The sequence below is a fragment of the Klebsiella sp. RCJ4 genome, assembly GCF_009025755.1.
Taxonomy (GTDB): Bacteria; Pseudomonadota; Gammaproteobacteria; order Enterobacterales; family Enterobacteriaceae; genus Klebsiella; species Klebsiella michiganensis.
Window position 1 is genome coordinate 179,980 of sequence record NZ_WCIN01000037.1, and the last position, 115,343, is coordinate 295,322.

At 54.1% G+C, this 115,343-nt stretch carries 106 protein-coding genes and 1 tRNA gene (1 of these 107 running past the window's edge); 63 read left to right on the forward strand and 44 right to left on the reverse strand.

Going from position 1 to position 115,343, the window contains the following annotated elements:
* Positions 1-347 precede the first annotated feature (347 nt).
* Positions 348-1,079 (forward strand): arginine ABC transporter substrate-binding protein, encoded by a 732-nt coding sequence (locus F8562_RS14365; RefSeq protein WP_014227616.1) that lies wholly within the window; start codon positions 348-350, stop codon positions 1,077-1,079.
* Between the two features lie 40 nt (positions 1,080-1,119).
* Here F8562_RS14365 and orn read toward each other — a convergent pair whose 3' ends face one another.
* Positions 1,120-1,665, reverse strand: a complete 546-nt coding sequence (gene orn / locus F8562_RS14370; RefSeq protein WP_004097954.1) for an oligoribonuclease — start codon at positions 1,663-1,665, stop codon at positions 1,120-1,122.
* 94 nt (positions 1,666-1,759) lie between these two features.
* Between orn and rsgA the strand changes: the two genes are divergently transcribed.
* The 3 genes from rsgA to mscM all read left to right on the forward strand — a co-directional run bounded on the left by rsgA (position 1,760) and on the right by mscM (position 7,226).
* A complete protein-coding gene (gene rsgA, locus F8562_RS14375; protein WP_004097952.1) occupies positions 1,760-2,821 on the forward strand; it encodes a small ribosomal subunit biogenesis GTPase RsgA in 1,062 nt (353 codons plus the stop codon).
* Positions 2,822-2,915: 94 nt separating this feature from the next.
* Positions 2,916-3,878, forward strand: a complete 963-nt coding sequence (gene asd / locus F8562_RS14380; protein WP_014227615.1) for an archaetidylserine decarboxylase — start codon at positions 2,916-2,918, stop codon at positions 3,876-3,878.
* Between the two features lie 21 nt (positions 3,879-3,899).
* A complete protein-coding gene (mscM, locus tag F8562_RS14385; RefSeq protein WP_014837180.1) occupies positions 3,900-7,226 on the forward strand; it encodes a miniconductance mechanosensitive channel MscM in 3,327 nt (1,108 codons plus the stop codon).
* Positions 7,227-7,262: 36 nt separating this feature from the next.
* On the opposite strand, the gene yjeM is transcribed toward mscM, so the two are convergent.
* Positions 7,263-8,765 (reverse strand): glutamate/gamma-aminobutyrate family transporter YjeM, encoded by a 1,503-nt coding sequence (gene yjeM / locus F8562_RS14390; RefSeq protein ID WP_014837179.1) that lies wholly within the window; start codon positions 8,763-8,765, stop codon positions 7,263-7,265.
* A 151-nt stretch (positions 8,766-8,916) separates the two neighbouring features.
* Positions 8,917-9,894: an elongation factor P--(R)-beta-lysine ligase gene (gene epmA, locus F8562_RS14395; RefSeq protein WP_014227612.1), complete on the reverse strand. Its 978-nt coding sequence runs from the start codon at positions 9,892-9,894 to the stop codon at positions 8,917-8,919.
* A gap of 275 nt (positions 9,895-10,169) precedes the next feature.
* Between epmA and frdA the strand changes: the two genes are divergently transcribed.
* From frdA to F8562_RS14420, 5 genes are all read left to right on the forward strand, one after another.
* Positions 10,170-11,960 (forward strand): fumarate reductase (quinol) flavoprotein subunit, encoded by a 1,791-nt coding sequence (gene frdA / locus F8562_RS14400; RefSeq protein ID WP_042934248.1) that lies wholly within the window; start codon positions 10,170-10,172, stop codon positions 11,958-11,960.
* The gene (locus F8562_RS14405; RefSeq protein ID WP_004109180.1) at positions 11,953-12,687 is read left to right on the forward strand and encodes a succinate dehydrogenase/fumarate reductase iron-sulfur subunit; all 735 of its coding nucleotides are present in this window, start codon (positions 11,953-11,955) and stop codon (positions 12,685-12,687) included. The genes frdA and F8562_RS14405 overlap by 8 nt, the downstream gene beginning before the upstream one ends.
* Before the next feature lie 10 nt (positions 12,688-12,697).
* Positions 12,698-13,093, forward strand: coding sequence for a fumarate reductase subunit FrdC (frdC, locus tag F8562_RS14410; RefSeq protein ID WP_004097939.1), 396 nt, complete (start codon positions 12,698-12,700; stop codon positions 13,091-13,093).
* 10 nt (positions 13,094-13,103) lie between these two features.
* The gene (gene frdD / locus F8562_RS14415; protein WP_004097938.1) at positions 13,104-13,463 is read left to right on the forward strand and encodes a fumarate reductase subunit FrdD; all 360 of its coding nucleotides are present in this window, start codon (positions 13,104-13,106) and stop codon (positions 13,461-13,463) included.
* A gap of 140 nt (positions 13,464-13,603) precedes the next feature.
* On the forward strand, positions 13,604-14,134 hold the full coding sequence (locus tag F8562_RS14420) for a lipocalin family protein (protein WP_014227610.1): 531 nt from the start codon (positions 13,604-13,606) through the stop codon (positions 14,132-14,134).
* Here the strand turns inward: F8562_RS14420 and sugE are convergent.
* The 4 genes from sugE to efp form a co-directional block, all read right to left on the reverse strand.
* The gene (sugE, locus tag F8562_RS14425; protein WP_014227609.1) at positions 14,131-14,448 is read right to left on the reverse strand and encodes a quaternary ammonium compound efflux SMR transporter SugE; all 318 of its coding nucleotides are present in this window, start codon (positions 14,446-14,448) and stop codon (positions 14,131-14,133) included. The two genes, F8562_RS14420 and sugE, sit on opposite strands and share 4 nt — an antisense overlap.
* A 140-nt stretch (positions 14,449-14,588) precedes the next feature.
* On the reverse strand, positions 14,589-14,735 hold the full coding sequence (ecnB, locus tag F8562_RS14430) for a lipoprotein toxin entericidin B (RefSeq protein ID WP_004097935.1): 147 nt from the start codon (positions 14,733-14,735) through the stop codon (positions 14,589-14,591).
* Between the two features lie 162 nt (positions 14,736-14,897).
* The gene (locus F8562_RS14435) at positions 14,898-15,029 is read right to left on the reverse strand and encodes an entericidin A/B family lipoprotein (RefSeq protein ID WP_004097932.1); all 132 of its coding nucleotides are present in this window, start codon (positions 15,027-15,029) and stop codon (positions 14,898-14,900) included.
* Positions 15,030-15,098: 69 nt separating this feature from the next.
* Positions 15,099-15,665, reverse strand: coding sequence for an elongation factor P (gene efp, locus F8562_RS14440; RefSeq protein ID WP_004097931.1), 567 nt, complete (start codon positions 15,663-15,665; stop codon positions 15,099-15,101).
* A 42-nt stretch (positions 15,666-15,707) separates the two neighbouring features.
* On the opposite strand from efp, the gene epmB reads away from it, so the two are divergent.
* Positions 15,708-16,736 carry an EF-P beta-lysylation protein EpmB gene (gene epmB / locus F8562_RS14445; protein WP_032695144.1) on the forward strand — a complete coding sequence of 343 codons (1,029 nt, stop codon included), beginning with the start codon at positions 15,708-15,710 and terminating at the stop codon, positions 16,734-16,736.
* A gap of 161 nt (positions 16,737-16,897) precedes the next feature.
* On the opposite strand, the gene F8562_RS14450 is transcribed toward epmB, so the two are convergent.
* A complete protein-coding gene (locus tag F8562_RS14450) occupies positions 16,898-17,464 on the reverse strand; it encodes a winged helix-turn-helix domain-containing protein (RefSeq protein WP_014227606.1) in 567 nt (188 codons plus the stop codon).
* A 492-nt stretch (positions 17,465-17,956) separates the two neighbouring features.
* On the opposite strand from F8562_RS14450, the gene F8562_RS14455 reads away from it, so the two are divergent.
* The 8 genes from F8562_RS14455 to yjeJ all read left to right on the forward strand — a co-directional run bounded on the left by F8562_RS14455 (position 17,957) and on the right by yjeJ (position 28,043).
* Positions 17,957-18,517, forward strand: coding sequence for a fimbrial protein (locus F8562_RS14455; RefSeq protein WP_014227605.1), 561 nt, complete (start codon positions 17,957-17,959; stop codon positions 18,515-18,517).
* A 57-nt stretch (positions 18,518-18,574) separates the two neighbouring features.
* The gene (locus F8562_RS14460) at positions 18,575-19,267 is read left to right on the forward strand and encodes a molecular chaperone (RefSeq protein ID WP_014227604.1); all 693 of its coding nucleotides are present in this window, start codon (positions 18,575-18,577) and stop codon (positions 19,265-19,267) included.
* A 29-nt stretch (positions 19,268-19,296) separates the two neighbouring features.
* Entirely contained in the window at positions 19,297-21,852 is a 2,556-nt protein-coding gene (locus F8562_RS14465; RefSeq protein WP_042933946.1) for a fimbria/pilus outer membrane usher protein, read from the forward strand.
* 4 nt (positions 21,853-21,856) lie between these two features.
* Positions 21,857-22,870, forward strand: a complete 1,014-nt coding sequence (locus tag F8562_RS14470; RefSeq protein WP_014837173.1) for a fimbrial protein — start codon at positions 21,857-21,859, stop codon at positions 22,868-22,870.
* 438 nt (positions 22,871-23,308) lie between these two features.
* Entirely contained in the window at positions 23,309-23,671 is a 363-nt protein-coding gene (locus tag F8562_RS14475) for a hypothetical protein (protein WP_014227601.1), read from the forward strand.
* An 80-nt stretch (positions 23,672-23,751) separates the two neighbouring features.
* Positions 23,752-25,038 (forward strand): HlyD family secretion protein, encoded by a 1,287-nt coding sequence (locus F8562_RS14480; RefSeq protein ID WP_014227600.1) that lies wholly within the window; start codon positions 23,752-23,754, stop codon positions 25,036-25,038.
* Positions 25,031-27,154 carry a peptidase domain-containing ABC transporter gene (locus F8562_RS14485; RefSeq protein ID WP_014837172.1) on the forward strand — a complete coding sequence of 708 codons (2,124 nt, stop codon included), beginning with the start codon at positions 25,031-25,033 and terminating at the stop codon, positions 27,152-27,154. The genes F8562_RS14480 and F8562_RS14485 overlap by 8 nt, the downstream gene beginning before the upstream one ends.
* Before the next feature lie 22 nt (positions 27,155-27,176).
* Complete coding sequence (yjeJ, locus tag F8562_RS14490; RefSeq protein ID WP_014837171.1) at positions 27,177-28,043, forward strand: YjeJ family protein; 867 nt, start codon at positions 27,177-27,179, stop codon at positions 28,041-28,043.
* A gap of 46 nt (positions 28,044-28,089) precedes the next feature.
* Here the strand turns inward: yjeJ and F8562_RS14495 are convergent, their stop codons facing one another.
* From F8562_RS14495 to F8562_RS14505, 3 genes are all read right to left on the reverse strand, one after another.
* Positions 28,090-28,443: a DUF4156 domain-containing protein gene (locus F8562_RS14495; protein WP_004097909.1), complete on the reverse strand. Its 354-nt coding sequence runs from the start codon at positions 28,441-28,443 to the stop codon at positions 28,090-28,092.
* Between the two features lie 133 nt (positions 28,444-28,576).
* Positions 28,577-30,223: a chaperonin GroEL gene (gene groL, locus F8562_RS14500; RefSeq protein ID WP_014227597.1), complete on the reverse strand. Its 1,647-nt coding sequence runs from the start codon at positions 30,221-30,223 to the stop codon at positions 28,577-28,579.
* A 43-nt stretch (positions 30,224-30,266) separates the two neighbouring features.
* Positions 30,267-30,560: a co-chaperone GroES gene (locus F8562_RS14505; protein WP_003855929.1), complete on the reverse strand. Its 294-nt coding sequence runs from the start codon at positions 30,558-30,560 to the stop codon at positions 30,267-30,269.
* Between the two features lie 234 nt (positions 30,561-30,794).
* Here F8562_RS14505 and yjeH point away from each other — a divergent pair, with 234 nt between their 5' ends.
* Positions 30,795-32,054, forward strand: a complete 1,260-nt coding sequence (yjeH, locus tag F8562_RS14510; protein WP_014227596.1) for an L-methionine/branched-chain amino acid transporter — start codon at positions 30,795-30,797, stop codon at positions 32,052-32,054.
* 19 nt (positions 32,055-32,073) lie between these two features.
* Here the strand turns inward: yjeH and F8562_RS14515 are convergent, their stop codons facing one another.
* A complete protein-coding gene (locus tag F8562_RS14515) occupies positions 32,074-32,550 on the reverse strand; it encodes an FxsA family protein (protein ID WP_004097899.1) in 477 nt (158 codons plus the stop codon).
* 338 nt (positions 32,551-32,888) lie between these two features.
* On the opposite strand from F8562_RS14515, the gene aspA reads away from it, so the two are divergent.
* From aspA to F8562_RS14550, 7 genes are all read left to right on the forward strand, one after another.
* Complete coding sequence (gene aspA, locus F8562_RS14520; protein ID WP_004097898.1) at positions 32,889-34,325, forward strand: aspartate ammonia-lyase; 1,437 nt, start codon at positions 32,889-32,891, stop codon at positions 34,323-34,325.
* 118 nt (positions 34,326-34,443) lie between these two features.
* Positions 34,444-35,745, forward strand: coding sequence for an anaerobic C4-dicarboxylate transporter (locus tag F8562_RS14525; protein WP_014227594.1), 1,302 nt, complete (start codon positions 34,444-34,446; stop codon positions 35,743-35,745).
* Positions 35,746-35,839: 94 nt separating this feature from the next.
* Positions 35,840-36,163, forward strand: coding sequence for a divalent cation tolerance protein CutA (cutA, locus tag F8562_RS14530; RefSeq protein WP_004097896.1), 324 nt, complete (start codon positions 35,840-35,842; stop codon positions 36,161-36,163).
* The gene (locus F8562_RS14535; RefSeq protein ID WP_014837170.1) at positions 36,139-37,908 is read left to right on the forward strand and encodes a protein-disulfide reductase DsbD; all 1,770 of its coding nucleotides are present in this window, start codon (positions 36,139-36,141) and stop codon (positions 37,906-37,908) included. Before cutA ends, F8562_RS14535 begins: the two co-directional genes overlap by 25 nt.
* Positions 37,909-37,943: 35 nt before the next feature.
* Positions 37,944-38,519 carry a transcriptional regulator gene (locus F8562_RS14540; RefSeq protein ID WP_009653888.1) on the forward strand — a complete coding sequence of 192 codons (576 nt, stop codon included), beginning with the start codon at positions 37,944-37,946 and terminating at the stop codon, positions 38,517-38,519.
* A 68-nt stretch (positions 38,520-38,587) separates the two neighbouring features.
* Positions 38,588-40,675: a DUF1176 domain-containing protein gene (locus F8562_RS14545; protein WP_094909395.1), complete on the forward strand. Its 2,088-nt coding sequence runs from the start codon at positions 38,588-38,590 to the stop codon at positions 40,673-40,675.
* Between the two features lie 115 nt (positions 40,676-40,790).
* Positions 40,791-40,866 (forward strand) — tRNA-Phe (locus tag F8562_RS14550).
* Between the two features lie 382 nt (positions 40,867-41,248).
* On the opposite strand, the gene F8562_RS14555 is transcribed toward F8562_RS14550, so the two are convergent.
* Positions 41,249-43,471 (reverse strand): glycosyltransferase, encoded by a 2,223-nt coding sequence (locus F8562_RS14555; protein WP_014837168.1) that lies wholly within the window; start codon positions 43,469-43,471, stop codon positions 41,249-41,251.
* 99 nt (positions 43,472-43,570) lie between these two features.
* Here F8562_RS14555 and F8562_RS14560 point away from each other — a divergent pair, with 99 nt between their 5' ends.
* Complete coding sequence (locus F8562_RS14560; protein WP_004097886.1) at positions 43,571-44,380, forward strand: polysaccharide pyruvyl transferase family protein; 810 nt, start codon at positions 43,571-43,573, stop codon at positions 44,378-44,380.
* Between the two features lie 34 nt (positions 44,381-44,414).
* Here the strand turns inward: F8562_RS14560 and F8562_RS14565 are convergent, their stop codons facing one another.
* The gene (locus tag F8562_RS14565) at positions 44,415-45,050 is read right to left on the reverse strand and encodes a hypothetical protein (protein ID WP_014837166.1); all 636 of its coding nucleotides are present in this window, start codon (positions 45,048-45,050) and stop codon (positions 44,415-44,417) included.
* Between the two features lie 252 nt (positions 45,051-45,302).
* A complete protein-coding gene (locus F8562_RS14570; protein ID WP_014837165.1) occupies positions 45,303-45,890 on the reverse strand; it encodes an NAD(P)H-dependent oxidoreductase in 588 nt (195 codons plus the stop codon).
* Between the two features lie 115 nt (positions 45,891-46,005).
* Here F8562_RS14570 and F8562_RS14575 point away from each other — a divergent pair, with 115 nt between their 5' ends.
* A complete protein-coding gene (locus tag F8562_RS14575) occupies positions 46,006-46,602 on the forward strand; it encodes a TetR/AcrR family transcriptional regulator (protein ID WP_014227589.1) in 597 nt (198 codons plus the stop codon).
* A 33-nt stretch (positions 46,603-46,635) separates the two neighbouring features.
* Here the strand turns inward: F8562_RS14575 and F8562_RS14580 are convergent, their stop codons facing one another.
* Positions 46,636-47,418, reverse strand: coding sequence for a DsbA family protein (locus tag F8562_RS14580; protein WP_014837164.1), 783 nt, complete (start codon positions 47,416-47,418; stop codon positions 46,636-46,638).
* A gap of 223 nt (positions 47,419-47,641) precedes the next feature.
* On the opposite strand from F8562_RS14580, the gene F8562_RS14585 reads away from it, so the two are divergent.
* From F8562_RS14585 to cbpM, 3 genes are all read left to right on the forward strand, one after another.
* Positions 47,642-48,322: a TerC family protein gene (locus tag F8562_RS14585; RefSeq protein ID WP_004097877.1), complete on the forward strand. Its 681-nt coding sequence runs from the start codon at positions 47,642-47,644 to the stop codon at positions 48,320-48,322.
* 150 nt (positions 48,323-48,472) lie between these two features.
* Positions 48,473-49,393 carry a curved DNA-binding protein gene (gene cbpA / locus F8562_RS14590; RefSeq protein WP_014227587.1) on the forward strand — a complete coding sequence of 307 codons (921 nt, stop codon included), beginning with the start codon at positions 48,473-48,475 and terminating at the stop codon, positions 49,391-49,393.
* Positions 49,393-49,698, forward strand: a complete 306-nt coding sequence (gene cbpM / locus F8562_RS14595; protein ID WP_014837163.1) for a chaperone modulator CbpM — start codon at positions 49,393-49,395, stop codon at positions 49,696-49,698. The genes cbpA and cbpM overlap by 1 nt, the downstream gene beginning before the upstream one ends.
* 145 nt (positions 49,699-49,843) lie before the next feature.
* On the opposite strand, the gene proP is transcribed toward cbpM, so the two are convergent.
* Positions 49,844-51,346, reverse strand: a complete 1,503-nt coding sequence (gene proP, locus F8562_RS14600) for a glycine betaine/L-proline transporter ProP (protein ID WP_025107668.1) — start codon at positions 51,344-51,346, stop codon at positions 49,844-49,846.
* Between the two features lie 540 nt (positions 51,347-51,886).
* On the opposite strand from proP, the gene F8562_RS14605 reads away from it, so the two are divergent.
* From F8562_RS14605 to phnP, 12 genes are all read left to right on the forward strand, one after another.
* Positions 51,887-52,222 (forward strand): zinc ribbon domain-containing protein YjdM, encoded by a 336-nt coding sequence (locus tag F8562_RS14605; protein WP_004097870.1) that lies wholly within the window; start codon positions 51,887-51,889, stop codon positions 52,220-52,222.
* A gap of 136 nt (positions 52,223-52,358) precedes the next feature.
* A complete protein-coding gene (gene yjdN, locus F8562_RS14610) occupies positions 52,359-52,793 on the forward strand; it encodes a VOC family metalloprotein YjdN (RefSeq protein WP_004097869.1) in 435 nt (144 codons plus the stop codon).
* 217 nt (positions 52,794-53,010) lie between these two features.
* Positions 53,011-53,736: a phosphonate metabolism transcriptional regulator PhnF gene (gene phnF, locus F8562_RS14615; protein ID WP_014837162.1), complete on the forward strand. Its 726-nt coding sequence runs from the start codon at positions 53,011-53,013 to the stop codon at positions 53,734-53,736.
* Positions 53,737-54,189 carry a phosphonate C-P lyase system protein PhnG gene (gene phnG, locus F8562_RS14620; RefSeq protein WP_014837161.1) on the forward strand — a complete coding sequence of 151 codons (453 nt, stop codon included), beginning with the start codon at positions 53,737-53,739 and terminating at the stop codon, positions 54,187-54,189.
* Entirely contained in the window at positions 54,186-54,770 is a 585-nt protein-coding gene (gene phnH / locus F8562_RS14625) for a phosphonate C-P lyase system protein PhnH (protein ID WP_004097865.1), read from the forward strand. Before phnG ends, phnH begins: the two co-directional genes overlap by 4 nt.
* Entirely contained in the window at positions 54,770-55,834 is a 1,065-nt protein-coding gene (locus F8562_RS14630; RefSeq protein ID WP_014227583.1) for a carbon-phosphorus lyase complex subunit PhnI, read from the forward strand. The genes phnH and F8562_RS14630 overlap by 1 nt, the downstream gene beginning before the upstream one ends.
* The gene (locus F8562_RS14635; RefSeq protein WP_004097861.1) at positions 55,827-56,675 is read left to right on the forward strand and encodes an alpha-D-ribose 1-methylphosphonate 5-phosphate C-P-lyase PhnJ; all 849 of its coding nucleotides are present in this window, start codon (positions 55,827-55,829) and stop codon (positions 56,673-56,675) included. The genes F8562_RS14630 and F8562_RS14635 overlap by 8 nt, the downstream gene beginning before the upstream one ends.
* Positions 56,672-57,430, forward strand: a complete 759-nt coding sequence (phnK, locus tag F8562_RS14640; protein WP_014837160.1) for a phosphonate C-P lyase system protein PhnK — start codon at positions 56,672-56,674, stop codon at positions 57,428-57,430. Before F8562_RS14635 ends, phnK begins: the two co-directional genes overlap by 4 nt.
* 196 nt (positions 57,431-57,626) lie before the next feature.
* Complete coding sequence (gene phnL / locus F8562_RS14645; RefSeq protein ID WP_004097859.1) at positions 57,627-58,313, forward strand: phosphonate C-P lyase system protein PhnL; 687 nt, start codon at positions 57,627-57,629, stop codon at positions 58,311-58,313.
* Positions 58,310-59,446 (forward strand): alpha-D-ribose 1-methylphosphonate 5-triphosphate diphosphatase, encoded by a 1,137-nt coding sequence (gene phnM, locus F8562_RS14650; protein ID WP_014837159.1) that lies wholly within the window; start codon positions 58,310-58,312, stop codon positions 59,444-59,446. The genes phnL and phnM overlap by 4 nt, the downstream gene beginning before the upstream one ends.
* Entirely contained in the window at positions 59,446-60,009 is a 564-nt protein-coding gene (gene phnN / locus F8562_RS14655; RefSeq protein ID WP_014837158.1) for a ribose 1,5-bisphosphokinase, read from the forward strand. Before phnM ends, phnN begins: the two co-directional genes overlap by 1 nt.
* Before the next feature lie 15 nt (positions 60,010-60,024).
* A complete protein-coding gene (gene phnP, locus F8562_RS14660; protein ID WP_014227578.1) occupies positions 60,025-60,783 on the forward strand; it encodes a phosphonate metabolism protein PhnP in 759 nt (252 codons plus the stop codon).
* A gap of 33 nt (positions 60,784-60,816) precedes the next feature.
* Here the strand turns inward: phnP and yjdP are convergent, their stop codons facing one another.
* Together yjdP and rpiB are read right to left on the reverse strand one after the other, a co-directional pair.
* On the reverse strand, positions 60,817-61,149 hold the full coding sequence (gene yjdP / locus F8562_RS14665) for a DDRRRQL repeat protein YjdP (protein WP_014837157.1): 333 nt from the start codon (positions 61,147-61,149) through the stop codon (positions 60,817-60,819).
* A gap of 69 nt (positions 61,150-61,218) precedes the next feature.
* The gene (gene rpiB / locus F8562_RS14670; RefSeq protein WP_004097854.1) at positions 61,219-61,668 is read right to left on the reverse strand and encodes a bifunctional allose-6-phosphate isomerase/ribose-5-phosphate isomerase RpiB; all 450 of its coding nucleotides are present in this window, start codon (positions 61,666-61,668) and stop codon (positions 61,219-61,221) included.
* Positions 61,669-62,032: 364 nt separating this feature from the next.
* Here rpiB and F8562_RS14675 point away from each other — a divergent pair, with 364 nt between their 5' ends.
* From F8562_RS14675 to F8562_RS14710, 8 genes are all read left to right on the forward strand, one after another.
* Complete coding sequence (locus tag F8562_RS14675) at positions 62,033-62,920, forward strand: MurR/RpiR family transcriptional regulator (protein ID WP_004097852.1); 888 nt, start codon at positions 62,033-62,035, stop codon at positions 62,918-62,920.
* 59 nt (positions 62,921-62,979) lie between these two features.
* Positions 62,980-63,915 (forward strand): D-allose transporter substrate-binding protein, encoded by a 936-nt coding sequence (alsB, locus tag F8562_RS14680; protein WP_014837154.1) that lies wholly within the window; start codon positions 62,980-62,982, stop codon positions 63,913-63,915.
* A 65-nt stretch (positions 63,916-63,980) separates the two neighbouring features.
* Positions 63,981-65,513, forward strand: a complete 1,533-nt coding sequence (gene alsA / locus F8562_RS14685; protein ID WP_014837153.1) for a D-allose ABC transporter ATP-binding protein AlsA — start codon at positions 63,981-63,983, stop codon at positions 65,511-65,513.
* Positions 65,492-66,472, forward strand: coding sequence for a D-allose ABC transporter permease (alsC, locus tag F8562_RS14690; RefSeq protein WP_014837152.1), 981 nt, complete (start codon positions 65,492-65,494; stop codon positions 66,470-66,472). The genes alsA and alsC overlap by 22 nt, the downstream gene beginning before the upstream one ends.
* A 10-nt stretch (positions 66,473-66,482) precedes the next feature.
* Positions 66,483-67,178, forward strand: coding sequence for a D-allulose 6-phosphate 3-epimerase (gene alsE, locus F8562_RS14695; RefSeq protein WP_014227571.1), 696 nt, complete (start codon positions 66,483-66,485; stop codon positions 67,176-67,178).
* Positions 67,162-68,073 carry an allose kinase gene (alsK, locus tag F8562_RS14700; RefSeq protein ID WP_014227570.1) on the forward strand — a complete coding sequence of 304 codons (912 nt, stop codon included), beginning with the start codon at positions 67,162-67,164 and terminating at the stop codon, positions 68,071-68,073. The genes alsE and alsK overlap by 17 nt, the downstream gene beginning before the upstream one ends.
* A 261-nt stretch (positions 68,074-68,334) precedes the next feature.
* The gene (locus F8562_RS14705) at positions 68,335-70,482 is read left to right on the forward strand and encodes a formate dehydrogenase H subunit alpha, selenocysteine-containing (protein WP_014837151.1); all 2,148 of its coding nucleotides are present in this window, start codon (positions 68,335-68,337) and stop codon (positions 70,480-70,482) included.
* Positions 70,483-70,688: 206 nt separating this feature from the next.
* Positions 70,689-71,372, forward strand: a complete 684-nt coding sequence (locus F8562_RS14710; RefSeq protein WP_014837150.1) for a tetratricopeptide repeat protein — start codon at positions 70,689-70,691, stop codon at positions 71,370-71,372.
* 36 nt (positions 71,373-71,408) lie between these two features.
* Here F8562_RS14710 and gltP read toward each other — a convergent pair whose 3' ends face one another.
* A complete protein-coding gene (gene gltP, locus F8562_RS14715; RefSeq protein WP_004109428.1) occupies positions 71,409-72,722 on the reverse strand; it encodes a glutamate/aspartate:proton symporter GltP in 1,314 nt (437 codons plus the stop codon).
* 411 nt (positions 72,723-73,133) lie between these two features.
* On the opposite strand from gltP, the gene acs reads away from it, so the two are divergent.
* The 3 genes from acs to actP all read left to right on the forward strand — a co-directional run bounded on the left by acs (position 73,134) and on the right by actP (position 77,233).
* Positions 73,134-75,092 (forward strand): acetate--CoA ligase, encoded by a 1,959-nt coding sequence (gene acs, locus F8562_RS14725; protein ID WP_014837149.1) that lies wholly within the window; start codon positions 73,134-73,136, stop codon positions 75,090-75,092.
* 180 nt (positions 75,093-75,272) lie between these two features.
* Complete coding sequence (locus tag F8562_RS14730) at positions 75,273-75,587, forward strand: DUF485 domain-containing protein (protein WP_014227566.1); 315 nt, start codon at positions 75,273-75,275, stop codon at positions 75,585-75,587.
* Positions 75,584-77,233, forward strand: a complete 1,650-nt coding sequence (actP, locus tag F8562_RS14735) for a cation/acetate symporter ActP (protein WP_014227565.1) — start codon at positions 75,584-75,586, stop codon at positions 77,231-77,233. Before F8562_RS14730 ends, actP begins: the two co-directional genes overlap by 4 nt.
* A 45-nt stretch (positions 77,234-77,278) precedes the next feature.
* Here actP and F8562_RS14740 read toward each other — a convergent pair whose 3' ends face one another.
* The 8 genes from F8562_RS14740 to F8562_RS14775 all read right to left on the reverse strand — a co-directional run bounded on the left by F8562_RS14740 (position 77,279) and on the right by F8562_RS14775 (position 85,891).
* Positions 77,279-78,379, reverse strand: coding sequence for a type 1 fimbrial protein (locus tag F8562_RS14740; RefSeq protein ID WP_014837148.1), 1,101 nt, complete (start codon positions 78,377-78,379; stop codon positions 77,279-77,281).
* Positions 78,380-78,642: 263 nt separating this feature from the next.
* Positions 78,643-79,746, reverse strand: coding sequence for a type 1 fimbrial protein (locus F8562_RS14745; protein WP_014837147.1), 1,104 nt, complete (start codon positions 79,744-79,746; stop codon positions 78,643-78,645).
* A 22-nt stretch (positions 79,747-79,768) separates the two neighbouring features.
* Positions 79,769-80,332: a fimbrial protein gene (locus tag F8562_RS14750; RefSeq protein WP_077253176.1), complete on the reverse strand. Its 564-nt coding sequence runs from the start codon at positions 80,330-80,332 to the stop codon at positions 79,769-79,771.
* 47 nt (positions 80,333-80,379) lie between these two features.
* Positions 80,380-82,968 carry a fimbria/pilus outer membrane usher protein gene (locus F8562_RS14755; protein ID WP_042933939.1) on the reverse strand — a complete coding sequence of 863 codons (2,589 nt, stop codon included), beginning with the start codon at positions 82,966-82,968 and terminating at the stop codon, positions 80,380-80,382.
* Positions 82,922-83,608 (reverse strand): fimbrial assembly chaperone, encoded by a 687-nt coding sequence (locus tag F8562_RS14760; RefSeq protein WP_014837144.1) that lies wholly within the window; start codon positions 83,606-83,608, stop codon positions 82,922-82,924. Before F8562_RS14760 ends, F8562_RS14755 begins: the two co-directional genes overlap by 47 nt.
* A 52-nt stretch (positions 83,609-83,660) precedes the next feature.
* On the reverse strand, positions 83,661-84,200 hold the full coding sequence (locus F8562_RS14765) for a fimbrial protein (protein ID WP_014837143.1): 540 nt from the start codon (positions 84,198-84,200) through the stop codon (positions 83,661-83,663).
* 598 nt (positions 84,201-84,798) lie between these two features.
* A complete protein-coding gene (locus F8562_RS14770) occupies positions 84,799-85,488 on the reverse strand; it encodes an LrgB family protein (protein ID WP_014837142.1) in 690 nt (229 codons plus the stop codon).
* The gene (locus F8562_RS14775) at positions 85,481-85,891 is read right to left on the reverse strand and encodes a CidA/LrgA family protein (RefSeq protein ID WP_004097823.1); all 411 of its coding nucleotides are present in this window, start codon (positions 85,889-85,891) and stop codon (positions 85,481-85,483) included. The genes F8562_RS14770 and F8562_RS14775 overlap by 8 nt, the downstream gene beginning before the upstream one ends.
* Positions 85,892-85,994: 103 nt before the next feature.
* Between F8562_RS14775 and F8562_RS14780 the strand changes: the two genes are divergently transcribed.
* The gene (locus F8562_RS14780) at positions 85,995-86,876 is read left to right on the forward strand and encodes a LysR family transcriptional regulator (protein WP_014227557.1); all 882 of its coding nucleotides are present in this window, start codon (positions 85,995-85,997) and stop codon (positions 86,874-86,876) included.
* 48 nt (positions 86,877-86,924) lie between these two features.
* On the opposite strand, the gene F8562_RS14785 is transcribed toward F8562_RS14780, so the two are convergent.
* The 4 genes from F8562_RS14785 to soxR all read right to left on the reverse strand — a co-directional run bounded on the left by F8562_RS14785 (position 86,925) and on the right by soxR (position 91,841).
* The gene (locus F8562_RS14785) at positions 86,925-88,571 is read right to left on the reverse strand and encodes a Na+/H+ antiporter (RefSeq protein WP_004109468.1); all 1,647 of its coding nucleotides are present in this window, start codon (positions 88,569-88,571) and stop codon (positions 86,925-86,927) included.
* A gap of 147 nt (positions 88,572-88,718) precedes the next feature.
* A complete protein-coding gene (locus F8562_RS14790; protein ID WP_014227555.1) occupies positions 88,719-90,068 on the reverse strand; it encodes an NCS2 family permease in 1,350 nt (449 codons plus the stop codon).
* A 388-nt stretch (positions 90,069-90,456) separates the two neighbouring features.
* Positions 90,457-91,125, reverse strand: a complete 669-nt coding sequence (locus F8562_RS14795) for a glutathione S-transferase family protein (protein ID WP_014227554.1) — start codon at positions 91,123-91,125, stop codon at positions 90,457-90,459.
* A gap of 257 nt (positions 91,126-91,382) precedes the next feature.
* Positions 91,383-91,841, reverse strand: coding sequence for a redox-sensitive transcriptional activator SoxR (soxR, locus tag F8562_RS14800; protein ID WP_004097815.1), 459 nt, complete (start codon positions 91,839-91,841; stop codon positions 91,383-91,385).
* A gap of 84 nt (positions 91,842-91,925) precedes the next feature.
* Here soxR and soxS point away from each other — a divergent pair, with 84 nt between their 5' ends.
* Positions 91,926-92,255 (forward strand): superoxide response transcriptional regulator SoxS, encoded by a 330-nt coding sequence (soxS, locus tag F8562_RS14805; protein WP_004097813.1) that lies wholly within the window; start codon positions 91,926-91,928, stop codon positions 92,253-92,255.
* On the opposite strand, the gene F8562_RS14810 is transcribed toward soxS, so the two are convergent.
* On the reverse strand, positions 92,240-93,844 hold the full coding sequence (locus F8562_RS14810; RefSeq protein WP_014837141.1) for an EAL domain-containing protein: 1,605 nt from the start codon (positions 93,842-93,844) through the stop codon (positions 92,240-92,242). The genes soxS and F8562_RS14810 overlap by 16 nt on opposite strands.
* A gap of 543 nt (positions 93,845-94,387) precedes the next feature.
* On the opposite strand from F8562_RS14810, the gene F8562_RS14815 reads away from it, so the two are divergent.
* Positions 94,388-94,669, forward strand: coding sequence for a YjcB family protein (locus tag F8562_RS14815; protein ID WP_004097808.1), 282 nt, complete (start codon positions 94,388-94,390; stop codon positions 94,667-94,669).
* A 156-nt stretch (positions 94,670-94,825) separates the two neighbouring features.
* On the opposite strand, the gene iraM is transcribed toward F8562_RS14815, so the two are convergent.
* On the reverse strand, positions 94,826-95,215 hold the full coding sequence (gene iraM / locus F8562_RS14820) for an anti-adapter protein IraM (protein WP_004097807.1): 390 nt from the start codon (positions 95,213-95,215) through the stop codon (positions 94,826-94,828).
* Between the two features lie 319 nt (positions 95,216-95,534).
* Entirely contained in the window at positions 95,535-97,958 is a 2,424-nt protein-coding gene (gene bamA, locus F8562_RS14825) for an outer membrane protein assembly factor BamA (RefSeq protein WP_094909394.1), read from the reverse strand.
* A 445-nt stretch (positions 97,959-98,403) separates the two neighbouring features.
* On the opposite strand from bamA, the gene F8562_RS14830 reads away from it, so the two are divergent.
* Entirely contained in the window at positions 98,404-98,754 is a 351-nt protein-coding gene (locus F8562_RS14830) for a helix-turn-helix transcriptional regulator (RefSeq protein WP_014227551.1), read from the forward strand.
* A gap of 269 nt (positions 98,755-99,023) precedes the next feature.
* Here the strand turns inward: F8562_RS14830 and F8562_RS14835 are convergent, their stop codons facing one another.
* Positions 99,024-101,285, reverse strand: a complete 2,262-nt coding sequence (locus F8562_RS14835; RefSeq protein WP_014837139.1) for a TonB-dependent siderophore receptor — start codon at positions 101,283-101,285, stop codon at positions 99,024-99,026.
* A 595-nt stretch (positions 101,286-101,880) separates the two neighbouring features.
* Here F8562_RS14835 and F8562_RS14840 point away from each other — a divergent pair.
* Entirely contained in the window at positions 101,881-103,476 is a 1,596-nt protein-coding gene (locus F8562_RS14840; protein WP_094909393.1) for a lytic transglycosylase F, read from the forward strand.
* A gap of 86 nt (positions 103,477-103,562) precedes the next feature.
* Here the strand turns inward: F8562_RS14840 and ssb1 are convergent, their stop codons facing one another.
* Positions 103,563-104,090, reverse strand: a complete 528-nt coding sequence (gene ssb1, locus F8562_RS14845; protein ID WP_004097799.1) for a single-stranded DNA-binding protein SSB1 — start codon at positions 104,088-104,090, stop codon at positions 103,563-103,565.
* A 246-nt stretch (positions 104,091-104,336) separates the two neighbouring features.
* On the opposite strand from ssb1, the gene uvrA reads away from it, so the two are divergent.
* From uvrA to F8562_RS14860, 3 genes are all read left to right on the forward strand, one after another.
* Positions 104,337-107,162 carry an excinuclease ABC subunit UvrA gene (gene uvrA / locus F8562_RS14850; RefSeq protein ID WP_004097797.1) on the forward strand — a complete coding sequence of 942 codons (2,826 nt, stop codon included), beginning with the start codon at positions 104,337-104,339 and terminating at the stop codon, positions 107,160-107,162.
* Positions 107,163-107,294: 132 nt separating this feature from the next.
* A complete protein-coding gene (locus F8562_RS14855) occupies positions 107,295-107,705 on the forward strand; it encodes a hypothetical protein (RefSeq protein ID WP_014837137.1) in 411 nt (136 codons plus the stop codon).
* A 2-nt stretch (positions 107,706-107,707) separates the two neighbouring features.
* Positions 107,708-108,025, forward strand: a complete 318-nt coding sequence (locus F8562_RS14860; protein WP_004097794.1) for a hypothetical protein — start codon at positions 107,708-107,710, stop codon at positions 108,023-108,025.
* A 2-nt stretch (positions 108,026-108,027) separates the two neighbouring features.
* Here F8562_RS14860 and F8562_RS14865 read toward each other — a convergent pair whose 3' ends face one another.
* The 6 genes from F8562_RS14865 to dnaB all read right to left on the reverse strand — a co-directional run bounded on the left by F8562_RS14865 (position 108,028) and on the right by dnaB (position 113,922).
* Entirely contained in the window at positions 108,028-108,381 is a 354-nt protein-coding gene (locus F8562_RS14865; protein WP_004097793.1) for an MmcQ/YjbR family DNA-binding protein, read from the reverse strand.
* A 2-nt stretch (positions 108,382-108,383) separates the two neighbouring features.
* A complete protein-coding gene (locus F8562_RS14870; RefSeq protein WP_004097792.1) occupies positions 108,384-108,800 on the reverse strand; it encodes a secondary thiamine-phosphate synthase enzyme YjbQ in 417 nt (138 codons plus the stop codon).
* Positions 108,801-108,942: 142 nt separating this feature from the next.
* Complete coding sequence (gene aphA / locus F8562_RS14875; RefSeq protein ID WP_004097791.1) at positions 108,943-109,656, reverse strand: acid phosphatase AphA; 714 nt, start codon at positions 109,654-109,656, stop codon at positions 108,943-108,945.
* 194 nt (positions 109,657-109,850) lie between these two features.
* Positions 109,851-111,044, reverse strand: a complete 1,194-nt coding sequence (tyrB, locus tag F8562_RS14880) for an aromatic amino acid transaminase (RefSeq protein WP_094909392.1) — start codon at positions 111,042-111,044, stop codon at positions 109,851-109,853.
* Positions 111,045-111,281: 237 nt separating this feature from the next.
* A complete protein-coding gene (alr, locus tag F8562_RS14885) occupies positions 111,282-112,361 on the reverse strand; it encodes an alanine racemase (protein ID WP_014837135.1) in 1,080 nt (359 codons plus the stop codon).
* Positions 112,362-112,506: 145 nt separating this feature from the next.
* Positions 112,507-113,922: a replicative DNA helicase gene (gene dnaB, locus F8562_RS14890; protein WP_004097788.1), complete on the reverse strand. Its 1,416-nt coding sequence runs from the start codon at positions 113,920-113,922 to the stop codon at positions 112,507-112,509.
* Between the two features lie 61 nt (positions 113,923-113,983).
* Between dnaB and F8562_RS14895 the strand changes: the two genes are divergently transcribed.
* Entirely contained in the window at positions 113,984-114,967 is a 984-nt protein-coding gene (locus tag F8562_RS14895; RefSeq protein ID WP_014227544.1) for a quinone oxidoreductase, read from the forward strand.
* Positions 114,968-115,270: 303 nt separating this feature from the next.
* Here F8562_RS14895 and pspG read toward each other — a convergent pair whose 3' ends face one another.
* Positions 115,271-115,343: the final stretch of an envelope stress response protein PspG gene (gene pspG / locus F8562_RS14900; protein WP_014227543.1), read on the reverse strand. It continues 170 nt past the right edge of the window; the window shows 73 of its 243 coding nt (coding positions 171-243); its start codon lies off the right edge, out of view; it ends in the stop codon at positions 115,271-115,273.

A 115,343-nucleotide genomic window follows, 5' to 3' on the forward strand; every position in this document is an offset into this window, starting at 1 on the left:
GACTCGAACTCGCGACCCCGACCTTGGCAAGGTCGTGCTCTACCAACTGAGCTATTCCCGCATACTTCTGGCCATATTTCTATGGCGTCGTGATTTGTATTTCTGCTTCGTCACGGGAGGCGCATTATACGAGAATTCGATTTACCTGCAACCCCCCTGAGCGCAATTTTTTTCGTTTTTGGTTTAAGTGACCACTTTATCACCACACACCGGCCTGAATTGTCTAAATAACCAGCAAATGCGGCAAAATCACTTTTTCCCGGCCCGCTAAAGGCGCAAAATCGCTCAAGTTTATAGGCGGATATCGCCCGCTGACGGTCAACAACGATGACAACCAGGGAAATAAAATGAAAAAAGCGCTTACCGTCCTGCTGCTGGCCACGCTTGCCACAGGAACAGCATCGGCAACAACGCTACATTTTGGGACAACGACGGCCAATCCGCCGTATGAAACCGTCAATGGTAAAAATCAGCCCACGGGTTTTGATATCGACCTGGCCAACGCGCTGTGCAGGCAGATGCAGGTCGAATGCAAATTCACACCCCAGGGGTTCGATACCCTCATCCCGGCGCTGCGCTTTAAGAAATTCGACGCCTTGATTGCCGGTATCGAAGTGATTCCGATGCGAGAAAAGCAGGTTGCGTTCAGCCATCCCTATCGTCAGGCGCTGTCCGGCGTAGTTGTCACCGCGAAAGACGCCGCCCACACCTTTGCCGATCTGAAGGATAAAAAAATCGGCGTCGTGAAAGGCACCCTTCATCAGCACTATCTGCGGGAGAAACAAAAAGCCGTGCATGCGGTGCCTTACGACAGCGACGAAAGCGCCCTGAGCGCGCTGAAAGAAGGCGTGATTAGCGGCGTGATGGGCGATCAGGAGACGTTAACGAAATGGCTCCAGGATAACCCCGACTACGCCATGATGGACGAACGCGCCACGGATCCCGGCTACTACGGTAAGCAGTACGCCATTGCGGTACGTAAAGACGATCCTGAGCTGCTGAATAACATCAATGCCGCTCTGGATGTCGTAAAAGCCTCGCCGGAGTTCCAGGCCATGGAACAGAAGTGGTTTAAATAGTCGGGGGTATGACCGGGGCGTGTTGGCCCCGGCACGGGCGTTAAAGCTTAATAAAGTGTTCGCGATAGTAGGCCAGTTCCGCGACCGATTCGCGAATATCGTCCATCGCCTGATGGGTTCCTTGTTTCTTAAAACCGTCGAGAATTTCCGGCTTCCAGCGACGAGCCAGCTCTTTGAGCGTGCTGACGTCCAGATAGCGGTAGTGGAAATACGCTTCCAGCTCAGGCATATATTTAAACAAGAAGCGGCGATCCTGGCCGATGCTATTGCCGCAGATCGGCGACTTACCTGCCGGTACCCACTTTTTGAGGAATTCGATAGTCGCCAGTTCGGCTTCACGATCGCCCTGGGTACTCGCCTTCACCCGCTCCACCAGCCCGCTGCCGGTATGGGTACGCACGTTCCACTCGTCCATCAACGCCAGCTGCGCGTCTGACTGGTGCACCGCAATGGTCGGCCCTTCCGCCAGAATGTTCAGATTCGCGTCGGTCACCAGGGTGGCGATTTCGATGATGCGATCGCGCTCCGGATCCAGCCCCGTCATTTCAAGATCGATCCAAATCAGGTTGTTTTCATCTGCACTCATGTTATTTTCCACCCTTCTTACGTCACTATATTCATCTAAAATAGCGTGTATCATAGAGGTTTTGCCCGTACAGGGCGACCAGGAGCCAGTTCGATTGAGTAAAAATAAACTCTCCAAAGGCCAACAGCGCCGCGTGAAGGCCAACCACCAGCGCCGCCTGAAAACGACTTCGGAGAAGGCCGATTTTGATGACAACCTGTTCGGTGAGAAATCCGAAGGGACCGTCATTAGCCGCTTTGGCATGCATGCCGATGTCGAATCCGCCGACGGTAGCGTCCACCGTTGCAACATACGCCGCACTATCCGTTCGCTGGTCACCGGCGATCGCGTGGTCTGGCGGCCTGGCAAAAGCGAAGCTGACGGCGTCAACGTCAAGGGCATCGTCGAGGCCGTCCATGAACGGACCTCCGTACTGACGCGTCCGGATTTCTACGACGGCGTCAAACCCATCGCCGCCAATATCAATCAGATTGTCATTGTTTCCGCGATCTTGCCTGAGCTTTCTCCGAATATTATCGACCGCTACCTCGTGGCCTGCGAAACGCTGAACGTTGAGCCGCTGATCGTGCTCAATAAGATCGACCTGCTGGATCAGGCGAGCATGGACTTCGTCAACGAGCAAATGGACATTTATCGCCATATTGGTTACCGCGTACTGATGGTCTCCAGCCGCACGCAGGATGGCCTGAAGCCGCTTGAAGAGGCGCTCACCGATCGTATCAGTATCTTTGCCGGGCAGTCAGGGGTAGGCAAATCCAGCCTGCTGAACGCGCTGCTGGGCCTGCATGATGACCAAATCCTCACCAATGACGTTTCGGATGTCTCCGGACTGGGGCAGCACACCACCACGGCCGCGCGCCTGTACCACTTCCCGCACGGCGGCGATGTGATTGACTCGCCGGGCGTACGCGAGTTCGGCCTGTGGCATCTCGACGCGGAACAAATCACCCACGGCTTTGTCGAATTCCATGATTATTTAGGCCGCTGCAAATACCGCGACTGCAAACACGACAATGACCCGGGCTGCGCCATTCGCGAAGCGGTGGAGAAAGGCGAAATCGCCGAAAGCCGGTTTGAAAACTACCATCGCATTCTGGAAAGCATGGCGCAGGTACAGGTAAAAACGCGTAAAAGCTTTTCATCAACCGATGACTGACATTTAAGCTGAGCATCGTTAGAATCGTCCCCCTTTTTTCAGGCTCCGCTGCTCCGCGGGGCCAGGAACGACAAATAATGGCCTGGAGGCTACCTTGTTAAACGATCTTAAACTTTCACTGCAATACATTCTGCCTAAACTGTGGCTCACCCGCCTCGCAGGCTGGGGTGCACGCAAACGAGCAGGCTGGCTGACAAAACTAGTCATCGATCTGTTCGTGAAATATTACAAGGTCGATATGAAAGAGGCGCAAAAGCCTGACACCGCCAGCTACCGTACCTTTAACGACTTCTTCGTTCGCCCGCTGCGCGACGACGTCCGTCCGCTAAACACCGACCCGAGCGTGCTGGTAATGCCCGCCGACGGCGTCATCAGCCAACTGGGCGCCATTGAAGACGACAAAATTTTGCAGGCTAAAGGCCATAACTACAGCCTGGAAGCGCTGCTGGCCGGTAACTACCAGATGGCTGACCTGTTCCGTAACGGCAGCTTCGTTACCACCTATCTTTCGCCGCGCGATTACCACCGCGTGCATATGCCGTGCAACGGTATTCTGCGCGAAATGATCTACGTGCCGGGGGATCTGTTTTCCGTAAACCATCTGACCGCGCAAAACGTTCCGAATCTTTTTGCCCGCAACGAGCGCGTCATCTGCCTGTTCGATACTGAGTTTGGCCCTATGGTGCAAATCCTCGTCGGCGCCACCATCGTCGGCAGCATCGAAACCGTGTGGTCCGGTACCGTCACGCCGCCGCGCGAAGGCATCATTAAGCGCTGGACCTGGCCTGCTGGCGATAGCGAAGGCTCCGTCGCCCTGCTGAAAGGCCAGGAGATGGGCCGCTTTAAGCTGGGCTCCACGGTGATTAACCTGTTTGCTCCGGGCCAGGTGAAGCTGGTTGAGCAGTTACAAAGCCTGTCGGTGACCAAAATAGGCCAGCCGCTGGCGATCGCGCCTGAAGCTGCGGCGCCGGTAGAGCCCGCGCCGCTGGCGGAAGAAGAAGTCCGCGCTGAACACGCAGCCAGCCCGCTGGTTGACGATAAACAAGACGAAGGTTAATTCCTGAAAAAAGGTTACGCCGTGCGCCTGATATACACTTTCCTGTTGGCCTGGTGCCTCAGTTTTGGGGCGTACGCAGCGACAGCCCCGGATGCTAAACAGATAGCCCAGGAGCTGGAACAGGCGAAGGCGGCAAAGCCCGCCCAGCCTGAAACCGTTGAAGTCCTGCAATCTGCCCTGAACGCCCTTGAGGAGCGAAATGCTTCCCTTGAGCGCGCCCGTCAGTACCAGGACGTTATCGATAACTTCCCCAAACTGTCGCAAAACCTGCGCGCGCAGCTCAACAATCTCAGCGATGAGCCGCGCCAGGTCTCCACTACCCTCTCCTCCGATGCCCTGAACCAGGAGATTCTCCAGGTCAGCAGCCAGCTGCTGGAAGCCAGTCGTAAAGCCCAGCAGGAGCAGGATCGCGCCCGCGACATCGCCGACTCACTCAACCAGCTGCCGCAGCAGCAGAGCGATGCCCGCCGCCAGCTGAATGAGGTTGAACGCCGGGTCGGCGCGCAAAGCAGCAATACCCCGCTGGCACAGGCGCAAAATCTTGGTCTGCAGGCGGAGTCCGCGCGGCTGAAAGCGCTGGTCGATGAGCTGGATCTGGCGCAGCTTTCCGCCAATAACCGCCAGGAGCTCTCACGGTTGCGATCCGAGCTGGCGCAGAAAGAGAGCGAGCAGCTCGACGCCTGGCTACAGGCGCTGCGAAATCAGCTCAATAACCAACGGCAGCGTGAGGCGGAAAAAGCGCTGGAAAGCACCGAACTGCTGGCGGAAAACAGCGAAAACCTGCCGCCGGATATCGTGGCGCAGTTTAAAGTTAACCGCGAGCTGTCGCAGGCGCTTAACCAGCAGGCGCAGCGGATGGATTTGATCGCCTCGCAGCAGCGCCAGGCGACAAATCAGACCCTCCAGGTGCGTCAGGCGTTAAACACCCTGCGCGAGCAGTCCCAGTGGCTGGGCTCTTCCAACCTGCTTGGCGAAGCCCTGCGCGCGCAGGTGGCGCGGCTGCCGGAAATCCCGCGGCCGCAGCAGCTGGATACCGAAATGGCGCAGCTGCGCGTGCAGCGTTTACGCTATGAAGATCAGCTCGGCAAACAGCCGCAGCTAAGACAAATTCGTCAGGCCAGCGGTGAACCGCTCACCGCGGAACAGAACCGTATTCTGCAGGCCCAGATGCGCACGCAGACCGAGTTGCTCAACTCCCTGCTGCGCGGTGGCGATACGCTTATGCTCGAACTGACCAAGCTGAAGGTCGCTAACGGTCAGCTAGAGGATGCGCTTAAAGAGATCAACGAAGCGACCCATCGCTATCTGTTCTGGACCTCGGACGTCAGCCCAATCGGCTTCTCATGGCCGCTGGAGATCGTTCAGGATCTCCGCCGCCTGATCTCGCTCGATACCATGAGCCAGCTCGGTAAGGCCAGCATGATGATGCTGACCAGCAAAGAGACCCTGCTGCCGCTCTTCGTCGCGCTCATTCTGGTGGGGTTCAGTATTAGCTCACGCCGCCATTTCACCAGCTTCCTTGAGCGCTCCAGCGCGCGCGTCGGTAAGGTTACGCAGGATCACTTCTGGCTCACCCTGCGCACGGTGTTCTGGTCCATACTGGTGGCCTCGCCGCTGCCGGTGCTGTGGATGACGCTGGGCTACGGGCTGCAGGCCGCCTGGCCTTTCCCGCTGGCCGTGGCGATTGGCGATAGCGTCACCGCCACGGTACCGCTGCTGTGGGTCGTGATGATTTGCGCCACGTTCGCCCGCCCTAACGGCCTGTTTATCGCCCACTTTGGCTGGCCGCGCAGCCGCGTCAGCAAAGCGATGCGCTACTACCTGATGAGCATCGGGCTGATCGTGCCGCTGATTATGGCGCTGATTACTTTCGATAACCTCAACGATCGCGAGTTCTCCGCCTCGCTGGGCCGCCTCTGCTTTATGCTGATTTGCGGCGCGCTGGCGATGGTAACCCTGAGCCTGAAACGCGCCGGCATTCCGCTGTATCTCGACAAAGAAGGCAGCGGCGACAATATGCTGAACCGGCTGCTGTGGAATATGCTGCTCGGCGCGCCGCTGATAGCGATGCTGGCGGCGGCGATCGGCTATCTCGCCACGTCGCAGGCGCTGCTCGCCAGGCTTGAAACCTCGGTCGCTATCTGGTTCCTGCTGCTGGTGGTTTATCACATCATACGCCGCTGGATGCTGATCCAGCGGCGCCGCCTGGCGTTCGATCGCGCGAAGCACCGTCGGGCGGAGATCCTCGCCCAGCGCGCCCGCGGCGAAGAGGAAGTCCAGCATACCAGCAGCCCGGAAGGTTCGATGGAAGCTGAGGTCAGCGAGGTCGATCTTGATGCCATCAGTACCCAGTCGTTGCGTCTGGTGCGCTCCCTGCTGATGCTGATCGCGCTGGTGTCGGTTATCGTGCTGTGGTCAGAAATCCACTCCGCGTTTGGCTTCCTGGAGAATATCTCGCTGTGGGACGTCACCTCCACGGTACAGGGCGTTGAGAGCCTGGAGCCGATTACCCTCGGCGCGGTGCTGATAGCCATCCTGGTGCTGATTATTACTACCCAGCTGGTGCGCAACCTGCCCGCGCTGCTGGAGCTGGCTATCCTCCAGCATCTGGAACTGACGCCGGGCACCGGCTACGCCATCACCACCATCACTAAGTATCTGCTGATGCTGATCGGCGGTCTGGTCGGCTTCTCGATGATTGGGATTGAGTGGTCCAAGCTGCAGTGGCTTATTGCCGCGCTCGGTGTGGGTCTCGGTTTTGGCCTGCAGGAGATCTTCGCCAACTTTATCTCGGGCCTGATTATCCTGTTTGAGAAACCGATCCGCATTGGCGATACGGTCACCATTCGCGATCTCACCGGCAGCGTGACGCGTATTAATACCCGCGCCACCACCATCAGCGACTGGGACCGTAAAGAGATTATCGTACCGAACAAGGCGTTCATCACCGAACAGTTCATCAACTGGTCGCTGTCGGATTCCGTGACCCGCGTGGTGCTAACGGTGCCTGCTCCGGTAGATGCCGATACCGAAGAGGTGGCGCAGATCCTGTTAAATGCCGCGCACCGCTGTTCATTGGTTATCGATACCCCGGCGCCGGAAGCGTTTCTTGTTGATCTGCAGCAGGGGATCCAGATTTTCGAGCTGCGTATCTACGCCGCCGAAATGGGGCACCGGATGCCGCTGCGCCACGAGATGCACCAGCTGATTCTGGCCGGATTCCGCGAGCACGGTATCGATATGCCGTTCCCGCCGTTCCAGATGCGCCTGGAGAGCATCGATGGCAGAAAAAGCAGCAGGGCGCTGACCTCGGCAGGGAAAACCAGCCGCGCGCCCGGCAGCCTGTAAGAACGGCCTTGCCTGAACGCAGGCAAGGCCAGCGTTTTAGCTCTCCTGAACCATCAGCTGCACCGCCGTACGCCGGCGGTAATTCTCATAGATCCCCAGCGCCAGCAGCGAAAAGAAAGCCGGTCCGCCGACCATCCACATCGCGCTGCTCCAGTCACCTGCTTCCATCACCGGCTCAATCACGGTAAAGATATTGGCAAATGCCACCACCAGTACCACAACGGCGGTCGCCAGCAGCGTCGAGCCGCGGTGTTTAAAAATCACAAAGGGGCGATCGAGATCCTGCTTCGCCTTAAAAAAAGGAAATGCCAGCGTTAAAAACAGATACGGCAGCGTCATAGAGACATTCGCCATCAGCGTCAGTTTGTTATAAAACGCCGACGCGGTATCGCCCCCAAAGGAAACCAGCAGAATAAACACGCTCACCAGCAGGCACTGCCACCACATGGCGTTCGCCGGCATACCGTTAGCGTTAATTCGCGTCATTGCTGAAGGCCAGAGCGCTTTTGGCGTGCCCTGAATAATCGCCTTTAACGGCGAGTAGCTCAGGGTAAAGAAAGCGCCGGTATAAGCGAGGAACATGGCGAGTCCGGTGATTCTGGCAAACCATAATCCGCTCAGGGCGGCGACGGCGGGCGGCAGATGCATCGCATTAGCCAGGGTGGCGCCAAGGCGGGTCATCAGCACGTAGGTGATATTACCGAGGTTCGTGGAAGGGTTGCTCAATACCTGCTGCCAGTTGGCACTCACGCCCCACAGAACAATCGCCAGCGAATAGCCAACAGAAATGACGACCGCCGCGATAACAATACCTTTGGCAAAATTCTTTTCCGGCTGCTCGGTTTTATCCACCAGACCGCCAACCGCTTCGATTCCGCCGTAGGCAAAGATGGCAAAAACCACGAACGATAGCATCGCCAGACCGGACTGATAGCCTGGATTAGGCGAGGCCGTGAAATCCAATGGTTGGGCAAAATGGCCGCCGTTGAGCAGTAAAATCACCAGGCTCACCAGCAGCAGGACCAGGTTAAGGCCCATGACCGCGATCCCGCCGACGGCGGTAATTTTGGCGATTTTGTGCATGCCTTTTACCGCGACAAAGGTCACCAGCAGCATCCAGCACGCGGCAAGAATACCGACCGTTTGCGTGGAAGTCAGTCCGGCCAGCGCCCAGGATTGCGTTTTATCCGCGCCGAATAAGAATGTGGAAAACGGCACCCAAATTTTAGCCGCCGTGCTGACCATCCAGACCACATAGGATGAAAACCACATAAAGGCCCCCATAAACGCAAAGCGCGGGCCGACGCTATGATTCATCCATGAATAGATCCCGCCCTCCTCCTTACGATAGGCCGCCCCCATCTCCGCCATCATTAGCGCAAACGGGATAAAGAAAAACAGAGCGGAGAAGAGATAAAACGGCATCGCGCTGTAGCCCATCAGGTAGAACGCAGAGGGGCTGTTTGCAAAACCAAATACCGAGGTGAAGATCATTAATATCAGCCCAATCAGGCTCATCTTCTTTATTTGCTGGTGCATAAATCTATCCAAACGCGGTATCGCGGCAGAGGATGCCGGATAGCCCAAAAAAATGAGCGCGGATAGTAGCAAAAAACCAAATGGTTATTGTGGGTATTAGGGCTAAAAGGCGGGCTTCCCTTCCATCATCGAAAGAGAAGCTAAGAGAGGATCAGGCGCGGTCGACGGTGAAAGAGAGAACCTCACCGATGCTTTCTGCCCCCAGGGCCAGCATCACGACACGGTCAACGCCCAGCGCCACGCCGGAACAATCCGGCAGCCCGGCTTCGAGAGCGGCCAGCAGATTATGATCGATTGGCTGCTGCGGAAGGCCGCGAGCCGCACGCTTGCGGTTATCCTGCTCAAAACGCTGCCGCTGTTCGCGCGCGTCGGTCAGCTCATGAAAACCGTTCGCCAGCTCAATGCCTTTGTAATAGACCTCGAAACGCTCCGCCACGCGGTGATCTTCGGTGCTGATTTGCGCCAGCGATGCCTGACTTGCCGGGAAGTGATAAATAAACGTCGGACGATCTTTACCGATGTGCGGCTCGACGCCCATGGTAAAAAGTAGCTGAAGCAGCGTATCCCGGTCCTCTTCCGTATCGGCAATATTGCTCAGATCCAGCTTCGCCGCCGCTTCGCGCAGCTGCGTTTTATCCGCCGACAGCGGATCGATTTCCAGATGACGCTGGAAGGCTTGCTGATAGGAGAGGCTTTCGGCTGGCTGGCAGTCGAGGACCTGCTGGAGCAGATCGTCCACTTCATTGATCAGCCGGTACATGTCATAGCACGGACGATACCACTCCAGCATGGTGAATTCCGGGTTATGGTGGCGCCCCATCTCTTCATTGCGGAAGCTACGGCACAGCTGAAAGACCGGGCCGCAGCCGGCCGCCAGCAGGCGCTTCATGTGATACTCCGGGCTGGTCATCAGGTACAGATTCAGTCCCTGAGAATGACCAGGACCGACGAAACGCGTCTCAAACGGGACCATATGAATATCCGTCACCGTCGCCTGACTCATGCAGGGCGTCTCCACCTCCAGCACGCCGCGGTCGGTAAAGAAACGGCGAATTTCCGCCATCACCGCTGCACGTTTTAATAGATTTGGAATGGATGCGCTCGGCTGCCAGGTTGCCGTTTCGCTCATGGTACGTTCTCCGATTTGAAACAAGGGCACGAAGTCTACTCGTAACTGGCGGATGAAACAAATTTTGTGCGAATACGTAAACGCGTTACATACACTTAATTTATTGATAACCCAAAAACATAAAGCAATGAGATAAACGACCGCACAGAACGATAAAAAAATCGAACACGTCAATTTTCCCTCATAACCCTACGGCTATACTCCTTACCTATAAAGGAGCAGTGATACGTTTTCGCCAGCCCGGCGGCGAAATAAACAAAAACTGGAGGAATGTCGTGCAAACTTTTCAAGCCGATCTTGCCGTAATAGGCGCAGGCGGAGCAGGTCTTCGCGCCGCAATAGCCGCCGCGCAAGCTAATCCAAATGCAAAAATCGCTCTAATTTCAAAAGTCTATCCTATGCGCAGCCATACCGTTGCTGCTGAAGGGGGTTCCGCTGCCGTCGCGCAGGATCATGATAGCTTCGAGTACCATTTTCACGACACCGTTGCCGGCGGCGACTGGCTATGTGAGCAGGACGTCGTTGACTACTTCGTTCATCACTGCCCGACGGAAATGACCCAGCTCGAACAGTGGGGATGCCCGTGGAGCCGCCGCCCGGACGGCAGCGTCAACGTCCGGCGATTCGGCGGCATGAAGATCGAACGAACCTGGTTCGCTGCCGATAAAACCGGCTTTCATATGCTGCACACCCTGTTCCAGACCTCGCTTCAATTCCCGCAAATCCAACGCTTCGACGAACATTTTGTTCTGGATATTCTGGTCGATGATGGGCAGGCTCGCGGTCTGGTCGCGATGAATATGATGGAAGGTACGCTGGTGCAGATCCGCGCCAACGCGGTAGTTCTGGCTACCGGCGGCGCTGGACGCGTGTATCGCTACAATACCAACGGCGGTATCGTCACCGGCGACGGGATGGGTATGGCGCTCAGCCACGGCGTACCGCTGCGCGATATGGAGTTCGTGCAGTACCACCCCACCGGCCTGCCGGGCTCCGGTATTCTGATGACGGAAGGCTGCCGCGGCGAAGGCGGTATTCTGGTCAACAAGAACGGCTACCGCTACCTGCAGGATTACGGCATGGGTCCGGAAACCCCGCTGGGCGAACCGAAAAATAAATATATGGAGCTGGGTCCGCGCGATAAAGTCTCCCAGGCTTTCTGGCACGAATGGCGCAAGGGCAACACGATCCCTACGCCGCGAGGCGATGTGGTCTATCTCGATCTGCGCCATTTGGGTGAGAAAAAGCTGCTTGAACGTCTGCCGTTTATCTGTGAACTCGCGAAGGCCTACGTTGGCGTCGATCCGGTAAAAGAGCCGATTCCGGTGCGTCCAACCGCACACTACACCATGGGCGGGATTGAAACCGACCAGCAGTGTGAAACCCGTATCAAAGGGCTGTTTGCCGTTGGCGAATGTTCTTCTGTGGGTCTGCACGGCGCCAACCGCCTTGGCTCCAACTCCCTGGCGGAGCTGGTGGTCTTTGGTCGTCTGGCCGGTGAGCAGGCCATGCAGCGCGCAACCGAAGCGGGCGAAGCCAATAGCGCCGCGCTGGACGCGCAGGTCGTCGATATCGAGAAGCGCCTGAAAGATCTGGTTAATCAGGAAGGTAACGAGAACTGGGCGAAGATTCGCGACGACATGGGTCTGTCGATGGAAGAAGGCTGCGGCATCTACCGTACGCCGGAGCTCATGCAGAAAACGGTCGATAAGCTCGCCGAGCTGCAGGAGCGCTTCAAGCGCGTGCGGATCACCGACACGTCCAGCGTGTTCAATACCGACCTGCTGTACACCATCGAGCTGGGCCATGGCCTGAACGTCGCCGAATGTATGGCGCATTCCGCCCTCGCGCGTAAAGAGTCCCGCGGCGCGCATCAGCGCCTGGATGAAGGCTGCACCGAGCGCGACGACGTCAACTTCCTCAAGCATACCCTCGCCTTCCGCGATGCCGATGGTCACACCAGGCTGGAGTACAGTGATGTGAAAATCACCACTCTGCCGCCGGCAAAACGCGTGTACGGTGCGGAAGCGGAAGCAGCCGAGAAGAAGGAGACGACGAATGGCTGAGATGAAAAACATGAAAGTCGAAGTGGTGCGCTACAACCCGGAAGTGGACATCGCACCGCACAGCGCTTTCTATGAAGTTCCCTATGATGAGCAAACCTCGCTGCTTGATGCGCTGGGCTATATCAAAGACAATCTCGCGCCGGACCTCAGCTACCGCTGGTCCTGCCGTATGGCGATTTGCGGTTCCTGCGGCATGATGGTGAACAAGGTGCCAAAGCTGGCCTGTAAAACCTTCCTGCGCGAATACACCAAAGGCATTAAAGTCGAGGCGCTGGCTAACTTCCCGATTGAGCGCGATCTGGTGGTCGATATGACCCACTTTATTGAAAGCCTGGAAGCGATTAAGCCGTACATTATTGGCAACCCGCGCACGCCCGATCAGGGACCAAACAAGCAAACGCCGGCGCAGATGGCGAAATACCATCAGTTCTCCGGCTGCATCAACTGCGGCCTGTGCTACGCGGCCTGCCCGCAGTTTGGTCTTAATCCGGAGTTTATCGGCCCGGCGGCGATCACCCTCGCCCATCGCTACAACGAAGACAGCCGCGACCACGGTAAAAAGGAACGTATGGCGCAGCTTAACGGCCAGAATGGCGTCTGGACATGTACTTTCGTGGGCTACTGCTCCGAAGTCTGCCCGAAACACGTCGACCCGGCGGCCGCGATCCAGCAGGGCAAGGTAGAAAGCTCGAAAGACTTTCTTATCGCCACCCTGAAACCACGCTAAGGAGTGCAGTATGACGACTAAACGCAAACCCTACGTGCGGCCGATGCCGTCCACCTGGTGGAAAAAGCTGCCGTTTTATCGCTTCTATATGCTGCGTGAGGGAACAGCGGTACCCACGGTCTGGTTCAGCATCGTGCTGATTTACGGATTGTTCGCACTGAAGCACGGCGCGGAGAGCTGGGCCGGGTATATCGGTTTTCTGCAAAATCCGATTGTCGTGATCCTGAACCTGATCACGCTTGCAGCCGCGCTGCTGCATACCAAAACCTGGTTTGAGCTGGCACCGAAAGCTGCCAATATTATCCTTAAAGGCGAGAAAATGGGGCCAGAGCCGGTTATTAAGGGGCTTTGGGTCGTCACTGCGGTCGTCACCGTGGTGATCCTGTTTGTCGCGCTGTTCTGGTAAGGAGGCTGGAATGATTAATCCCAAACCAAAACGTTCTGATGAACCGGTATTCTGGGGGCTGTTTGGCGCTGGCGGCATGTGGGGAGCGATTGTCGCCCCCGTCATCGTGCTGCTGGTGGGTATTATGCTGCCGCTCGGACTGGCGCCCGCGGACGCCTTCAGCTACGAACGCGTGCTGGCTTTCGCCCATAGCTTTATTGGCCGCGCATTCATTTTCCTGATGATTGTGCTGCCGCTATGGTGTGGACTTCACCGTATTCACCATGCGATGCATGATTTGAAAATTCACGTACCCAACGGTAAGTGGGTCTTCTACGGCCTTGCGGCGATTCTGACCGTCGTCACTCTGGTCGGCATATTGTTCATCTAAAGCGCTCGCCGGAGGCCGCTTTTACCTCCTCGGCGATAAGCCCGGTAGCATTATGTTACCGGGCTCGCTTCTCAAGAAAATTCTGCCGCATTTTTCCTGCCTGAATCTACACTTAGCTTAAAACTGGCAAGGAAAACATTATGCGTCTGCTACCCGTTATTGCGGTTGTTGCCGCTTCATTTCTGCTTGTAGCCTGCAGCGCGCCGACGCCACCTCCTGGCGTAACCGTGGTCAGTCCGTTCAACCCTCAACGCTATCTTGGCACCTGGTATGAGATTGCCCGCTTCGATCACCCTTTTGAGAGCGGTTTAGAAAAAGTTACCGCAACCTATAGCCTGCGCGACGATGGTGGGCTGGACGTGGTCAATAAGGGATACAACCCCGACCGGGGGATGTGGCAGAAAACCGACGGCGTAGCTTACTTTACCGGGGAGCCCACGCGAGCCGCGCTGAAAGTGTCATTTTTCGGCCCCTTCTATGGCGGCTATAACGTGATTGCGCTGGACAAGGATTATCGCTACGCGCTGGTTTGCGGACCTGATCGGGATTATCTCTGGCTACTGGCGCGCGCGCCGAAAATCCCGCCAGAAGTGAAGCAGCAGATGCTGGATATCGCTACCCGGCAGGGATTCGACGTTAGTAAACTGCTGTGGGTCAATCAGCAGTATTAATGCGCGCTCATTTTCAGGCCAATGATACCAATCACAATACACGCCAGGCTGGCAATGCGCATCGGGCTGGCGGATTCGCCTAGCAGGATAATCCCCGTCACGGCTGCGCCGACCGCGCCAATTCCGGTCCAAACGGCGTAAGCCGTCCCCACGGGTAGCGTTTTCATCGCCCACGACAACAGCGCCATGCTGATGACCATGGCGGCAATCGTTATCACGCTTGGCACCAGGCGGCTAAACCCATGGGTATATTTCAGGCCGACAGCCCAGACGACTTCCAGCAGACCCGCGATAAACAGAATAAACCAGGACATATGGCTCCTTTGATGGGGCCGTCCCCAGATGTGAAACGCTTACAGGCCGTCCCGTAAGGTAGATGATATTCCACAGGAATTATACACGACGTGGCAACGGTGAGGAAGAACGGTACGACCAACGGCCGTACCGCCATGGTCTATTGCTGAGCTTTGGTCGCGGCGCCCGAAATCGCGCTGCCGCCTTCTGAAATATCCTGACCTACACCGCGCGTGGTGTTACATGCGGTCAGTACAGAGGAAAGTGCCAAAACCGTAAAGAACGCTGCAATCGCTTTTTTTACCATAATGTCATCCTTATTAACCAGTTTTAGTTATCGTGCTCTATAAGCATAGACAAACTGGTCCAGGATGAGGGAAGCGAGACGATTTTTAAGAGAAAAAGAAGTGAAGAAAGGGAATCAGATAGAGCGTTAGTATATGAATAAGAATTGCCTGATGAAATAAGATTAGCTGACCGCGTGAGAAATAGCATGACCCAGGCTCTGGATATCCTCGCCCATGCCGCGAGCCGTATTGCATCCAGTCAGCAGCGAACCGCTCAGCAATAACAGTAGCAAAAGTTTCAGTGTGGGATTCATTTTCCTTGCCTGCGGTTTCAACCTGTAGCGGCGCAGCATCGCGCTGCGCCAACTCTTTCGCCGCCTGAATTACTTCACGCGGGAGACGTATTCGCCAGAGCGAGTATCGACTTTGATGACTTCGCCAATCTGTACGAACAGAGGAACTTTAACCACTGCGCCAGTGGACAGCGTTGCAGGCTTGCCGCCGGTACCCGCGGTATCGCCTTTCAGGCCTGGATCGGTTTCAACGATTTCCAGCTCAACAAAGTTTGGCGGGGTGACGGAAATTGGCTGACCGTTCCACAGGGTCACGATGCATTCAGCCTGATCCAGCAGCCATTTAGCGTTATCGCCAACGGCTTTAGCGTCAGCGGCCAGCTGTTCGAAAGTAGAGTTGTTCATAAAGTGCCAGAACTCACCGTCGTTATACAGGTAAGTCAGGTTCATATCGACAACGTCCGCACCTTCAGCAGAATCGGTAGACTTGAAGGTTTTCTCAACGCGAGTACCGGTCAACAGGCGGCGCAGCTTAACGCGCGCGAAAGCCTGGCCTTTGCCGGGTTTAACGAATTCACTGGCTTCAACGGCATAAGGTTCGCCGTCCATCATGATTTTAAGACCGGCACGAAAATCGTTGCTATAGTAAGTCGCCATAAGGCCCTCTGAAATTTTGTTAATTGGTAGCTAAGCCACAAAATGGCGCATATTGTAACCCTAAATACCCCATCCAGAGAAGATTGGTTAACGCAACTTGCCGATGTTGTGACCAGTCCTGATGAACTGCTGCATCTTTTAAATGTAGACGCTGATGCGAATCTATTGGCAGGGCGTGATGCTAAACGCCTGTTCGCACTGCGTGTTCCGCGGGCGTTTATTGCCCGTATGGAGCCAGGTAATCCCAACGATCCTCTTCTTCGTCAGGTACTTACCTCCCAGGAAGAGTTTATTAATGCCCCGGGATTCTCTACCGATCCGCTGGAAGAGCAGCATAGCGTTGTGCCCGGTCTGCTGCATAAATACAGCAACCGTGCGCTACTGCTGGTGAAAGGCGGCTGCGCGGTAAATTGTCGTTATTGCTTCCGTCGTCACTTCCCCTATGCTGAAAACCAGGGCAATAAGCGTAACTGGCAGCAGGCCCTGGAGTATATTTCGGCACATCCCCAGCTGGATGAGATCATTTTTTCCGGTGGCGATCCGCTTATGGCCAAGGATCATGAACTCGACTGGCTATTGACGCAGCTGGAATCTATTCCGCACATCAAGCGCCTGCGTATTCACAGCCGGCTGCCCATTGTGATTCCTGCGCGTATTACTGATACGCTGGTTGCCCGTATTGCTGCATCATCGTTACAGGTACTGCTGGTGAACCACGTTAACCACGCCAACGAGATTGATGCGGCGTTTCGTGCCTCTATGAAAAAACTGCGTATGGCTGGCGTGACCTTATTGAATCAAAGCGTGCTGCTGCGCGGCGTAAATGATAACGCCAACACGCTTGCCGACCTGAGCAACGCGCTATTCGACGCCGGCGTCATGCCTTATTATCTGCACGTGTTAGACAAAGTGCAGGGTGCGGCGCATTTTATGGTCAGTGACGAAGAAGCCAGAGCGATCGTGCGCGAATTGTTGACGCTGGTGTCCGGCTATTTAGTACCCAAACTAGCGCGGGAAATCGGCGGGGAACCCAGCAAGACGCCCCTCGACCTGGGGTTAAAGCAGCAATAGTCAATCCGTCTGCCGGGCGAAGCCAGGCAGACTGCTTATTTACTATTACTCACTGGGATATAAATACTGCGGCTTAATCATTTTCGTAAAACCAGTCGTTATCCTTTCCGGAAGAAAGTAAAAGCAAATATAAAAGCAAGCTGTAAACCCACTCATTAAAGTTACAAGAAAAGAGAAAGAATGTTTGCTGCGGTCATCACCAATAGCAGGGGTAAAATCCACTTAGGTAATTTGAACTCGGTTGCGTTATTGTCACTGAAACTTTTTTGCGCATCGTCCTGAATGGCTAAATGGTGAATCACATTGTTCTCAACCGGAGGCGAAGATGTGCTCGCGGTGATCTGCACATTTTCAGGGTTTTCTGGCTCTTTTTCGTCCGTACGGAAGAATGACGCGATATTTGATCCTGCGGCGAGAACAAATCCCCGCTGCCTTACTGTAACAATAATATCTTGCGACAATCCTGCTTTCACTAACGACTTTCTTAGCAAGGAAATGTTTTGATAAAACGTATTCTGAGAAACGACAATTCCTCTATTTTTCCATACTATATCCAGAAATTCTTCTCTGGATATAATCTTCCCGTTGCTTTCGAGTAAAAGCTGCAGGCAGCGTGCCGTTGGTGCGTTGAGGGTCACACTATCCCCATTGTCTCCTACAGGCTGCAGCTCATTCATATTTACATTAAAAATAACTTCATTATTAATGATATATTCATTGAATATCATAATCCCAATCCTCTCTCACCATTCCATATGAAACAAAGATGAATTAAATTCAATTTCACCTTTAGCAAACACAGAACATCCCTTTTAGCCTGCCAGATTAGATAATTCCAAGGATAAATCCCCGCTCCTCCCAGAGCGGGGATAATATTATCATGATATTTGAACCAAAGGGAAGGCTGATTTACAACTATACGTTCCAGCTACGCTCATTATTATCTACGAAATCTGCTTGTGAATTTGCAAGCTTCAACAACTAACCTTTAAATTCAAACAGAATTCACATGCATTTTATCTATCCTGCACTTAGATTTGGTACCGCTCCGGCACAATATGCGCTATGTATATCAGATTTGTATAATAGCGTCGGCAGGAGGAAAATAACGATAGTGTTCAGGAATACATAGCGGAATGTTAGTTATTATATATCATACTAATTAATATCCACGCTCTGGCACTATTCAGGACTTTAGTATATATAAATGGATTAAATAAATGAAAAAAACAATTGTAGCTGTAATGGTCGCTGCTTCTGCAGCTTTGAGCGTTCAGGCTTTCGCGGCAGGGAACAGCTCTTCTCTGACTATTCTGGGTAACGTTACTGACACCGGCGAATCCTGTAACGTAACGCCGTCCGCGATGATTTCAGGCGGTTCTTTAACTCTGGACGATGTCAAAGCATCCGTGCTGGAGGCAATGGCAGTCAACACGCCGTATATGTCTACAGCAAAAGACATTGAGTATAAAATCGAAGACTGCCAGAAAGGCGCGACTAAATATTCCGGTAATATCAACGTAACCGTAACAGGCGACTACATCAGCGGCCTGGATGACGTACTGACCAACACCGCTGCCAGTCCGGCGACTAACGCTGCTGTTACCGTGGTTAACACTGATGGAACCCGCGTAAGCTTCACCGGTACTACGCCTAAGGTTATTGCTTATACTGCAGGGACTCCTTCTTATCTGCGTTATAAAGCGGCATATATTAAAACCGCAAACGGCGTTACCGATGGTGCAGTTAAGGGTGTAGCAACCTTTACTATTAGCTACTAATAAGCATACCGGGGTTTACCTCAGGTAAACCCCATTATTTTATTCAGGGAATGAATTATGCTGAAGTCATTATTGAGGCTGACTACACTTTCTTTTTTTACCATCTGCTTTGTGGCTCAGGCCGGAGTCGTGGTTGATTCAACCCGCCATCTTTATAAAGAAGGCGCGCGAGAAATCAGCGCAAACATTGAAAACAAAGATGATACGCCCTATCTCATTAAATCCTGGGTTGAAGCATCTGAAGGGATAAAAGATAGCTTTTTTATGGTGACGCCTCCGCTTTTCCGTCTGGAGGGAAAGCAAACGAATACGGTGCGTATTTTCCCTAATGCGTATATATCCAAAGCGCCGCAGGATCGTGAAACCGTTTACTTCTTTAACGTTATGTCTATCCCACCGACCAGCGAAAGTGAAGCCGACAAAAACAAGCTGCAGCTCGCCGTTCGCCACAGAATGCGTCTCATCTATCGCCCTCGAGCTATTCAGGATCTGAATATTACTACTGAAGCTAAAAAACTGCAGTGGCGTAAATCCGGTAATAAAATAACGCTAAAAAATCCGACGCCGTTCTTCATTTATTTTAAATCAATAATAATAAACGGCAGGGATATTACCAGTTCAGTTAATAATATTGATGCTTTTGCCAGCAAAGAGTTTACTTTGCCTGCAGATATAAATGGTTCAGAGATCGAGTGGAAGGTTGCTACGGATAACGGGGGTTCAGGGCCAGCCAATACCTCATCGATATAAATTCTTCTTCATTGGCCAGGGTGAAAAGTATGTCTATTTCAATAAAAAAAATGGGAGGGGCACTATCTGCAACCTACCACACATTTTTCGTTCTCGTTCCGGCGCTCGCTCTCGGTTTAAGCACTAATACCCTCGCACGTGATTTTTTTGATCCCGCTTTTATTAAGTCAGTAAATCAGGGCGATCCATCCTCAATACCGGATTTATCCCTCTACTCAACCAGGGATGCGCAGGCGCCAGGGGTGTATCGGATTGACGTTATTTTAAATAATAGTCTGCAAGAAACAGCTGATATCCGCTTTGTTGACAAAAAAGATCCGGTGACAGGTGCGCAAAAATTGGCCCCTTGTTTAAGCATTGCTAAATTAACAACCTATGGTTTACGTTCAGAAGCATTTCCAACATTAAGAGAGGATGCAAACGGCTGTGCTGATACGAGCGTCATCCCGGATTTGACTACCGATTTTAACTTTAATACTCAACAGTTGCTGATCTCCATACCGCAGGCAGCCCTGTCGACAATCGCTCAGGGTTTTGTTTCTCCCGATGAGTTTGATGACGGTATTAACGCCTTGCTGACCAACTATCAGTTTAGTTCAGGTAAAGACTACGAAGCTGACAATGAATATTACAATCTTAATTTACAATCCGGCCTGAACGTTGGGCCGTGGCGCCTGCGCAACCTTAGTACCTGGAATAAATCAGCCGGTACGAAGAGTGATTGGGATTCCGTCTATCTCTATGTGCAGCGAAGCATTGTTCCGTTAAAAAGCACCTTAGTCATGGGTGAAAGCACCTCTCTCTCCAGCATTTTTGACAGCGTCCCCTTCACGGGTATTCAACTGGCAACCGATACGGATATGATTCCTGAAAGCCTGCGCGGTTTCGCACCAATTGTTCGGGGTATTGCCAGGACCAACGCTCGCATCGTCATTAAACAGAATGGCTATCAAATCTACCAGGCCTTTGTCGCCCCAGGCGCTTTCGAAATCACCGATCTCTACTCGACCGGCGGTAACGGCGATCTTTACGTCACCGTCGAGGAGTCAGATGGTTCCCGACAGAACTTCGTCGTGCCTTACGCCTCTCTGCCATTAATGCTCAGAGAAGGCCAGATGGAGTATGAAATTACGAGCGGTAAATATCGCCCATATGACGGAAATATAGATGAAAAGCCGTTTACGCAGGCTACGATCAGCTACGGTGTCTTAAGCAACACCACTTTCTATACCGGTTTGCAGGCGGCATCCAACTATCAGGCGCTCGCTTTCGGAGCCGGGCAAAACCTTGGCGATATTGGCGCGGTTTCCGCAGACGTCACGACAGCCTGGTCCAGCAAGAAAGATGAAGATAAAACGTCCGGCCAATCCTGGCGTATCCGCTATGGTAAAAATATTCTTGAGACCGGCACCAATATTACCGTAGCTGGCTATCGCTATTCGACCTCCGGGTACAATACGCTAAGCGATGTGATGAACACCTATAGCAACAGATACGGCGGCTATACTTCGCGCTCTCTGCGTAACAGAACCAATATTACCGTGAGCCAAAGCCTGGGGGCGGGGTTAGGTAGCCTTTCTGTATCCGGTATATTTGAGGACTACTGGGACAGCAAGCGCCACAATAACTCGCTAAATATTGGTTATAATGGCGGGTTCCGTCGCTTCAACTATTATGCGGGCTATAGCTATAGCCGCTACAGCTGGGGAAATAATGGCTCCGGCCGTTATGTAGAGGATGACCATGTCGTTTCATTTAATATCTCTATTCCTTTAAGCGAGTGGTTGCCCAATGCTTATGCGACCTACAACGCCACCAACAGCAGTCCGGGCTCCACCGATCAGTATGTTTCCCTGAGCGGGGTTGCGCTAGAAAATCATAACCTCGACTGGAACGTCCAGCAGGGCTACAGCAATAGGGAAGATGCCAGCGGCGGCATCTACGGCAACTATCGTGGTTCCGCGGGTTCAGTTAACGCCGGCTACAGTTATGCCAAAAATAGCCAGTTAATTAACTATGGTCTGAGCGGTGGCGTATTAGTTCATGCCGACGGTATTACCTTAGGTCAGGAAATGTCTGAGACCGCCGTATTGGTTAAAGCGCCCGGGCTGAAAAATGTACGCCTGGAAAACGACGCGACTATCGAAACGGACTCCCGCGGCTACGCGATTATTCCGTACGTTACGCCATACCATCGGACCAACGTAACCTTAGATAGCACGACTCTGGGTAATAATATGGAGTTGCCAAATACGACGCAAAAAGTGGTGCCCACCCGTGCGGCCGTTGTACGGGCTAACTTCGCGGGCAATATTGGCCGTCGCGCATTTCTTATCCTTAAGAGAGCGTCAGGAGAAAACGTGCCGTATGGCGCAACGGTAACATCAACTACCGATAAAAATGCCCAGGCCAGCATCGTATCTGATGGCGGTATGGTCTATATGTCCGGTCTGAAAGATAACGGTGAAGTCTATGCCCAGTGGGGGTCAAAGGCCGGTCAGCAGTGTAAAGCGGCTTATAGTCTGGCTACGGAAATCGAAGGCATCGCGCAGACGACTGCGGTTTGCCACCAACAGGGAAAGTAATACTATGAAATGTCTTTTTTTTATTATTAGTTTACTCAGCATAAGCTTACAGGCGGTGGCTACCTGCTCATATAGTAAAACGGGTGGCGGTGCGATTACCGTTAGTTTTAACGGTTCTGTCATCGCGGATTCCACATTACCTAACGGTAGCATATTAGCGTCGGCAAGACGTGGAAGTGTAAATCCCAAAACATTTTCATCGTGTAGTTCCAGCGATGTTTATGTCGTCAGAGCCGTACCTGTCGTAAGCCCATCTAATATTACTAAAATTGGTGGAAAAATAGTTTATGAGACGGGCATCCCCGGTATTGGGTTTCAGATTTCTGATATTACCTTACCATCAGTTAACTATTTTTCCCCTGCAGAAATAGATCAGCCAGAAATAGCCAGCAATCATTATTTTTCTAAAGCGTCTGGCCAGGTCATGGTCTGGTTAGTGAAAACCGGCCCCATAACGAAACAAAAGGGAAACAAAACGGCGGTTTATTTTATGGCTGGCCCGCCAAATCAGACCAACACAGGTGCATCGAATACCGCTGAATTATTCAGAATCAATGTGGATTTGACTAACATTACTTTTAAGGAAACTACCTGTGAAATCTCGCCGCGAAATGGGAGTATCGTAAAACTATCCACCATTGACATTTCAGATTTAAACTCAGTAGCCGTCGGCAGCGCCGCAGGCAAGGCTAAAAACATTACCCTCGATATTAAGTGCCCAGATTCGGAAACTAACAAAAAATATATTTACTGGTTTAGCCCCATATCTGTAGCATCAACGAGCGTAAATGGGCTACTATTAAACTCATTACCAGACGGTGCTCAAAACATAGGTATCATTCTTAAAAAAAATGGTTCTGCGATAAAATTTAACGATCTGGACGCTTATCCCTTCGTCAGTACTAAGAGTCAAGACTTAACTCTCACTGCTGACTATTTTAAAATCGCTAAAAATGTTTCTGCAGGAATCACCGGTGAGATAAAAACAGATTTAGAGGTCATTCTCCAGGAGGAATAGTCTTCTCCTTAACAAGGATATAAATTCATCCCGGTCGGTTTAGCACAGAACTATTGGTGCGATAAAAACTCAATTATCAAAAATGATTTTAGTTGCGAGTGGGCTCCCAGAAGTTTACTGGATGAAGTTTATGGGATGAGCGAACACAGCCGATGCATAAGCAACTTCAAGTATGGCGAGCAAAACACTTCTCTTTGTCAAGTTTTTTACTCACACATAATCACATCATAGATATTAATTCACAAATGTTGTTACATGAATCACTAAAAATTCATTAATCAATCATCAAAGCGAACATTGAAAAATAATAAACACATACTAGAATCAGCATCGAAATATCACTTTGCGCATTCGTGGTTTTCATTTAAAAAGTGTCAAATTACTTTTTATTTGACTTGTTGTATTCAAAAAAGCACCCATATATAAAAGGAATATATAATGAAACAATTAACTGTATTTGAAATGGAAGAGATTTCTGGCGGCTACTCCTGGGATTTCTCGTCTGTTGCTAATGCCTTAAGTAGCATTATTTGTAATGGCGCAGAAGCTATTGGGGCATCCATTTTAGGCGCCACTGCTGGCGCACTTGCCGGTTCTGCTATGGGCGGTATCTTTGGCGGCAATGGTGGCGGTATTTTAGGTATCGGGTCAATTGGCCAGGCGGTGGGGATGATTTACGGTCTGTGCGTTGGCGGCGTTGGCGGCGCTATTGCTGGTGCCATGGTTGGCTGGGATATCACTCTCGATAAATGCATCGAGATGTTTGATGGATTTGTTGATGGTACGCTAGCCTACTGGTAAGAAAATTTTCAGACCATAACTTTATGAAGGCTCTAACGAGCCTTCTTTTATCTCACTTCTCTATCTCAAAGCTGATAACAATGTTAAAAAATATCTATCGCAAGGAAGCGATTGAGTACAAAAAAATTCACTGGAAAGGGAAAGCATTATTGTTAGCAGGTATTCCGGCGTGGTTGGTCACCTTGTTAGCATCACTTTTTCTTATCGCCCTTGTATTATCTCTCATATTTTGTACCTTTACTCAACGCATTGATGTGCGTGGCGAGGTCATTACGCTCCCCCACTCCGTTAACGTCTTCGCCCCACAGCAAGGTTTTGTGGTTAATCAGCACGTAAAAGTAGGTGATATCGTTAATAAAGGTCAACCGCTTTATGAGCTTGACGTTTCGCGTAATACCATCAATGGGAATGTGAGCGCAGCCCAAATTGAAGTAATTAATGAAAAAATCGCTAATGCGGAAGATATCATAAGCAAACTGATGCGCAATAAATCTGAAACATTAACTGCGCTTGAGAAACAGATTAAAACCACCAGCGCCTCATTGGCAGAAACTAACCGCATGCTGGCGACGACTCAGGTTGGCTTAAATAAAATGTTTACCAACTTATCCAGCTATGATAAATACCTCAAGGATGGTCTGATAACCAAAGACCAGTATAACTATCAGCATTCTTTATATTTTCAACAGCAAAGCGCCTATCAATCTCTGGTTACCCAAAAGATGCAGCTGGAATCTCAGCTCACGCAAACCAATAGCGATAAAATAACCAAAGCAGCAGACTTTGATAATCAGATCTCCAGCCAGCACAATCAAATCAATGATTACAAAAACCAGCTGGTTGAATCTAACGCGAACGGTAATCTCATTATTAAAGCCACAACTAATGGAAAGATTGAGTCGCTGGCCGTGACTAAGGGGCAGATGGTTGAGAACGGCAGCAGCCTCGCACAGATAAAACCCACAGGGGATATTGAGTATTATCTCATCCTATGGTTACCCAATAATACTATCCCTTATGTGAAGCCAGGCGACACGATTAATATTCGCTATGATGCTTTTCCTGCGGATAAATTTGGCCAATTTCCAGGAAAGGTGATTTCTATCTCCTCGGTTCCAGCATCACGCCAGGAAATGGCTGAATATACCAACGTTAATAACGGCACTAGCCAGCAGGAGCTGGCGCTCTATAAAGCCATTATAAAAATTAAAGACAAGACTTTTAGCTACAATGGAAAAACGCTCACGCTCTCTAACGGCCTGAAGGCTCAGGCGGTAGTTTTTCTTGAAGAACGCCCGCTGTATATGTGGATGTTTACCCCTTTCTATAAGATGACGCAAAGCGTGAGTGGCCCGATCGATGAATAAAGAACTTTTTAAGACGATTACCGACAAGCTAAATTTTTCATTCCGCCACAAAACGCCGGTGATATTACAGTCGGAGGCTGCCGAATGCGGTATCGCCTGTCTGGCGATGGTTTGCGGCTTCTACGGGCTCAATATCGACCTGTTCAATTTCCGTCATCGCTACGGCAGCCCTTCGCAGGGCGTTACGCTCATGTCGTTGAGCAAAACGGCGGAACATGCCGGGTTGAAAAGCCGCGCGCTATCCCTCGACCTGGATGAAATCAAGCAGCTAAAGCTGCCCTGCGTCATCCACTGGGGTATGAACCATTACGTGGTACTCACTAAAGTGCGTAAAAGCAGCTATATTGTTCACGACCCGGCGCTGGGTAAACGGGTTATTGGCATCCAGGAAATGTCCAATAACTTTACCGGCGTTGCGCTGGAGCTATGGCCGGACCAAAATTTTCAGCAGGAACAGGCGAAATCTCGTCTACGCCTGCTGGACCTGATGCGTAATATTGTTGGGCTGAAATCCGTCCTGCTCAAGATCTTTGCCTTTTCAGTGGTGGTTGAAGCTATCGGTCTGTTATTACCCATCGGCACGCAGCTGGTCACCGACCACGTCATCATGGCGCACGATCAGAGCCTGCTTTCGGTTATCTGTATTGGTCTGGTCTTCTTCACGCTCTTCCGTACATTTATTAGTATGCTGCGGGCCTGGATCTCATTAACGTTAAATACGCTGACCAATATTCAGTGGAAGACAACGCTGTTCGATCATCTGACGAGCCTGCCGTTATCCTTTTTTGAGAAGCGCCATCTGGGCGATATTCAGTCTCGTTTCTCTTCGCTGGATACTATCCGCTCAACCTTCACCAATAGCATTGTTACCGGCATTATCGATTCGATTATGACCGTTGGCCTGCTGATTATGCTAACGCTTTACGGCGGCTGGCTGGTTTGGGTCGTGGTGGGCTTTACTTTATGCTACGTCATCATGCGTTTTGCGACCTACAGCTTCTACCGCCGCGTTGCCGAAGAGCAGGTTATCAAGGGCGCCCGTTCCAGCTCGCACTTTATGGAATCGCTCTATGGTATTTCAACGATTAAGGCGTTGAACTTGAAAGAACGCCGTTCTCAGCACTGGTTAAATATAAACATCGACGCCTGTAATGCCGGTATCAAACAGACTCGGTTCGATATGATGTTTGGCGGTATTAATACCTTTATTACTTCTATCGACCAGGTTGCGGTTCTCTGGCTAGGGGCAATTATGGTTATTGATAACAATATGACCCTTGGCATGTTTATGGCCTTTAATGCCTATCGCGGTCAGTTCTCGCAGCGCGCCTCAAGTTTGATCGATCTGATTATGCAGCTGCGTATGCTGTCGTTACATAATGAGCGTCTTTCAGAGATCGTCTTTAGCGAACCGGAAAAAGAACTGCCTTCACGACGCGTTTTTGCAGAAAACACGGGCGTTAAACTGGAAGTCAAGAATCTCAGCTACCAGTACGATCCGTTTTCACAGCCTATTTTTTCTAATTTAAATATTACCGTTGAACCGGGCGAATCCATCGCGCTGGTCGGCCCTTCCGGCGTCGGTAAAACCACGCTACTGAAAGTCATGTGTGGCCTGCTGTCCCCGACCAGCGGCGATGTGATTGCGGATAACCTCGATATTCAGAAAATCGGCCTTAACAACTTCCGTCATGGAACGGCCTGCGTTCTGCAGGAAGACAGACTCTTCTCGGGTTCCCTGATCGATAATATCAGCGGCTTTGAAGATAACGCCGATATGGACTTTATCGTTGAATGCGCACGCAGATGTAATATCCATGATGAAATCATGAAAATGCCGATGGGATACGAAACCATTGTCGGCGAGCTCGGTTTAGGCATCTCTGGCGGGCAAAAACAGCGCCTCTTAATCGCTCGCGCCCTCTACCGAAAACCCAGCATTCTGTTTATGGATGAAGCCACCAGTCATCTCGATCTTAAAAATGAGTCGATGATTAACCAGTCTATCTCTGGGTTAAGCATTACCCGAATCATCGTCGCTCATCGGCCATCCACTATTGCCTCAGCCGATCGCATCATTGATTTATCACAGCTACGCACGCTGGCACCAGCATAACCCACAGGAAAAGGAGATCCGTATGCAAGGCACATTTATTGGTTTTAATACCGCATCAATTAAATATGAAGACAAATTTTTAGCATTAATGCTCAAAGTAAAGCTGAGTAACCAACTTTGCCAGTCTTACTATCTTCAGGCCCAGGCGCTTACCGACCTCCTGTTAGTTTTACAACACAGGATGGCCGTCGTATTACAGCGCTTAAACGCTGAAGGTGAAAGTTATAAGAGTGAGCTGGTTGCTTTTAATGAGCAGCTCATAGAAAACACCCCGGTTATAGATATGCCGGAAGTCCAGCAGCCCAATCCGGAAAGGCGAGTCATATCGATTACGTTAAAACCAGGAGCGACCTGGTCAACGCTCATTCTGGTGCTGCAAAACGAGCAAATTGCTACGCTGCGCATTGATGATATGCAGGTTGAAGCGCTGCTGATTGGCATTCAGCAATCCCTTAAAAACGCCGGTGATAACGAACTGATTAAAAATTTAACGTCATCACTGGAAAGCCTGATGCTATATGCACTGGATTTAACGAATAACAAGAATGTTGATTACCAACAGTACATCCAGGATGAGTGGAAACTCAATTTGTTTTCCCATTATCTGGGCGTACTGTACTGCTGTGACACGGAGGAAGGCCGAAAAATCATCTCCGGCGCGGTGATTAAAACCAACGCCGCCCATCCGTCAGAGCAGGAGAATAGCGTTGTGATGCGCTTAATTGAGAAGAGCCCAAAACTGAAAGAAGTGCATGCGCAGCATCAACCCTGCCAGATTTTTAGCCAAATTATTCCTTCTCAGCCGGGAAGAATGCTGTCGCTGGAGGAGTGCCTGCGGCCTTTACATGCGTTCTACCTGGCGACACAGGCGAAAATCAACGCGCGCTAAAAATATGCCAGGTGCCTCTATTGGCTCAAGAGAGGCACCTGTTAAATCAATTCGGGCACTTATAAACCTGGCCGTTCATTTGGCTATCGGTCGGGACAAAGCTGGACAACAGATTCTGCGTCGGGCTGCTGACGCCGTAAATCACGTTGCCTCCCATTTCTGCCGCATGGTTACGCAGAGCGTTTGCCGCACCGCGCATAGAGCCGCCTTCATCACCATTCTGCCCGGACAGCCAGTTGCTCTGCGTACCGGTCGCGGTGCCTAACAGCTGGCATTCAGAACCCGGTTTATCCTCAACAAAGCGTACGTTCTGGCCACCAGAGGTCAATTCGTTGCTGGAGCTGCAACCTGCTAACAACAATGCTGCGCCGACAATCCCTGCTAAATATTTTACCTGCATGTTATTCCCCACGATCAATGAGCTGGACGCACTGGCCCGGATGTACAACCTTATACTAAAAAGACGACAAAAAGAAAAACCCCCGAGCATTTCTGCCCGAGGGTTCTTTATTTCTAAGGGGTATAGCGCACGATTACATCATGCCGCCCATACCGCCCATGCCACCCATACCGCCAGCAGCCCCTAAGTCAGGCGCGTCGCTTTTCGGCAGGTCAGTGACCATGCACTCGGTGGTGATCATCAGACCAGCAACGGATGCTGCGTACTGCAGAGCAGAACGCGTCACTTTGGTTGGGTCCAGGATACCGAAGTCGATCATGTTGCCGTATTCTTCAGTTGCGGCGTTATAACCGTAGTTACCTTCCCCGCCTTTCACGTTGTTCGCAACAACAGACGGCTCTTCACCGGCGTTGGATACGATCTGACGCAGCGGAGCTTCCATTGCGCGCAGCGCAACTTTGATACCGACGTTCTGATCTTCGTTCTGAGCGGTCAGGCCAGCCAGTTTAGCGGCAACGCGAACCAGCGCTACGCCACCACCGGCAACCACGCCTTCTTCAACCGCAGCACGGGTCGCGTGCAGGGCATCGTCAACGCGTGCTTTCTTCTCTTTCATTTCAACTTCGGTCGCTGCGCCAACTTTGATTACCGCAACGCCGCCTGCCAGTTTCGCAACGCGCTCCTGCAGTTTTTCACGGTCGTAGTCAGAAGTCGCTTCTTCGATCTGCTTACGGATCTGAGTAACGCGGCCCTGAATCGCAGCTTCTTCACCCACGCCATCGATGATGGTGGTGGTGTCTTTGTTGATAACAACGCGTTTCGCCTGACCCAGGTCTTCCAGAGTCGCTTTTTCCAGCTCCATACCGATCTCTTCAGAGATAACGGTACCGCCGGTCAGGGTTGCGATGTCCTGCAGCATAGCTTTACGACGGTCGCCGAAGCCCGGAGCTTTAACCGCAGCCACTTTAACGATGCCGCGCATGGTGTTCACCACCAGGGTCGCCAGCGCTTCACCTTCAACGTCTTCAGCGATGATAACCAGCGGTTTGCCAGCTTTTGCTACGGCTTCCAGAACCGGCAGCATTTCGCGGATGTTGGAGATTTTTTTGTCGGCCAGCAGGATGAACGGGCTTTCCAGCTCAACAGCACCGGTTTCCGGCTTGTTGATGAAGTACGGGGACAGGTAGCCGCGGTCAAACTGCATACCTTCAACCACGTCCAGTTCGTCTTCCAGACCGGTACCGTCCTCAACGGTGATCACGCCTTCTTTACCGACTTTGTCCATCGCTTCCGCGATCAGTTTACCTACGGTTTCGTCGGAGTTAGCGGAGATGGTACCTACCTGAGCAATGGCTTTAGAGTCAGAGCACGGTACGGACAGCGCTTTCAGTTCTTCAACGGCGGCAACGACAGCTTTGTCGATACCACGTTTCAGGTCCATCGGGTTCATACCCGCAGCAACGGCTTTCAGGCCTTCAGCGATGATCGCCTGAGCCAGTACGGTTGCGGTGGTGGTACCGTCGCCTGCAGCGTCGTTCGCTTTAGAGGCAACTTCTTTCACCATCTGCGCGCCCATGTTTTCAAACTTGTCTTCCAGCTCGATTTCACGCGCTACGGAAACGCCGTCTTTAGTGATGGTCGGCGCACCGAAGGATTTGTCCAGAACCACATTACGGCCTTTCGGGCCCAGGGTTACTTTAACTGCGTCTGCCAGTACGTTTACGCCGCGCAGCATTTTCACACGAGCGTCGTTACCGAATTTTACGTCTTTAGCTGCCATTTTATCTTTCCCTTAAATTCGTATGTTCAGTGTCGTTCGCGGATTACGCTTCAACAATTGCCAGAATGTCGCTTTCGGACATGATCAACACTTCTTCATTGTCGATCTTCTCGGACTTCACGCCATAGCCATCGTTGAAAATGACGATGTCACCAACTTTAACGTCCAGAGGCTGCACGGTTCCGTTTTCCAGGATGCGGCCCTTACCGACAGCGATGATTTCGCCACGAGTTGATTTTGCTGCCGCAGAACCGGTCAGAACGATGCCGCCAGCAGACTTCGTTTCAACTTCTTTACGTTTGACGATCACACGATCATGTAACGGACGAATACTCATTTTGATAGCTCTCCTTTGAGAAAGTCATTATCAGTTATGGATGACGCCGGTCCGCACACGGTTTTCCGGCTAGTGCCCTGAGAGATGGGGATGGGGTTTTACCGCTTCAAGGGGAAAAGTAAAAAAAAATTTGTCCTCGTGCTCGGACGCACATAAATTTGCCGTCCTCGCCCGACGTCATAAGCAAAAGCGATTGTGATACCATCCTTTTTTTGCCGGGCGCAAGGTTGAATCATGAGTGGTTTAAAACAGGAGTTAGGGCTGGCTCAAGGCGTGGGATTACTCTCCACGTCATTACTGGGAACCGGGGTCTTCGCCGTTCCGGCACTGGCCGCGCTGGTCGCCGGCGATAACAGCCTCTGGGCCTGGCCGGCGCTGATTTTACTGGTGTTTCCCATCGCTATCGTCTTTGCGACGCTGGGTCGCCACTTTCCCAGCGCCGGCGGCGTGGCGCATTTTGTGAATATGGCCTTTGGCCCGCGTCTGGCGCGCGTCACCGGCTGGCTCTTTTTATCGGTGATCCCGGTGGGATTACCCGCGGCCCTGCACATCGCCACCGGCTTTGGTCAGGCGCTTTTTGGCTGGCACGACAGCCAGCTGCTGCTGGCCGAGCTGGGAACGCTGGCGATTATCTGGTGGGTCGGTTCCCGCGGAGCCAGCTCCAGCGCCAATCTACAAACGCTGGTTGCCGTGCTGATTGTCGCCCTGATCGTCGCCATCTGGTGGCGCGGCGCGATCAATCCCGCGCAGATCCCCTTCCCGGCGCCCGCTGAAATCGATAGTTCGCAGCTTTTCTCCGCGCTTTCAGTGATGTTCTGGTGCTTTGTCGGGCTGGAGGCTTTTGCACACCTGGCCTCTGAGTTTAAGCAGCCGGAACGCGATTTCCCCCGCGCGCTGATGATTGGCTTATTACTGGCGGGTTCCGTCTACTGGGCCTGTACCGTGCTGGTCCTGCATTTTCATGCCTTTGGCGAGGAGATGGCCGCCGCCGCGTCGCTGCCCAATATCGTGGTGCGCCTGTTTGGCGTGCAGGCGCTGTGGATTGCCTGCGTTATCGGCTATCTCGCCTGCTTCGCCAGCCTCAATATCTATATTCAGAGTTTTGCTCGCCTGGTCTGGTCGCAGGCGCAGTACAAGCCCGAGAGCTATCTGGCCCGGCTGTCGCCGCGACAGATTCCGCGCAACGCGCTGAACGCGGTGCTCGGCTGCTGCGTCATTAGCGCGTTATGCATTTATGCGCTCAATATCAATCTTGATGCGCTGATCGTCTACGCCAACGGCATTTTTATTATGATCTATCTGCTGTGCATGCTGGCGGGCTGCCGTTTGCTTGAGGGACGTTATCGCGCGTTAGCGGCGTTTGGCAGTCTGCTGTGCCTGCTGCTGCTGGCGATGGTGGGCTGGAAGAGCCTTTACGCGTTTATCATGCTGGCGGTACTGTGGCTGTTTTTACCGAAGCGCAGGCTGGCGGAGGGGTATTCCAGGCCGGAGTAACCGGCCCGGGCAATGCATGTTAGTCGCGGCGATCGTCTTTATGATCGAGACGGTCGCGTTCGTCGTCTTTACGCTGGTATTCGCCTTCAAAGGTATCGCCGCCGCCCGTTCCGGCGCTAAACCCGCCGCCCGGCATTCGGCTAAAGCGCAGATGCGGCATCAGTTTTAAGGTCAGATGCTTCTGTACCGGAGGTAACAGCAGCAGCAGCCCCAGGAAATCGGTAAAGAACCCCGGCAGAAGCAACAGCAAACCGGCGATAATCAGCGACACGCTTTTGATCATCTCTGCGGCCGGGCTCTCCCCCGCTGCCATCTTCTGCTGCATCAGCATGAGGTTTTTAAAGCCCTGGTTTTTCACCAGCGATATCCCCACCACCGAGCTGAAGATCACCAGAATCAGCGTCAGCAGAACGCCAAGCACATGAGCGACCTGGATAAAGATCGAGATTTCAATGTAAACGTATAAAAAAACGGCAATTAACGGAATCCAACGCACCGGCGTCTCCTTCATTAACAGACGCCAGCATCGGCGCCCGTAGTCATAGATGTGCTATTCGCATCAGCAAGATGTTGGGCCAAAACGTCACTTTTCAATCGTAAAAAAAGCTTATTTTTTTCAAAATTAGAAAACCGGTGACTCATTTCACAGATTAATAATTCTTATAAGATTCACTACATAATAAGTGATCAGGGCGGCTGATATTCGCTATCATCAGCATATGATCGTGGGCACCGGGCCGATTAAGGAAATAATCTGCGGCCAGAAAATGCGCTAGATCCCATAAATTCTGCGTATTTGGTGAATTCATAGGCAGCTTGAAAGAGAAGGTTCACATGTTAAACAACATTCGTATCGAAGAAGACCTGTTGGGTACCAGGGAAGTTCCAGCTGACGCTTACTACGGCGTCCATACTCTGAGAGCGATTGAAAACTTCTACATCAGCAACAACAAAATCAGCGATATCCCTGAATTTGTCCGCGGAATGGTGATGGTGAAGAAGGCCGCTGCGCAGGCTAACAAAGAGCTGCAAACTATCCCCAAAAGCGTCGCCAATGCCATTATCGCCGCCTGCGATGAGGTCCTGAATAACGGCAAATGCATGGACCAGTTCCCGGTCGATGTGTTCCAGGGCGGCGCGGGCACTTCCGTTAACATGAACACCAACGAAGTACTGGCGAACATCGGCCTTGAGCTGATGGGCCACCAGAAAGGCGAATATCAGTATCTCAACCCGAACGACCACGTTAACAAATGCCAGTCCACCAACGATGCCTACCCGACCGGTTTCCGCATCGCGGTCTACGCCTCTATCCTCAAACTGATCGATGCGATTAATCAGCTGGGCGAAGGTTTCCAGCAGAAGGCCGTGGAGTTCCAGGACATTCTGAAAATGGGCCGGACTCAGCTACAGGATGCGGTACCGATGACCCTCGGTCAGGAGTTCCACGCGTTTAATGTTCTGCTTAACGAAGAGACCAAATGCATTCTGCGCACCGCGGAACTGCTGCTGGAAGTGAACCTTGGCGCGACCGCTATCGGCACCCGTCTGAACACCCCGGATGGCTATCAGCAGCTGGCGGTACAAAAACTGGCGGAAGTCAGCAACCTGCCGGTTGTCCCCGCGGAAGATCTGATCGAAGCGACCTCCGACTGCGGCGCCTACGTGATGGTCCACAGCTCTCTGAAGCGTCTGGCGGTAAAACTGTCCAAAATCTGTAACGACCTGCGCCTGCTCTCTTCCGGCCCGCGCGCTGGCCTGAACGAAATCAACCTGCCTGAACTGCAGGCGGGCTCTTCCATCATGCCCGCCAAGGTTAACCCGGTGGTCCCGGAAGTGGTCAACCAGGTATGCTTCAAAGTAATCGGTAACGACACCACCGTCACCATGGCTTCCGAAGCGGGCCAGCTGCAGCTGAACGTGATGGAACCGGTGATTGGCCAGGCGATGTTTGAATCTATCCATATTCTGACCAACGCCTGCTACAACCTGCTGGAAAAATGCGTCAGCGGCATCACCGCCAACAAAGCGGTATGTGAAAGCTACGTCTACAACTCCATTGGCATCGTCACCTACCTCAACCCGTATATCGGCCACCACAATGGCGATATCGTCGGCAAAATCTGCGCTGAAACGGGCAAAAGCGTGCGGGATGTGGTGCTTGAACGCGGCCTGCTGACCGCAGCGGAGCTGGACGATATCTTCTCTGCGCAAAACCTGATGCATCCGGCCTACAAAGCGAAGCGTTATACCGATGAAAGCGAACAGTAGGTTTTCCGATTAAACTAACCACGGGCATGTCAGCAATGACATGCCCTTTTTGTTCTTATTGATTTACTAAATTACAACAACCCAATATCAACTTGTTAATAAAACAAGGAAGGCAAATATGTTTGGTGCAGAACTCGTTATTGTCCTGCTGGCGATTTATCTGGGGGCCAGGCTCGGGGGAATCGGCATCGGTTTCGCCGGTGGCCTGGGCGTCCTCGTCCTGACCCTCGTGTTTCAAATTAAACCTGGCGCGATCCCCTTCGACGTCATCGAAATCATTATGGCGGTTATCGCCGCTATCGCCGCCATGCAGGTCGCCGGAGGGATGGATTACCTGGTCAGCCTTGCCGAACGTATGCTCCGGCGTCATCCCAAATACATCACCTTTCTCGCGCCGCTGGTCACCTGGTTTATGACCGTGCTTGCCGGAACCGGGCATACGGCGTTCTCAACCTTACCGGTTATCACCGAAGTGGCGAAAGAACAGGGCATTCGCCCCTCACGCCCGCTCTCCATTGCGGTGGTCGCTTCGCAGATTGCCATTACCGCCTCGCCGATTTCCGCCGCGGTGGTCTTCTTTGCCGGTATTCTCGAGCCCCTGGGCGTCAGCTACCTGACGCTACTGGCGATCTGTATTCCGGTTACCCTGATTGCCGTCATGCTTACCGCCATCGTCTGTAACTTCCTCGGCTGTGAGCTGAAAGACGACCCGATTTATCAGGAGCGGCTGGCAAAAGGGGAAGTCAAACTGCGCGGCAGCCAGGTTTTTGAACTGAAGCCGCACGCCAGACGCTCGGTATTACTGTTTCTGATCGGTATCGTCGCGGTGATGTTCTACGCCACCGCCATCAGCGATACCGTAGGGCTGATCCAGGATCCGGTCCTGCCGCGTAACGAAGCGATTGTGGTGTTTATGCTGACGATCGCGACGCTGATAAGCATCACCTGCAAAATCGACACCGGTGAAGTGCTCAACGCCAGCACCTTTAAATCCGGCATGAGCGCCTGCGTCTGCGTTCTCGGCGTCGCATGGCTGGGGGATACTTTCGTCAAAGCCCATATCAGCGATATCCAGACCGTGGCGGGCGACCTGCTGCACAACTACCCGTGGCTGCTGGCGGTGGTGCTGTTCTTCGCCGCGACCCTGCTATATTCCCAGGCCGCGACCACTAAGGCGCTGATGCCCGCCGCGCTGATGCTGGGCGTGAGCCCGCTTACCGCCATCGCCTCATTTGCAGCCGTCTCCGCCCTATTCGTTCTGCCGACCTACCCCACCCTGCTGGCGGCGGTCGAAATGGATGACACCGGCTCCACCCGCATCGGCAAATATGTCTTTAACCATGCCTTCCTGATCCCCGGCGTCATCGCCATTACGCTATGCGTGATCCTCGGGTTTATTTTCGGCGGCATCATGCTGTAAATCTCTTCAAATTCGGGCCAGATCCTGGCCCGTTTCGTTAATCCTCCCTATCTTGCGTGCTATAGTGCCTCTTTTCGCTGATACGAGGTTCACGATGACGATGCCTGATGCTGTTGTTGTACTCTGTACCGCGCCGGATGAAGCGACCGCCCAGGACCTGGCGGCCAAAGCGCTGGCGGAAAAACTCGCCGCCTGCGCCACTCTCCTGCCGGGAGCGACATCGCTCTACTACTGGGAAGGAAAACTGGAGCAGGAGTATGAAGTGCAAATGCTGCTGAAAACCGACCTTGCCCATCAGCAGGCGCTGCTGGACTGCCTGAAGTCCCATCACCCGTATCAAACCCCTGAACTTCTGGTTCTGCCCGTTATTCACGGAGACAACGATTACCTCTCATGGCTCAACGCATCATTACGCTGATCCTGCTGCTTTGCAGCACATCGGCCATTGCCGGCCTGTTCGACGCCCCTGGCCGCTCGAACTTTGTTCCTGCTGACCAGGCTTTTGCCTTCGATTTTCAGCAGAATCAACACGATCTTAATCTGACCTGGCAAATCAAGGATGGTTACTATCTTTACCGTAAACAGATAAAGCTGACGTCCGCCGATGCGGCGTTTACCGACCCCTCGCTGCCTGCAGGCGAATGGCATGAGGACGAGTTTTACGGTAAAAGCGAAATTTACCGCCAGCGCCTGACCGTGCCGGTCACTCTGACTCACGCCGCCGCCGGCGCGACTCTTACCGTGACTTATCAGGGATGCGCGGATGCCGGTTTCTGCTATCCGCCGGAAACCAAAATCGTGCCGCTCGGCAACGCGCTCGCGCGCTCCAGCAGCGATGCCGCCGTCGGGCAACCTGGGCTGACCCCGCCTCTGCCGCTGGAAACGCACCCGGCGCTGCCGGTAGAGTCGCCGTCTGACCTTCCGCCCCCCGCTGTGGACAATAAAGATGCCGCTCTCCCCTTTAGCGCGCTGTGGGCGCTCTTGATTGGTATCGGCATCGCGTTTACCCCCTGCGTGCTGCCGATGTATCCGCTGATTTCCGGCATCGTGCTGGGCGGTCAAAAACGTCTCTCCACCGCCCGCGCGCTGCTGCTGGCCTTTATCTACGTCCAGGGTATGGCCCTGACCTACACCGCCCTGGGGCTGGTCGTTGCCGCTGCGGGCCTGCAGTTCCAGGCGGCGCTGCAGCACCCTTATGTGCTGATCGGCCTGTCGGTGCTGTTTATCCTGCTGGCGCTGTCGATGTTTGGTCTGTTTACGCTCCAGCTGCCTTCGTCGCTGCAAACGCGCCTGACGCTGATGAGCAATAAACGCCAGGGCGGTTCACCCGGCGGCGTATTCGCCATGGGGGCGATTGCCGGATTAATCTGCTCGCCCTGCACCACCGCGCCGCTGAGCGCCATTCTGCTCTATATCGCCCAGAGCGGTAATCTGTGGCTGGGCGGCGGTACCCTGTACCTCTACGCGCTCGGTATGGGGCTGCCGCTGATCCTGGTGACCGTATTCGGTAACCGTCTGCTGCCGAAAAGCGGCCCGTGGATGGCCCACGTCAAAACCGCCTTTGGCTTTGTGATCCTGGCGCTGCCGGTATTTTTACTCGAGCGTATCGTGGGCGAACCGTGGGGCCTGCGGCTTTGGTCGCTACTTGGCGTCGCCTTTTTTAGCTGGGCGTTTATTACCTCGCTGGGCGGCACGCGCCCCTGGCTGCGTATTGTGCAAATAGCGATGCTCGGCGCCGCGCTGGTCAGCGCCCGTCCGCTGCAGGACTGGGCTTTCGATGCGCCGGTCGCGCAACGGCAGTCCCATCTCCAGTTTACCCGTATCCATAGCGTCGATGAGCTCAACCAGGCGCTGGCGCAGGCGAAAGGTAAACCGGTGATGCTCGACCTGTACGCCGACTGGTGCGTGGCCTGCAAAGAGTTCGAGAAATACACCTTTACCTCACCTGAGGTTCAACAGGCCCTGAAAGAGACCGTTCTGCTGCAGGTTGATGTCACCAAAAATAGCGCGCGGGACGCGGCGCTGCTGAAGCACCTCCAGGTGCTCGGCTTGCCCACCATTCTGTTTTTCAATGAACAGGGCGAGGAGCAGCCCATGCAGCGCGTCACCGGCTTTATGGATGCCGCGGCATTCAGCGCCCATTTGCGCGATCGACAACCGTGAGCGACACTGTAGGAGGAATAATGGAGGAAAAGACCGTGCAACGTGAAGATGTCCTGGGTGAAGCCATCCAAATCCTCGAAATCGAGGGTATCGCTAACACCACGCTGGAAATGGTCGCCGAGCGCGTGGCTTACCCGCTCAATGACCTCAAACGTTTCTGGCCTGACCAGGAAGCGCTGCTGTACGACGCGCTTCGCTATCTCAGCCATCAGGTCGATGCCTGGCGCCGCCAGCTTTTACTGGACGAGTCGCTCAGCGCGGAGCAGAAACTGCTGGCCCGCTACGCCGCGCTGACCACCTGCGTAAGCAACCATCGTTATCCCGGCTGCCTGTTTATTGCCGCCTGTACTTTTTATCCGGACCCTCAGCATCCGATCCATCAGCTGGCCGAGCAGCAAAAGCAGGCCTCGCTGGCCTATACCCATGAACTGCTTAGCCAGCTCGAAGTTGACGATCCGGCAATGGTCGCAAAGCAGATGGAGCTGATCGTTGAAGGCTGCCTGAGCCGACTGCTGATCAAGCGCAGCCAGACGGATGTCGATACCGCGCGTCGCCTGGCAGAAGACATTTTGCGTTTTGCCCAGTGCCGTATGGGCGGCGCCCTGACCTGATTCCGATATCTTAACCAATTCATCGCGCATATAATCCCCTCCTCATCGATATGCTGACAGGGTTTGATATGCGCTCTCTTCTTTGGGTTGCCATCATGGGGCTGTGTTCGACACCGCTCCTGGCAGCTTCTCCGCAAGGCTTTTCTTTCGCGCACAAAGACTGGGAGCTCGCCTGCGACAACACCGGGACCTGCCGAGCCGCCGGCTATGGCGCCACCATGGGCGAAGTCAGCGTTCTGCTGACCCGCAATGCGGGCGCGGCGCAGCACGTCATCGCTGTGGCGACTTTCGCGCAAACCGAACGCGATATCCCCCCTGACGCAACGGTAAATCTGTTCATTGACGATCGGGATAACGGCCCACTTGAGGCCGCCGACGAGAGCCACTTTCGCTTTGATGACACCCAAACGGCGGCCCTGATTCAGGCCCTGGAGCACAACGGCAAAATTGAGCTTGCCCTTAACGGCGAGCGTAAGACGCTCTCCGACGCGGGCAGCAGCGCCGTATTCCTGAAAATGGATGAGTTTCAGCAGCGCCTGGGCACTGCCGATGCGCTGTTACGCCAGGGCGACGCCGGTGATGAGAATATTTTGTCAGCCGCGCCCGCGCCGGAAATTATCGCCGCGCCGGTCATCCACAATGCCGCCACCGTAGCGCTGACGGCAAAGCAGCGGCAGAAACTCCGTCCCCAGCTCGTCCCTCTGCTAAACAGCCATTGCGACGACTGGCAAAACGCGGATATCCCGGCATCTGAGCGCCAGATCACCGCAACGCCGTTGGATAAAAGCCACACGCTGATTCAGGCGCTGTGCTGGCGCGCTGCCTACAACGACGGCTATGCAACGTGGGTGGTCGACAAGGCGTTTATGACCCAGCCTCAGCTGGTCACCACCGACGCCTCCAGCTATGCCGACGGCGTGCTCACCTTTTTCAATAAAGGCCGCGGTATCGCCGTCTGCATCAGCGGTGAAGAGCGAGTCTGGGATGGCAAAACGTTTGTCCAGAGCCTGAAATACACCACCGGCGATTGCCGGGAGATCGCCCCCGGCGGCGCGTGGATGCTGCCCACCTTTGTGAGCCAGGTTATCCCGAAGCAACAGAAAGATGCCGATAACAACGCGCTGAAAGCGCTGTATAACGCCGTATTAAAGGAGCAGAAGGCCAATCCTGAACTGGATCTGAATAATATCGCCGAGCAGTTCCCCCTCAGCGGGAACGTCAGCCATTTTACGCTGACCTACGCGGACGACTCTCTGGTATCGACGACGAAACCGTCCGCCGATATCAGCGATGATGAGTGGCAGGCGTTTCTCCAGTCCGATATCAGCGCCGACTCCGAAAACGGTAAAGTGAGCTTTACGCTGGTCGACCTCGACGGTGACGGTAAACGCGATTTAATTATCGACAGCTACGTTGGCGGCACCGGACTCTTTAGCTATACCGGGATACTAAAACGCAGCGACGACGCTTTTGCTGCGGTTAACAGCGATGATAGCGGCAATGGCGATGATTTTGACGCAGGCGTTCCGGGCGCGCTCTATTCTCTCAACGGCCGCGGCGCCAACCAGTGGAGTCACTGGGTGCGCATTAACGGCCAGGTTTACGCACTCTGGTACAACGGCCAGTTTGGCGAAGACAATCTCTATCTGTTGCGCCCGTTTGGCCCCTCAGGCAGTACGCCGGCAGTGACAATCCGCTATCGCTACACCCTTAACGACATTCGCTCGCCGGAAAAAGACCAGCCTCTGACGCCCGCGCTGAATGAGCGGGAAAAGTCAGACCTGCTGAAGTCGCTGGAAGTGATGCAGAGCAGCCTGCTCAAGGATAAGCCACAGAGCGACAATGACGCGCCAATTTGCCCTATTCCTCCGGGCACATCATCCGACGACGCGGAAAACTACTATAGCGGGGTAGCGTCGAACTATATCTATGAAACCGTGGCATATATCCCGGTCTGGCTGAACGATAGATGTTTTATCGGCACCATCTTTAGCCACCACGGCGCCTATCGTCACGGCGTCGATGCGGAAATCACGATCAGCTCGCCGCGCGATGACGAAGACATTGTTGGCGACTACGCGATCTCCGGATTACGCCGCGCTATCTCGGTGACCAGCGGCTGGAAAATCCGTGAAGGCGACAACGGTATGATGTAATTTTCAGCAAAAAAGCGTCTTCAGGTGCAGAATTGCCGCAAACTTAAGCAACCGGTAGATAAATCGAGAAATTTGATTGACGCCGCGTACGGATTACGGTTTAATGCGCCCCGTTGCCCGGATAGCTCAGTCGGTAGAGCAGGGGATTGAAAATCCCCGTGTCCTTGGTTCGATTCCGAGTCCGGGCACCACTATTCAGAGAACCCAGCCTATGGCTGGGTTTTTGCTTTTCTGCGGCCGGACTCTCCATCGAACTCCGTTCGATTATTCGCCGCACAGCGGCTCACCCCTTCGGGGCCAGCGCGGCAAGCGCGCTGTTCAACGCCTGCGGCGTTAGTCCGAGTCCGGGTACCACTTATTCAGAGAACCCAGCCTATGGCTGGGTTTTTGCTTTTCTGCGGCCGGACTCTTCATCGAACTCCGTTCGATTATTCGCCGCACAGCGGCTCACCCCTTCGGGGCCAGCGCGGCAAGCGCGCTGTTCAACGCCTGCGGGGTGAGCTGAGTGCGTCGAACAATTAAACTTCATTAAAACTCTTTTTTGCGGAGCCCTTTCGAGCTCCGCGGACGCTGCTATTTCAACAGGGATTTAACTTTTCTGCCCACCCGACGAACCAGACTTCTGCCTCTGTTGGCGCCCTGAACGTGAATGGCTTCATAAAGGGCATTAAAGCGGTCATGGGCCCAGCCATCTCTTTGCTGGGAAATAAGACCATCAATCTTATGATTTAAAAGCTGCAGTTCATTGCTGACAGAGTGGCCGCCATTGATGCTACGCAGTCGGCTCACCTCGCTCTCCAGTTCATGAATTTTTTCGAGGTAAGCAGGAATCAACCCCATCGCATAATTATATTTTACATTTTCATCCATAAATGGACGGAAACTACGATAGTTATTTTTGCTCTTATTTCCGCTTAACAACATTCCGGAGTTTGCTACTCTGTACCAAAACAGCGGTTCAGGAACGAGCTGCAATTTATAGCCTTGTAAGGAGACTTTCGCAAAAAACTCCCAATCTTCATGGCCTAAACCATAATCTTCAGTAAAGCCACCGATATTGTCGAAAGCTTCTTTGCGAATAAGGGCATTAGCATCGCCAAAGCAGTTGCTAAAGCTGGCGATATTTAAATCCGGGCCTAACGGCAGCCAGCAGTGCGTCATTTTACGGAACGGAGAAGGGAACTCTTCACCAAAAATAAGATCGCTTGGGGTGGTTAACACATCGGCCCCGGAGTTTAATGCTGCCGTGACAAATGTCTCAACCTCAAAAGGTTTAGCGACATTATCATCGTCCATAAACATCAGATATTCACCGGAGGCGTGTCGCGCAGCCAAATTTCGCGCTGCGCCCAGGTAGTTATTAGAACTACGGATGATTTTCCAGCCTCGAGCGTTAAAATCGTTCTCGATAAGGTTCAAATAACGATGAGATTCTTCTTTTGTACTTCCATCATCAACTAAAATGACTTCAATATTTTGATACGTCTGCGTTTTAATTGAGGCAAGTGCCTGCTGGAGCAAATGGTGGCGATCGAAATGAGTGATACACACGCTAACTAACGGGCGATTCAATTCATCTATTTTTTTGAAGACGCTGTTATCTTTTCGCTCAATAGCGGCAAACCACGCTGCCTGGATATTTTCCTGTGACTCAACCAGCCCAGGCTTGATATTTATATTCTTTAAGCGATAGTGGATTTTACCGTACAAATCAACCGGCGTTGGGGTAAACAGAACCTCAGCATGATGCTCTTGCGGAATCAGTTCTGGAATTCCTCCGACGTTTGAGGCGAGGAAGTTAACGTTATTAACCAGGCACTCATAAACTGTATACGGAGAGTTTTCAACGAGCGATGGGATGATGACTAATACATTTTTTCTTTTTATATATTCATTAGCATTAGTACGATCGTAATCGCTGATGATATTGACTGCCAGACCCAGATTTTTGGTCTGGTTCATGATATAGGTAAAGGAATCAATTTTACCCAGCGTGACATTCTTCCCGAGGAAGGTCACGCCAGAGATCGTCTCTTTGTCTTCGTCAGAGAGCTTTCTTAATGCGCGCAGGAAGATATCGAGCCCTTTACGGGTTTCAAGCCGGCCGAAAAATACAAGCTCAACGCCTGAAGCGGGTGTTTCATTTGTTTTTACGACAACATCACTTCTCGTCTCAAACCCTTGAAATGGCTCACAATTTAAAATAACGTGGCGTTCTTCAGGAACATTCCAGTGTTTACTCAACATCCAGTCAATTAAATACTGAGAAGGACTAACGACTTCATCAGCCATCTCAACAACCATTTTCTCCATATAATAGAGTTCAAGATGATTCTGATCATATGGGAGCTGGTAATTACCTTCATCAGCCCATAATGTTGAGCTATGAGTATTGACAATGAATTTTGTATTTTCAAAATCAGTGCCATTCTTTTTACTTAATAAAGCGTAATACAGATCTGCCTGCCACTCACAAGAAATAATAGTGTCGTAGACATTATTTTCTTTCAGCCAGAGTAAAATTGAGTAACTTTTTCTTCTAAAATAAGGCGCATCAATATTAATCTCTTTTACCAGACCGGTACTTAGCAGATTAATACCAAAGGTGCTATAAATACGTGACCAATCGCTAAAAGTTGATGCAGAAGACTCCGAATAGTCACCACATGTATACAATACATCGACATCATAACCCTTTTTTGCCAAAGTAGTGGCAAGGGCAGTGAAAGCAGTACCAATGCCGCCGTTACGGACAGGCCCCTCTATGTCCGGCGTCATTATAAGAACTTTTTTCATTGTGATCTTTCCTTAGTAACCTAGACTTTTCTATAATAATGAGTGAGTTGAAGTAATATTAAGATAGCAATCAATAGCTTCTGTTAAACAGGATAAAAAATGACCAGTGCAGAGTTAAAATTTGATTTATTTCTAAAATCCTATCATCCATCTCATCGATTTGTCTATAAGGCAAACCCCGGTAACGCGGGTGATGGCGTGATTGCATCGGCAACGTACGATTTTTTCGAACGAAATGCGCTTACCTATGTTCCTTACAGGGCCGATGAGCGCTACAGCGCTGATACTGATATTTTAATTTTTGGTGGCGGAGGAAACCTCATAGAAGGACTGTATGCTGAGGGCCGCGATTTTATTCAAAGTAATATTCACAAATTTCACAAAACGATCATTATGCCTTCGACCATCAGAGGGTATAGCGATTTATTCACTAATAATATAGATAAGTTAGTTGTCTTTTGCCGAGAAAATACCACTTTCGATTATATAAAATCTCTCAGCTATGAGCCAAATAAGAACGTATTCATTGCTGATGACATGGCATTTTATCTCGATCTTAGCCAGTACCTGTCTCTTAAACCTGCCTATAAACAACAGGCAAACTGTTTCAGAACAGATTCAGAGTCTCTGACAGGAGAACATAAAGAAAACAATCATGATATTTCGCTCACGTGGAATGGCGACTATTGGGATAATGAATTTCTGGCACGAAACTCTACCCGCTGCATGATCAACTTTCTTGAAGAGTATAAAGTTGTAAATACCGACAGACTTCATGTGGCAATTTTAGCCTCCCTGCTGGGAAAAGAAGTCAATTTCTACCCTAACTCATACTACAAGAATGAAGCCGTTTATAATTACTCGCTGTTAAATCATTACCCAAAAACGTGCTTTATTACTACCAGCTAAAAAATGCAGCGTATATTAATACGCTGCTAAAAATTCACATAATCTTTACAGCATTATCAATTATTGCCTGCCAGCCTTCACGCGAGTATTCATTTGCCCGGCTATAGTCGGCAAATCTATCGATTGCACCAATAAAAAGATTATCAGTCACTTTCTTGATTTCACCTGGAGCTGAAGTTTCAACGTTACTTTTCACGTAAAGTATTTTACTGTTACCGTGCTTCTTAAACTCTTTTGCTAAAGCGGATACTATATCATCAAGATTATTGCCATTGCTTTTTACGACAAAAATTTTATTGTCATCAACAAGGCTTTTCTTAAATTTGCTTATCAGGTAATTAATCTTCTCTACTTCTTTTTTATAAATAAGATCATTTTCCTGTGCAGAATAACGCCAGACCCAGCTATCATTTTTATTATCGCTATACATTTCAGTATGAAAACAAATATCATACTGCTGATCAAGCACCATATCCTGCCAGGATGGGGTCAGGTTTTCATAGACATACAAACCAGCAAAATCAGATTCTATTAGTTTTAGAAGAGCATGATAGTTTTTTATTAAAGTCCAACGAAACAAGCTGCCTTCATCATAACCTGACTCTCTGAGAAAGAAAGCAAACTCACAATTATCACCGAGACTTTCGAAACGCTGTAATTTATTCATCATTATTTTCCAGAAGGGGAACCGGAGGATTATACAATAAGGTACCTCTGGCTAACACCAAAAATGTCGTCAGATGCCGTCCGCGCAGGGCAACATAACGCGATGAAAACATGGCATATCAGCATGACGCCCCCTCGTGGGATTATCGCGCGTTCTGTACCGATATGATGCACATAAGCCATTGATAATATTTTTTCAGGCCGGGCCCGGATAAAGCCGCCCGGCGGAAACCCAGGCTCGGGAGCGAAGCGAGCCTCAGACAAACATCTTTCTTCCCAGCTGGCGCCCCGCCTCCAGATGCGCCTCCGCCGTTTTCAGGTCAGGCAACAGCAGCATCTGCGAACTGGCTACCGTCGCCCCGCAGTAATCAAAAATCCCGTGGACAATCTGCGCATGAAAAGCATCGGTAAACCCGTGCTTGTCATACGTTTGTTGACTCGCTGCGCCTAATGCCACCAGATGCACCCGCAGGCGGCCCAGCTTCTTCACGACATCGCCGTCGGCGGTCTCCTCATAGGCCCAGCCGTTTGAAAACACGCGGTCAACCCAGCCCTTTAACAGCCCAGGCATCGACCACCAGTAAACGGGAAAAACCAGCACCAGCGCGTCGGCGTTATCAATTCTGGCCTGCTCGGCCATCACGTCGGGCGGCGTGTCGCCGGTTTGCAGAAATGCGGCGATATCCGGCTCGGCAAATACCGGGTTAAAGCCTTCCTGCGTTAAATCCGCTATGTCAGCCGTATGCTGCGGGCCGGATTCGGCAATTCCTTGCGCAATCGCCGTCGCTACGCTGTGAGTCAGCGACGTCTTGAGAGGATGAGAAACCACGATTAATGCATGCATGACGGATACCCCAGTTGCGCTATAACGATATTGGACGTAGTCTTATATACCAACAGTAACTTACCATCAGTAAGTTACTGTTGGTATATTAATATGTCAACGGGAGAATGTTTCCATGTCTGAACCACTCGTACGTCAGCGTTTAACGCGAGAAGAGCGGCGCAAGCAGCTGATTGATGTCGCCTGGCATATTATTCGGCAAGAAGGGACCGATGCTCTGACGTTGGGTTATCTGGCGACGCAGGCGGGCGTGACGAAACCCGTGGTTTACGATCACTTCGACAGCCGTTCAGGGCTTTTCGCGATGCTTTATCGCGAATACGACCAACGCCAGACGGCGCGAATGGATGAGATACTGCGCAATACCGAACCGAATGCGGAGAAGCTGGCCTCGGCGATCGCCAACGCCTATATCGAGTGCGTGCTGCTTCAGGGGCGCGAGATGCCCAGCGTCATGGCCGCGCTGGCCGGGACGCCAGAGCTGGAGAAGATCAAACAAGAGTGCATCGCCACCTTTACCGGAAAATGTCGGGACTATTTTTCGCCGCTTTGCGAGAGTGAGAATCTCAGCGAGGCGGCCATTCTCGCCATGCTCGGCTCCGCCGACGGGCTATCGGCCGCGGTAGTGAACGGCGTCATCACGGAGCAGCAGGCTAAAGATGAGCTTTTTCAGGTCATTATGTCGATGCTGCAGCGCTGCTGTCATCGCTAAATCGCGCCCGCCGTCCGGCGGACGCGTTGATTATCAGCCGCCCGCTTTCTTGATCGCCGCATCCAGCGAGGCTTTATCCGCCAGCCCCGGGAATACGGTGATCGTCGCTTCCGTGGCGCCGGTAGTCGGCATCACGATAACGCCCGGCGTCCCGCTCAGGCCAATTTCCTGCGCCAGCTGATTGGTGCTTTCCAGTACCGGCTCAACGTCCGCCGCTTTCTTCGCGTCGAAATTCACTTTCTTCGCCTGCTGCTGGATGTCGGCAGCCGTCAGCTTGCCTTCGTTATGTCCGGTGGAATAGATCCCGTTATGGTAGGTCAGATAAGCCTCTGCGCCCTTCTGCTGATAAATCTGCAGGCCGGTTTTGGCCGCTTCAAGCGAGGTTTCCCAACGGCTGCCAAAGATCGGCCACTCTTTAAAGGCAAAGCGGGTCTGCGGGTTCTCTTTAATCACCTGCTCCATTACCGGCGCCAGACGACTGCAGTAAACGCACTGATAATCAAAGAATTCAATGACCGTGACTTTGCCCTCTTTCGGGCCGTAGGTTGGCGTATTTTTATCCTGGGTCAGCGCGGCCGCATTCTTCAGTACCGCCTGGGTCGCGGCGCTGGCCTGCTGCTGTTGCTGAATTTGCTGTAGCTTCTGGCTGGCCTGCAGCAGCACTTCCGGATGCGCGACTAAGTAATCCGCGGCGATTTTGCCAATACGGGCCTCTTGTTCAGGCGTAAAAGTCGGCGCATCAGCAGCGGTCGCCATAAGCGGAAACAGGGTAGCGCCGATAAAGGCAAATGTGAGTAAATTCTTATGGCCGGGCATGTAGTTAGTCCTTGCGATAGGTGAACGGCAGATGTATTTCTACGAACAAAATATCATCCTTTGCCTGCGAATCATTGCCGGACCATGCAATGATTGGTAACGATATTTTTCAATCACTCGCTGCGCGCGGTCTCTCTGTAAGGTGGCCAGAGTGCCCTAACGAGAGTACGCTTCGCCCCTGCGTTTTTCCGTAGGTTCTCTTTTTTGGTTCGATGAGTTGGGTATGAATGCGTTTTTCAGTCAGTGGGACGTGGCGGTTATTCTGCTGCAAATTATTGCTATCGATCTGTTATTGGGTGGCGACAACGCGGTGGTGATCGCGATGGCCTGCCGTAAACTGCCGCCTCAGCAGCGTACCAAAGCGATTATCATCGGTACCGTCGGCGCAATAGCGGCGCGCGTGCTGCTTTTAGCTATTGCGATCTATTTACTCTCATTGCCGTGGCTTAAAGTGGTCGGCGCGCTGATGCTACTGTGGATTGGCATCAAGCTGGTGACCAATCAGGAAGAAGAGAATGATGTCAGCAGCTCCAGCAGCCTGTGGCGTACCGCGGTCACCATTACCGTTGCCGATGTCATTATGTCGCTGGATAACGTGCTGGCGGTGGCCGCCGCCGGAAAAGGCCATCTGCTTCTGGTCGCGCTGGGCGTATTGATCAGCATTCCGATTATCGTCCTCGGCAGCAAGCTGGTGCTGGCTATTCTCAACCGCTTCCCGTCCGTGGTGATGCTGGGCGGTGCGCTCATCGGCTGGATAGCCGGTTCCATGATGGTGACCGATGTGACCATCGTTCATCTGTTCCCCAACGCGCCCGCCGCGCTCCCCGTGATGGGCGGAGCCATTGGCGCTGCCCTTGTGCTGCTGGAAGGGTTGCGCAGAAACCGCAGGCGCTCCAGCGAATAGCTGGCGTTCACGCTTGGCCGCCGTCAATTCCGACGGCGTCAAGTTTGCGCCATTTTTCCCCCACATCCGCCCTCATTTGCCCTACGCTTAGTAAAGACACCTGATCCAGGGATCTGTAACCATAATATTGCGCATAAATGAGATAACATCATGGAATTAAAGGATTATTATGCCATTTTAGGGGTTCAGCCAACGGACGATCTGAAAACCATTAAGACCGCCTATCGCCGTCTGGCACGTAAATACCACCCCGATGTCAGCAAAGAAAACGATGCCGAAGCCAAATTCAAAGATCTCGCCGAAGCCTGGGAAGTGCTTAAAGATGACCAGCGCCGCGCCGAATACGACCAGCTCTGGCAGCACCGTAACGATCCGCAGTTTGGCCGTCAGCAGCAGCATTCCCACGAGCAGAGCTATAGCCAGCAGGACTTCGACGACATCTTCTCCTCCATGTTTGGCCAGCAGGCGCACCATAGCCGCCGCCAGCACGGCGTCCGCGGTCATGACTTAGAGATAGAAGTCGCGGTATTCCTTGAGGAGACCCTGGCCGAGCAGACGCGCACCATCAGCTATAAGCTGCCGGTTTATAACGTCTTTGGCATGGTCGAAAGCGAAACGCCGAAAACCCTGAACGTGAAAATTCCCGCGGGCGTCGTCGACGGCCAGCGGATCCGCCTGAAAGGCCAGGGCACCCCCGGCGAAAATGGCGGCCCTAACGGCGACCTGTGGCTGGTGATTCATATCGCCCCGCATCCGCTGTTTGATATCGTCGGACACAACCTTGAAATCGTCCTGCCGCTGGCGCCGTGGGAAGCAGCGCTAGGCACCAGGGTCACTATCCCGACGCTGAAAGAGAGCATCCTGCTGACCATTCCGCCGGGCAGCCAGGCCGGTCAGCGGCTGCGGGTGAAGGGCAAAGGGCTGACCAGCAAAACCACCACCGGCGACCTGTATGCGGTGATAAAAATCGTCATGCCGCCAAAACCAGATGAGAAGAGCCGTGAGCTCTGGCAGCAGCTGGCGGATGCACAATCCAGCTTCGAGCCGCGTAAGACATGGGGGAAAGCCTGATGGCTAAGATAACAGTGACGTTCACGATTACCGAGTTTTGTCTCCACACCGGCCTTTCCGAAGAGGAGCTTAACGAGATTGTTGGCCTCGGCATGATCGAGCCGCGCCAGCCGCAGCGGGAAAACTGGCTGTTTGACGATAGCGCGGTGACCATCGTTCACCGCGCCGTACGCCTGCGCAAAGAGCTGGAGCTGGACTGGCCGGGCATCGCTGTGGCCTTAACGCTGCTGGACGAGAACGCGCGCCTGAGCCGCGAAAATCAAATTCTGCAGCAGCGGCTGGCGCGCTTTCTGGCCCATAGCTAAGCCGTAGCCCGCTCTCTTCCTGGGGCACCGCCCGGTCCTTATCGGGCCTGGGCGGTCCGCGAATGACCTCAAGCCCGTAGCCGCTCAGGACATAAAAAATGCCGCCGGGGAAGCCCGCGGCGGCATGAATTACTGGCAAAACGATTTAGTCGTTGATGCGCGGATGCTGCTGCACCAGACGAGAACGTTTTTCCTGCAGGTCGGCGATTTCCTGATCGATATCTTCGATTTTATGTTCGATGTTATCGTAGTGCTCGCCGAGAATTTCTTTCGCTTCCTGAATATCCGAAGCCGCTGGCGTCGCCCCTTTCAGCGGACGATTGGCGGTCTCTTTCATCGACAGGCCGGTAATCAGACCAATCAACGCCACCACCATCAGATAGTAAGCCGGCATCATCAGGTTCTGCGTGCTTTCCACCAGCCACGCCGCCAGAGTCGGCGTCAGACCGGCAATCAGCACCGAGATGTTAAAGGCGCTGGCCAGGGCGCTAAAGCGGATGTGGGTCGGGAACATCGCCGGCAGCGACGAGGCCATCACCCCGATAAAGCAGTTCAGCACCACCGCCAGCAACAGCAGACCGGCGAAAATCAGGCCAAGGACGTTACTGTTAATCATGATAAACGCCGGAATCGACAGCCCGAACAGCGCCACGCTACCAATCAGGATGAACGGACGACGGCCAAAACGGTCGCTGAGCATACCGATAACCGGCTGAACGAACAGCATCCCGACCATGATGGCGATGATGATCAGCACCCCGTGGTCTTCAGAATAGTGCAGGTTATGCGACAGGTAGCTCGGCATGTAGGTCAGCAACATGTAGTAGGTCACGTTGGTGGAAATCACCAGACCGATACAGGTTAGCAGGCTACGCCAGTGTTTGGTCGCAATCTCTTTGAAAGAGACTTTCGGCCCATCCTGCAGGCCCTCGCGGTCGCCCTGCTCCATTTTATCAACGTGCTGCTGGAACGCCGGCGTCTCTTCCAGCGCATGACGCAGATAAAGTCCGATAATCCCTAACGGCAGCGCCAGGAAGAACGGAATACGCCAGCCCCAGTCGAGGAAGTTCTCTTCGCCCACCACGCTGGAAATCAGCACGACTACGCCCGCGCCCATGACAAAACCGGCTATCGAACCGAAGTCCAGCCAGCTGCCCATAAAGCCGCGTTTACGGTCAGGCGAGTACTCTGCAACAAAGATAGAGGCACCGGTATATTCGCCGCCCACCGAGAAGCCCTGCGCCATTTTACACAGCAGCAGCAGGATCGGCGCCCAGATACCAATCGTGGCATACGACGGAATAAGGCCGATACAGAATGTACTTATCGACATGATAACGATGGTTATCGCCAGAATCTTTTGTCGACCGTATTTGTCGCCCAGCATCCCGAAGAACAGGCCGCCTAATGGACGAATTAAGAAGGGAACCGAGAAAGTACCGAGCGCGGCAATCATCTGCACGCTGGGGTTGGCATCGGGGAAAAAGACCTTACCAAGCGCATATGCAACAAAACCATATACCCCAAAATCGAACCACTCCATCGCGTTACCCAGCGACGCTGCGGTAATCGCTTTCTTCAGTTTGCTATCATCAATGATGGTCACATCCCGAAGCGTGATGGGTTTTACTTTTTTCCTTTTAAGCATAATTATCCTCTTTTGCTCTCGCCTTGAGCGCACGAATCTCCGCCGAATGACAAGGTCATTCGCGTCATGCGTTGGGAGCGGCGAATTGCTGTGCTCCACATTTCAAGCGTAGCAGGTTTGCCTGCACTGTCTGCTGACAGTCCGTACAACCGAACCTGTTGACGCCTGCTCTGGCCATAATGAAATAAGCGGTACCGCTAATAAGTGTAGTGAATTTGCGTTCTCGCCTTTTTACCCTAACAGCGTTTAAATTTGGGATCAACTTCACAAAAATTTACCTACCCTTAAACAGAGTCATCCAAAAGCAATAAGTTCAATGAATATTGGAACTTAGCGATACATTTCCGCAAATATCCTGCGCTTTTTATGAAAATAAGCCCGCCAGGCCTCACGATATATATCCTCTTTCTCCGCTGCGATAAGTCATAAAAAAGGCCCGACAAAAGTGCGGGATTGCGCTATAATCAGCATTACTTTCGGCTATCAGCCACCATTTAAAGGACCAACGTCCTGTTTTACCCAGTAATCGCGAGGAACGTCATGCAACTGCCACACTGCCCAAAATGCCATTCTGAATACACTTATGAAGACGGCGGCATGTTTATCTGCCCGGAATGCGCCCACGAATGGAACAATGCCGAGCCTGCGGACGATAACGACGCGCTGGTGGTCAAAGACGCCAACGGTAATTTACTCGCCGACGGCGACAGCGTCACCGTGGTAAAAGATCTGAAGGTTAAAGGCAGCTCTTCGATGCTAAAAATCGGCACTAAAGTGAAGAATATCCGCCTGGTTGAAGGCGATCATAATATTGACTGTAAAATAGATGGTTTTGGCCCGATGAAGCTAAAATCCGAATTTGTTAAAAAGAACTGATTTTATTCCCCCGACGCCCGTTGTCGGGGGGAAATATATTTTCCCGTGGCCTCCCGGAATCCTTCGCTGCCGCCTGGCTTAATTCTGCAATCCCCTTCTACGCTTAATGGAATATTCGTTACCTGAGGTAATGGTTATGCCCTTAAGTCCCTATATCGCTTTTAGCGGCAACTGCGCTGCCGCCATCGCTTTCTACCAGCAGGCGCTGGGCGCGGAGCTCATCCACAAAATCACCTGGGGTGAAATGCCGCAGAATACGCAGGACGCCGAAGATGGCTGCCCTTCCGGCCAGCATCTGGCTGCCGACGGTATCGCGCACGCCAGCCTGCGCATTGCCGATAGTATCCTGATGCTCAGCGACAGCCCCTCCAGCAACATGGAGCGCTACGCCGGATTTACCGTCGTGCTGGACTCGCAGGATGTTATTGAGGGTAAACGCTGGTTTGACGGCCTCGCCGACGGCGGGCAGATTGAGATGGCCTGGCAGGAAACCTTCTGGGCGCACGGCTTCGGTAAAGTTATCGACCGCTTTGGCGTCCCGTGGATGGTCAACGTGGTGAAAGAGCCTTAACGCTGGCCTTTTCCCCTCACCCTGTGCTCACCCCGAAAGGGAGAGAGGGCGGAGTGATGGCATCTGTGCATTCACTCCCCCTTACCCTGTCATTCCACCGGCATCAACTCTTCATCCCCCGGTCATCATGAGTTAACCGAAATGTAACAAAAAACCGTCAGGATCGGCCCACGCTCAGAGGGAAATACTTCCTTGTCCTTAGTGAGGCTCGATTGACATGTACTTATCCAGACATCCGACCAGTTATCCAACGCGATATCAGGAAATTGCCGCCAAACTGGAGCAAGAGCTTCGCCATCATTACCGCTGCGGCGACTATCTGCCCGCCGAGCAGCAGCTGGCGTCCCGCTTTGAGGTTAACCGCCACACCCTGCGCCGGGCCATCGATCAGCTCGTCGAACGCGGCTGGGTCCAGCGCCGTCAGGGCGTCGGCGTGCTGGTGCTGATGCGCCCGATAGATTATCCGCTCAACGCCCAGGCCCGCTTTAGCCAGAATCTTCTCGAACAGGGCAGCCACCCAACCAGCGAGAAGCTGCTGTCGGTGGTGCGTCCGGCCAGCAGCCACGTTGCCGAGGCGTTTGCTATCAGTGAAGGCGATAACGTCATTCACCTGCGCACCCTGCGCCGCGTGAACGGCGTCGCCCTGTATCTGATCGACCACTACTTTACCGACCTGCAGCTGTGGCCGGTTCTACAAACCTTTACCCACGGCTCTCTCCATGACCTGCTGCGCGATCGGCTTGATATCGAACTGACCCGCGTGCGCACCAAAATCAGCGCCCGACGCGCGCAGGCCAAAGAGAGCAATATTCTCGGCATTCCCAACATGGCGCCGCTGCTGTGCGTGCGCACCCTGAATCATCGCCAGGGCGAGCAGAGCGCGACGGAGTACTCCGTCAGCCTGACCCGCGCCGACATGATTGAATTCACCATGGAGCACTGAATGCACTTTGATACCGCAACCCGCCAGCGCTGGATGTCCGTGCTGGCCCACAGTGAACCACAAGAACTGGCGGCGCGGATGCAGGCGCTGCAGCTCGCGCCGCAGTATGAGCTGATTCGCGCCCCGGAGACCGGGCTGGTGCAGCTGCAGGCGCGTATGGGCGGCATCGGCGACCGATTCTTCGCCGGAGACGCCACCTTAACCCGCGCCGCCATTCGCCTGGCCGACGGCACCCTCGGCTATAGCTGGATTCTGGGCCGCGACCGCCCGCACGCTGAACGCTGCGCGGCCATTGATGCCCTGATGCAGTCGCCACACCATTTTCACACCCTGATGGAAACCCTGATAACCCCGCTGGAAGAACAACGCAGCGCGCGCATTGAAGCCCGACGCGCCGAAGTCAACGCCAGCCGGGTCGACTTCTTTACTCTGGTTCGCGGAGATAACGCATGACATTACAACCCGCCTTTACCCTGGCTGTGCAGGATGCCCAGCACAGTTTCCGCCGCCTGCTGAAGGCGATGAGCGAGCCGGGAGTGATTGTCTCCCTGCAGCAGCTTCAGCACGGCTGGCAGCCGCTGAACGTCGCCTCCACCAGCCTGCTGCTGACGCTGGTGGATCACGACACGCCGGTCTGGCTCGCTCCCGCGCTGCATAACGATCTTGTCGGCCAGAATCTGCGCTTTCATACCGGCGCGCCGCTGGTCGAGCAGCCGCAGCAGGCGACCTTCGCCGTCGCCAGCGACAGCATCAGCGCCGAGCAGCTGAACGTGCTTTCCGCCGGTACCGTCGTCGCCCCGGAAACCGGCGTCACGCTGGTGGTTCAGCTTGCCAGCCTGAGCGGCGGCCGGATGCTGCGGCTGACCGGCGCGGGGATCGCCGAAGAGCGGATGATCGCCCCGCAGCTGCCGGAATGCATTATTGAAGAATTGACCGAGCGTCCGCATCCGTTCCCGCTGGGAATCGATCTGATCCTCACCTGCGGCGAACGCCTGCTGGCGATTCCGCGCACCACTCACGTCGAGGTCTGCTAATGTACGTAGCCGTCAAAGGCGGCGAGAAGGCGATCGTCGCCGCTCACGCCCTACAGGAACAGAAACGCCGAGGCGAGGGACGGCTTCCTGAAATCAGCGTTGATCAGATTAGCCAACAGCTTAATCTGGCGGTGGATCGGGTCATGACCGAAGGCGGCATCGCCGACCGGGAGCTGGCGGCGCTGGCGCTGAAGCAGGCCAGCGGCGACAGCGTCGAAGCGATTTTTCTGCTGCGCGCTTATCGCACCACCCTGCAAAGGCTGGCGGTCAGCGAGCCTGTCGACACCGCCGGTATGCGCCTTGAGCGCCGTATCTCGGCGGTCTATAAAGATATCCCCGGCGGCCAGATGCTCGGCCCGACCTACGATTACACCCACCGTCTGCTCGATTTTACCCTGCTGGCCAACGGCGAAACGCCGCCGCTGGCGACCGATAGCGCACCGCAGGAAGCGACGCCGCACGTCTTTAATCTGCTCGTCCAGCAGGGGCTGGCGAAAGCGGAGCGGGATACCGACGCGCAGCCCGACGATATCACCCGCCATCCGCCGGTTTATCCCTGTTCGCGCTCTTCGCGCCTGCAGCAGCTGGTGCGCGGCGACGAGGGCTACCTGCTGGCGCTGGCCTACTCCACCCAGCGCGGCTACGGACGCAACCATCCGTTTGCTGGTGAAATTCGCAGCGGCTACGTCGCGGTGGAGATCGCACCCGAAGAGCTGGGCTTCACCGTCACTATCGGCGAACTGCTGATGACCGAATGCGAGATGGTCAACGGCTTTGTCGACCCTCAGGATGAACCGCCGCACTTTACCCGCGGCTACGGCCTGACGTTCGGCATGAGCGAGCGCAAAGCGATGGCGATGGCGCTGGTTGACCGCGCGCTCCAGGCGCCGGAGTATGGCGAAGAGGTGGCGGGCCCTGCCCAGGATGAAGAGTTTGTGCTGGCCCATGCCGATAACGTCGAGGCCGCCGGTTTCGTTTCGCACCTTAAACTTCCCCACTATGTCGATTTCCAGGCCGAACTGGCGCTGCTTAAACGCCTGCAACGGGAGAATCAACGTGGCTAACGCACTGACCGGCTATAACTTTGCTTATCTCGACGAGCAAACCAAACGCATGATCCGCCGCGCCATCCTGAAAGCGGTGGCCATCCCCGGCTACCAGGTGCCCTTCGGCGGTCGCGAGATGCCGATGCCCTACGGCTGGGGAACCGGCGGTATCCAGCTTACCGCCAGCGTCATCGGGGAAAATGACGTCCTGAAGGTGATCGATCAGGGCGCCGACGACACCACCAACGCGGTATCGATTCGTCAGTTTTTCAAACGCGTGACCGGCGTCGCGACCACCGAGCGCACCGAAGACGCCACGCTGATCCAGACCCGCCACCGGATCCCGGAAACGCCGCTGACTGACGATCAGATCCTGATCTTCCAGGTGCCGATCCCGGAGCCGCTGCGCTTTATCGAGCCGCGCGAAACCGAAACCCGCACTATGCACGCGCTGGAGGAGTACGGCGTGATGCAGGTGAAGCTGTACGAAGATATTGCCCGCTTCGGCCATATCGCCACCACCTACGCCTACCCGGTGAAGGTCAACGGCCGCTACGTGATGGATCCGTCGCCGATTCCAAAATTCGATAATCCGAAGATGCATATGATGCCTGCGCTACAGCTGTTCGGCGCCGGACGCGAAAAACGCATCTACGCGGTACCGCCGTATACCCCGGTTGAGAGCCTCGATTTCGACGATCATCCGTTTACCGTTCAGGAGTGGGATGAACCCTGCGCCATCTGCGGATCTCGCCATAGCTATCTTGACGAAGTGGTGCTCGACGACAGCGGCAAACGGATGTTTGTCTGCTCCGATACCGATTATTGCCGCCAACAGAGCGAGGAGCAGAAAAAATGAGTCATCCGTTACTGACGGTGAACAACCTGACCCACCTCTACGCGCCGGGCAAAGGCTTCAGCGACGTCTCGTTTGAGCTGTGGCCGGGGGAGGTGCTGGGTATCGTCGGCGAATCCGGCTCCGGAAAAACCACGCTGCTGAAAGCGATCTCCGCCCGCCTGGCCCCGCAGCAGGGAGAAGTGCTGTATCAACAGCGCTCGCTATACGCCATGAGCGAAGCGGAGCGCCGACGTCTGCTGCGCACCGAATGGGGCGTGGTGCATCAGCATCCGATGGACGGCCTGCGCCGCCAGGTCTCGGCCGGCGGCAATATCGGCGAACGCCTGATGGCCACCGGGTCCCGTCACTACGGCAATATTCGCGCCACCGCCGGACAGTGGCTGCAGGAGGTGGAGATCCCGCCTTCGCGCATTGACGACCTGCCCACCACCTTTTCCGGCGGGATGCAGCAGCGCCTGCAAATCGCCCGCAATCTGGTGACGCAGCCGAAGCTGGTGTTTATGGATGAGCCCACCGGCGGGCTGGACGTATCGGTGCAGGCGCGCCTGCTCGATCTGCTGCGCGGCCTGGTCGTGGAGCTGAACCTGGCGGTGGTGATTGTGACCCACGACCTCGGCGTCGCCCGCCTGCTGGCTAACCGTCTGCTGGTGATGAAGCAGGGCCAGGTAGTCGAAAGCGGCTTAACCGACCGGGTGCTCGACGATCCCCATCACCCCTATACCCAGCTGCTGGTGTCGTCGGTGTTGCAGAACTGAGTGAATGTCCACTCCCCGGTCGCGCTGCGCTTACCGGGGCTACGGATCCCGGGCCGTCTGCGAGCCGGTAGCCCGGACAGGCGCAACGCGCCGCCTCCGGGAACTCCGGTCGCGCTTCGTGAGTTAATGCATCAGGTAGCCCGGATAAGGCGTTCACGCCGCGATCCGGGGAAATTCAGGCACGATGAGGCTAAAAATGAACGCCATCCGCGTTGAAAACATCCATAAAACCTTTGTTCTGCACCAGCAGCACGGCGTCCGTCTGCCGGTACTCGCCGACGCCTCGCTGACCGTGAATGCCGGTGAATGCGTGGTGCTGCACGGCCATTCCGGTAGCGGAAAATCGACCCTGCTGCGTTCGCTGTACGCCAACTATCTCCCCGATAGCGGCCACATTCATATTCGCCACGGCGATGAATGGGTGGACCTGGTCACCGCCACGCCGCGTAAAGTGCTGGAAGTGCGCAAAACCACCATTGGCTGGGTCAGCCAGTTTCTGCGGGTGATCCCGCGCATTTCCGCCCTCGACGTAGTGATGCAGCCGCTGCTCGAGCTGGGCATCCCGCGCGAAGAGAGCGCCGCGAAAGCCGCCCGCCTGCTAACGCGGCTGAACGTACCCGAACGCCTGTGGCACCTCGCCCCCTCGACCTTTTCCGGCGGCGAACAGCAGCGGGTTAACATCGCCCGCGGCTTCGCGGTCGACTACCCGATTTTGCTTCTCGACGAACCCACCGCCTCGCTGGACGGCAAAAATAGCGCCGCGGTGGTGGAACTGATCCATGAAGCCAAAGCCCGCGGCGCGGCGATCGTCGGTATTTTTCACGACGAGGCCACGCGCAACCAGGTCGCCGACCGTCTGCACCCGATGGGAATTTCAGCATGATTATCAATAACGTAAAGCTGATCCTCGAAGACGAGGTGATTAACGGCTCGCTGGAAGTCCAGGACGGCAGAATTTCGGCCTTTGCCGAAAGCCAGAGCCGACTGGCGGAGGCCATCGATGGAGAGGGCGGCTGGCTGCTGCCGGGGCTTATCGAGCTGCATACCGACAACCTGGACAAGTTTTTCACCCCGCGACCGAAAGTGGACTGGCCCGCCCACTCGGCGATGAGCAGCCACGACGCGCTGATGGTCGCCAGCGGCATCACCACCGTGCTGGATGCCGTGGCTATTGGCGATGTGCGCGACGGCGGCGATCGCCTGGAAAATCTCGAAAAAATGATCAACGCCGTGGAAGAGACGCAGAAGCGCGGCCTCAACCGCGCTGAACATCGGCTGCATCTGCGCTGCGAACTGCCGCATCACACCACCCTGCCGCTGTTTGAGAAGCTGGTTGGCCGCGAGCCGGTGAGCATGGTCTCCCTGATGGATCACTCCCCTGGCCAGCGCCAGTATGCCGACCGTAGCAAATACCGCGACTACTATCAGGGCAAATATCACCTGACCAACGAAGAGATGGACAAATTCGAAGAGGAGCAGATGGCTCTGGCGGCGGCCTGGTCTCAGCCTAACCGGCAGCGCATCGCCGCCATCTGTCGCGAACGGAATATCGCGCTGGCCAGCCACGATGACGCCACCTGCGAACATGTGCTCGAATCGCGCCAGCTTGGCAGCGTCATCGCCGAATTTCCCACCACGATCGCCGCAGCGCAGGCGTCGCGCCAGCACGGGATGAACGTTCTGATGGGCGCGCCGAATATCGTACGCGGCGGCTCGCACTCGGGGAACGTCGCCGCCCACCATCTGGCGGCCAGCGGCCTGCTGGACATTCTCTCCTCCGACTATTATCCCGCCAGCCTGCTGGATGCCGCTTTTCGCATCGCCGACGACGAGGGCAACGCCTTTACCCTCGCGCAGGCCATTCGTCTGGTGAGCAAAAACCCGGCCCAGGCGCTGGGGCTGCACGACCGCGGGGCGATTGCCGAAGGTAAGCGGGCGGACCTGGTGCTGGCGCGCCGTCACGGCGAGCATATCCATATCGATCACGTCTGGCGGCAAGGCAAGAGGGTCTTCTGATGACAGGGAAACTGATTTGGCTGGTCGGCCCCTCCGGCTCCGGCAAAGACAGCCTGCTGGCGGCTCTGCGCCAGCGGGAGCATCCGCAGCTGCTGGTGGCGCACCGCTACATAACCCGTCCACACAACGCGGGCTGTGAAAACCATATCGCCCTCAGCGAACATGAGTTTTTTACCCGCGCCGAACAGCATCTGTTTGCTCTTAGCTGGCATGCTAACAACAATTACTATGGCATTGGCATCGAGATTGACCTGTGGCTGCACGCCGGGTTCGACGTGGTCGCTAACGGTTCACGCGCCCATCTGCCGCAGGCGCAGGCGCGCTATGCCGACGCGCTGCTGCCCATCTGTCTGCAGGTTTCTCCGGCGGTGCTGCGACAGCGCCTGGAGCAGCGCGGACGGGAGAACGAGACGGAAATCGCCCAGCGCCTGGCGCGCGCGGCGCGCTATACGCCGAACGAGTGTCTGACGCTGAATAACGATGGCCGACTTAGCCAGTCGGTGGATGCCCTGGTTTCGCTGATTCGTATTCACGGCAACCGGCGCGAACAGCAGACTGCCTGAACGCGAGGAGAAGAGATGAGCCTGACTATCCGCTTAACCGGCACCGGCGGCGCGCAGCTGGTACCGGTTTTCGGCTGCGACTGCCCCGCCTGCCGCCGCGCCCGCGTCGACGAAGCGCATCGTCGCCGTCCCTGTAGCGCGGTCGTCAAATTCAACAACGCGGTGACCCTGCTCGATGCCGGGCTACCGGATCTGATGACGCAGTGGCCCGCCGGCAGCTTTCAGCAGTTTCTGCTCACCCATTATCATATGGATCACGTTCAAGGCCTGTTCCCGCTGCGCTGGGGCGTGGGCGAACCTATTGCGGTATACGGCCCCCCGGATGAACAGGGCTGCGATGATCTGTTTAAGCATCCGGGCCTGCTGGATTTCAGCCACACCGTCGAACCCTTTGTAAGATTTGAACTTCAGGGATTGCGCGTTACGCCGCTGCCGCTGAACCACTCAAGGCTCACGTTTGGCTATCTGCTGGAGTCGGCCCACAGCCGGGTCGCCTGGCTATCCGATACCGCCGCGCTGCCGGAGAAAACGCTGAAGTTCCTGCTGAATAACCAGCCGCAGCTTATCATTATCGACTGTAGCCACGAGCCGCGCCCGCAGCCGCCGCGCAACCACTGCGACCTGAACACCGTGCGGGCCATTAACCAGGTCATCGGCTGCCCGCGGGTGATCCTCACCCATATCAGCCACCGCTTCGATGCGTGGATGATGGAGAATGCTCTACCGGCGGGATTTGAAGCGGGATTTGACGGCATGGAGATAGCGCTGGATTAAGCGGGCGCGGCGAAAGCCGCGGGTCGTGCCGTATCAATAATCATCATCCAGCCTGCGCTGGTCGCTTTCCAGCTGACGGCGGTCCCGATCAAGCTGGCGCTGGCGCTCGTCAAGTTCGCGTCGGCGATCCTCAAGCTGTCGCCGCCGGTCGTCATACTGCCGCTGGCGATCGGCGCTCTGCTGGCGGCTGTCCTGATAGCGCCCATCATCATAGTCATCATCGTCAGACCGGCTATCGCCCGGATGATAAGCATCATTAATGGCCTGCTGAATATTGCCGATCGCGTCATCAATCATATCGGCGTGCGCCAGCTGGCCGGCGAGGGACAAGGTGCAGATAAGCAAAGCGGTAGAGTAACGTTTCATAAAGCCAGTCTCATCGGGGGGCTGGCTCTACGTTAATCAAGGGCTATCGCCGGGAGTAGCGGAGGAATCTCAAATCCGCTGCTGTTCAATCGCGCCGATGGCGTCCACTCGCCCCTGATGTCGCCCGCCCTCAAATTCGGCAGCCAGCCAGGCATCGACGATCATTTTCGCCAGTTCAAGGCCGATCACCCGCGCGCCAAAGGCCAGAATATTGGTGTCGTTATGCTGTCGTGAAAGCTGCGCCGAGTAGGGCTCGCTGCACACCACCGCACGAATACCCGGGTGCTTATTGGCGGCGATAGAGATGCCGACGCCGGTGCCGCAGATCAGGATCCCGCCGTCGACCTCGCCGGCGGCAACGGCCTGAGCGACGGCGCTGGCATAGCGCGGATAGTCGGTACGTTCCGTGGACCATGCGCCTTTATCTACGACGTCAATGCCGCGCTGGCGCAGATGCGCAAGAATATCGTCTTTCAGGATTATCCCGACGTGATCGCAGCCAAATGCAATCCTTTTCATACTTAGCCTCGCCTGTTGTTAACTTTACAAGGATGACTGGCGTTGTGATTTAAACGCCTAAAAATGCCCCAGGAAACGCTGAAAACAGCATCGTCAGGCTCCTTTCTACACGGACAAATTTTACAAATCAAGACGAAATCGATATTTAACCTGATTTTCACCTTGCAAAAAGAGAACTGAGATAAAACAATAATACACTGATTTATAATGAATTTATAAGAAATCAAGATAAAATCAACATTAACAAAACTTCACGATAAACATAACTTTATAAAAAATATAATTTTGTGAAGTTGGTAGTGTCTTTTTTGTTTCGCCTGTGGTGATATAGTGTCGTCTTCATTTTATGGACAATGAGAAAGCGATGAGTCAGACAGAATCCAGTTCGCTCCCTAACGGCATCGGCCTTGCCCCCTGGCTTCGCATGAAGCAGGAAGGGATGACCGAAAACGAGAGCCGTATCGTCGAATGGTTGCTTACCCCCGGCAATCTCAGCGATGCGCCGGCAATCAAGGACGTCGCGGAAGCGCTGTCGGTATCAGAAGCCATGATCGTTAAGGTTTCTAAGCTGCTGGGGTTTAGCGGTTTTCGTAACCTGCGCAGCGCGCTGGAGGCCTACTTTTCGCAGTCTGAACAGGTGTTACCGACCGAACTCTCCTTTGATGATGCGCCGCAGGATGTGGTGAATAAGGTGTTCAACATCACCCTGCGCACCATTATGGAAGGCCAGTCGATCGTGAACGTCGACGAAATTCACCGCGCGGCGCGCTTTTTTGCCCAGGCCAACCAGCGCGACCTGTACGGCGCGGGCGGCTCCAACGCCATCTGCGCCGACGTGCAGCATAAGTTTTTACGCATCGGCGTGCGCTGCCAGGCCTACCCGGACGCGCATATCATGATGATGTCCGCCTCGCTGCTGAAGGAAGGCGATGTCGTGCTGGTGGTCTCGCACTCCGGGCGCACCAGCGATATCAAATCAGCGGTGGAGCTGGCGAAAAAGAACGGGGCGAAAATTATCTGTATCACCCATAGCTATCATTCGCCGATTGCCAAGTTAGCTGATTTTATTATTTGTTCGCCAGCACCAGAGACGCCTTTATTAGGGCGTAACGCCTCAGCGCGTATATTACAACTCACATTATTAGATGCGTTTTTTGTTTCCGTTGCACAGCTCAACATTGAGCAAGCGAATTTAAATATGCAAAAAACTGGCGCGATTGTTAATTTCTTTTCACCCGGCGCGCTTAAATAAAAAACCGATCCCACACTGGTGGGATCAATATAACTGTATCCTACACTGAGAATACTGCCATGAATAAATATCTGAAACTTTTCAGCGGCACGCTCATGGGCGTAATGTTATCCACCAGCGCCTTTGCCGCCGCCGATTATGCTGTGGTATTAAAAACCTTATCCAATCCATTTTGGGTGGATATGAAAAAGGGTATTGAGGACGAAGCCAAAACGCTGGGCGTAAGCGTCGATATTTTTGCCTCGCCTTCCGAAGGGGATTTTCAGTCGCAGCTGCAGCTGTTTGAAGACCTGAGCAACAAAAACTACAAAGGTATCGCCTTTGCGCCGCTCTCCTCGGTAAACCTGGTCATGCCGGTAGCCAAAGCGTGGAAAAAGGGCATCTTTCTGGTCAACCTCGATGAAAAAATCGATATGGATAACCTGAAGAAAGCCGGCGGCAACGTCGAGGCTTTCGTCACCACCGATAACGTGGCGGTGGGGGCAAAAGGCGCGGAATTTATCATCGACAAACTGGGTGCTGAAGGCGGCGAAGTCGCTATTATCGAAGGCAAAGCCGGTAACGCCTCCGGCGAAGCTCGCCGCAGCGGCGCCACCGACGCCTTCAAAAAAGCGAGCCAGATCAAGCTGGTGGCCAGCCAGCCTGCCGACTGGGACCGCATCAAAGCGCTGGACGTCGCCACGAACGTGCTGCAGCGTAACCCGAACGTTAAAGCGATTTACTGCGCCAACGACACCATGGCAATGGGCGTCGCCCAGGCCGTCGCGAACGCCGGCAAAACCGGCAAGGTGCTGGTGGTGGGTACCGACGGTATTCCGGAAGCGCGCAAAATGGTCGAAGCCGGGCAAATGACCGCCACTATCGCGCAGAACCCGGCGGATATTGGCGCTACGGGTCTTAAGCTGATGGTCGACGCCGAGAAGAGCGGCAAAGTCATCCCGCTGGATAAAGCCCCGCAGTTTACGCTGGTGGATTCCATTCTGGTGACGAAATAGGTCTGTGCATCCCCTCTTTCTTTGAGAGAGGGGAAATCACGCAGCGGTAATAAAGGAAATTTTCTATGCTCACGCCATATATTTCAATGGCGGGGATCGGCAAATCCTTTGGCCCGGTTCACGCATTAAAATCGGTTGATTTAACTATTTACCCCCATGAAATACATGCGTTACTAGGGGAAAACGGTGCCGGTAAATCAACGCTGATGAAAGTATTGTCGGGAATACATGAACCGACCAAAGGCACCATTACGATTAATAACGTTAACTACCACAAGCTTGACCATAAATTAGCGGCCCAGCTCGGCATTGGTATTATTTACCAGGAGCTCAGCGTCATTGATGAATTAACGGTGCTGGAGAATTTATATATTGGCCGCCATCTGACGAAAAAAGTCTGCGGCGTCAACGTGATCGACTGGAAGGAAATGCGCGTACGGGCGGCGATGATGCTGCTGCGCGTCGGGCTGAAGATCGATTTAGACGAAAAGGTGGCGAATCTCTCCATCAGCCACAAGCAGATGCTGGAGATCGCCAAGACGCTGATGCTCGACGCTAAAGTGCTGATCATGGATGAACCGACCTCCTCGCTGACCAATAAAGAGGTGGACTATCTGTTCCTGATCATGAACCAGCTGCGTAAAGAGGGCACCGCCATTGTTTATATCTCGCACAAGCTGGCGGAAATACGCCGCATCTGCGACCGCTACACGGTGATGAAAGACGGCAGCAGCGTCTGCAGCGGGAAGGTCAGCGAAGTGAATAACGACGACATCGTACGCCTGATGGTCGGCCGCGAGCTGCAAAACCGCTTCAACGCCATGAAAGAGAGCACCGGCAACATCGCCCGCGAGACGGTGTTCGAAGTGAAAAACGTCACCAGCCATGACAAGAAAAAGGTACGCGATATCTCATTTAGCGTGAATCGCGGCGAAATTCTCGGTTTTGCCGGGCTGGTCGGCTCCGGGCGCACCGAGCTGATGGACTGCCTGTTTGGAGTCGATAAGCGTAGCAGCGGTGAAATATACCTCAACGGCAAGGCGATCTCGCCCCGCTCGCCGCTCGACGCCTTAAAGAAAGGCATGGGGTATATCACCGAAAGCCGCCGGGAAAACGGCTTTTTCCCCAATTTTTCCATCGCCCAGAATATGGCGGTCAGCCAGAGCCTGAAGCGCGGCGGCTACAAAGGGGCCATGGGGCTGTTCCGCGAAGGCGACGAACGCAGAACGGCGGAGGAGCAGCGCAAGCTGCTGGCGCTGAAGTGCCATTCGGTCGATCAGAACATCACCGAGCTCTCCGGCGGCAACCAGCAGAAGGTGCTGATTTCCAAATGGCTATGCTGCAACCCCGAAGTGATCATTTTTGACGAGCCGACGCGCGGTATCGACGTGGGCGCAAAAGCCGAAATTTATAAAGTGATGCGCCAGCTGGCCGATGACGGAAAAGTCATCCTGATGGTGTCGTCCGAACTACCTGAAATTATCGCCGTCTGCGACCGCATTGCCGTGTTCTGCGAAGGGCGACTGACGCAAATCCTGACCAATCGCGACGACATGAGCGAAGAGGAGATTATGGCATGGGCACTACCACAAGAGTGAAAGGCGAGATGGGCGAGAAAAAACCGTTTAACTTCGCGCTGTTCTGGGATAAATACGGCACCTTTTTTATTCTCGCCATCATCGTCGCCATCTTCGGCACCCTGTCGTCAGAGTACTTCCTGACGACCAACAATATTACGCAGATCTTCGTCCAGAGCTCGGTCACCGTCCTGATCGGCATGGGCGAGTTCTTCGCGATCCTCGTCGCCGGGATCGACCTGTCGGTCGGGGCGATCCTCGCGCTCTCCGGGATGGTCACCGCGAAGCTGATGCTGGCGGGCGTCGACCCGTTCCTCGCGGCGCTGATTGGCGGCGTGCTGGTCGGCGGCGCGCTGGGGGCCATCAACGGCTGCCTGGTCAACTGGACCGGCCTGCATCCGTTCATTATTACCCTCGGCACCAACGCCATCTTCCGCGGTATTACGCTGGTGATCTCTGATGCCAATTCGGTGTACGGGTTTTCGTTTGATTTCGTTAACTTTTTCGCCGCCACGCCGCTGGGCATTCCGGTTCCGGTGATCTTCTCGCTGATTGTGGCGGTGATCCTGTGGTTCCTGACCACCCGTATGCGCGTGGGCCGCAACATCTACGCGCTGGGCGGTAACAAGCACTCCGCTTTCTACTCCGGCATCGACGTCAAGTTCCACATGCTGCTGGTGTTCATCATTTCCGGCGTTTGCGCCGGGCTGGCGGGCGTGGTCTCCACCGCCCGCCTCGGGGCGGCGGAACCGCTGGCCGGCATGGGCTTTGAAACCTACGCCATCGCCAGCGCCATCATTGGCGGCACCAGCTTCTTCGGCGGTAAAGGACGCATCTTCTCGGTGGTCATCGGCGGCCTGATTATCGGCACTATCAACAACGGACTGAACATCCTGCAAGTACAAACCTACTACCAGCTGGTGGTAATGGGCGGATTAATCATCGCGGCTGTCGCCCTCGACCGTCTTATCAGTAAGTAAGGAATTTATCATGAAAATTGCTCCCTCTTTAATGTGTATGGATCTGCTGAAATTCAAAGAACAGATCGAGTTTATCGACCAGCACGCAGACTATTTTCACATCGACATTATGGACGGTCATTTTGTACCAAACCTGACCCTGTCGCCGTTTTTCGTCAGCCAGGTCAAAAAGCTGGCCAGCAAACCGCTGGACTGCCATCTGATGGTCACCCGCCCGCAGGACTACATTAGCCAGCTGGCGCAGGCGGGGGCGGATTTTATCACCCTGCATCCGGAAACGATTAATGGCCAGGCCTTCCGCCTGATCGAAGAGATCCGTCGCCAAGGCATGAAGGTCGGACTGATCCTTAACCCGGAAACCCCGGTTGAGACCATGAAGTACTACATTCATAAAGCCGACAAAATCACGGTGATGACCGTCGATCCTGGCTTCGCCGGGCAGCCGTTTATCCCGGAGATGCTGGAAAAAATCGCCGAACTGAAAGCCTGGCGCGAGCGCGAGGGGCTGAGCTACGAGATCGAGATCGACGGCTCCTGCAATAAAGCCACCTATCAAAAACTGATGGCGGCGGGCGCGGACGTCTTTATCGTCGGCACCTCAGGCCTCTTCAATCACGCCGATAAGATAGAAGACGCGTGGCAGATCATGGCAGAGCAGATCCTGACGGCAAAACGCGAGGTACTGCCTCATGCAAAAACAGCGTAACGTCGTCGCGGGCGTAGATATGGGCGCGACCCATATCCGGCTTTGCCTGCAAACGGCGCAGGGCGAAGCGCTGCACTGCGAAAAGCGGCGCACCGCCGACGTGATTAGCGCCGACGGCCTGGTCAACGGTATTAAAAACCTGCTGCAGCAGCAGCTGACCCAGCACGACGCCCACTGCTGCGGGCTGGTGATGGGGTTTCCGGCGCTGGTGGCAAAAGACAAGCGGACGATTATCTCAACGCCCAATCTGCCGCTGGCCGCCGCCGACCTGTATAATCTGGCCGACCGGCTGGAAGCGGCGCTGGGCTGCCCGGTGGAGTTTTCCCGCGATGTGAATCTGCAGCTCTCTTTTGATGTGCAGCAGAACGGCCTGCAGGAGCAGGAGGTGCTGGCGGCCTATCTTGGCACCGGTATGGGCTTCGCGGTCTGGCTGAACGGCGGACCGTGGACCGGTGCCCACGGCGTGGCGGGCGAGCTGGGACATATTCCGCAAGGGGATGACGCCCTCATCTGCGCCTGCGGCAACCCCGCCTGTCTGGAAACCGTCTGCTCCGGGATTGCGCTAAAGCGCTGGTATGAACAGCAGCCGCGCGCCTATGAACTGGGCGAGCTGTTCGTTCACGCCGCGCGGGAGCCGTTTGTGCAGCAGCTGCTAAACCACGCCGCACGCGCCATCGCCACCAGCATCAACCTGTTCGACCCCGATGCGGTGATCCTCGGCGGCGGAGTAATGGATATGCCCGCCTTCCCGCGTGAAGCCGTCATCGCCATGGTCAAAACCTACGTCCGCCGTCCGCTGCCGTATCAGGCCGTACGCTTTATCGCCGCCTCCTCTTCCGCGTTTAACGGCGCTCAGGGCGCGGCGGCGCTGGCGAGAAGCCGGTATTTAAGCTAGCCGAGGTAACGCCCATAAGCCCGGACCTGCCTCTTCCCGCCCCCTCGGCGGCGGTGCTGCGCGCCTGGCCGGGCTACCCGGCCGCGTCACAGGCGCCCGCGTCGACACGTCAAAACTGACGATAGCCTGTTTTTCGTCAGCATTTCGCCCAAAAAAACGACGTATCATCAGTCAATACCCACAGTGAAAACATGGCATAGAAGATGCATAGTGACGGCGCGATAGCGCGTATGCGCCAATTGATTAACTGGAGCAAGACCGATGAAAAAAGTCGTCACGGTTTGCCCGTATTGCGCATCAGGTTGCAAAATCAACCTGGTGGTCGATAACGGCAAAATCGTTCGGGCGGAGGCGGCACAGGGGAAAACCAACCAGGGAACCCTGTGTCTGAAAGGCTATTATGGCTGGGACTTCATTAACGATACCCAGATCCTTACCCCGCGCCTGAAAACCCCGATGATCCGTCGCCAGCGCGGCGGCAAGCTGGAATCCGTCTCCTGGGATGAGGCGCTCGATTACGTCGCCACTCGCCTCAGCGCCATTAAAGAGAAGTATGGCCCGGACGCGATTCAGACTACCGGTTCGTCCCGCGGGACGGGTAACGAAACCAACTATGTGATGCAAAAATTCGCGCGCGCCGTTATTGGTACCAATAACGTCGACTGCTGCGCTCGCGTCTGACACGGCCCATCGGTTGCAGGTCTGCACCAATCGGTCGGTAACGGCGCTATGAGTAATGCCATCACCGAGATCGACAACACCGATCTCGTGTTTATCTTCGGGTATAACCCGGCAGATTCACACCCTATTGTGGCGAATCACGTGATTAACGCCAAACGCAATGGGGCGAAAATCATCGTCTGCGATCCGCGTAAAGTCGAAACCGCGCGCATCGCCGATATGCACATTGCGCTGAAGAACGGCTCGAATATCGCGCTGCTCAACGCTATCGGGCACGTGATCATCGAAGAGGATCTCTACGATAAATCCTTCGTCGCCAGCCGTTCCGAAGGCTTCGAAGAGTATCGCAAAATCGTCGAAGGCTATACGCCGGAGTCGGTGGAAGAGATTACCGGCGTGAGTGCCCAGGAGATCCGCGCCTGCGCCCGCATGTACGCCAGCGCGAAATCCGCCGCCATCCTGTGGGGCATGGGCGTCACCCAGTTCTACCAGGGCGTGGAGACCGTACGTTCGCTGACCAGCCTGGCGATCCTCACCGGCAACCTCGGCAAGCCGAGCGTCGGCGTCAACCCGGTGCGCGGCCAGAACAACGTTCAGGGCGCCTGCGACATGGGCGCGCTGCCGGATACCTATCCGGGCTATCAGTACGTTAAGTTCCCGGAAAACCGCGAGAAGTTCGCCAAAGCCTGGGGCGTCGACAGCCTGCCGGCGCATACCGGCTACCGCATCAGCGAGCTGCCGCACCGCGCGGCGCATGGCGAAGTGCGGGCGGCGTACATCATGGGGGAAGATCCGCTCCAGACCGACGCCGAGCTGTCCGCCGTGCGTAAGGCTTTCGACGATCTGGAACTGGTTATCGTCCAGGATATTTTCATGACCAAAACCGCCTCAGCGGCCGACGTTATCCTGCCCTCCACCTCGTGGGGCGAGCACGAAGGCGTTTATACCGCAGCGGACCGCGGCTTCCAGCGCTTCTTTAAAGCGGTAGAGCCGAAGTGGGACCTGAAAACCGACTGGCAGATCATCAGCGAAATCGCCACCCGGATGGGCTACAAGATGCACTACAACAACACTCAGGAAATCTGGGACGAGTTGCGTCATCTGTGCCCGGATTTCTACGGCGCCACCTACGAGAAAATGGGCGAGCTGGGCTACGTCATGTGGCCGTGCCGCGATGAGTCCGACGCCGACCAGGGGACCTCTTATCTGTTTAAAGAGAAGTTCGATACCCCCAACGGCCTGGCGCAGTTCTTCACCTGCGACTGGGTCGCGCCGATTGACAAGCTCACCGACGAATACCCGATGGTGCTGTCGACGGTGCGCGAAGTCGGCCACTACTCGTGCCGTTCGATGACCGGCAACTGTGCGGCGCTGGCCGCGCTGGCGGATGAACCGGGCTATGCGCAGATCAATACCGCCGATGCCGAACGTCTGGGCATTGAGGATGAGGCGCTGGTGTGGGTGAACTCGCGTAAGGGCCGTATTATCACCCGCGCGCAGGTCAGCGATCGTCCGAATAAAGGGGCGGTCTATATGACCTACCAGTGGTGGATTGGCGCCTGTAACGAGCTGGTTTCCGAGAACCTGAGCCCGATAACCAAAACGCCGGAGTATAAGTACTGCGCCGTCAACGTTGAGCCGATTGCCGACCAGCGGGCCGCCGAGCAGTACGTGATTGACGAGTACAATAAGCTTAAAACCCGCCTGCGCGAAAGCGCGATGGGCTAATCAGGCCGCCTCCCCGGAGGCGGTGCTTCGCACCTGTCCGGGCTACACAATCCGTAGCCCGGGCAAGGCGCGTCAGCGCCGCCCCCGGGGAAACAGACGGCACGATTATTCGGATAAACCATGAGTATCCCCCACTCGTTCCCGTCGTTTTCTTCTCCTTCACCTGCCTTTATACTGCTCGCTATGTCCTCTACCGATAATAAAAAATGAAATACCTCTATTTACTGCTGGTGATGGCAAGCGTCGCCGCAGGCGCCATGGAACCCGGCAGCCAGTACAAACCGCTGGCCGAAGCGGGCGACCCGCGCGCGCAGTACTACCTGGCCGACACTTACGTCAGCTTCGGCGATTTTCCGCAGGCTGAATACTGGGCGCAGAAAGCGGCAGACAAGGGCGACGGCGATGCGCTGGCGCTGCTGGCTCAGCTCAAAATCCGCAATCCGCAGCAGGCCGACTACCGCCAGGCGAAAGCGCTGGCGGAAAAGTCGGTGCAGACCGGCAGCAGGGCGGGAGAAATTGTCCTCGCCCGGGTGCTGGTGAACCAGCAGGCCGGTACGCCGAACTATCCGCACGCCATCTCCCTGTTACAGCATGCCGCCCAGGATCCGGAAAGCGATTCAGCCGTCGACGCCCAGATGCTGCTGGGGCTGATCTACGCCAGCGGCGTTCATCCCCCGGAAGATGACGTAAAGGCGACGCAGTATTTTAAAGAGAGCTCTGCCCTCTCCCGCACCGGCTACGCTGAATACTGGGCCGGGATGCTTTTCCAGCAGGGGGAAAAAGGCTTTATCGAACCCAACAAGCAGAAAGCGCTGCACTGGCTCAACGTCAGCTGTCAGGAGGGGTTTGATACCGGCTGTGAAGAGTTCGACAGGATCAGTAAAAGATAAGAAAAAGCCCGGTGCGATGTCACCGGGCTTTCTGTTTTATTGCGCCGTTTTATCAAATTTTCCCAGCACTTCACGCTCGTACGCCAGCGCTTTTTTGCGGTCAAACTTGTGTTCCCATTTGGCGATAACCAGCACCGCCAGCGCGTTGCCCACCACGTTCAGCGCGGTACGCGCCATATCGAGGATACGGTCAACGCCGGCGATAAACGCCAGACCTTCCAGCGGAATGCCCACGCTGCCCAGCGTCGCCAGCAGCACCACGAAGGAGACGCCCGGTACGCCGGCAATCCCTTTCGACGTCACCATCAGCGTCAGCACAAGGGTAATTTCCTGCCAGATGGAGAGGTCGATACCGTACAGCTGGGCAATAAAGATCGCCGCAATGCTCTGATACAGCGTTGAGCCATCGAGGTTAAAGGAGTAGCCGGTCGGCACCACGAAGCTGGTGATTGACGCCGGCGCGCCATAGGCTTCCATCTTCTCAATAATACGCGGCAGCACGCTCTCGGAGCTGGCGGTAGAGTAGGCCAGAATCAGCTCATCCTTCAGAATGCGGATCAGGGTCCAGATGCTCAGTCCGCACACCCGCGCCACGATGCCTAATACCACCAGCGCAAAGAACAGAATGGCGAAATAAACCAGAATCACCAGCTTCGCCAGCGGCCACAGCGAGGCGAAGCCGAAGGTCGCCACGGTCACCGAAATCAGCGCGAACACGCCCACCGGCGCATAGCGCATGACCATGTGCGTCACTTTGAACATGGTTTCAGAGATAGAGCGGAACACCGTTACCAGCGGTTCGCGGTGGGTGGCGGGCAGCGAGGAGAGGCCCAGACCAAACAGCACCGAGAAGAAGATGATCGGCAGCATGTCGCCTTTCGCCATCGAGGCCACGATATTGGTCGGGACCAGCGAGAGGATCGTGCCCATCAGGCCATGCGCGTGGCTCTGCACTTCCGCCGTGGTGTTTTGATATTTCGAAATATCCACCGCCGCCAGCTGCGACATATCGATTCCGCTCCCCGGCTGGAAGACGTTAGCCAGGGTAATCCCCAGCACGATCGCCACCGTGGTGATCACTTCAAAATAGATAATGGTCTTCGCACCGATACGGCCCAGCTGCTTCGCATCGCCCACGCCCGCAATACCGACCACCAGGGTCGAGATGACGATCGGTACGACGATCATTTTAATCAGATGGATAAAGATATCGCCTGCCGGGGTCAGCAGGTTTGAGATTAACCAGTCACGGCTTTCGGCATGGTAATGCAGGTAACTGCCCAGAAGTATGCCCAGCACCAGAGCCAGCAAAATTTGCCAGGCCAGGCTGACTTTTGTTTTTTTCTTCACTACAGACTTCCTCGATGAAAAGCGCCATTCCGGGAGGTAATGGCACCCACTGAAAGGGGTATGAATTGTGTTGCGTTGCTTTATAGGGTTATTTAACGCGCAATATCAGTATCATTTGCACGGCATGCTGCGCAAGTCTTTAAGAACAGCGGTTTACTCTGGTTTTATGCATAAACCCGCTAATATCCCCACCTTATGTTGCATAAGTATTTGTTATAAAAAATATTTAATATATTCATTTTCTATAAATTCAATTCAGAAATTATTTCATATCAAAGTTTCATTTGATTGCTTTTCATTCAATTTAATTATTGCGTGATCTGCCCCCCAAATAGCAAACAAAGCCGCCAAAGCCCCTACTATTAACGTTTATTTGACATATATTTAACAACCTACAGGAGAAAAAAAGCCATGAGCCAAATACATAAACACTCTATTCCCGCTAATATTGCGGAACGTTGCCTGATTAACCCGGAACAGTACCAGGCGCAGTATCAGCAGTCCGTCACCGAACCTGACGCCTTCTGGGGCGAGCAGGGCAAAATCCTTGACTGGATAAAACCCTATACGCGCGTGAAAAACACCTCGTTCGCGCCGGGCAATATTTCCATTAAGTGGTATGAAGACGGTACGCTGAACCTCGCCGCTAACTGCCTCGATCGCCATCTGGCGGAGCGCGGCGACCAGACGGCCATCATCTGGGAAGGCGACGATGCCAGCCAGAGCAAAAACATCACTTATCGCGAGCTTCATCGCGATGTCTGCCGCTTTGCCAACGTCCTGCTCGATCTGGGCATTAAAAAGGGCGATGTCGTGGCTATCTATATGCCGATGGTGCCGGAAGCGGCGGTGGCCATGCTGGCCTGCGCGCGCATCGGCGCTATCCATTCGGTCATTTTCGGCGGCTTCTCGCCGGAGGCGGTCGCCGGCCGTATTATCGATTCCAACTCTCGCCTGGTGATCACCTCGGATGAAGGGCTGCGCGCCGGTCGCGCGATCCCGCTGAAGAAGAACGTCGACGACGCGCTAAAAAATCCGCACGTGAAGAGCATCGAAAACGTGGTGGTGTTCAAACGTACCGGCGGCAAAATCGACTGGCAGGAAGGCCGCGATCTGTGGTGGAGCGATCTGATCGAAAAAGCCAGCGCGGAACACCAGCCCGAAGAGATGAACGCCGAAGATCCGCTGTTTATCCTTTATACCTCCGGTTCGACCGGTAAGCCAAAAGGCGTGCTGCACACCACCGGCGGCTACCTGGTCTATGCGGCGTCAACCTTTAAATACGTGTTCGACTATCATCCTGGCGACATCTACTGGTGCACCGCCGACGTCGGTTGGGTCACCGGCCATAGCTACCTGCTCTACGGCCCGCTGGCCTGCGGCGCGACGACGCTGATGTTCGAAGGCGTACCGAACTGGCCGACCCCGGCGCGTATGTGCCAGGTGGTCGATAAGCATCAGGTCAACATTCTTTATACCGCCCCTACGGCGATCCGCGCGCTGATGGCGGAGGGCGATAAGGCCATCGAAGGCACCGACCGCTCTTCCCTGCGCATTCTCGGCTCCGTCGGCGAACCGATTAACCCGGAAGCCTGGGAGTGGTACTGGAAGAAGATCGGCAACGAGAAGTGCCCGGTGATGGACACCTGGTGGCAGACCGAAACCGGCGGCTTTATGATCACCCCGCTGCCCGGCGCTATCGAGCTGAAGGCCGGTTCCGCCACGCGTCCCTTCTTCGGCGTCCAGCCGGTGCTGGTGGATAACGAAGGCGCGCCGCTGGAAGGCGCGACCGAGGGGAACCTGGCGATCGCCGACTCCTGGCCGGGCCAGGCGCGCACGCTGTTTGGCGACCACGAACGCTTCGAACAAACCTACTTCTCCACCTTTAAAAATATGTACTTCAGCGGCGACGGCGCGCGCCGTGACGAAGATGGCTACTACTGGATCACCGGCCGCGTCGATGACGTGCTGAACGTTTCCGGCCACCGTCTGGGTACCGCCGAAATTGAATCGGCGCTGGTGTCGCATCCGAAAATCGCCGAAGCGGCGGTGGTCGGCATTCCGCATAACATTAAAGGCCAGGCCATCTACGCCTACGTGACCCTCAACCATGGCGAAGAGCCGACGCCGGAGCTGTACGCCGAGGTGCGCAACTGGGTACGTAAAGAGATTGGCCCGCTGGCGACGCCGGACGTGCTGCACTGGACCGATTCGTTACCGAAAACCCGTTCGGGCAAAATCATGCGCCGCATTCTGCGCAAAATTGCCGCGGGCGATACCAGTAACCTCGGCGATACCTCAACGCTTGCCGATCCTGGCGTGGTGGAAAAACTGCTCGAAGAGAAGCAGGCCATCGCTATGCCATCGTAAACCAACGATCCCCTACACCCTCTCCCCACCGGGGGAGAGGATATAATTACGACTCCCCAAGGATTTCAGGTAGCAGGAAAGCGGTAAACAGGCTGATTCCCGACAGTTAACTGCCGGGCGGATGAGTGTTGCCGACGACCGGCGCGTGAATGACGAAAGGGAACCTCTGGAGACGCTACGATGAACGAACAGATTTGTCAGCGGATAGAAAATAGTGCGCATTTTAAGGAGCTTGTTGCAGCCCGGCAAAGGTTTGCCGCCATCCTGTCACTGATTATGCTGGTGATTTATGTGGGCTTTATTCTGCTTATCGCCTTCGCCCCCGGCTGGCTGGGCACGCCGCTGCATGCGGGAACCAGCGTCACCCGGGGTATTCCGATTGGTATCGGCGTGATCGTTATCTCTTTCGTCTTAACCGGAATATACGTCTGGCGGGCAAATGGTGAATTTGATCGGATGACGAAAAGCATTCTCAGCGAGGTTAAAGCATCATGAAGAAAGTCCTGACGGCGCTCGCCGCCACGCTCCCGTTGACCGTCAATGCCGCAGATGCTCTCACCGGCGCGGTACAGCGCCAGCCGACCAACTGGCAGGCGATTATCATGTTCCTGATTTTCGTCGCCCTGACGCTCTATATCACCTGGTGGGCCTCAAAACGCGTACGTTCGCGCAGCGATTACTACACCGCGGGCGGCAATATCACCGGTTTCCAGAACGGGTTGGCGATTGCCGGCGATTTTATGTCGGCGGCCTCGTTCCTCGGCATTTCCGCGCTGGTTTACACCTCCGGCTACGATGGGCTGATCTACTCGCTCGGTTTTCTCGTCGGCTGGCCGATTATTCTGTTTCTTATCGCCGAACGCCTGCGTAACCTCGGGCGCTACACGTTTGCCGACGTAGCGTCCTATCGTCTTAAACAGGGGCCGATCCGCACCCTCTCCGCCTGCGGTTCGCTGGTGGTGGTGGCGCTCTATTTGATAGCCCAGATGGTCGGTGCGGGTAAGCTTATCCAGCTGCTGTTCGGCCTCAACTACCACGTTGCGGTGGTGCTGGTCGGCGTGCTGATGGTGCTTTACGTCCTCTTTGGCGGCATGCTCGCCACCACCTGGGTGCAGATTATCAAAGCGGTCCTGCTGCTGTTCGGCGCCAGCTTTATGGCCTTTATGGTGATGAAGCACGTCGGCTTCAGCTTCAATAATCTGTTCACCGAAGCGATGGCGGTCCACCCGAAAGGCTCGGCGATAATGAGCCCAGGCGGACTGGTGAAAGACCCGATATCGGCGCTGTCGCTCGGCCTCGGGCTGATGTTCGGCACCGCGGGTCTGCCGCATATTCTGATGCGCTTCTTCACCGTGAGCGACGCCAAAGAAGCGCGTAAGAGCGTGTTCTACGCCACCGGCTTTATGGGCTACTTCTATATTCTGACCTTTATCATCGGCTTCGGCGCCATCATGCTGGTGGGGGCGAATCCGGCGTTCAAAGACGCGGCCGGTCAGCTTATCGGCGGTAACAATATGGCGGCGGTGCATCTGGCGGACGCGGTCGGCGGTAATCTGTTCCTCGGCTTTATCTCCGCCGTGGCCTTCGCCACTATTCTGGCGGTGGTCGCAGGATTAACGCTGGCGGGCGCGTCGGCGGTCTCTCACGACCTGTATGCGAACGTGTTCCGTAAAGGAGCGACCGAGCGTCAGGAGCTGAAGGTGTCGAAGATTACCGTGCTGATCCTCGGCGTGGTGGCGATTCTGCTGGGCATCCTGTTCGAGAATCAGAACATCGCCTTTATGGTCGGCCTCGCGTTCTCCATCGCCGCCAGCTGTAACTTCCCGATTATCCTGCTGTCGATGTACTGGTCGAAGCTGACCACCCGCGGGGCGATGATTGGCGGCTGGCTGGGTCTGCTGACCGCGGTGATTCTGATGATCCTCGGCCCGACCATCTGGGTGCAGATCCTCGGTCACGAAAAGGCGATATTCCCGTATGAATATCCGGCGCTGTTCTCTATCGCCGTGGCCTTTATCGGTATCTGGTTCTTCTCCGCCACCGATAGCTCCGCGGAAGGCGCGCGCGAACGCGAGCTGTTCCGCGCCCAGTTTATCCGTTCGCAGACCGGTATAGGCATCGAGAAAGGCCAGGCGCATTAATGATTGCCCGTACCCCGGCCTGCTGGCCGGGGTAGTGTTGATGCATTAGTTGTAGCTAAAAGTCAGCGTTCCGCTCGCATTGGCTTCACCCGGCGTCACTTCGGTTCCGTATTTGTAATAGTTCGCGGTAAAGGTCAAGGTGTTCGATGCCTCCGCCCCGCCGGGATTATCAGGATCGGTGAATATCGAATAGCTGGCCTCCGCTTCTGAATTCGTTACCGTAGTTCTTTTCGACTCTGCAAACACTCTGTAGATTGAGTTATTCACGGCAAGCGCCGTGTCAAAGATGTTCAACTGCACCCCAACGCCGGTCGCTACATTTTCACCCGGTGTTAATGCAATCACGGAATGACCGGGATTATCCCCTTCCGCTTCTGTTGCCGTAACGCGCATCGTCACGAAGGTACCTGGCTCACAGGTTAGGGTGAGCGTTTGATGAACTGAACCGACTTTGTTAGAAACATTAAACTCGCTTGTTTTCACTGAGCCCATTTGGAAATTCAGTGCGGCCGTACTGGCGGTACATCCCATAGGAACGAGCTGAATATGGGTTGTCCCGCTGATATGCAGCTGAGAAATAACCAATTCGCCGTTGCTGTCTTTCATTGCTACGGTTGATACCGGGTCGGTAAAGCTTAGAGAACTATTACTGGCAATGCTTCCGCCTGTAGCAACGAGCTGTAACTGATAGACAGGGGAATAATTCGTACTGGCACTGAAAGCAAAAAAGCCCGGTTTGACAAGAGGAAAATCAGCATCACCAATATGGTGTTCACTGTTATCGACATTAAATACAGATGAAACACCATCATATTCCCCCGTAGTATTTAACCATACGTTAACTCTGATACCTATTCCCGGCACCGACGTTTCATAGATGTTATTACCGACAAGCGTAGTCGCTATGCCAGGTGACCATGTAAAGCGGGCATATAAACTACCGGTACAGTCGAGAACACTGGTTTTGGGATGGTATATTTTCCCTGAATCATAAATAACGGTCCCAGGAGAATAATTACCTGCGCTAAGCAATAGCTTGGATGGTAAATTAGTGATTGATACATCACCATAATTTAATCCATAGCCACAGGCCCACACATAACCCGGGGAAATTAAAAAAAGAACAAGTAAAAAAATTTTTTTCATATAAAACCCGCAAAAGTCGTATCATTTATATGACACATTAAAAGTGACCGTCCAGGAGATATTCCTCGCCGTTACTCGTCCATTCGGCGAAAATATTCCCGCCTGCCATATTTAAAATAGGCTCAGAACCTTCAATGAAAAAACAGGTATAGCTGTCGTTTGGCTCATGGCCTTTCTGCTACACTGTCATAGCTGCTGTAGCCCGCTGAAGCTAATACGGCGCATTCATCTCTCTTTTCCCGGCTTACCGATTGGGGAATATTTTATTGATAAGTAAAGGTTATCGTTCCGCTCGCATTCGCGATACCTGGCGTCACTTTAGCTCCGGTTTTGTAATAGTTCGCGGTAAACGTCAGGACGTTCGATGCCGCCGCACCGCCCGGATTATCAGGATCGGTGAAGATCAAATAGCTGGCCTCCGCGCCAGAATTCGTTACCTCCGTTCTTTTTGTGGTTCCAAATACTTTGTAGTTAAAATAATTCACGATGAGGGGTGCATTATTAAGATTCAACTGTACCCCAACGCCGGTCGCTACGTTTTCGCCGGGTGTTAACGCAATCACGGAATGATCGGGATTATCACCTTCTGCTTCTGTCGCCGTAACGCGCATCGTCACGGCAGTTCCCGGCTCACAGGTTAGGGTAAGCGTTTGCTGAACCGATCCGACCTTGTTAGAAACATTAAACTCACTTGTTTTCACTGAGCCCATTTGGAAATTCAGCGCGGTCGAATCAACCGAGCATCCCATAGGGGTCAGCTGGATTTTTGTCGAGCCCGTCACGTGCAGCTGGGAAATAGCCATCGTTCCGTCAAGATCCAGAATAGAAACCGTGGAAATCGGATCGGCCAGCGTCAGCGTGCTGTTACTGGCAATAGCTCCCCCCGTTGCCACAAGCTGGACCTGGTACGTTGGCGCATAATATGTGCTTGCCTTGTCATCAAGAAAGCCATTTGGTTTTCCCAGATATAAGTCTTCATCACCGATATGGTGAACGCTGTAGTCAGCATTAAAATCATCGGTATCACCGCCATATTCACCCGTGATATTGAGCCAGAATTTGACGCGAATACCGATACCCTGCACGGAGGTCGAGTAGATGTTATCCCCCACTAAGGTGCCCGCATTCCCCGAGCTCCACCCGAACAGTGCATATAACCAACCCCGACAATCCGTAAGAGATGTGGTTGGATGCGTTATCTGTCCTGAATCATAAAGGATGGTCCCCGCCGAGTAGCTACCCGCATTAACCAGTATCTGCGGGGGCAAATTAGTTAAAGCGATATCGCCCGAGTTTGCCCCCGTTTTACATGCCCAACTGTAAGCCGGTAGTAAGCAGGCTAACAACAATAAAATAGACTTTTTCATACCTCTCCCTCGCGAGAACGGCTCACTTATATGACACATTAAAAGTGACCGTATAGGCGACATTTCCCGCCGTGACTCGTCCATTCGGCGTATACATTCTGGCACTCATATTAAAAATAGGTTCTGCACCCTCATTAAAAAGATAGGTATAGCTGTCGTTTGGTCCCAGGGATTTCTGATCTACCGTGCTTAGCAGCTGTAGCCCAACGCCTTTTGCGCCGTCAATTAGCTCATTCTCATAAATACTGGAGTAAGTACTGTCAAATGAATTACCGCTAAACGTTATCGTCACTGACGCCATACCCGTTGAACAATTATCAAAGGCAATGGACACGGTCGTGGCATCACTGCTCGCGCCCGGTTTGTTGGTAAGCTTTTGATAAGATACGGTACCCAGATCGATCGCGCTGGAGGGTTTAACCGAGACCTCGCATACGGGCTCTTCAATTTTACCGGTGATATTAAAATTGACGCTACTCGACGTATCATAGGCCCAGGCGGGATTAATGGATATCGATGCAAAGCCAATACTGATGATAAATAACCCGTACGACTTCGTTAATATCCCGCCATTGCTTATCCTCATCGCTTCCATCCTGAGTTTATCTATTAAGGCAATTATCCAGCTATTCATCAGCGGCAATCCGCTGCATAAAAAATGATATCATCAACCGATTTATTGACTGATAAATCATAGTCCACATAGCATTGGCTATTTTGGCTATCACCCCACTTCACAAACAACCGACCTTTTTCAGGCAGCCCGGTCAGATAGGCCTGTCCGGAATCACCGACGATAGCGCTGCGTTTTTCTTTATATTCCTGGCTTTCATTATCTAATGTCATAATAGCGCCAAAAGGGACCTCTTTATTATTAAAATGCAGGGTCATCATCGCCTTATAGCCAATCCAGGTATCATATTTGACTTTTACAATCGCATTGCGCGTCGGAACCACCGTTTTGACAATATTATCGATTTCCGCTCCCGAGACCTGCTGTTCATCAAGAGAGAGATTATTTTCATGGTACGGTCGAACAAAGGGTACAACGGCGTATCCGAAGGCATCGGTCGTAATATTCGTCTGTCCGCGCACTACCACATCGCTGACGCCAGGCGCCTCAACCAGCGCCACGCTCTCGCCAAGATAACGAGAAAGGGTCACACCACCGGAATGAGCAACCATCCCGCCCCGTAGCGAGTAATTATAGTGGGCGCTATAGCTGTCATATCCGTATCCCGCGGTGACTTCACCTTTTGAACCCTGATAGTTTAGATTGACGTTTCCTGAAGTCTTTTTATCGCTGGCATTGTAACCCTCCTGCATATTCCAGTTCAGAGAACGATCCGCAAAAGCAGAACCACTCAAACCCAGGCTATGGGTCGTGTCGCCCATCCGACTGCTGTTCATATTGTAGCTGGCCGAGATATCCGCACCAAAAGGCACGCTCACCGTGAGTGAAACAAGATTATCGCTGGTCTGAGCACGCTCACTATTCTGGCTTGTGCTTCGTACATTTCGGCTACAGGAGTAGTTAATAAAATAGGAAATGCGGCCAAGGGAGTTGCTATAGCTCACGCCCAACGACTCCATACGTGAATTATCCCAATAAGATTCACTGACCAGTGAGAGGGAGAGTGAACCATACCCTGCGAGAATCTGAGAAGCTGAAGCGTCAAAACGATCTTTAGTCCGGCCCGTTGATGAACAGCACCCGCTATGCGCATTCGACCTATCAATAAAATTTTGCAGAGAGTAATAGCCATGGGTTGAGTAACGGTACCCGGCAACGGAGAAGTTGGTTCCCGTCTGCGGAATATCTTTACTAAAGCGCACGCGATAAGATTGCCCTTCGCTGGATGACGTGTGATTCGACGTTGGCGTCTCTTTTATATCTGCCCAGGACTGGGATGCATCAAAGGAGAGCGCGCCGATCGTGCCAAGGTTAAGTCCGGCCCCCAGAAGAACATTACTGTATTTGTTCTCCAACTGCTGAAAACCGCTATACAGCGTGATGTTGCTCGATGCCCCCCAGGCGATGTTAGATTGCAGGAAGTGATATTCTTTTCCGCCGGAACTTCCCGAACGCGTTTTGCCGCTGCTCAGGGCGTAATCTATCTGGCCCTCGCGCTGCAAAATCGCCAGCGAAGCAAAAGGCACCACAAAGCTCTGTTCACTGCCATCGGACTCTTTCACCGTCACATTCAGATCGCCTGCGCTCCCGGTTGGGTAAAGATCGTTTATTTCAAACGCGCCTGGGGGAACCGTTGTTTTATAAATGCTGTATCCGTTCTGATAAACCGTCACGTCGGCTGTAGTGCGGGCGATACCTTTAATAACCGGCGCAAAGCCATTCATGCTATCCGGCAGCATCTCTTTATCTGAGTTCAGCTGTAGCCCGGTGAAGCTAATACTGTCGAACACGCTTGATGACGTATACGTCTGACCCAGGATCAGCTGGCCTTTCAGGGCCTGGATATCACGTGAAATATAGCTGTAGACCGAGTCCCACTGGTTACCGTCGTCATTATGGTTGAGGGTACTGTAGTTACGTACACGCCACGGGCCGACGTTTAAACCCGGCTGCAGGCTCACAAACTGGCTGGACGTCGCTTCGCCGCCGTGCCGCGGATCGGTCTTTTGCCCCGAGAGATTATAGTTAAGTAGCCCCGCGGTAATACCCTGCTGCCACCGGCTTTCAGGGACATATCCTCGCGGATGATGCATTACCGCGACCTGAGGCACGTTAAAATCTACGCGCTGTTGCGAAAGTAATACCGTGGTTCCCCAACCAGGGATCGCTGAAAGCCTGGCACAACGGGAACCCGCGGCCGTAAGCTCGGGGTAATTTTCCGTTTTGATTGACCACGCTTTCAGCTGCGCGACGCTGATACAGGGTGAAGAAACGTCATTACCCTCACTCTGTTGGGTGAATCTGACTGACTCGGAAGCAATAAATTCTTGGTTAATATAAATATCAAGATTGTATTCACCCGGAGGAACGGTTTCCTGGGAAATATAGCTCAGGTCGACGGCCGTTGTACCGGTTTCATTGACCTCCAATAGGTGAGGATTGAAATACTCACCTGCGATAGCGGGTAACGGAATAGTGATAAAGCAGGAAATAATGGCAACGTAGCCACGTTTCAACAGGAATGTAAAATTCTGTCCAACGTTATTGAATGATGGCGGTATATTTTGGTCCCGGCATTCCATAGTCATTGATCACGCTCCATGTGATTTTCTTTTTCCCTGGTGAAGATGTGTTTGCTACCGGTATTTTTATGGTTGAAAAAGGCGCAACAAACCATGCTTCAGGAACTGACTTACCATTAACCGTAATATCAGAAAAGTTCATATATAATGGCGAGGGGTTTTTAACTTTAATATCTCTGCCTTCAGCAGACCACTGCAGTTTTTCGGCAAACTTTTCCGGTATGGCATTTTTTAATGCCGGTGGTCGAAAAATAAGTTTAATCCGCGAGTTAATGGCAAACTGCACCATGTTTTTGTCCGGCGCGCTATCCATAGCGGGAATACCTTTAATATTCAGCCAAAACATCGACTCTCGCTCTTCGGGCAGCGGTTTACCTGAGCGGAGGATTCGGACAAACCCTTGTTCGCCAGCCTTCAGGCGAAACAGCGGAGGGGTGGTAATAAAGGAATCTTTTGCTGGTGATGCCTCATCCACAACTGCGATCCAGGACTGGACAATATTTGTAACGTTATCTTTATTTTGCACAGATACCGTCGCTGCCTTTTGCGTACCATCGAATATCACTCGCGTACCGCCCACCACCACGCTGGCCTGCGCGACAGACAGGCAGGAACAAAAACAGATAAAGTAAGCTAATTTTTTCATGGTAGTGTCCAGTGAGGGAAAGCAGAAGCTTTCCCTTTTATCTAATGCTGAATTAATAATAGGTAACGTTGTAAGTTACGGTTGTCTGCACCGCTCCCTTGGTGGGAGTAGCCGTACCAGATTTAGCCAGTTTAACGGTAAAAGGAATCGTCGCGGCACCGGAGGAAATATCCACATCCGCACCTTCAGTATTGTTCTTAAGCAGGGCACCCTTGTTGTCAAAAATCGCCACCGCAACGCCGGTAGCGGGTGATTCCGCCGCCTGGTTTTTGAAGTAATCGCTATTCGTCGTGTCCGCTTCGCCACCAAACGTCACTCTGGCCAAGGCGTTACCGCCTTCTGTGGTCTTAGGGCATCCGGTTAAAGTGAAAGAAAAGCTCTTCGCCGCCCCGTAGGTATTCGTATCCAGATCGGCGACTGAGGAGGTCCCCATCTCAATAGACGAAACGCCATTATCGATAGTCGCTGTACAAGTGGTATCTGAGACCTTACCGGTAAAAGTAATGGTATTCGCGGCCTGAGCCAGAGTAACCAGAGAGCAGCCGGCAGATAAGGCTAATATTTTGGCAAGCGTTTTGGTACTGAAGTTCATTGGTATTCCCCTGTTTATTAAGATTAACAATCAATCCATCAATTGTTTTATGGCTTTTATTAGAGAATGAAGCCAGACATCAGCGAAGGTATAAGCTGATAAGGTGCATGGGGAGTGAATAACCTGCATTTAAGATGACTAACCTATAAATACAAGAGCTTAATTTCCACATGAATCCATTCAATAATAGAAGCTCACGTAAGTAAGATATCTAAAATAGAGAAAATACTCAACAAGCGCATATGAATTATCTCAAATGAATAATAGTCCTGAACCAATCAATACAAGATATACATCATAAATAACCACATAAATTCATAACGTTAAACATAAAAAACATTCACAAAAAACATTATTCCTTATATTTATATTTCTCTTAAATATTAAACCCACCCCGATCAGAAACATTTAATTACAATTTAAGCAGGAAGGCAAATAAGGATATCACCTAAGGCATCATCGGATTATCCTACAAATACGAATATTTAATTAACCGTTCATATCGATAAGATGAAAAGACTATTCATAGGAATATAAATAGTCGTGAGATATGGAAAAAGTACCTTAGCGAGTATGCGTTCACTAATAACAAAGGGGTTCAGAACATGACCCATCTCACCAGCGGCGCGGTCAGCACCATCACCACTCCGGATAGCATCATCACCAGGCTGGCGACCACGCCCTCCTGAGGGCCAAGCTCGTAGGATCGTGCGGTGCCGGCGCCGTGCGATGCCGCACCCAATCCGGCCCCTTTTGCCATTCCCTCGCGAATAGAAAGACGCAGAAACAGTACATCCCCTACCGCCATCCCGAATACCCCGGTGACCACGACAAACAGAGCGACTAAATCTGGCTGGCCGCCCAGCGGTTTGGCTGCCGCCAGCGCAAAGGGGGTGGTAACGGAGCGTACCGCCAGGCTGCGCTGGATCTCATCAGGCAAGGTAAATAATCGCGCCAGCCACACCGAACTGGTCACCGCGACAACCGAGGCGGTAGTGACGCCAGCCGTCAGCGACATCCAGTGGCGCTTAATAATCGCCAGGTTGTCGTATACCGGCACGGCAAAGGCGATCGTCGCCGGGCCCAGCAGCCACAGCAGCCAGTGGGTCTCCCCCATATAGCGTTGATAAGAGATATGGCCGAATACCAGCATCATGACCAACAGGATCGGGGTGAAAACCAGCGGCATCAGCGGCAGTTTATGGAAGCGGCGATAAAGCCGCTTGTTGGCAAAATAGAGTCCCAGCGTGACAAGAAGGCACAGGAGGCTCAGCTGAAAATCACTCATGTTTCATCCTGCTGACTTCATAGCGATACACTTTATCAACCACCCATGCCGTGGCGCCCAACACCATCGTAGTGCTCAAGCCAATCACCAGAAAGATACGCCAGCCATCGACCATCAGCAGCTGCGCGTAGTTGACGACCGCCACCACCGCCGGTACGAAAAACAGCAGCATCTCAGCCAGCAGCCAGCGGGCTCCGGCGCGTACCCAGTTTAAAGGAATTACCCGGCAGACGATCAGCGCCAGCATCATCAGCATGCCGACCAGATTCGCCGGAAGCGGCAGGTGCAGCCAGTTAACTAAATATTCAGCGCAGACGAACAGTCCGGCGTAGATCAGGACCTGAACCGGTACCTGAAGACGTTGCATAACGAAGGGCGTCACGCGAGCTGGCGCAAAGGCCATGAGCGGTATTCCTGAAAAAGAAGACAGGCGTGCAGTATAGAGAGCCGCCCGGCGCGGCAGAAATGAATTAAAATCATCACAGGTATAGTCTCAGGGAATAATTATGGATATCCGAACGCTGCGTTATTTTGTCGAAGTGGTTCGCCAGCAAAGCTTTACCCGCGCGGCGGAGAAACTTTTCGTCACGCAGCCCACCATCAGCAAGATGCTTAAAAACCTTGAAGATGAGCTGAACTGCACGCTGCTGATCCGCGACGGTCGCCGGCTGCTGCTGACCGATACCGGACGCGTGGTTTTCGAGCGCGGGCAGGCCATCCTTGGCGAATTTCACCAGCTGGAGTCGGAGCTGAGCGATATTAATCATCTGCACAAAGGCGTACTGCGTCTCGGGATCCCGCCGATGGTCGGCATGCTGATGGCCGAGCCGATTAGCCGCTTTCGCCAGCGCTATGCGGGTATCGAGTTGAAAATCTCCGAGTTTGGCGGATTGACCGTGCAGCAGGCGGTCAGCAACGGCGAACTGGATTTAGCCATGACGGCGCTTCCGGTTGATGAGGCCAGCGGTCTGACGACGCTATCTCTGTTCAGCCATCCGCTCTGCGTACTGACGCCGAGAACGGCACAATGGGAGGGCCTCAGCTCATTGTCGCCGCAGGCGCTCGCCGCGCATCCGCTGGTGATTTACAACGAGGATTTCGCCCTCAGCCAGCAGCTGATGCGGCTGTTTGCTCAGCATGAAGTTAAGCCGCGCATCGCCGTGCGCAGCGGGCAGTGGGATTTTCTGGCCGCCATGGTCCAGGCGGGGATTGGCATCGCGATTTTGCCGGAGCCAATTTGCCAGCGCCTCGACCCGCAGAGCTTTTGCTGGATGCCGTTGCAGAGCGATCTGCGCTGGGAGCTGGGGATGATTTGGCGGGAAGGCGTTTATCTGTCGCACAGCGCGCGAGCGTGGCTGGAGTGCAGCAAGGCGTTCTGGCTGAAGTAAGTCCCCGGGTCGCGGCGTCAACGCCTGCCCCGGGGAACAGGTACGGCGTTACTGATCTTCGATAAGCAGCGCTTCCAGCAGATCGAGGTCGTGCAGCAGCTTCTGCAGCGTCTCGTTGCTGATCTGCCGGGTGGCGCGCAGGTGGTACAGCTCACCGCGTTCGGAACGCAGCGCCGCCAGGCGGAACCGGCGTTCGAGGCTCTCCTCCAGCATCGACGTTTCAACATCGTTGCGGCCATCGACGCGACGACGCAGGTTACCAATCACCCGCGAACTGACCTCGGTCAGCAGCTGATTATCAATATTCTCTTTGGTATCCGCAGCCAGACGCTCTTCCATTTTCTGAATCGCGACAATCGCCACATCCGCCGTGGCGGCCCGCGCCAGACGCTCCTCTTTGCGCTGCTGGACATGGTCGGTCGACTCGATATGGCGCAGCAGAATCGGCAGCACAATCACGCCGACGAACAGTGAGAACAGAATCACCCCGGCGGCGAGGAACACCAGCTCATAGCGCGCCGGGAAGACGTTGCCGTCCGGTAACAGCAGAGGAATCGACAGTACACCGGCAAGGGTAATCGCCCCGCGAACGCCGGCGACGGAGGAGATCAGCAGCTCGCGCGTGGTCCAGGAGCCGAACTCCATCGGTTTCTTTTTCAGGAAACGCTGGCTCAGTTTGCGCATCGTCCACAGCCAGCCAAAACGCACCAGCATCAGGGCGGCATAAATCAGAATGATATCGGTAAACAGCATCCAGGTTTCGACGTTGGGATCCGCTTCTGCGGCCACCAGCGAGCTGGAAAGGATGTCCGGCAGTTGCAGGCCCAACAGCAGGAAGACCATGCCGTTAAACACGAACTCCAGCATCGCCCAGGTGCTGTTGGCGCGCAGGCGCATCGCCAGCGGCGCGCTGCGCATCACCCCGGAACGCGTAATGGTCATCCCCGCGGCGACCGCCGCCAGGATTCCGGAAAAGCCGATATGCTCCGCGATCAGATAAGAGGCGAACGGCAGCAGGAACAGCAGCACAATTTGCGTTGCCGGTTCATCGCCGCCCCAGCGGCTGAGGAAGCGCATCGAGCGCCCGTACAGCCAGCTGACCACAAAGCCCGCGAGAATACCGCCGACCGCCACCTTGAAGAACTCCACCGTCGCGCCGCCGACGGTAAAGACCATGGTGCCCATCGCCACCGCAACGGCAAACTTCAGGGAGACCAGGCCGGAGGCATCGTTCATCAGCGCTTCGCCCTGCAAAATCCCCATTATTTTTTTCGGAATGCGCCCTTCGCCGACAATTCCCGACAGCGCCACGGCATCCGTTGGCGACAGAACCGCCGCCAGAGCAAAAGCCGGAATCAGCGGAATACCCGGCACGATCCAGTAGATGAGGTAGCCAATACCGACCACCGTTACCACCACCAGCGCCAGCGCCAGGCCGAAAATTTCTCGTCCATGCTCAATGAACTCACGGGTTGGCGTCTTCCAGCCATCGGCAAAAAGCAGCGGCGGAATGAACAGAACCAGAAAGAGTTCGGGGTCGAATTCAACGTGCAATCCGAAGGTAGGCCAGGCCAACAGCGCGCCGATGGCAATTTGGATTAAGGGGAGTGGGACCTGAAAGGGCAGTACGCGTGTAACCACCCCGGAGAGAGAGACCACGAGGGTCATGATGAGTATGGTAAAGAATATTTCCATGTGTTCCCTGTTTGCTGCGTGTCTTTTTTTTACATCTGAGGCGTCATGTCTCGGCATAATACGCTACTCAGATTAACGCAAAAGGAAACAGGATGTGGCTTAAAAATTAAACGGGCGGCCAAAGCCGCCCGTTGTTAGCAGGAAAAGTTAAATCGCCCAACCGCCGGCGTAGAAGATAACCAGCGCCGCGGCGATGATCACCGTACCCAGGTTTAGCTTACGCCATTCGCCGGACACCAGACGACCGATCACCAGCGACGCAAAGCCGATCATGATGCCGGTCACGATGTTGCAGGTCAGCACGATAAAGACCGCGGTAATCAGGCCCGCCATCGCGTCGACGAAATCGTTGAAATCGATTTTCGCCACGTTGCTCAGCATCAGCAGGCCGACGTACATCAGCGCCGGCGCGGTGGCATAAGCCGGCACCAGATACGAGAGCGGAGAGAGGAACAGGATCAGCAGGAACAGCACGCCGACGGTCACTGCCGTCAGACCGGTTTTGCCGCCCGCCGCCGTACCGGCAGCGGATTCGATATACACCGCCGCCGGCGCCGCCCCGACCAGGCCGGAGAAGACGCTGCTCAGGGAGTCGGTGGTCAGCGCTTTGCCGCCGTTAATAATCTGCCCGTCTTTATCCAGCAGGTTCGCCTGGCCGGCCACCGCGCGGATGGTTCCGGTGGCGTCAAACACCGCGGTCATCACCAGCGCAAGCACGCTTGGCAGCACCACCGGGTTCAGCGCGCCCACGATATCCAGGCTACCGATCAGCGAGTTGCCTTTATCGTCGCTCAGCGACGGCATGGCGAAGATACCGGAGAAGTGAACGTTAGGATCGAAGATCAGGCCGATAATTGAGATGCCGATAATCGTCAGCAGGATACCGCCCGGCACTTTCAGTTTTTCGAGGCCGATAATCACCGCCAGCCCGACCAGCGACATAATCACCGGGAAGCTATCAAAATTACCCAGCGCCACCGGCAGACCATCCAGCGGATTTTTGATAACCAGGCCCACGCCGTTGGCGGCAATCAGCAGCAGGAACAGACCGATACCAATCCCCGTACCGTGCGCCACGCCCTGCGGCAGGTTACGCAGGATCCAGCTACGAATGCCGGTCGCGGAGATCACGGTGAACAGGACACCCATCAGGAACACCGCGCCCAGCGCGACCGGAATGCTGATCTGTTGACCCAGTACCAGGCTAAAGGCGGTAAACGCGGTCAGCGAGATGGCGCAGCCAATCGCCAGCGGCAGGTTCGCCCACAGCCCCATCACCAGCGAGCCGACGCCGGCAACCAGACAGGTGGAAACAAATACCGCAGCCGGTGGAAAACCCGCTTTGCCGAGCATACCCGGCACCACGATGACGGAGTAAACCATCGCCAGGAAGGTGGTAAGACCGGCAACGATTTCCTGACGCACGGTGCTGCCGCGAGCAGAAATTTTAAACCAGGCGTCCAATGAACCGCCGGTACGCGCTGAAGGCGTAGACATAGAAAACTTCCCCTGAGAATTTTTATCGTTCGTCCGAATGCGTGGTGGACCATCCACTGCCAGCTAAACGCGATCTCCTTGTGCTAATCGCAGCGCCAGGGGCCGCGAAAAAGCAAACGTTTAACTCCGCGCATACAGTACGGTGTGAAGAATGACTTTGCTCCCCTCTGTCAGCAGAGGAAATGATGAGCAAAATAAAAAGGCAAACGATTATCCAGCCTTTAGACGGGCCTTTTCAACTGAAGTTTGTCGTATTTCGCTAAATTTCGCTTATGACGTTCAGGAAATAACCAGCCGATGCGCAAACGTTATCGTCCATGCGCAATCCGGTAACATTTTTGTATTGCGCTGATAGCAATTTTCCCCGGTCATCGGCTTTAGTAATAGTTTATTCGCCGGGTAAGGTGAACGGCCCCCCGCGCTCAACCGCTTTTTGCCAGGCCGGGCGCTGCTCCACGCGCTGAACCCACTGCGTCAGATGGGGTAAATTCTCCACGCCGCCGCGCGCCAGCAGCGCCATCGCGGGAAAGCTCATCTGAATATCGGCCATACTCAGCTCAGCGCCGGCAAACCAGCGCTGGCGGGAAAGGTGCGCTTCAATAAAGCGGGCATGGGTGTCCACCTGGCGGTTAAGCCAGGCCTTCTGTACCCCCTTGCCCAACGCATTACCCAGCGTGCGCATACCAAACGGCACCGGCGGTTTGCCCAGGCTGGCAAACACCAGCTTCATCAGCAGCAGGGGCATCAGCGACCCCTCGGCGTAGTGCAGCCAAAAGCGATATTGCAGCTTATCTTCCACCGACTCAGGTTTTAAGCGCCGGGCGCTATCATAGGTTTCCTGTAAATATTCCAGAATGGCGCCGGACTCCGCCAGAATGTGGCCGTTATCCTCAACCACCGGCGATTTACCCAGCGGATGAACGCTTTTTAATTCCGCCGGTGCGAGCATATCCTTGCCACGCTGATAAGAGACAACCTGATAAGGCAACTGCAGCTCTTCCAGCGCCCATAACACGCGCTGCGATCGTGACTGATTGAGATGATGTACCGTTAACATGGGCCTCTCCCGCTGTTTGTTCAAATTAACTATAGGAACAGGCGGCGGATGCCGGGAATTTTTCGGCAAACTGAAGAGGCAAATTCAGAGAAAAGAGCCACACTTAAATTGTCGGCGCAAACCGGAACCTCCATCAAAGATTGCGCAATACTGAGGTGAGCCGACGTCGGGGGAAACCCTCCTGCGTACCAGCGGGATAGTGCGAAAGACCAAGACCGGAAAACAACTAAAGCGCCCTGTTGTGGCGCTTTAGTTTTTTAGTCATCCTCCAGCAATCGCGCGCCGGTCCCCTCTTCACCCAGCTTATCGCCCGGGTTGCGTAACGGGCAGTCGCGACGCGACAGACAGCCGCAGCCGATACAGCCATCGAGCTGATCGCGCAGCGCGGTCAGGGTATGAATGCGCCGGTCCAGCTCCTCCCGCCACTGGGACGACAGCATCTTCCACTCTTTGGCGCTGAGGTTATGCCCTTCCGGCAGTACGCCGAACGCGTCGCCGATGGTCGCCAGCGGAATACCAATGCGTTGCGCAATCTTAATGATCGCCACCGCGCGCAGGACGTCGCGCCGGTAGCGCCGCTGATTGCCCGCGTTGCGCTGGCTGTGGATCAGCCCTTTACTTTCATAAAAGTGCAGCGCGGAGACGGCCACGCCGGTTCGTTTTGCCACTTCGCCGGGCGTCAGCAGCATTTTGATGCGGGGTGATTTCTTTTCCATAAAGCGCTTTACCTCAAGTTAACTTGAGGAATTATACTCGCCCGCAGACAAAACGACGAATCGAGAATTGAGAGAGGCCGCTTTATGTCCCATCAGGATATTATCCAAACGCTTATTGAATGGATTGATGAACATATCGATCAACCACTTAACATTGATATAGTCGCCAGAAAATCGGGATACTCGAAATGGTATCTGCAGCGGATGTTCCGCGCCGTGATGCATCAAACGCTGGGCGATTACATTCGCCAGCGCCGCCTGCTGCTCGCCGCGGAAGCGCTAAGAACCACTCAGCGCCCTATTTTTGATATCGCGATGGATCTCGGCTACGTGTCGCAGCAAACCTTCTCGCGGGTGTTCCGTCGCGAATTTGACCGAACGCCGACCGCCTATCGCCATCAAATTTCTGCCTGATAGCGCGGCTGATAGGGGCTGAGGCAGGTGCGATCATTCGCCAGCCACAGCATGAACTCCTGCGGCGGCATCGCTTTCGCAAAGTGCCACCCCTGGCAGTACTGTACGCCGCGTTGCTGGAGCCAGGCTACCTGCTCTGCCGTTTCGACGCCTTCAGCCACGATTTTTAAATGCAGGCTGTTTGCCATCTGGATAATATGCTCGGCAATCAGGTGGCTGGTGGTATTGCTCGTCAGCATGTCGACAAAAGATTTATCAATCTTCAGAACGTCGACGTTGAGCGCATGAAGATTGTGCAGGTTGGAGTAGCCGGTGCCGAAATCATCGATGGCGATTTCATATCCCGCATCGCGGAACGCCTGGATCACCGGCGTCGTTTTCGCCACGTCGATAAACCCGCGTTCGGTCACTTCGATTTTGATTTGTTCCGCCTTGACCGCGTAGCGCTGGATCTTCTTGTTGATGTGCTCAATCAAGCGTGCGGAATGGAAATCGGAAGCGGAGAGGTTAATCGCCACGTACAGATGCGGCTGCCGCGCCAGAAACTCGCCCAGGTCGGAAAATACCTCATCGATGACATAGTCGGTGACCTGGGCGATCATCCCTTCATTTTCCGCCATCGGAATGAACTCCGCCGGACTCATCACCGGCCCATCAAAGCCTGGCCAGCGCAATAATGCTTCGGTACCGACGCAGCGGTTATTTTTAATATCGATAACCGGTTGATAGTGAAGGCACAGCTGACGACGGTTTAACGCGCGCTGCAGCATCTTCCGCGGAGAGTGGTACTGCTGACGGGTGCGCGACCACACCAGCAGGAGCAATACGCTGCAAATCAGCCCCAGCGGTAGCGTCAGGGTCACCTGATTATAAAAATTCTGATAATAGCTGACGCGCGAAGTGGACATAATGACGGCTATCGGGCGAACGGTGGAATGGGCGATGGTATAAACGCGGCCATCCTGGTGAAATAAAGACGCTTCAGCGCGAATCAGGCGATGCAGCTCATCGGGGTCGGCATTCTTGCTGACGGAAAAAAACTGGTGGGTTTTGGTATCAAAAACGCCCCAGGCGAGATCGCGATCGCTGGTGATCAACGCGCTGTATGAGAGCGGATTAACCACCACCACATAGTTGCCGCGCTGCATATAGTTCATCGCATAACCAGGGTAGAAAGGGGTCTCGCGGTAGTAGTAAATCGCGATATCCGGCTTTTTGGTATAGGTTGCGGCCGGAATTTGCCACCCCGCCTGGCGGCGAACCGAAGTGGAGCAGAAGAAATGGGTACCGTTGGCGTAGATTAAATCGTCGATATAGAGCAGGCCGCGAACAATACCGAGCAGATATTGCTGATGCTGTGGTGAACATATCGCTCCCTGATACAAGCGGGCTTTATCGCGCGCTTCGTCGGCTTCACGAATCACCATCTCCGTTTTTTGCAGCGCCAGTCGAGAAAACAGCCTCAGCTGATCGGCGGTTTCCGCTTTGGCGCGAATTTGCGCAAACCACAACGCCAGCAGCACCGGCAGCAGAATGACCAGCACGATGCCAAATATTCTCAACGCCTTATGCGGCGCGCTATGATTCATTTCCGCTTTTTATCCATGCGATACGCCTTAATCAAGGTGAACAGCCCCGATGACTCTGCTTACTGTGATATGAACGGAGCATCTCAGCAACCCACGCTTTGACGTAAAAACCTCATGACGATGAATTATGAATAATACTGGCTTATAGGACCACTGGAGAAACATTCTCAACATAATGAGATTAGCTCCACTATGTCATTCGGTTTATCCGTATAATTAGCCAGAATAAGTAATAAAATCCGCAGAACATAAACCTTATTAAAAAACCAAAACCGCCGATAATCCCTTATAATCAGCCTTCACATTGCAAGAAAGCCCCGCGCCCTCCTTATTAACCCTGCTATTTACATGGCTAATAAGCGCAAGAAAACACCATTTTTGGCTGGTGAATAAAAGAACAAGTGTGATATAGTTCACATTAGCTGATGAAACAAAAACGTTGTTTCATTACGATCTTGTTTGCCTGAAGATAGCCAGAGCGCCGTTCCATCGTCAGTCTCATCCGGTTGTCAAAGGCTCCCAAATTTCGTTGAGGATAGGTTGATGGCTTCCATTACTACCAGTGTCGTGCTTTTGCGCTGGCCACTCGTGAGCGCAGTGCTGATGTTTCTGGCCAGCTCGTTGAACATTCAGCTACGTAAAAGCGATTATGCCGGTTTAGCGGTGATTTGTAGCTGTATGGGCCTGGCCGCAGCCTGCTGGTTCGCCACCGGTCTGTTAGGCATTACGCTGCTGGACGTGGCGAAAATCTGGGGCAATATCAAGGACGTGATGATTGAAGTCATGAGCCAGACTCCGCCCGAATGGCCGATGATGATGACCTGATGTCGGCCCACCTTATCCGGGCGCCGATGTCGCTGACCGGACCACCAGACGGCGGTGAACCGGTTGCCCGGACAGGTGCACAGCACCGCCACCCGCGATTTCCCCCTCTGCGACAGCCTAAACCCATCACCGATATACACCGCAGCGATGACACCATTATGGTCTGGTTATAACGCTTCCGCTGGCCGACGGACGACTGCCCAATAGCCCGCGTGGAAAGTTGTTCGGGCAGCGTTTTATTGCGCAGTGCGCCTGGTAAGAACAGGCGTTTGCCGTCGTGGCAGTAGATTGATACGGACAAGAAGGCCGCTCCCGCAGTTTCTCCCACTGGGCTTCATCGTATCGCGTGATGTTATAAACCTTTACCGCATGATATTGCTCGTTAATTAACACGCTGGACGAGTAGAGCTTCATCGACTCTCCCGGCAATAATAAAATGTCGGCTTCATACCAAAGAATAAACTTTAAAAACCGCAGGCTGGAAATCGAAGAAAAAGCCACGCCGGAATACGGGCAGACAAGCGTATTATGAATAGTCCATTTCATTTTTTATCCTTGCTGGCATTGCTGATAAATGACTCTATATAGTGATAGCATCCATGATAGCTAACCGCAAGGTTATCGATTAATAATGTGATATCAGACAATACTCAATACCACCCGTACTCAATAAGGCTTACCTTAAATATAGTGTTCTAATAATGAATGGTTAACCATAATAGCCAGAAGCGTTCCCCGCAGGAATATACATAAATAAGAATATACTGACAATTAATTACAGGCTACCCACAGCGGTAGCCTGCGGTACTATTTTTAGCATTTACCACAAATAACCGAGCTCTCCTTCAAATAATAAGCAGCAGGATTACCAGGTTTTACCAATATTAAACTGGAACTGCTCGGCTTTATCACCATCGTATTTTTTAAAGGGTTCGGCCCAGGAGAACACCAGCGGGCCCAGTGGCGACATCCACTGCACCGCAATCCCGGCAGACATCCGGATATGTGACGGATCGCCATAGTCCGGGATCCCGGCCGCCAGCGTCTGGCCGGTATTTTGCCAGGAGGTGCTCCATACCGTACCGGCGTCGAGGAATAGCGACGTTCGCAGGCTGTCGGCATATTTGTCATTCACAAACGGCGTCGGCACAATAAACTCGCTGTTCAGCACCGCCATCGCGTTACCGCCAACCGCATCGGATGATGAGTCCAGCGGACAGGTGCTGTAGCTGCTTTCAGAACCATTACAACGATAATAAGCCGCTTTTGGGCCAATCGTATTCGACGAAAAACCGCGAACCGACGACGATCCGCCAGCATAAAAGTTATCGTAAAACGGCACCGATTTGCCGTTCAGCCCATCGGCATAGCCCGCGCGCAGGTGCTCCATCCATACCCAGCTTTTGCTCTCGGCCAGCGGCATATATTGGGTGGTATCGAAAGTCACTTTATAATAGCTGTTATCCGAACCGGGTACGGTAACCTTGGCGGTCAGGCTGCTTTTATTTCCCGCGCGCGGGAAGAAACCGCGATCGAGGTTGTTATAGCTCCAGCCAACGCTGGCAAAATAGTCATTGGCGCTATAGGTCGCACCGCTGTCGCCGTCTTTGGTGACGACGTCAGGATAGATGCCCCGTGAGTTAAGATAGCTCCAGGTGGTGAGCTCCGGCTCCATATTGGTCAGGCGGTTATGGACATAGTCCAGGCCAAGGTTGAGGGCGTTATTCTCGCTAATCGGGAATCCCAGCGTACTGCCAACGCCGTAGCTTTGCTGGTTGTAGCTTCCGGAATCGGCATCCGAGGCGTCGTAGCTGTTGTAGAAAATTTTGCCGCCGAGGCTGACGCCATCCACGGTGAAGTAAGGGTTCGTCGCTCCCAGCTCAATATAGGACTGGTAGCTGTTGCGCGTGCCGTTGAAGCTGACGCTATTGCCGGTCCCCAGCCAGTTATCCTGAGTGACGCCGAGCTGGTAGCTCACGCCGCTGTCGGTACCAAAGCCCAGACCAACGTTAAAGGAGCCGGTATTGCGCTCCTTCACCTTATAGACCACGTCCACCCGATCCTGGCTACCGCTTACCGGAACGATCTGCTTGTCGACGGTTTCAAAAAATCCGGTACGATCCAGCCGCGTTTTTCCCTGCTCGACCTTCTCATCATTCAGCCACGCGCCTTCCATCTGGCGCATTTCGCGACGCAGCACCGCATCGCGGGAAGTATCGTTACCCTCAAAGCGAATCTGACGAACCGAATAACGGCGTCCGGCATTGACGTTAATATGCAAAACGACGCTTTTTTTCGTCTCATCAATATCCGGCGCGGTATTAACCTGCGGCCAGGCATAGCCGTATTTTCCCAGCAGCGTCTTAATGCTGTTCTCAGCCGCCGTGATTTCCGCGCCGCTGTACCATTTCCCCGCTAAAGGCTTCACCAGCGCTTCAATTTCCTGGTTATGCTGCGCCATGTCGCCGGTCACGACGGTACTGGCCACGTTATAACGATCGCCTTCGGTAAGATTGATCGTGATATACAGCGATTTTTTATCCGGGGTAATACTGACCTGACTGGAGTTAATGGTAAAACGCGCGTAGCCGCGATCGAGATAATAGCTACGGATGGTCTCAAGATCCGCCGCCATCTTTTGCTTTTGGTATTTCTTATCGCCAATCACGTTCCACCACGGAACGCTGTCGCGAAGCTGCAGCTGGTCCAGCAATGTTTCTGCGCTAAAGGCCTGGTTGCCAATAATATTAATTTGCGCAATTTTTGCCGATACCCCCTCCTGAAAGACAAAGGTTAAATCAACGCGATTACGCGGTAGCGGCGTGACGACTGCATGGACCTGAGCGCTATATTTCCCGACGCTGTAATAGAAATCCTGGAGCCCCTTTTCTATTTCCGTGAGCGCATTGCGATCCAGCGCGCTGCCTTCTTCAATACCGCTGGCGGCCAGATTCTCCTTGAGGGCATCATCCTTAACGGATTTATTCCCGGAAAAGCTGATTTTAGCGATGGTTGGCCGCTCTGTGACCTGTACCACCAGCGTACTGCCATCGCACAGGATCTGCACGTTCTCAAAGTTGCCGCTGGCGTACAGGGCGCGGACCGAATCACTGATATCCTCGTTAGAAACCTCTTCTCCCGTATGAACAGGCATGCTCAGTAGCGCAGCGCCAACGGTAACGCGCTGTAGCCCTTCGAAACGAATGTCATCTACCGTATAGGCGGTTGATGCGTAAAGCGTTAAAGGGGAAATCAATAGACCGGCGATGAGACTCGTTTTTTTTAGCATGGAGGTGTCGTCTAAAAGATATTTGGCAATAGCAGATACCTGCTGGGAATAATGCAGTTCATTGCGCCAGACAGATTCTGACGCCGTTTTAAATAACCTGAACGAGGCGCAGAATTGCACGCAATTATGACGAGAAAATGGAGAAAAAATGGATATATGAGAATGGTGAAAAAATTATTTTTTAATTGAACTTTCCTTCTCCCACCCAGTCAGATAAGCATTTCCTGACAACATTAAAATTCAACATCTTTTGTTTTTTAATTAAAAAAACAAAAAGCCCCCTTTCTCATTGGTTGAAAGGGGGAAAAAGATCTTGTTAGGAATGATGCTCTCTGGGATAAACCAGGAACAGCCACAAACTAACCTATAACCCCGTAGATAAAATGAAGAGATAGTGAATAAATTATGCAGCCAGATTGCCATTATAATGAAATGAGTAGATATCATGCCACGAAATGAAATTCAGCGTTCAGTGCTTAGCGAGCTGGTGCAATGGATAAAAAACAATCTTGAAAAGAGGCTCACCATGCGGGCGCTGAGCCTCTTTTCCGGCTATTCTGAATGGCATCTTTTTCGCCTGTTTCGTCACTATTTTAATATGTCGCCAATGGCCTATATTCGCCAACAGCGGATGCAATTAGCCCTTGATTTATTAAAGGTTAAACCGGCTTTTCGCATCGTTGATATTTGTATTATGGCGGGCTATGAAGATATCAGCGCCTTTAACCGTACCTTTAAAAGATACTATGCGATTACGCCTGGCCAGTTTCGCAAAATCCTGTGTATCTCCGGATAGGGGATCCCCCTCCTCCGCATTGCTGCGGTTGGGAATGGAAGGGGGAAGAGGAACACAACGTTAGAATGGAAATGGCAGGATGCCACCGTTAATCGTTTCCGGGATCAAGCAGACCCGATCAACAGGAAACAGTGTAAACTGCTAAGTTGAGTTAATTGTGTAGAAGCCGTGGAGATTTTGTCATCATTTATATCTCCGGCCTTTTTCCCCGACATAAAAAATAAAAAGCCGGAATAGTTCACTATCCCGGCGGGTGTTTGAGTAGATAATCAGAAGTGCGTATTCACGCTGACATAAAACGTCCGACCCGATTCATTATAGGTCTCCGCGCCCGCGCCATACAGATAGGCGCCGGTCGTCGAATTCCCCGTCGTCTGCGCGTTACCGGCGCGGTAGTGGCGAATATCGAACAGGTTATCCACGCCGCTGGTCAGGCTCAGGTTTTTATTCACATCCCAGGTCGCGCTGAGCCCGACGATGCTGTACGGACTCACTTCATTCAACTCGCTGCCGGATACCGCCTCGCCCTTATAGTTGAAGCGCTTAGGTTTTTGCCGACCATACCAGGTGAAAGTACTCTGCAGCGAAAGATCGTCGCGTACCTGCCAGCTGACGGTCGAATTAAGGGTGAACTGCGGGATCACCGACAGGCGATCGCCGGTGGTCTTGTTCTTACTCTGCAGCATCCACGTCAGGTTGTTGCTCCAGTTGACCGTTTCGCTTACCGGCAGGTTTAATGAGCCTTCCAGCCCTTCAACCAGCGCCTTCGGTACGTTTTCCCATTGATAAATATTGGTCGTGCCGTTGCTGGCCGTTCCCACCGCCGAGTAGCCCGATTCAATCTTGTTATGATAGTCGTTACGGAACCAGGTCAGCCCCGCCTGATAGCCGTTGTGCTTATACTCAAGGCCAATCTCTTTATTAACGCTGGTTTCCGCCTTCAGATCGCTGTTCCCCATCAGGTAACAGGCTGAGCTGCTGGCATAGCAGCCCTGGCCGTTGCTGTAGAGAATATAGTTCGGGTTGAGCTGATAAAGGTTTGGCGCTTTATAGGCGCGGGCGATGCCCAACTTCAGCGTCCAGTCATCCGACAGCCCCTGCGAGAGGTTCAGCGATGGGCTCCAGTTATTGCCAACGATGCTGTGATGGTCGAAGCGCAGAGCCGGCGTCAGCATGGTGCTCTCGGTCAGCGCGATATTATCTTCGGTAAACAGCGAGAAAATCTCGGCGCTGGAATAGGGACTACGCCCGGTTGCCGACATACCGTCAATGGAGCCATAAGAGAGCGACTGGGTGGTCGATACGCCATCTTTCATCCGCTGCTGGTTCCACTCGGTACCCAGCGTCAGATTCTGCTCGAATCCCAGGGTAAACGGAATATTCACCTCGCTGTGCAGCAGCACATCCGACAGGTCGATATCGGAGAATTCGCTGCTGGAGAAGATCCCCTCCGTTCCCCCCGCCAGCCCCTCGTTCATACGCGAGTTACGGGTGTGCTCATACTGCGCGTAAGTATTGCTGGTCACGCCGTTATCCCAGCCGCCGGTCCACGTGACGCCATAAGTCTGACGATAGAGGCGGTTGGTCTCTTTACCGTACATACTTTTCACCAGCGTGCTGGTATTGGTATTCTGGGTATCGCCTGCATACAGGTTGCCCTGGCGGCTGTAGCCGGTTTCAAACTCCAGCGCCTGCATCGGCGCAAATTCCCAGCGCAGCTTACCGTGGATATCTTTATTCACTACGCCTTCGCGTCCAGCCGGATACGATCCCGCATAGCTACCGGTTCGCGCCGCTTCGTGACCGGAATTAATATCCTGGGCATCGGCCTGCGTTTTGCTCAGATTTCCCCATAAATTAAAGCTGACCTCATCCGATAGCGGGCCGTTGAGGCTGAAGTTTGTCCGCTTCGTCGCGCCCTCTTTACGGTGCTGGGGGGCGTTCATATAGGTATTCCATGATCCATGCCATTCGCTGGTGGCCGGTTTGGTGACGATATTTACCACCCCGCCCATCGCGCCATTACCGTAGCGGGCCGCCGCAGGACCGCGAATCACGTCGATATGGTCGATCATTTCCGCCGGTACCCAGCTGGTATCCCCGCGCGTATCGCGGTCGCCGCGCCAGCCATAGCGCACGGAATTACGGCTGGTCACCGGTTTACCATCCACCAGAATCAGCGTGTTCTCCGGCCCCATGCCGCGAATATCGACCTGGCGGTTATTACCGCGCTGGCCGCTGGTGGAGTTGCCGGTGAGGTTGACGCCGGGCTGGGTACGAATCAGCTCGGAGACATCGCGCGCGGGCGGATGTTTACGGATCTCCTCAGCGGTGATGGTCGATACGCCGGGCGCTTGCAGCGTCTGCGCCGCCGCGGTGACCACCATGGTTTCGTCATCATTTGCCGTAGCCGTTTCTGATTTCTTCGTATCGTCTGGCGTGTTGCTGTCAGCGGCCTGCGCCGGCAGCATCCCTCCCCAGATGGCCATCGGGATCAGCACGGCCAGCGAGTAGTGTGAATCGTATTTCATGGAATATGCCCTGTTTTTCTTTTTAGCCGTCGGGGCACGCCTTCTTCATCCGCCAGATAAACACCGGTCATGTCTTCCATGCCTGGCGTAACATCTCTTTTTTTAGCGTAGCCAGGCCCTCCCGTTTAAATAGGGATAGCAATAAATAATGAGCGACCAAAATAGATTTATTACTCTGGCAAAAATGAAGAAATAAACGCACCGCGCTATTCTTTGATAGCATTCGCCGAACAGCAGTAATAGGAGTATTGTGCCACACAACGTTATTAGAAATGAGATTTATTATCAAGTGGATAATTATACATCACAGCAATAATTTTAAATAACTCAATAAAAACAAAAAGATGAAATAATTATTTACGTTTATCCCTTATTTGTACTTTAAATAATCAAAATATATCCACACTAAAAAAACACAATCTGAGCATATTCTCTCCATAATTACCGATATCTATTTGTTTATTATTCCACTATAAATACTGAGCCTGTTAATTAATAAAATAGCTGATTAACCGGCCGACATTCTCGATCGCCGGGCATGCTAACGGCCAGAAATTGACTAAAATAAGGAAATCCTCCTGCGGAGCACCGCGCCATGAATACGTCGTCGTTCTATCGATACCTTGTCGGCGGACTTGCATGCCTTGCCGCCCTGCTATGCTTCACATCCGTTTACGCCGCCACAGAGAATAAACTGTCAGAACCCGAGGAGCGCGAGGCCCTGGAAGTCAACGTTGACGATATGCTGCAGCCATGGAAGGGAGATTTACCGGGTATGCTCGACCGGCGAACCATTCGCGTATTAACCACCTTCAGCAAAACCTTTTTCTTTATTAACAAAGGGACGCAGCGCGGCGCTACGCACGATATTTTTATGGAGTTTGAGCGAAGCCTCAATCAAAGCCTGATGAAGGAGAAAAAGCTCAAACATCGTCATCTTAAGGTCCGTATCATCTTTGTTCCGATTGCCCGCGACCAGCTCATCAGCGCGCTTAACGCCGGTAAGGGGGATATTATCGCCGCTAACCTGACGATTACCCCCGCTCGCCAGCAGGAGATGACCTTTACCGCGCCAATCTACTCTCACGTTCAGGAGCTGCTTCTTTCCGGCCCCGGCTCGCCCAAAGTGGAAAATCTGCAGCAGCTTTCCGGCAAAACGGTCTTTGTGCGTACCTCATCGAGCTATTACGAGAGCCTGGTCGCGCTCAACGCGCGCTTTGCCCAGCAATCACTGCCCCCCATCACTATCGAACCGGCGCCCGAAGCGCTGGAGGATGAAGATCTAATAGAGATGCTTAACGCGGGCCTGATTCCATTGACCGTCGTCGACCGCCACAAGGCTCTGTTCTGGAAACAGGTCTTCCCCAACATTCAGGTTCATCAGAACATCATTCTGCGCAACGAAGGCAATATCGGCTGGGCCGTACGCAACAATAGCCCGCAGCTGCTGGCCTTGCTTAATGAATTCATCAACAAGAATCGTCAGGGCAGCAAGCTGGGTAATACGATTCTGCTGCGCTACCTGAAGGATGCCAGATACGTTAAAAACGCGGCGGCGCAAAAAGAGCGGCGTAAATTTCTGACCATGGTGGAGATCTTCCGCAAATATGGCGATCGCTACGATGTTGACTGGCTGCTGATGGCCGCGCAGGGCTATCAGGAATCGCGGCTAAATCAGTCGGTGCGTAGCCACGTCGGCGCAATTGGCGTTATGCAGGTAATGCCGAGCACCGGCAAGGAGCTGAAGGTCGGTGATATTAAGCAGCTCGACCCCAATATTCATGCCGGGGTGAAATATATGCGCTGGATGATAGACCGCTACTATGGCGATGAACCGATGACCCAGCTTGATAAGGCGCTGTTCTCATTCGCTTCTTATAACGCGGGTCCCGCGCGCATCGCCCGGCTGCGGGCGGATACCAAAAAGCGCGGTTTTGATCCGAACGTCTGGTTTGGCAACGTGGAGTACCTGGCCGCCGAGAAGATCGGCTCCGAGACCGTAAGCTATGTCAGCAATATCTATAAGTATTACATCGCTTACCGGCTGATCGTGGATGAAATGGCGCGTAAACAGCAGGCGACAACGGCCTCCAAAAATCAGGTCGTGCCGACAGTGGGGATGCCAGCCACACCTGCCACGCCTGCCACGCCTGCCACGCCTGCCACGCCTGCCACGCCTGCCACGCAGTGAAATAGCGCAGATGGCTTGGGTGACAAAATAGAAAAAGCCCCGAACAGGGGCTTTTTCAGAGATAACTTTACGACGCTAACGCTTCGTTAGAACGGAATATCGTCATCAAAGTCCATCGGCGGCTCATTGGAAGGGGCTGCCGGCGCCTGCTGCTGCGGACGAGACTGCGCGCCGCCGCTGAACTGGTTTCCGCCCTGCGGCTGCTGAGGCTGGCCCCAACCGCCCTGCTGCTGACCACCGCCTGCCGGGGCGCCCGCGCCCTGCTGACGACCGCCGAGCATTTGCATCGTGCCGCCAACGTTAACGACAACCTCGGTAGTGTATTTTTCCTGACCGGATTGGTCAGTCCATTTACGGGTACGCAGCTGGCCTTCAATATAGACTTGAGAACCTTTACGCAGATACTCGCCGGCCACTTCCGCCAGTTTGCCGAACAGCACAACGCGGTGCCATTCGGTCTGCTCTTTCATCTCACCGGTCGCTTTATCACGCCAGGATTCGGAAGTAGCCAGCGTAATGTTGGCAACTGCGCCACCACTCGGCATGTAGCGTACTTCCGGGTCCTGGCCCAGATTACCGACGAGAATCACCTTGTTTACGCCTCTGCTGGCCATGTTTGTGTCTCCTGAATGCGTTTCTTAATAGTGTAAACGCGCGAGTGTACCATTTCCAGGTACTATGTTGATAGCTGGGAAGTAGGTTCCAGATAACTCTCGCGGTGCGACATTTTTACACATCCCACCGGAAAATGCATTCCAATACTGTATATTCAAACAGGTTAAATTGTGTCATAATTAGCCGTTTCTGCCGTTTGTCCTTCTAACAAACCAGGCAATCCGCGTATCTACCGGGAAAGGTGAATGGATAAGATCGAAGTTCGGGGCGCCCGCACCCACAATCTCAAAAATATCAACCTCGTCATCCCGCGCGACAAACTCATTGTCGTCACCGGGCTTTCGGGTTCAGGCAAATCCTCACTGGCTTTCGACACGTTGTATGCCGAAGGGCAGCGTCGCTACGTTGAGTCGCTCTCCGCCTACGCGCGGCAGTTCCTGTCGCTGATGGAGAAGCCCGACGTCGACCATATTGAAGGGCTGTCGCCGGCGATTTCCATTGAACAGAAATCAACGTCCCACAACCCCCGTTCAACGGTAGGCACCATTACCGAAATTCACGACTACCTGCGTCTGCTGTACGCGCGCGTCGGCGAGCCGCGCTGCCCGGATCACGACGTTCCGCTGGCGGCGCAAACCGTGAGCCAGATGGTCGATAACGTGCTCTCCCAGCCAGAAGGCCAGCGCCTGATGCTGCTGGCGCCGATCATTAAAGAGCGCAAAGGCGAGCATAACAAAACGCTGGAAAATCTCGCCGGGCAGGGCTACATCCGCGCGAGGATCGACGGCGAGGTCTGCGATCTCTCCGATCCGCCGAAGCTGGAGCTGCAGAAGAAACACACCATTGAAGTGGTGATTGACCGCTTTAAGGTGCGCGACGATCTCAGCACGCGCCTGGCCGAGTCTTTTGAAACCGCGCTGGAGCTGTCGGGCGGTACCGCCATCGTCGCCAATATGGACGATCCGAAAGCCGAAGAACTGCTATTTTCCGCCAACTTCGCCTGCCCGATTTGCGGCTACAGCATGCGCGAACTGGAACCGCGCCTGTTCTCCTTCAACAACCCGGCTGGCGCTTGCCCGACCTGCGATGGTCTCGGCGTCCAGCAGTATTTCGATCCGGAACGCGTCATTCAGAACCCAGAGCTGTCGCTGGCTGGCGGGGCGATTCGCGGCTGGGATCGGCGCAATTTTTACTACTTTCAGATGCTGAAGTCGCTGGCGGAACACTATGAATTCGATGTTGAAGCCCCCTGGGGCACGCTGAATAGCAGCGTACAAAAAGTGGTCCTGTATGGCTCAGGCAAAGAGAATATTGAATTCAAATATATGAACGATCGCGGCGACACCTCGGTGCGCCGCCATCCGTTCGAAGGCGTGCTGCATAATATGGAGCGCCGTTATAAAGAGACGGAATCCAGCGCAGTACGTGAAGAGTTAGCGAAATTCATCAGCAACCGTCCCTGCACCAGCTGTGAAGGGACCCGCCTGAAGCGCGAAGCGCGGCACGTGTTTGTGGAGAATACCCCGCTGCCGACCATCTCGGATATGAGCATCGGCCACGCGATGGACTTCTTCAACAACCTGAAGCTCTCCGGCCAGCGTGCGCAAATTGCTGAAAAAGTACTGAAAGAGATTGGCGATCGCCTGAAATTCCTCGTCAACGTCGGTCTGAACTACCTGACGCTCTCCCGTTCGGCGGAAACCCTTTCCGGCGGCGAAGCGCAGCGTATCCGCCTCGCCAGCCAGATCGGCGCAGGCCTGGTCGGCGTCATGTACGTACTGGATGAGCCCTCTATCGGCCTGCACCAGCGCGATAACGAACGCCTGCTGGGCACGCTGATCCACCTGCGAAACCTCGGCAACACCGTGATTGTCGTTGAGCACGATGAAGACGCCATTCGCGCCGCCGACCACGTTATCGATATCGGTCCGGGGGCTGGGGTACACGGCGGTCAGGTCGTGGCTGAAGGCAAGCTGGAAGATATTATGGCGGTGCCGGAATCGCTGACCGGCCAGTTCATGAGCGGCAAGCGTAAAATCGAAGTGCCGAAACAGCGCGTACCCGCCAATCCGGAGAAAGTGCTGAAGCTGTCCGGCGCGCGCGGCAACAACCTGAAAGACGTGACACTGACGCTGCCGGTGGGCCTCTTCACCTGTATCACCGGCGTTTCCGGGTCGGGTAAATCCACGCTGATCAACGACACGCTGTTCCCGATTGCCCAGCGTCAGCTCAACGGCGCCACCATCGCGGAACCGGCACCTTACCGCGACGTGCAGGGGCTGGAACATTTCGACAAAGTGATCGATATCGACCAGAGCCCCATCGGCCGTACGCCGCGTTCTAACCCCGCAACTTACACCGGCGTCTTTACGCCGGTCCGTGAACTGTTTGCCGGCGTACCTGAATCACGTTCGCGTGGCTACACGCCCGGCCGATTCAGTTTTAACGTGCGCGGCGGTCGCTGTGAAGCCTGCCAGGGCGATGGCGTGATCAAAGTCGAGATGCACTTCCTGCCGGATATCTACGTACCGTGCGACCAGTGCAAAGGCAAACGCTATAACCGCGAAACGCTGGAGATTAAGTACAAAGGCAAAACGATCCATGAAGTGCTGGATATGACCATTGAAGAAGCGCGTGAGTTCTTCGATGCGGTTCCGGCGCTGGCGCGTAAGCTGCAAACGCTGATGGACGTCGGTCTGACCTATATTCGCCTTGGTCAGTCGGCTACCACGCTCTCCGGCGGCGAGGCCCAGCGCGTCAAGCTGGCGCGGGAGCTGTCCAAACGCGGTACCGGGCAAACGCTGTATATCCTTGATGAACCGACCACCGGTCTGCACTTTGCCGATATTCAGCAGCTGCTGGAGGTTCTGCACCAGCTGCGCGACCAGGGGAATACCATCGTGGTGATTGAGCACAACCTGGATGTCATCAAGACGGCTGACTGGATCGTTGACCTTGGGCCGGAAGGCGGAAGCGGCGGCGGAGAGATCCTCGTTTCCGGTACGCCGGAAACGGTCGCCGAGTGCGAGGCCTCCTATACGGCTCGCTTCCTCAAGCCCATGCTGAAATAATCTCATCTGCCTCTTCCCGTCCCGGGAAGAGGCCTCATTTCCTCTCATTTTCTCCCGCTGATATTTTGTGATTTGCGGCCGGACGGCATCTGTCATCAGATAGCACCACCGCCAAAAATTGCAGGATGCATCATGTACTTAAAGCACGGACTTTATCGATTTACGCTCGTCGCGGCGTTATTCGCGCTGACCGCCTGCAGCTGGATAGACGGCTACAGCAGCACGGCTCATCAGCAGTTGCTGATGCTTGAACAGCTTCATCTGCAGTTCATCAGCGACGCGGCGGCAGCGCCACTCGACCAACGCTTGCTCAGTTACGAGGATCGCCAGATTCGCCCGCTATTCAGCCTGGCGTTAAGCGATAGCGACGCGCTACGGCAGAGTAATCTTCACGTGCTGGAGAAAAATTATCAGCGGCTGTACCGGCGCGTCGTCCCCCAGGAGAGAGCGCTGACGCCTTTCGAGGCCGGAATTCTGGCGCAACAGACGGAAAAACTTTACCAGCAGGCCATCAACGGCGAACAACAGCGTTCAGGGAGATAAGCATGTCCACCATAGAAGAGTTAAGCGCCCAGCTGGCCGGCGCCGGCGTGAATACGGCAGAGTGGTTGCAGCTTATGCATGCGATTGTAAATGATGAAGACAGCGACATTCGCGACGCCGGAATGCTCACGCTTCAGGCGTTACAGGAGAAAGCGCGCGGCTGGTTAAGTCAGGACGACCTCATTCTGCTCCTGCAAGGGCAGCGCGATATTGCCAGCATTCGCGCTAACAACGAACAGATCGCCATGCAGGCGCATCTGCAGTCCACGCTGCTTCGTCTGTTTGATGTGACCCTGCTGGCGCTGCTGGGCAGAATTTAGCGCTATGGCAACAGCTTACGCTTAGCCTCGGAAAGCGAATCAAGCGCCTGCTGGTAGGAAGCATCCACCAGATAATAAATTTGTGAATCAGGCAAGGAGCCGTCAAGAAACACCGTACTCCAGTGGGCTTTATTGAGATGTTTGCTGGGGCGAACATCGCGATGCTGCTGCCTCAACAGTTCCGCAAGCTCAGGGCTGGTCTTTAACGATACCGCAGGCCGGTTGTCCTCAACCTCTTTTACCATCGCAAACAGGACGTCCGCCGCTTTGATCTGCGTCGCTTTCCAGTCGCTATGTACGCTTTGTTCGGCGCCCGGCTTTGCCATGCAGTACTGCAATAAATCCGAAATTGTCATTTTTATTCCCCCATCAGCGTCGCGATGATATGGCGCGATCCGCCATGAATACGATGCTCCCCGAGCCAGATCCCCTGCCAGGTCCCCAGCCTGACGCTGCCATCCCGTACGGGCAGCATCAGCGATACGCCCAGCATCGACGACTTAATGTGCGAGGGCATGTCATCAGGACCTTCATAATCGTGTTCATACGGTGCGTTATCCGGTACGGCGTGCAGAAAATGCTGCTCCATATCGAAGCGAACGGTCGGATCGCAGTTTTCGTTTAGCGTCAGGGAAGCAGATGTATGCTGGAGCAGCAAATGCAGCAGGCCAGTTTTCACCCGCGATATTTCGCGGATTTGCCCGAGAATTTCATCAGTGACCAGATGGAAGCCCCGTGCTTTCGGGCCTAACGTCAGGGTTTGCTGATGCCACATAAACTACTCCTTTTACTAATGAACCTTCCTAAGTGTGCAGCAATAAGCGAAAAGGTAAAACCTTTGGCACGCTATTTTGCACAAAAAAACGGCAGCGTGCCGGCTGCCGTTTTAGCAATTCATGATTAAGCCGGCGGGCAGCTTAATATTCTGAATTCACAATGACCTCTTCACCCTGAGCGCCCGCCATCGGCAGCGGCTTATAGGAAGAGTTTGAGGCCCGCAAGATACGGATCCCGCGCGCGCCAACCTCGCGGGCGGCGGAGATATCGTTATCCGAATCGCCGTAGAAAACTTTGATCCCTTTCTCCTGCAGCCACTGCGTTTTGGTGTTCTGGCCAGGTTTATCGCCGGCAAAAATAACCGGGTTCATATTCGCCGCCGGGATGAGAAAATCATCCTGCAGGGTTTTTGATACCGTTTCGGTTTTGGTCTGGCTACGGCCGGTAACGAAATAGATGCTATCGCCGCGCTTTACGTGCATCGCAATCAGCTGGCGCGCCACCTCTTTCGGCATGCTGAATTCATCCCAGCCGTTGTTCATTTTTTCCCAGAACTCCGGATTTTTCAGGTAATCATCGCTGCCGGGGGAATAGGTTTTCTGCCCGCGCCAGAAGCCCGGGCTGGAGAACAGGACGGTATCATCAATATCAAAACCGACGGCCATCGGCTGGCGTCCCAACAGGCTATTTTCAATCTGGGCGACGGAAACCCAATGGATCGGCGCCTGTTCGGCGAGTTTCGCCATATTGGTGCCCGTCCACAGCGGCTGCGGTGTGGAGGCGCGAGCAACGACGGAGCTATTTAGCGTGAACAGTAAGCAGACGGCCCCAAAGGCCAGAGTGATCTTGCGCATATTTTTCCCTAAATAATCGAATCGTTATAATTTTCAATAATGTGTACGCTTATTAATGCACCCAGACCTTACCCCCCGCGAAGGCGGATAGGAAGGTTTTTCTGCTCTGATGTCATATAAAAATAGAATGATCACACTTCGGGAAGCGAATTGCCCGCGTCATGATTTGGCGCGGGCAAAAGGTCAGGAAGAACTTATATTACCGCAGCAAACGCCTGAGCTACGCGGCGCACGTTTCCTGCATTCAGCCCCGCGACGCACATGCGGCCGCTGGCAATCAGGTAGACGCCAAACTCATCGCGCAGGCGGTCAACCTGGGCCGCGCTGAAACCGGTATAGCTAAACATACCGCGCTGCTTGAGCAGATAGTCAAAATCACCGCCCGGAACCGTCTCTTTCAGCACATCAACCAGCTCCTGACGCATGGCCAGAATACGGGTGCGCATTCCTTCCACTTCCGCCAGCCATGAGGCTTTCAGCGCGCTGTCGCCCAACACCGCCGCAACCACCTGCGCGCCAAAGTTCGGCGGGCTGGAGTAGTTGCGACGCACGGTCGCTTTTAATTGCCCCAGTACGCGCCCCGCGGTTTCAGTATCTTCACAGACGATCGACAGCCCGCCAACGCGCTCACCGTACAGGGAGAAGATTTTCGAGAACGAGTTGCTGACCAGCATGGGCATCCCGGCGTTCGCTATGGCGCGGATAGCTTTGGCATCCTCTTCCATGCCGGCGCCAAAGCCCTGATAGGCGATGTCGAGGAAAGGAATCAAATTACGCGCTTTCAGCACCTCAACTACTTGATCCCACTGAGCGTTGGTAAGATCGGCTCCCGTTGGGTTATGGCAGCAGGGATGCAGCAGCACGATATCGCGTTCCGGTAGCGTATTGAGTTTTTCAAGGAAAGCCGCGAAACGCACGCCATTGGTTTTATCATCAAACCAAGGGTAAGTACTTACTTCGAATCCAGCCCCTTCAAATATAGCGATGTGGTTTTCCCACGTCGGGTCGCTGACCCATACGCGCGAGCCTGGGAAGTAGCGTTTCAGGAAGTCTGCGCCGACTTTCAGCGCTCCGGAGCCGCCCAGCGTCTGAATAGAGGCTACGCGATGCTGCGCCAGTACCGGATGATCGGCCCCGAACAGCAGCGACGCAATCGCGTGGCGATAGGTGTTCAGCCCTTCCATCGGTAAATAGATTGAGGCGCCGTGCGGCTGGGCGTTAAGACGTGCTTCCGCTTCGGCAACCGCCTTCAGCTGCGGAATGATGCCGTCTTCGTTGTAATAAAGACCGATGCTGAGATTTACTTTGTCACTACGCGGATCGTCTTTAAAACGCTCCATCAGGGAGAGAATGGGGTCGCCAGCGTAGGCGTCAACTTTCTGAAACACGCGATGTTTCTCCAGGTTTACATGGGCTCGTTATAACACAATAAACTGGATGTGAAAGAAGGTCGAGGGGATGTTGGCGGATAAAACAGAACGGGCTGGATTTGACGCGACAACGTGAACGCCCATCCCGGAGGGCGGCTTAAACCGCCTTATCCGGGCTACCGGCCGTAGCCGGTAGCGAACCCGTAGCCCCGGTGAGGCGTCAGCCGCCACCGGGGGAAAGCGCGCTGGCTGAAATCAATCCACGTACTTCATGGATACCCGTGAAGTCAGGCGCGTAATAAGTTCGTAAGCACTTACTTTTGTAATTTCGGCAATTCGCTCGACGGGGAGGCCTTCGCCCCACAGCACGACCGCGTCGCCAGCGTGGTCCTGTGCTTCAGGCCCGAGATCGACGCAAATCATATCCATCGCCACGCGTCCGACAATCGGCACTTCCCGGCCGTTAACCAGTACCGGCGTGCCGGACGGCGCGGCGCGCGGATAGCCGTCACCGTAGCCCATCGCCACAACGCCTAAACGCGTATCACGCTCGCTGATCCAGGTTCCGCCGTAGCCCACCGGCTCGCCGGCTTTATGCTCGCGGACCGCGATCAGGCTGGAGGTCAGAGACATCACCGGCTGGCAGCCAAAATCCGCGCCGGTGGATCCACCGTCGAGCGGCGATACGCCGTAGAGAATAATCCCCGGACGCGCCCAGTCGAAGTGCGACTGCGGCCATAGCAATATACCGCCGGATGCAGCGATTGAGCGCAGCCCCGGCTTCCCTTCCGTGAAGGTGGTAAAGATATCCAGCTGACGTTCGGTCGCGCCGCACTCAGGCTCATCCGCACGGGCAAAATGGCTCACGATATTGACCGGCTGGCGGACGTTTTTACACTGGCTCAGGCGCTGATAAAAGGCTTCGGCCTGTTCGGGCAGAACGCCTAATCGATGCATCCCGGTGTCCAGCTTCATCCATACGGTTACCGGCTCGGGTAAATCCGCTTCCTCCAGCGCAGCCAGCTGCTCCGGGCTGTGTACCGCCGTGTGCAGGCGCTGGGCGGAGATCACCGGCAGGTCGGCGGCCTCAAAGAATCCCTCCAGCAGCAGGATCGGCTGGGGGATACCGCCCGCGCGCAGGCGCAGGGCTTCTTCAAGACGGGCGACGCCAAAAGCATCGGCGTCCGGGAGCGTTCGCGCGGTCTCAAGAAGACCGTGTCCGTAGGCGTTCGCTTTCACCACCGCAACCAGTTTGCTGGCGGGCGCCAGTTCACGCAGACGTTGCAGGTTGTGTCGCAGAGCGCGGCGGTTAATGACTACAGTTGCCGCTTGCATTTGAATTCCTTAATAAAAGAATCTCCTAAATCCTTCGTGTTGCAGGAAGGCGACAAGCCTGAGAATCCCCGGGAGCTTAGTAAACTAAGTGACCGGGGTGAACAGGCGTAGTCAACGCATCTGCGGCATGAAGGATGACGGAGATTTATTCGTCGTCGTATTGTGGCCCAGCATAATTATCAAAACGCGACCACTGACCGTTAAACGTCAGGCGCACCGTCCCGATAGGGCCGTTACGCTGTTTACCAATAATAATTTCAGCGATGCCTTTTAAATCACTGTTTTCGTGATAAACCTCATCACGGTAGATAAACATGATTAAGTCGGCGTCCTGCTCGATGGAGCCGGACTCACGCAGGTCGGAGTTGACCGGGCGCTTATCCGCGCGCTGTTCCAGCGAGCGGTTAAGCTGCGACAGCGCCACCACCGGCACCTGCAGCTCCTTCGCCAGCGCCTTGAGCGAGCGGGAAATTTCGGCGATTTCCAGCGTACGGTTATCGGAGAGCGACGGCACGCGCATCAGCTGCAGGTAGTCGATCATAATAAGACCGATGCCGCCGTGCTCGCGGGCGATACGCCGCGCGCGGGAGCGCACTTCGGTTGGCGTCAGGCCGGAGGAGTCATCAATATAGATATTACGTTTTTCCAGCAGAATTCCCATGGTGCCGGAAATGCGCGCCCAGTCTTCATCATCCAGCTGGCCGGTACGAATGCGGGTCTGGTCAACGCGCGACAGCGAGGCCAGAGAACGCATCATAATCTGCTCCGAAGGCATCTCGAGACTGAAGATGAGTACCGGCTTATCCTGCAGCATCGCCGCGTTTTCCACGAGGTTCATCGCAAAAGTCGTCTTACCCATTGACGGACGCGCGGCGACGATAATCAGGTCCGACGGCTGAAGACCGGCGGTTTTTTTATTGAGATCGTCATAGCCGGTGTTAACCCCGGTCACGCCGTCATGCGGCTGCTGGAAGAGCTGTTCAATACGCGCCACGGTAGCGTCGAGCACGTCGGCGATATTCTTCGGCCCCTCGTCTTTATTCGCGCGGCTTTCGGCAATTTTAAACACCCGGGATTCGGCGAGGTCGAGCAGATCTTCGCTGGTGCGGCCCTGGGGATCGAAACCGGCCTCGGCGATTTCATTCGCCACGGAGATCATTTCGCGTACTACCGCACGTTCGCGGACGATATCGGCATAAGCGCTGATGTTCGCCGCACTTGGCGTATTTTTCGATAATTCCGCCAGGTAGGCGAAGCCGCCGACGCTGTCCAGCTGCCCCTGACGCTCCAGCGATTCGGCGAGCGTAATCAGGTCAATCGGGCTGCCCGATTCCTGCAGGCGCGCCATTTCGGTGAAAATATGGCGATGCGGACGGGTATAAAAATCTTCCGAAACAACCCGCTCGGCAACGTCGTCCCAGCGTTCGTTATCCAGCATTAAACCGCCCAACACCGACTGTTCCGCTTCAATCGAGTGCGGCGGGACCTTCAACCCATCGAGCTGATAATCACGCTCGCGGGGTTCAGTCTGTGGTTTGTTGAAGGGTTTATTTCCTGCCATAGTGAATGGAGTTACCGAGATAGTGAATGGGTCGAAAGATTACCACATTTCTGGAGGAAGCATGGCAACACGAATTGAATTTCACCAGCACGGAGGGCCTGATGTTCTGCAAGCGCTGGAGTTCACGCCGAAAGATCCCGCAGAGCACGAAATTCAGGTAGAGAATAAGGCCATCGGCATTAACTACATTGATACCTATATCCGCAGCGGCCTCTACCCGCCCCCGTCATTGCCGAGCGGTCTGGGTACCGAAGCCGCTGGCGTAGTAAGCAAAGTCGGCAGCGGGGTGAAACATATCAAAGCCGGCGATCGGGTGGTCTACGCGCAATCGGCGCTGGGAGCCTATAGCACCGTCCACAACGTGCCCGCGGATAAGGCCGCCATCTTGCCGGACGCGATCTCTTTCGAGCAGGCGGCGGCCTCATTCCTGAAAGGGCTCACGGTCTATTACCTGCTGCGGAAAACCTACGAGATCAAAGCGGGCGAGCCGTTCTTGTTTCATGCGGCGGCCGGCGGCGTCGGGCTCATCGCCTGTCAGTGGGCCAAAGCGCTGGGCGCGAAGCTGATCGGTACCGTCGGCAGCGCGCAAAAAGCTGAACGCGCCAAACAGGCCGGCGCCTGGCAGATCATTAACTATCGCGAAGAGAATATCGTCGAGCGCCTGAAAGAGATCACCGACGGTAAGAAAGTCCACGTGGTTTACGATTCCGTCGGGAAAGATACCTGGGAAGCCTCCCTTGACTGCCTGCAGCGTCGGGGGCTGATGGTGAGCTTCGGCAACTCCTCCGGCCCGGTGACCGGTGTCAATCTCGGGATCCTCAACCAAAAAGGTTCGCTGTACGTCACCCGCCCTTCTCTGCAGGGCTATATCACCACGCGTGAAGAGCTGACGGAAGCCAGCAACGAACTGTTTTCGCTGATCGCCAGCGGCGTGATAAAAGTGGATGTCGCGGAGAGCCAAAAATATGCGTTAACCGACGCCAGACGCGCGCATGAGGTGCTGGAAAGCCGGGCGACGCAGGGTTCAAGTTTGCTCTTGCCATAGTAATGGCTTTTCCCTAAATAATTCGGGCTACAGGAAGATGGTAAGTGAATGAATCCCCAGGAGCTTACAACAGTAAGTGACCGGGGTGAATGCAAGCAACCAACGCCCCTGTAGCCTGAAGTATGACGGGAAAAGAAGAAAAGTTTAGGGCTTCCACATGGGAAGCCCTTACTTTTTTTGTTCGGCTGTATGTAGGGTACAGCACGATGAATTCGTTAACCCGCTAATAGTGACAGATTTAATAAGCAAAGCCTACGCTGTTTTATGCAAAAATCTTCAGGTTGTGACATACCGCTCAATACCTTAGTAGCGCCAGCGGTTATTAGCGCGATAACGGTTGTCGGTTGGTGATTTTATCGCCCGAATCACCCAAACC

Coding starts and splice junctions, on each gene's coding strand:
- F8562_RS14365 (WP_014227616.1), top strand. CDS start 348: ATGAAAAAAGCGCTTACCGTCCTGCTGCTGGCCACGCTTGCCACAGGA.
- F8562_RS14795 (WP_014227554.1), bottom strand. CDS start 91,125: ATGTTAACGGTACATCATCTCAATCAGTCACGATCGCAGCGCGTGTTA.
- phnG (WP_014837161.1), top strand. CDS start 53,737: ATGCACTTTGATACCGCAACCCGCCAGCGCTGGATGTCCGTGCTGGCC.
- phnL (WP_004097859.1), top strand. CDS start 57,627: ATGAACGCCATCCGCGTTGAAAACATCCATAAAACCTTTGTTCTGCAC.
- efp (WP_004097931.1), bottom strand. CDS start 15,665: ATGGCGACTTACTATAGCAACGATTTTCGTGCCGGTCTTAAAATCATG.
- F8562_RS14450 (WP_014227606.1), bottom strand. CDS start 17,464: ATGATATTCAATGAATATATCATTAATAATGAAGTTATTTTTAATGTA.
- F8562_RS14605 (WP_004097870.1), top strand. CDS start 51,887: ATGCAACTGCCACACTGCCCAAAATGCCATTCTGAATACACTTATGAA.
- alr (WP_014837135.1), bottom strand. CDS start 112,361: ATGCAAGCGGCAACTGTAGTCATTAACCGCCGCGCTCTGCGACACAAC.
- alsA (WP_014837153.1), top strand. CDS start 63,981: ATGCTCACGCCATATATTTCAATGGCGGGGATCGGCAAATCCTTTGGC.
- F8562_RS14745 (WP_014837147.1), bottom strand. CDS start 79,746: ATGAAAAAGTCTATTTTATTGTTGTTAGCCTGCTTACTACCGGCTTAC.
- F8562_RS14525 (WP_014227594.1), top strand. CDS start 34,444: ATGTTTGGTGCAGAACTCGTTATTGTCCTGCTGGCGATTTATCTGGGG.
- F8562_RS14545 (WP_094909395.1), top strand. CDS start 38,588: ATGCGCTCTCTTCTTTGGGTTGCCATCATGGGGCTGTGTTCGACACCG.
- aphA (WP_004097791.1), bottom strand. CDS start 109,656: ATGCGCAAGATCACTCTGGCCTTTGGGGCCGTCTGCTTACTGTTCACG.
- sugE (WP_014227609.1), bottom strand. CDS start 14,448: ATGTCCTGGTTTATTCTGTTTATCGCGGGTCTGCTGGAAGTCGTCTGG.
- F8562_RS14770 (WP_014837142.1), bottom strand. CDS start 85,488: ATGAGTGATTTTCAGCTGAGCCTCCTGTGCCTTCTTGTCACGCTGGGA.
- F8562_RS14835 (WP_014837139.1), bottom strand. CDS start 101,285: ATGAAATACGATTCACACTACTCGCTGGCCGTGCTGATCCCGATGGCC.
- F8562_RS14465 (WP_042933946.1), top strand. CDS start 19,297: ATGTCTATTTCAATAAAAAAAATGGGAGGGGCACTATCTGCAACCTAC.
- F8562_RS14455 (WP_014227605.1), top strand. CDS start 17,957: ATGAAAAAAACAATTGTAGCTGTAATGGTCGCTGCTTCTGCAGCTTTG.
- F8562_RS14575 (WP_014227589.1), top strand. CDS start 46,006: ATGTCTGAACCACTCGTACGTCAGCGTTTAACGCGAGAAGAGCGGCGC.
- F8562_RS14495 (WP_004097909.1), bottom strand. CDS start 28,443: ATGCAGGTAAAATATTTAGCAGGGATTGTCGGCGCAGCATTGTTGTTA.
- F8562_RS14840 (WP_094909393.1), top strand. CDS start 101,881: ATGAATACGTCGTCGTTCTATCGATACCTTGTCGGCGGACTTGCATGC.
- F8562_RS14815 (WP_004097808.1), top strand. CDS start 94,388: ATGGCTTCCATTACTACCAGTGTCGTGCTTTTGCGCTGGCCACTCGTG.
- F8562_RS14785 (WP_004109468.1), bottom strand. CDS start 88,571: ATGGAAATATTCTTTACCATACTCATCATGACCCTCGTGGTCTCTCTC.
- F8562_RS14585 (WP_004097877.1), top strand. CDS start 47,642: ATGAATGCGTTTTTCAGTCAGTGGGACGTGGCGGTTATTCTGCTGCAA.
- F8562_RS14810 (WP_014837141.1), bottom strand. CDS start 93,844: ATGAATCATAGCGCGCCGCATAAGGCGTTGAGAATATTTGGCATCGTG.
- alsK (WP_014227570.1), top strand. CDS start 67,162: ATGCAAAAACAGCGTAACGTCGTCGCGGGCGTAGATATGGGCGCGACC.
- yjeH (WP_014227596.1), top strand. CDS start 30,795: ATGAGTGGTTTAAAACAGGAGTTAGGGCTGGCTCAAGGCGTGGGATTA.
- F8562_RS14860 (WP_004097794.1), top strand. CDS start 107,708: ATGTCCACCATAGAAGAGTTAAGCGCCCAGCTGGCCGGCGCCGGCGTG.
- F8562_RS14535 (WP_014837170.1), top strand. CDS start 36,139: ATGGCTCAACGCATCATTACGCTGATCCTGCTGCTTTGCAGCACATCG.
- yjeM (WP_014837179.1), bottom strand. CDS start 8,765: ATGCACCAGCAAATAAAGAAGATGAGCCTGATTGGGCTGATATTAATG.
- F8562_RS14865 (WP_004097793.1), bottom strand. CDS start 108,381: ATGACAATTTCGGATTTATTGCAGTACTGCATGGCAAAGCCGGGCGCC.
- cutA (WP_004097896.1), top strand. CDS start 35,840: ATGACGATGCCTGATGCTGTTGTTGTACTCTGTACCGCGCCGGATGAA.
- soxR (WP_004097815.1), bottom strand. CDS start 91,841: ATGGAAAAGAAATCACCCCGCATCAAAATGCTGCTGACGCCCGGCGAA.
- actP (WP_014227565.1), top strand. CDS start 75,584: ATGAAGAAAGTCCTGACGGCGCTCGCCGCCACGCTCCCGTTGACCGTC.
- phnM (WP_014837159.1), top strand. CDS start 58,310: ATGATTATCAATAACGTAAAGCTGATCCTCGAAGACGAGGTGATTAAC.
- F8562_RS14780 (WP_014227557.1), top strand. CDS start 85,995: ATGGATATCCGAACGCTGCGTTATTTTGTCGAAGTGGTTCGCCAGCAA.
- ssb1 (WP_004097799.1), bottom strand. CDS start 104,090: ATGGCCAGCAGAGGCGTAAACAAGGTGATTCTCGTCGGTAATCTGGGC.
- F8562_RS14470 (WP_014837173.1), top strand. CDS start 21,857: ATGAAATGTCTTTTTTTTATTATTAGTTTACTCAGCATAAGCTTACAG.
- F8562_RS14765 (WP_014837143.1), bottom strand. CDS start 84,200: ATGAACTTCAGTACCAAAACGCTTGCCAAAATATTAGCCTTATCTGCC.
- phnN (WP_014837158.1), top strand. CDS start 59,446: ATGACAGGGAAACTGATTTGGCTGGTCGGCCCCTCCGGCTCCGGCAAA.
- F8562_RS14710 (WP_014837150.1), top strand. CDS start 70,689: ATGAAATACCTCTATTTACTGCTGGTGATGGCAAGCGTCGCCGCAGGC.
- proP (WP_025107668.1), bottom strand. CDS start 51,346: ATGCTTAAAAGGAAAAAAGTAAAACCCATCACGCTTCGGGATGTGACC.
- phnF (WP_014837162.1), top strand. CDS start 53,011: ATGTACTTATCCAGACATCCGACCAGTTATCCAACGCGATATCAGGAA.
- ecnB (WP_004097935.1), bottom strand. CDS start 14,735: ATGGTAAAAAAAGCGATTGCAGCGTTCTTTACGGTTTTGGCACTTTCC.
- F8562_RS14755 (WP_042933939.1), bottom strand. CDS start 82,968: ATGACTATGGAATGCCGGGACCAAAATATACCGCCATCATTCAATAAC.
- alsE (WP_014227571.1), top strand. CDS start 66,483: ATGAAAATTGCTCCCTCTTTAATGTGTATGGATCTGCTGAAATTCAAA.
- alsC (WP_014837152.1), top strand. CDS start 65,492: ATGGGCACTACCACAAGAGTGAAAGGCGAGATGGGCGAGAAAAAACCG.
- F8562_RS14565 (WP_014837166.1), bottom strand. CDS start 45,050: ATGATGAATAAATTACAGCGTTTCGAAAGTCTCGGTGATAATTGTGAG.
- phnH (WP_004097865.1), top strand. CDS start 54,186: ATGACATTACAACCCGCCTTTACCCTGGCTGTGCAGGATGCCCAGCAC.
- phnP (WP_014227578.1), top strand. CDS start 60,025: ATGAGCCTGACTATCCGCTTAACCGGCACCGGCGGCGCGCAGCTGGTA.
- F8562_RS14855 (WP_014837137.1), top strand. CDS start 107,295: ATGTACTTAAAGCACGGACTTTATCGATTTACGCTCGTCGCGGCGTTA.
- F8562_RS14435 (WP_004097932.1), bottom strand. CDS start 15,029: ATGAATCCCACACTGAAACTTTTGCTACTGTTATTGCTGAGCGGTTCG.
- iraM (WP_004097807.1), bottom strand. CDS start 95,215: ATGAAATGGACTATTCATAATACGCTTGTCTGCCCGTATTCCGGCGTG.
- F8562_RS14790 (WP_014227555.1), bottom strand. CDS start 90,068: ATGTCTACGCCTTCAGCGCGTACCGGCGGTTCATTGGACGCCTGGTTT.
- bamA (WP_094909394.1), bottom strand. CDS start 97,958: ATGCTAAAAAAAACGAGTCTCATCGCCGGTCTATTGATTTCCCCTTTA.
- F8562_RS14405 (WP_004109180.1), top strand. CDS start 11,953: ATGGCTGAGATGAAAAACATGAAAGTCGAAGTGGTGCGCTACAACCCG.
- groL (WP_014227597.1), bottom strand. CDS start 30,223: ATGGCAGCTAAAGACGTAAAATTCGGTAACGACGCTCGTGTGAAAATG.
- F8562_RS14560 (WP_004097886.1), top strand. CDS start 43,571: ATGACCAGTGCAGAGTTAAAATTTGATTTATTTCTAAAATCCTATCAT.
- F8562_RS14830 (WP_014227551.1), top strand. CDS start 98,404: ATGCCACGAAATGAAATTCAGCGTTCAGTGCTTAGCGAGCTGGTGCAA.
- F8562_RS14420 (WP_014227610.1), top strand. CDS start 13,604: ATGCGTCTGCTACCCGTTATTGCGGTTGTTGCCGCTTCATTTCTGCTT.
- yjdP (WP_014837157.1), bottom strand. CDS start 61,149: ATGAAACGTTACTCTACCGCTTTGCTTATCTGCACCTTGTCCCTCGCC.
- F8562_RS14870 (WP_004097792.1), bottom strand. CDS start 108,800: ATGTGGCATCAGCAAACCCTGACGTTAGGCCCGAAAGCACGGGGCTTC.
- F8562_RS14775 (WP_004097823.1), bottom strand. CDS start 85,891: ATGGCCTTTGCGCCAGCTCGCGTGACGCCCTTCGTTATGCAACGTCTT.
- F8562_RS14760 (WP_014837144.1), bottom strand. CDS start 83,608: ATGAAAAAATTAGCTTACTTTATCTGTTTTTGTTCCTGCCTGTCTGTC.
- F8562_RS14480 (WP_014227600.1), top strand. CDS start 23,752: ATGTTAAAAAATATCTATCGCAAGGAAGCGATTGAGTACAAAAAAATT.
- F8562_RS14895 (WP_014227544.1), top strand. CDS start 113,984: ATGGCAACACGAATTGAATTTCACCAGCACGGAGGGCCTGATGTTCTG.
- yjdN (WP_004097869.1), top strand. CDS start 52,359: ATGCCCTTAAGTCCCTATATCGCTTTTAGCGGCAACTGCGCTGCCGCC.
- yjeJ (WP_014837171.1), top strand. CDS start 27,177: ATGCAAGGCACATTTATTGGTTTTAATACCGCATCAATTAAATATGAA.
- cbpA (WP_014227587.1), top strand. CDS start 48,473: ATGGAATTAAAGGATTATTATGCCATTTTAGGGGTTCAGCCAACGGAC.
- F8562_RS14580 (WP_014837164.1), bottom strand. CDS start 47,418: ATGCCCGGCCATAAGAATTTACTCACATTTGCCTTTATCGGCGCTACC.
- frdC (WP_004097939.1), top strand. CDS start 12,698: ATGACGACTAAACGCAAACCCTACGTGCGGCCGATGCCGTCCACCTGG.
- epmB (WP_032695144.1), top strand. CDS start 15,708: ATGGCGCATATTGTAACCCTAAATACCCCATCCAGAGAAGATTGGTTA.
- acs (WP_014837149.1), top strand. CDS start 73,134: ATGAGCCAAATACATAAACACTCTATTCCCGCTAATATTGCGGAACGT.
- soxS (WP_004097813.1), top strand. CDS start 91,926: ATGTCCCATCAGGATATTATCCAAACGCTTATTGAATGGATTGATGAA.
- F8562_RS14750 (WP_077253176.1), bottom strand. CDS start 80,332: ATGAGGATAAGCAATGGCGGGATATTAACGAAGTCGTACGGGTTATTT.
- uvrA (WP_004097797.1), top strand. CDS start 104,337: ATGGATAAGATCGAAGTTCGGGGCGCCCGCACCCACAATCTCAAAAAT.
- F8562_RS14555 (WP_014837168.1), bottom strand. CDS start 43,471: ATGAAAAAAGTTCTTATAATGACGCCGGACATAGAGGGGCCTGTCCGT.
- phnK (WP_014837160.1), top strand. CDS start 56,672: ATGAGTCATCCGTTACTGACGGTGAACAACCTGACCCACCTCTACGCG.
- cbpM (WP_014837163.1), top strand. CDS start 49,393: ATGGCTAAGATAACAGTGACGTTCACGATTACCGAGTTTTGTCTCCAC.
- epmA (WP_014227612.1), bottom strand. CDS start 9,894: ATGAGCGAAACGGCAACCTGGCAGCCGAGCGCATCCATTCCAAATCTA.
- frdD (WP_004097938.1), top strand. CDS start 13,104: ATGATTAATCCCAAACCAAAACGTTCTGATGAACCGGTATTCTGGGGG.
- F8562_RS14475 (WP_014227601.1), top strand. CDS start 23,309: ATGAAACAATTAACTGTATTTGAAATGGAAGAGATTTCTGGCGGCTAC.
- alsB (WP_014837154.1), top strand. CDS start 62,980: ATGAATAAATATCTGAAACTTTTCAGCGGCACGCTCATGGGCGTAATG.
- F8562_RS14570 (WP_014837165.1), bottom strand. CDS start 45,890: ATGCATGCATTAATCGTGGTTTCTCATCCTCTCAAGACGTCGCTGACT.
- F8562_RS14740 (WP_014837148.1), bottom strand. CDS start 78,379: ATGAAAAAAATTTTTTTACTTGTTCTTTTTTTAATTTCCCCGGGTTAT.
- dnaB (WP_004097788.1), bottom strand. CDS start 113,922: ATGGCAGGAAATAAACCCTTCAACAAACCACAGACTGAACCCCGCGAG.
- F8562_RS14485 (WP_014837172.1), top strand. CDS start 25,031: ATGAATAAAGAACTTTTTAAGACGATTACCGACAAGCTAAATTTTTCA.
- rpiB (WP_004097854.1), bottom strand. CDS start 61,668: ATGAAAAGGATTGCATTTGGCTGCGATCACGTCGGGATAATCCTGAAA.
- orn (WP_004097954.1), bottom strand. CDS start 1,665: ATGAGTGCAGATGAAAACAACCTGATTTGGATCGATCTTGAAATGACG.
- aspA (WP_004097898.1), top strand. CDS start 32,889: ATGTTAAACAACATTCGTATCGAAGAAGACCTGTTGGGTACCAGGGAA.
- F8562_RS14675 (WP_004097852.1), top strand. CDS start 62,033: ATGAGTCAGACAGAATCCAGTTCGCTCCCTAACGGCATCGGCCTTGCC.
- F8562_RS14730 (WP_014227566.1), top strand. CDS start 75,273: ATGAACGAACAGATTTGTCAGCGGATAGAAAATAGTGCGCATTTTAAG.
- F8562_RS14505 (WP_003855929.1), bottom strand. CDS start 30,560: ATGAGTATTCGTCCGTTACATGATCGTGTGATCGTCAAACGTAAAGAA.
- F8562_RS14630 (WP_014227583.1), top strand. CDS start 54,770: ATGTACGTAGCCGTCAAAGGCGGCGAGAAGGCGATCGTCGCCGCTCAC.
- F8562_RS14460 (WP_014227604.1), top strand. CDS start 18,575: ATGCTGAAGTCATTATTGAGGCTGACTACACTTTCTTTTTTTACCATC.